Here is a 111207-nt window from a genome sequence, read left to right on the forward strand (position 1 = left end):
CCGCGGCTTCGCCGACGAACTGCGCCTGGCCTGCTACGACCACGAGGGCACCTGGGGGACGCTGCTGCTCTACCGGGCCGGCGGCCGCTTCACCGACGCGGACGTCGCGCAGCTCGCACCCGCGAGCCGGCCCCTCGGTCTGGCACTGCACCGCAGCCTCGTCCGCGGCGACGCGCCGGAGGACCCGCCGTCGCCGGAGCCGGTTCGCGAATCGGCGGAGGAGGCCCCGGCGTCCCGGTGGCTCGGCCTACCGAAACCGCTTCGACGACGTCCCCGGCCGGCCGATCGGCCGGCGCCCCGGTCCGCGCCACCGCCCCAGCGGCGGCCGGCGCTGGCGGGCTCGTTGACCCTCTCGCCCGACGGGCGGCTGTTCGACATGACGGAGGACGCCCGGCACCTGCTGAACACGGCGGAGCTGGCCAAGATGGGCACGGCGGTCAGCCGCGGACAGGCGTCGGGCGTGCTGGACGCGTCGGGCGTCGAGCACGACGACCGGTGGCTGGCCTTCCGCGCGGTGCCGCGGGAGACGGCGGTGGCCGTCACGGTGCAGCGCATCCGGCCGCACCAGGTCAGCGAGTTCGTCATCCGGGCGCTCGGGCTGGAGCCCTGGCAGGGGCGGCTGCTGGGCGCCGTCGCGCGGGGCCGCAACACCCGGCAGATCGCCCAGGATCTGGGCATCTCGGCCTACGCGGTCCAGGACGGGATGATGTCCCTCTTCACCGCGTTCGGAGTCGCCGGCCGGGTGGAGCTGGTCAAGGCGCTCTTCTTCGAGCACTACGCTCCGCTGCACGCGGCCGACCGCCATGTGCACCGGGACTGACCCCGGCGGATCAGCGATTCCAGTCCTGCTTCGCCGCCCGCACGAGCTTGTCCTTCAGCTCCCGGGTGTGGCGACGACTCACCGGCAGCTCCGTACCGTCGATGACCACCACGTAGCCGGAGTTGACCAGCCGCAGCTCGGCGATCAGCTTCAACTGCACCAGGTAGGATCGGTGGATCCGGACGAACCCCGCGTCGGCCCAGCGCTCGGCGAGCGTGGCCAGCGACACCCGGACCAGGTGCGAGGCGTCCGCGGTGTGCAGCCGGGCGTAGTCGCCCTGCGCCTCCACCCAGCGCACCGCGGAGCGGGGCAGCATCCGGGTCGTCCCGGCCAGCTCGATCGGGATGGTCGGGTCCTCCTCGGCCCGGGCCAGGGCCGCCGGGTGCGAGGGGACCACCCGGGAGCCGATCACCCGGCGCAGCGACTCGGCCAGCCGCTCGGCCCGCACCGGCTTGCGGACGTAGTCCGTCGCGCCGAGGTCGAAGGCGTCGACCGCGCCGTCGTCGTACGCGGTGACGAAGACGATCGCCGGCGGCCGGGCGAACCGCCGCAGCACCCGGGCCAGCTCCATGCCGTCCAGCCCGGGCATGCGGATGTCCAGGAAGACCACGTCCACGTCGCCGTCGCGGAGCACCCGCAGCGCCTCCGTGGCGTCGCCGGCCGTGTGCAGCCGGGCCACCCGGGGATCGGCGCGCAGGTGGTACGCCAGCTCGTCCAGCGCCGGCGGCTCGTCGTCCACCGCCAGCACCCGGAGGAAACCCGTCGCGTTCACGCTCATGACGTGGCCCGTACGCCGGGGTGGAACTTCGGCACCCGCATGCTGACCTTCGTACCCGAGCCGAGGCCGGTCTCCACGATCAGGCCGAACCGGTCCCCGAAGACCGACCGGAGCCGTTCGTCGACGTTCGAGAGGCCGACGTGCTGGCCGGGGTCCTCGGTCGGGTCGCTGCCGGCGCCGGCCAGCTCGGCGATGCCGGCGGTGAGCGTCGTCGGATCCATCCCCACTCCGTCGTCCTCCACCGTGATGTGGCATTCCGCGCCCGCGTCCCGGGCCTCGATGCTCACCATGCCGGTGCCCGGCTTGCGCGACAACCCGTGGCGGACGGCGTTCTCGACCAGTGGCTGAAGGCAGAGGAACGGCAGGGTCACCGGCAGCACCTCCGGGGCGATCTGCAGACGCACCTGGAGCCGCTCGCCGAACCGGGCCCGCTCGATGGTCAGGTACCGGTCGATCGAGCGCAGCTCCTCGGCGAGCGTGGTGAACTCCCCGTGCGCCCGGAACGAGTACCGGGTGAACTCGGCGAACTCCAGGATCAGCTCCCGAGCCCGCTCGGGGTCGGTCCGGACGAACGAGCCGATCGCGGTCAGCGCGTTGTAGATGAAGTGCGGGCTGATCTGGGCGCGCAGCGCGCGTATCTCGGCCCGGGCCAGGCGCTCCCGGGACGAGTCCAGCTCGGCCAGGGCGAGCTGGTCGCCGGCCCAGTGCGCGGTCTCCAGCGTCGCCTGCACCAGCCCCGGGGCGGGCTGCTCGTCCGCGACCGCCACCAGCGCCCCGACCACGCGGCCGTCGGCGCTCAGCGGGGCCACCACGGCGCCGCGTACCGGGCAGTCGACCAGGTCGCAGTGCAGTTCCGACTCGCGGAGCACGGTCGACCGGCCGGTGCCGACCGCCTTCCGGGCCGCCGTGAGCAGTTGGTCGGCGTGGTGCGCGCCGCGCCCGTCGAGGGCGAGCAGGGCCTCCCGGTCCGTCAGGGCCAGCCCGGCCGCGCCCACCAGGGTCCGCAGATGGCGTACGGCCTTCGCCGCGCCCACCTCGCTCAGCCCGGCCCGCAGCGGCTCGGCGGCCAGCCCGGCGGTGTGCAGCACCTCGTAGGTGGCCCGCTGGGTGGCGGTCGCGATGCCCCGCCGGCCGCGTAGCCGCAGCACCGCCCAGAGCGCCGCGGCGAGCGCGCTGACGAGCGAGACCACGCCGAAGACGGCGGAGAGGTTGCCACCCACGCAGCGATCCTGGCTGCTGGGTGCGGTTCTGCCAACCCCGGAATCCGCCCGGCCGCCTCAGTCGGGGGTCAGTACGCGCCCTTGCGGGCGAGCACCACCCCGACGGTCCGCCACAGGATGCTCAGGTCGTACGCCAGCGACCAGTTGTCGACGTAGTAGAGGTCGAGCCGGACCGCCTCGTCCCAGGACAGGTCGGAGCGGCCGGAGACCTGCCAGAGGCCGGTGATTCCGGGGCGGACCAGCAGCCGCCGGCGGACGTCGCCCAGGAAGTCGCCGTCGTCGGCGGGGAGCGGCCGCGGCCCGACCAGCGACATCTCGCCCCACAGCACGTTGATCAGCTGGGGCAGCTCGTCCAGCGAGGAGGCGCGCAGGAAGCGGCCTACCGGGAAGACCCGCGGGTCCTGCTTCATCTTGAACAGCAGGCCGTCGGTCTCGTTCTGGTCGACCAGGCTGGCCAGCCGTTCCTCGGCGTCGACGTACATGGTCCGGAACTTCCAGACCCGGAAGGTCCGCCCCTCGTGCCCGACCCGGGGCTGCCGGAAGAAGACCGGCCCGTGGTCGGAGATCCGGATCGCGATCGCGATCGCGAGGAAGAGCGGGATCAGCAGCACCAGGCCCAGCCCGGCGGCGACCCGGTCCATCAGGTTCTTGACCAGCAGCGCCGGGCCCGACAGCGTCGGCTCCTCGACGTGCAGCAGCGGCAGGCCCTCGATCGGGCGGATGTGCACCCGGGGGCCGGCGATGTCGGTGAGCTGGGGCGCGACCACCAGGTCGACGCCGGAGCCCTCCAGCTGCCAGGCCAGTCGGCGCAGCTCGCCCGGCTCGGCGCTGGCCGAGCCGCAGACCGCGATGGTGTCCCCGCCGACCTCGCGGACCAGGGCGAGCACGTCCCGGCCGGCGTAGACCGGCACCGGGGTCTCGATGCCGCGCGCGGCGGCATACCCGTCGGTGAGGTGGATCGCCACCGGGACCAGGCCGGCGCTGGGGGTGCGGGTGACCGCGGTGTAGACCTCCAGGCACTCCGGAAGGGTCCCGACCAGCACCATCCGGTGCCCGGCCTGGCCGGCCCGGCTCCGGATCATGTGCAGCAGGAACCGGGCCAGGAAGCGTTCCAGCAGGATCAGCACCAACGCGCCGAGCAGGGCGAAACCGACCGTGTAGCGGGAGAGGTCGGTCTTGGTGGCGAACGCGATGAACGAGACCGTCGCGGCCACCGTCACCCCGCCCCGGGTCACCCGCTTGAACTCGTCCGGGCCGAGGCCGAGGTAGCGCCGGTCGTACGCCCGGTTGCCCCAGAGGATGACCAGCCAGCCGAGCGGCAGCAGCACGAACGCCACGGTGTAGAACCAGGTCGGGTCGGCCTTGGCGTTGTAGAAGCCGGCCCGGGCCTGGCCGAACGCCTCCTGGGCGATCCAGTCCGCCACCACCACGGCGGCGAAGTCGAGCAGCAGCAGGAGTGCGGTGTAGGGGCGGTGCCACCGGGACACCCGGCGCCGGGCGCGGGCCCAGGCCGACCGGGGTACGCCGTTGTGCGACGGCGGAGTCGGCGGCTGGATCTCGAAGCTGTCGACGTGCCGCACGCTCTTGCTCCGGCCTGTGTTGGTTACCGGGCGCTGGAGGCTTGTCGTCACCTCAACCCATGTCCTCCCGCATGACCCGCGTCCTCACTCGCAGTGAGGACCCGGGTCGCCCACCGTCCCAGTCTCCCACGCGGTCCTGGTCGGCACGCCCCCCGGAAGGGAAGTGCCGTTCGCCGTGCTCGCGGGATCTGGCCGGCTCCGTATCGGTTGTGAAGCCGGGGACCGAGCCACTATACCGATGGATGGCGGCCTCGGTAGAGGTGCGGACCGGGCGCTTCGGCGATCCGCGTTCGATTCCTCTCCGTAATCGCCGGGTGGCATTACTCACCGTACGAGCCGGGACAACCGACGGTCAGCGAGCGGCTTGCCGCCGGTCTGGCAGGTGGGGCAGTACTGGAGGCTGGAGTCGGCGAACGAGACCTCCCGCACCGTGTCACCACAGACCGGGCAGGGCAGCCCTTTCCGGGCGTGCACCTTCAACCCCGAGCGCTTCTCGCCCTTCAACTCGGCGGCCCGCTGCCCCATCGACCGCCGGACCGCGTCGCCGAGCACCGCCCGGGCCGCCGCGTGCAGCGTGGCGAGCTGGTCGTCGGTGAGCCGGTCGGTGATCGCGAACGGCGACAGCTTCGCCGCGTGCAGGATCTCGTCGGAGTACGCGTTGCCGACCCCGGCCAGCACCGCCTGGTCGGTCAGCACGCCCTTGACCTGGCCCCGCCGGCTGCGCAACCGCTCGGCGAAGGTGGCCAGGTCGGCGCCGAACGCGTCCGGGCCGAGCTTCGCCACCCCGGGCACCTGCGCCGGATCGGTCACCAGGTACGCGGCCAGCTTCTTCTGGGTGCCGGCCTCGGTGAGGTCGAAGCCGGAGCCGTCGTCGAGGCGTACCCGTAGGGCGACCGGGCCCTTGCCGGGCCGGAGCGGGGCGGTCGACGGGAACGCCTCCCGGTAGTGCAGCCAGCCCGCCCGGGCCAGGTGGATCACCAGGTGCAGGCCGCCCTCGAAGATCACGTCGAGGAACTTGCCGTGCCGGCCGGCACCGGCCACGGCCCGGCCGGCCACCGCGCTCGGCGGCGGGTCGTACGTCTTCAGCGCGCTGATCGCGGCGACCTCGACACGCTCGACGCGCCGGCCCACCGCCCGCTCGCGCAGGTAGCCGGCGAGCGCTTCCACCTCGGGTAGTTCGGGCACCGTACAACGGTAGCCTTCTTTCCCGTGAGAATCGTGGTGGCGCACAACCGGTACCGGGCGGCCCAGCCTTCCGGCGAGAACACGATCGTCGACGCCGAGATCGCCCAGCTCGCCGCCGCCGGGGTGGAGGTGCTGCCGTTCCTGCGCAGCTCCGACGAGATCCCCGCGATGTCGAAGACCGCCAAGGCGCTGCTGCCGATCTCCCCGATCTGGGCGCCGCAGGCCCAGCACGACCTCGACCGCCTGCTCGCCGAGCACCGGCCCGACGTCCTGCACCTGCACAACCCGTACCCCCTGCTCTCGCCCTGGGTGATCCGCACCGCGCACCAGCGCGGCGTGCCGGTGGTGCAGACGGTGCACAACTACCGGCAGGTCTGCTCCTCCGGGCTCTACTTCCGCGACGGCATGATCTGCCAGGACTGCCGCGGCCGGGCGCTGGGCGTGCCGGCCGTCGTGCACCGCTGCTACCGCGGCTCCCGGGTGCAGAGCGCCCTGATGGCCACCACGCTCGCCGTGCATCGCCCCACCTGGAAGTCGGTGGACCGGTTCATCGCCCTCACCACCGCGGTCGCCGACCACCTGCGCGACTACGGCATCCCGGACGAACGGATCGTGGTCAAGCCCAACGCCGTCCCGGACCCGGGCCCGCCCGCGCCGCTCGGCGAGGGATTCCTCTACCTGGCCCGGCTCACCCCGGAGAAGGGGCTCGGCCTGCTGCTGGAGGCGTGGCGGCGGCACCCGGTCGGCGCGCTCGGGCCGCTGCGGATCGCCGGCGACGGCGAGCTGCGCCCGCTGGTCGAGGCGGCCGCCGCCGAACGGGCGGACGTGATCTACCTGGGGCCGCTCGACCGGGCCGGGGTACGCGCCGCGATCGAGGCGAGCTCCGTGGTGCTCGCGACCTCCACCTGGCACGACGTGCTGCCCACCGTGATCATCGAGGCGCTGGCCAGCGGCCGGCCGGTGCTGGGCACCGCGCTCGGCGGCATCCCGTACCTGGTCGGTGCGGACACCCCGCGCGAGCCCGCCGGCACCGGCCCGGCCGAGCTGGCCTCCGCGCCCGCCGGCGGCGCCGATCGCCCGGCCGTCCCCGCCGGCCTCGAACGGGGCGACGCCGGCTGGGTGGTCCCGCCCGAGCCGGCCGCCCTGGCCGCCGCCCTGCCCGTCGCCCGAGCCGGGGCCGCCGCGCTGGCCGCCCCCGCCCGGGCCCGCTACGAGCGCATCTTCCATCCGGACGTGGTCACCAAGCGCCTTATCGACATCTACGCCGATGTGGCGCGAAACCGGACGGCAGTGGACCGCTGACCCGGCACCCGGCGAGCCGGAGTCACCGAGGGTGAATCGGGCTCGCCGATCGCTTCTCGGTCACCCAACGTGGTCAGCGGGGCGGCGCTCGGCGGGCCGATTCCTCGCCGTCCCCAGGGCGGGACGCCGCTCAGCTGGGCCGACGCCAAAACCGCTCGCCTGCCGCCGACACCCTGTTCGCCGCCTTTGCTCTGCAGCCATCCACGCAACAGTCACCGTCGGCTACCGGTTGCGCCCGCGGCAGCAGAGCAAAGCGAGTGAGCCGTTGGGCCGAGGTGGCCGAGGAACATCACTGACCGTCACTGAGGCCGACGCCACCGGGCGGGATGGGTGATCGGCCGAGCGGAATCAGCGCCAGCCGTTGGGGGTCAGCGGAGGGAGGCGCGGGCGGAGAAGGCGATGCTGGCGAGCAGGAAGCCGCCGTTGACGATGGTGAACGCGACGATCACCCAGACGGTCAACGCCGGGGCGAAGGCGAGCACCAGGCCGGCCAGGAAGATCACCGCGCCGTAGTCCCGGACCAGCTTCACCAGGCGTACCGGGAGCGAGGTCGAGGTGACCATGCTGGCCGCGTTCGGGCCGGCCTGCATCACCGAGGTCACCAGGTTGACCATCCAGGTGCCGGCGAAGACCGCGATCAGCCAGGTCGGCGTCGCCGGGCGCTGCGCCACGGCGGTCGCCCCGAGCGCGGTGACCAGGGCGATCTGGGCGGCCACGTCGCAGAGCACGTCGACCCGGGCACCGGCCGGGTTGTTCTGCTTGGTCACCCGGGCGAGCTGACCGTCCGCGCAGTCCAGCGCGTACGCGATCTGCCAGCCGACCAGGGCGGTCAGCCCGACGGCCCAGGCCGGGACCGTCCCGGCGGCGACCTTCCCGGCCAGCGCGACCACGGTGACCGAGGTGGCCAGGCCGAGCACCAGGTTGGTGATGGTCAGCGCGGTCGGGCGCAGCCCGAGCCGCTGGGCGATCAGCGCGAAGACCGCGCCGATCCACTGGCTGATCGACTCGCTGAACAGGCCGCCGCCCCGGTTGACCCGGTGGAAGTCGGCGATGGTGGGGCGGGGCTCAGCCAAGGTGGTCGCGGAGGGCACCGGCGTAGTCTGCCAGCCGCTCCCGCGTCTCGGTAGGCGACATCGCGAGGTGTTCGAGGATGGTGTAGCGGTCCGGCCGGGTGGCCGGCGCGAACTGCACCGCCGCCACGAACTGCTCGTCGGTCAGCCGCACGTCGGCCGGGAGCCGCGGCAGGCCGTGCCGGGCCAGGCAGGCCGACATCTCGGCGAACCGGCGCTCGTCGCCGCGCAGGAAGGTGCAGAAGAGCGCGCCGAGCCCGGCCAGCTCCCCGTGCGAGGCGGTGCCCGGGTAGAGCGCGTCGACGGCGTGCATGATCTCGTGGCAGCCGCCGCTGGCCGGGCGGCTGGTGCCACAGACCGCCATGGCCAGGCCGGTCGAGATCAGCGCCTCGGCCAGCACGGTGACGAACGCGTCGTCGCTCAGGTCGCCCTGGTGCGCCAGCACCGCCTCGGCCCCCATCCGGGCCAGCGAGGCGGCCAGCCCGTCGACCGGCTCGCCGCGTACCTGGCGGGCCAGTTCCCAGTCGGCCAGCGCGCTGATGTTGCTCACCACGTCGCCGATGCCGGCCCGGTTGTGCCGCTCCGGGCCCGCCTCCACGAAGTCCAGGTCCACGATCACGGCGATCGGGATGTGCACCCCGTACGAGCCCTTGATGCCGTCGGTGATCAGGCTGGCCACCGGGGAGGCGATCCCGTCGTTGGCCAGCCCGGTCGCCACCGTCACCATGGGCAGCCCGCGCCGGGTGGCCGCGTACTTGGCGACGTCGATGGTCTTGCCGCCGCCGATGCCGACCACCGCGTCGTACGACCGGTTGCGCAGCTTGGCGCCCAGGTCGTCGGCGGCGTCCAGGGTGGCGCCCGCCACGGTGAACACGTCGGCCGAGCGCAGCGACGGCCGGATCAGCTCGGCGATCTGCTCGCCCTGCCCCGGCCCGACCACCACGGCCACGTCGCCGCCCGCGGAGATCCGCCCGTCGACGAGGATCGCGGCGAGGTCCGCCACCGCGCCCCGCCGCACGTCGATGTGGAGCGGGGTGAGGATGGTCCGGGCTAGTAGCGGCACGCGATCTCCCGCGCCCGGGCCAGGTCGGCGTGGTTGTCCACCTCGACCCAGGCCACGTCGCCGATCGGCGCGGCCCGCACCTCGCCGCCCCGGTCGGCGAACTCCTGGTAGCCGTCCTCGTAGTAGAGGTTCGGGTCGCGCCGCCAGGTCGCCTCCAGGGCGTCGGCCAGGGCGTCGGCCACCTGCGGCTCGATCAGCGTCGCGCCGATGTACTCGCCGTACGCGTCGAGCGGATCCATCTGCTTGGTGATCCGGGTGAGCTGGCCGGCGGCGTCGAAGGTGGTCTTCATCTCCTCCTCGGCCAGCGCCTTGATGTTGTCGATGGCCAGCAGGATGCCCGGGCCGCGCTCGGCCAGCAGGGTCTTCTCCACGCTCACCGGGTGCACGGTGTCGCCGTTGACCAGCAGCACGCCCCGGGAGAAGTGCTCCCGGGCCAGCCAGAGCGAGTAGGCGTTGTTCCACTCCTCGGCCTTGTCGTTGTGCACCAGGGTGAGGGTGACCCCGTACTTCTCCTCCAGCGCGGCCTGCCGCTGCCGGACCGCGTCGGCGGCGTAGCCGACCACGATCACGATCTCGGTGAGCCCCACCTCGGCGAGGTTGCCCAGCGCGATGTCGAGGATGGTGATGTCCCCGTCCACGGGCACCAGGGCCTTGGGCAGGGTGTCGGTGTACGGACGCAGCCGTCGCCCCGCACCGGCGGCGAGCACCATCCCGATCATGCCGGCATCCTCCTCAGTACTACTGCTGGTCACCGGTGGAGGATAGCGCCGGGCCGTCGGCCGCCTGCCGTCATCCATGGTTCAGCCGGGCAGGGCGGCCAGGTCCGCGAGCACCGCGAGCCGCTCCTCGGCGGTCAGCACCGTGTACGGGCCGGCGGCCCGGCGGTCGGTTTCCTGCTCGATGGCCAGCCGCTCCGGCCCCGGTGGCAGCTCGGCGATGCTGGTCGCGGTGTGCCCGGCGGCGGTCCACGCCGCCGCGTGCGCGTCCGCCCGGTGGTAGCGCAACGTGCCCAGCCGGTTGAGCAGCAGCACCCCGGGCGGGGTGCCGTCCGGCTCGTGCGGCGGGGCCATCGCGGCGAAGGCGCCAGGCTCGTCGTCCCCGGTCAGCAGCAGGGCGTACGCCAGCACCCGGCCGAGCGCGCTCACCAGCCGCTCCACCCGGTCGTCGTGCCCCGCCCAGAGTTCCTCGGTGACCTCGGCGTGGACCCCGAACAGCTCGCCGAGGAAGGCGAGGCCGCGGTCGGTGGCGCAGCAGCCGCCGCCCGGCACGCGTTGGAGCATCCCGTACGCGACCTGCTTGTCCAGGGCGCGCTGGCAGGCGGCCGGGTCGCGATAGCGGGTGATCGCGGCGAAGCCGGGCCCGTCCACCGTCCCGCCCGGCACGGCGAGCCGGGTGCGGAACTCCACCAGGAAACCGGTCGCGGCCGGCCCGCCGTACCGGGAACTCAGCTCCGCGCCGCCGCCGTCCCGGCCGGCGAGCATGCCGGCGACGAAGGCCCGGTCGACCGCCGGCGCGACCAGCCCGGCGAACCGGTGCGGCGGCAGCTCGACCTGGTCGGCGGTTTCGGCCCGGCGCGTCGGACGCCCCAGCGCGCCGCGACCCGCGACGGTCGAGTCGCTCACCGACCGATCGACCGCAGGGCGGCGAAGCCCTCCTCGGCGATCCGCCGGATCAGCCCGTCGTTGATGCCGCGGTGCTCGTCGAGGAGGCTGACCTCGTGCTCGGCCAGCCAGCGGAACTCGGTGTGCTTTCCCTCCTCCAGCCGGGGTCGGCTCAGGTCGCCGTCCACCCGGACCAGGAAGTCGTTCTCCACCCGGACCAGCCCGTCGTCGCCGGTGTAGGAGTACTCGCCGACCTGCCCGAGCAGCTGCGACACGGTCCAGCCGGTCTCCTCGACCACCTCCCGGCGCAGCGCCTCCTCGACGCTCTCGCCCGGTTCGAGGTGGCCGCCGACGATGTCCCAGCAGTTGGGGAAGAGGGTCCGGTCCGGTGATCGGCGCTGGATGAATATGCGGCCGTCGTCGTCCACGATCAGCGCGCCGGCGCAGCGGAGAGGGTCGGTGGGCACGCCGTCGACAGTAGCGAGCCGGCGCCGATCCCGCCGATGCCCGGTCTTGTCCCGGTACGGATCGATGGCCCACCATGGCCGTACCGAGGCCACCGTCCCATAGGGGTGATGCGTGATGCAGGTTCGGGAAGCGATGTCCAGTGAGGTGCTCGTGGTCGGCCCGGAGCACACGCTCCGCCAGGCGGCCCGGATGATGTCGGCCCGCCGGGTCGGGTCGGCGGTCGTGATCGACCCGGATTCCGAAGGGATCGGGATCATGACCGAACGCGACGTGCTCAACGCGATCGGTGCCGGGCTCGACCCGGATGTGGAACGCACCGGCGCCCACCTGACCTGGGACGTCGTCTACGCCGGTCCGGACTGGACGGTCGAGGAGGCGGCGGCGGCGATGGCCCGGGGCGGCTTCCGGCACCTGGTGGTGCTGGACGGCCGGGAGGTGGCCGGGGTGATCTCGGTACGGGACCTGATGCGGGTCTGGGCCCGCGAACAGGCCCCGACGACGGTCTGAACCGTCCTGGTACGACGGGGGACCCGGCCGGTCGGCGGCCGGGCCCCCGGTGCGTCCGGCCGCCCCTTCCCGAGCCTCTTTCGGCTCTCTGGTCGGCCGGTCGGACGGATCGACCGCCCGCATGTTGAACTTCGCGTGTATGCCGGTCGGACCGGTCGGACCAGGCCCTAGGCTCGTGCGCATGACCGCCGAGCAGCTGATCTCCTTCGCCCGTGGCGCTCCCTCGCTGGACATCGTCGATGTCGAGGGGCTCAAGGCCGCCGCCGTCCGCGCCTTCGACGCCGACCCCGCCGGGATCACGGCGTACGGCACCTCCGTCGGCTACCCGCCCCTGCGGAAGTGGATCGCGGAGAAGCACGGCGTCGAGCCGGACCAGGTGCTGATCACCAACGGCTCGCTCCAGGCCGACGCCTTCCTCTTCGATCACCTGGTCAAGCGGGGCGACGCGGTGATCGTGGAGCGCCCGACGTACGACCGGACGCTGCTCAACCTCCAGCAGATGGGCGGCGAGATCCACGGCGTGACCGTCCAGCCGGACGGGTTGGACACCGCCGAGCTGCGCAAGCTGCTGGAGTCGGGGGTCCGGCCGCGGCTGGCCCACGTCATCCCGAACTACCAGAACCCGGCCGGCGTGACCCTCTCCCTGGAGAAGCGCCGGGAGCTGCTCGACCTGGCCGCCGAGTACGGCTTCACGATCTTCGAGGACGACCCGTACGCGGATATCCGGTTCCGTGGCGAGCCGCTGCCCTCGATGCTGTCGATGGACAGCCGGGGCGTGGTGGTGCACGCCTCCAGCTTCACCAAGACGGTCTGCCCGGGTGTCCGGGTCGGCTACCTGGTCGGCCTGGCCGAGCTGATCGCGGCCATCGCCAAGCGGGCCACCAACCTCTACATTTCGCCCGGGATGGTCTCCGAGGCGATCGTGCACCAGTTCTGCGTCTCGGGGGACATCCAGCGGTCGATCGAGACGGTGTCGACCGCACTCGGCGAGCGGGCCACGGTGCTGGCCGAGTCGCTGCGGCGGCACATCCCGGAGGCCCGGTTCGTCGAGCCGGACGGCGGCTACTTCCTCTGGGTGGAGCTCCCCGAGGACGTGGAGGTGGATCGGCTCGCCCCGGCGGCCGCGGAGCGCGGCGTCGCGGTGGTCAAGGGGAGCGACTTCCTGATCGACGGCGGCCGGCACGCGCTGCGGCTGGCCTTCTCCGCGGTGACCGCGGACCGGATCGACGAGGGGGTCCGGCGGCTGGCGGAGGCGATGGCGGCCGTTCGAGGCTGATTTCTGTCGGGTTTCCGACAGTTCGGCGATGCCGGCCGGCTCAGGACTCCCGCTGAGCCGGCCGACGACTCACAATGCTGCGAGCGCCGTTCGCCTTTCGTCGATGCTCGGTCCGCCTCCGGGGAGCCGCACTCCGCCCCCACCCGGATCGCCGGCGCGCGCAGCACCACTCCCGCCCCCAAAGGGTGCCGGGTGGGCCGTGTCGCCCCTCACCCCCCTGACGCGGCCGGCCCGCCCGGCGCCACCCCCGGTGACGCCCGTCGCACCCGCGCCCCCGCTGCCACGCTCGCCCCCGCTGCGATCCGTCGCGATCGGCGTAACCTGCAAGCCGCAGCATCGTGGGGAGGGGGCGAGATGACCGACCGAGTGGCACGCGACCGCACTGCCGGACAGAACAGCGGCGGAGGGCTGAGGCCGCGGCCCTGGGCCGCCCCGGTCCGCGCGATGAGCCGCATCCTCAACGCCGACGGCTCCCCGCGCATCCCCGCACCGGCCGGCCCCGGGCGGAGCGGCGTGGTCGACTGCGGCCTCTACGTCGACGGCGAGCGCCAGCCGGGCGAGTGGCACTACGCCGACGCGCTGGCGGCGGCCCGCCGGGAGCGGAACGCCTTCGTCTGGATCGGCCTGCACGAGCCCGAGCTGGACGAGATGACCGAGATCGCGGACACCTACGGCCTGCACGAGTTGGCGGTGGAGGACGCGGTCAAGGCCCAGCAGCGCCCCAAGCTGGAGCGCTTCGGCGAGGTCGTGTTCCTGGTCCTGCGCACCGCCCGCTACTGCGAGCACACCGAGCTGACCGAGAACTCCGAGGTGGTGGAGACCGGCCAGGTGATGCTCTTCATCGGGCCGGACTTCCTGATCAGCGTCCGGCACGGGGACGCCTGCCGGCTCTCCCCGGTCCGGGCCGACCTGGAGGAGAAGCGGGATCTGCTGCGGCACGGCCCGTGGGCGGTCGCGTACGCGATCACCGACCGGGTGGTGGACCTCTACCTGGAGGTCGCCGACCGGCTGGAGGACGACCTCGACGTGCTGGAGGCGGACGTCTTCGACCGGCACGGCAGCGGGCGGATCCAGCGGATCTACCAGATGAAGCGGGAGCTGGTGGAGTTCAAGCGGGCGGTGGTGCCGTTGCAGCGCCCGCTGATGACGCTCACCTCGCAGGTCAACCGGGATGTGCCGCAGGAGGTGCGGCGCTACTTCCGGGACGTGCAGGACCACCTCAGCCGCACCGTCGAGCAGGTCAACTCGTACGACGACCTGCTCAACTCGATCCTCCAGGCCCGGCTGGCCCAGGTCACCGTCGACCAGAACAACGACATGCGCAAGATCGCGGCCTGGGCGGCGATCGGCGCGGTGTGGACGGCGATCGCCGGCATCTACGGCATGAACTTCGAGAACATGCCGGAGCTGAAGTGGACGTACGGCTATCCGGGGATCTGGGCCGTGAACCTGGCCCTGTCGTTCATCCTGTACCGCTGGTTCCGCCGCAACGGCTGGCTGTAGCCGCCGGGCACGCGGAAGCGCCGGCCACCCGGGGCGTACCCGACGTGCCGGCGCTTTCCGGGACAGGTCAGCGGCGACCGCCGGCCCGGGCGTTGCCCTTGCCGTTCGCGGTCGCCCTGGTGACGTCGTCGGCCGGGCGGCCGGAGACGTCCCGGGCGCCCTCGGCGATCGAGGGAACCTTGTCGTTCGGCTGGATCACCGGCTGGCTGCTGCTCCTGGCGGTCGATGCGGCAGCGTCGCCGCCGGCCAGCACCGGGCCGCCGGCGCCGGACGGGCCGGCCTGGGTGACCTTCGCGGTCGGGTCCGGGGTCTCCACCACGATGGTGTCCACGTCCTCGCGCATCGGCTCCAGCTTGTCCTCGCCCATCGGGGCCAGCTTGCCGGTCGGGTCGTACTCGGCCCACTCCAGCTGCTCGCGCCGGCGCCGCATGGCCATCGCGCCGGCCAGCCCGGCGACGGTGCCGGCGGCCAGCAGGCCGGCCATCATGCCGCGCGACCGCTGCTGCTTCTTCCGGGCGGCCTTGAGGTTCTTCGCCTTGAGCTGCTTCGTCACCGCGGCCTGCCGGGCGGCGGCCTTGCGGCCCTTCCCCGACTTGCCCGCGGCCTCGGCCTGCGCGTTGCGCATGGCGAGGACCAGCGGCGCGAGCGCCGCAGCCGTCGACGCGACGCGGCTCGACGCCCGGTCCCGGACGATGATCGCGGTGGGCGCGACGGCACCCCGGGCTGCCTGGACCCGCGGGCCGACCGAGGCGCCGGCACCCTTCGCCGCGTACGACGCGGCCTGCCTCAGGTGACCGATGCCCTGGCTCAGCTCGGCCTTCGCGAGCTGCCCCTGGGTCTTACGCCGCCCGATTCCAAACACGATCCCACCTCCTGGGAGTTGTTCCTCCGTCATCCTTCACCTTCGGATGCCTCCGTGTGGCCAGATCGGGCACATGGGAGGATCCGCATGGAACTGACCAACAAGTGAGGAGTACCCGTGGCCGAGGCTGTCTACGCCACCTTGCACACCAACGCTGGCCCGATCCGGCTGGAGCTCTTCCCGAACCACGCGCCGAAGACCGTGCGCAACTTCGTCGAGCTGGCCGAGGGCAACCGCGAGTACGTCGACCCGCGCACCGGCCAGCCGGGCAGCGGGCCGTACTACGACGGCACCGTCTCGCACCGTGTGATCAGCGGCTTCATGATCCAGATGGGTGACCCGACCGGCACCGGTCGCGGTGGGCCGGGCTACAAGTTCGCCGACGAGTTCCACCCGGAGCTGCGCTTCGACCGGCCGTACCTGCTGGCGATGGCGAACGCCGGACCGGGCACCAACGGATCGCAGTTCTTCATCACGGTGTCCCCGACCCCGCACCTGAACAACCGGCACACCATCTTCGGCCAGGTGGCCGACGAGCAGTCGGCCAAGGTCGTGGACTCGATCGCGAACACGCCGACCGGCCCGAGCGACCGCCCGCTCCAGGACGTGGTCATCGAGCGCGTCGAGATCGAGCGCAAGCCCTCCTGAGCGGCGTGCGGGTACCTTTGCTCGCATGACTGAGCGCTCGGGGCAGCCAGGCGACGCGACCGAAGGTCCGGTTCCGGCCGCCCCGGTCTGCTACCGGCACCCCGGCCGGCAGACGTACGTCCGGTGCACCCGGTGTGACCGGCCGATCTGCCCTGAGTGCATGCGGGACGCCTCCGTCGGGCACCAGTGCCCGGAGTGTGTCAACGAGGGACGCCGCAGCGCACGGCCGGCGCGCACCGCCTTCGGGGGCGGTGCCGCCGGCCGCCAGGGCTACGTCACCAAGATCCTGATCGCGCTGAACGTGCTGGTCATGATCCTCTCCATCGCCTCCGACCGGGGCGGGGACGCCGCCGCCGGCGGCTCCGGCTTCGGCGGCCTGATGGGCGGCTCGACCCCGTTGACCGACTGGGGTGCGGTGCTGGGCCAGGCCGTCTTCCCCGACGGGACCATCGGCGGGGTGGCCCAGGGCCAGTGGTACCGCCTGGTCACCGCCATGTTCCTGCACTACGGGCTGGTGCACCTGCTGCTCAACATGTGGGCGCTCTGGGTGCTCGGCCGGACCCTGGAGGCGGTGCTCGGGCCGCTGCGGTTCCTGGCGCTCTACCTGATCGCCGGGCTGGGCGGCAATGTCGCGGTCTATCTGTTCAGCGCACCGAACCAGCCCGCGGTCGGTGCGTCGACGGCCATCTTCGGCCTCTTCGCCGCGATCTTCGTGATCATGCGCCGGCTGGGCCGGGACACCTCGGCCATCGTGCCGATCCTGGTGATCAACCTGATCTTCACGTTCACCGTGCCGGGCATCTCCGTCGCCGGCCACCTGGGCGGGCTGGTCACCGGCGCGTTGATGGCGCTGGTCCTGGCGTACGCCCCCCGGATGCGGCGGACCCCGTTCCAGGCGGCGGGCGGCGCGATCCTGCTGCTGGCGCTGCTCGGGCTGGTCCTCGTCCGCACCGGGATGCTGACCGGCTGACCGGGCGGCCGGGCCGGGGAGCCGGGCGGCGTCAGGGTGCTGCGGCGGCGCGGGCGGCGCGCAGCGCCTCGGCCACCTCCTCCGGCGGGGCGTTCAGGTCGTACCGGCCGAACAGGTGCAGCGACTCGCCGGCGTCGATCTCCAGCGTCTCGGCGGTCAGCCCGCGCCGGGTACGCCGTTCCACCCGGATCGCCTCGACCGCCGGCCAGGGCAGCCGGCGCCGGCCGGCGAAACCCTGGATTACGGTGATCCCCTCCGGGTCGACGGCCAGCCGGACCGGCGCGACCAGGTCCCGCAGGCCCCAGCCGGCCAGCCCGACGGCGGCCAGCCCGGCGAGCACGGGCTGGACCCGGTCACCGCCGGCGAAGAGCAGGCCCAGCGCGACCAGCACCAGCGCGCCGGCCAGCTTGGCCACCGGCAGGATCACCGGCACCCGCCACTGCCGGGCCGGGGGCGACTGTGGATGCACCGCCCCAGCATGCCAGCCGCCCGGGCCGGGAGCGTGGCGGCCGGGAAACGGGGGAGGACGGCCGGCCGGGTCAGGACGTACTATCGGGGCCAGCCCAAGTTACCGGGGAGTAAACATGAGTGACGCGGTCATCGTCGGTGCGGTGCGGACCCCGGTCGGGCGGCGCAAGGGCAGCCTCGCCGGAGTGCACCCGGTCGACCTCTCGGCGCACGTGCTGCGTGCCCTCGCCGAGCGGACCGGCCTCGACCCGGTCGACGTCGACGACGTGGTCTGGGGCTGCGTGTCGCAGGTCGGCGAGCAGTCCTGGAACGTCGCCCGCAACGCCGTCCTCGCCGCCGGCTGGCCCGAGTCGGTCCCCGGCACCACGCTCGACCGGCAGTGCGGGTCCAGCCAGCAGGCCCTGCACTTCGCCGCCGCCACCGTCCTCTCCGGCCAGGCCGACCTGGTGGTCGCCGGTGGCGTCGAGTCGATGACCCGGGTGCCGATGGGCGCCAGCGTGGCCGGCGGCATGCCGTTCAGCCCGGCCATCCTCGAGCGCTACCGCGGCGTCGAGGGCGTCGCAGAGGACAGCCCGCTCCCGTTCAACCAGGGCGTCGGCGCCGAGCTGATCGCCCAGCGGTGGCGGTTCTCGCGTACCCAGCTCGACGAGTTCGCGCTGGCCAGCCACGAGAAGGCGGCCGCCGCGCAGGACGCCGGGGCGTTCGACCCGGAGCTGGCCCCGGTGGCGCTGGGCGACGGCGGCAAGTTCACCGCCGACGAGGGCATCCGCCGCGACACCTCGCTGGCCAAGCTCGGCGAGCTGGCCACCCCGTTCAAGGCCGACGGCGTGGTCACCGCCGGCTCCGCCTCGCAGATCTCCGACGGGGCCGCCGCGCTCGCGGTCACCAGCAGCGAGTGGGCCAGCCGCCACGGCCTGCGGCCGCTGGCCCGCGTGCACACCGCCGTGGTCGCCGCCGCCGACCCGGTCACCATGCTCACCGCCCCCATCCCGGCCACCGCGAAGGCGCTGCGCCGCGCGGGGCTGGGCATCGAGGAGATCGGGGTGTACGAGGTGAACGAGGCGTTCGCCCCGGTGCCGCTGGCCTGGCTGGCGGAGACCGAGGCGGACCCGGAGCGGCTGAACCCGCGCGGTGGCGCGATCGCCCTCGGCCACCCGCTCGGCGGGTCCGGCGCCCGGATCATGACCACGATGCTCCAGCACATGCGGGACAACGGGATCCGCTACGGCCTGCAGACCATGTGCGAGGGCGGCGGCATGGCCAACGCGACCATCGTCGAGCTGCTCTGAGCCGGGTCGACGTCGGCTGGCTCGGCGAGGTGTTCCGCACCATGCCGATCTGACCGGCTGTGGCGGCGGTCATTTCGCCGCTCGGACCAGCTGCGGCAGGGTGCCGCTGTGGACACGGTTGACAGCTACCGCAGGTTCGCCGAACGGGAGGCGCGGGGCCAGTCCCCGACGTACGAGCGGCTGGCCCTGGCGGTCGCCGCGGACGCCGGCCTGCTCGCGCTGCTCGACCGGCTCCCCGTACCCAGGCGCCAGCCGAACCTGCTCTTCGGCGCGGCCCGCTTCCTCGGCGGCCCGGTCGACGACCCGGACCGGTTCCGGGCCTGGGCGACGGCGAACTGGTCCGGACTGGCGGCGACCATGTCGGCCCGGCGGACCCAGACCAACGAGGCGGCCCGCTGCGCGGTGCTGCTGCCGCTGCTGGCCCGGCTGCCGCAGCCGCTCGCCCTGCTGGAGGTGGGCGCCTCCGCCGGTCTCTGCCTCCACCCGGACCGCTACCGCTACGCCTACGGCGCCCACCGGGTCGGGCCGGCGGACAGCCCGGTCGAGCTGAGCTGCGCGGTCGACGGGCCCGCCCCGCTGCCGGACCAGGTCCCCGAGGTGGTGTGGCGGGCCGGGCTGGACCTGAACCCGCTCGACGTCACCGGCCCGGACGACCTGGCCTGGCTGACCGCGCTGGTCTGGCCGGAGCACCAGGACCGACGAGACCGGCTGCGGGCCGCCGCCCTGGTCGCCCGGGAGTCGCCCGCCCCGGTGCACCGGGGCGATCTGCTCACCGACCTGCCGGCGCTGGCCGCCACCGCACCCCGGGACGCCACGCTGGTCGTCTTCCACAGTGCCGTGCTGGCGTACCTGCCGGCGGAGGGGCGGCGCGCCTTCGCTGAGCTGGTACGCGGGCTGCCCGGCCACTGGATCTCCAACGAGGGGGCCGGGGTGTTCCCCGAGTTCGCCGAGGGACTGTCCGTTCCGGACGGTCCGGCCCGGTTCCTGCTGGCTCTGGACGGTCGCCCGGTCGCCTGGACCGGGCCGCACGGCCAGTCCCTGCACTGGCTGGCGAACTGGGCATGAAACGGACGGGACTCGCTTCCGGTCTCGAGGCGGGCCCTGGCCTGGCAAGAATCCGGGGGTACCTGTACCGGTACTCGGGCCGCGGGGGCGCGATCACGACCAAGACCAAGGTCGGCACCGGCTGGAACACGGTGCGCGACGTCGTCCAGGTCGGCGACTTCGACCCGGATCGGCACCGGCTGGGGCAGCATGACCCCGCTGCTCTGACGCGGGCACCCGGCCGGGTCTCGCCTTACCGGCGGCGGGGTCCGGCCGTGGCGCTCCGGACGTCGGACCGGGGGTGCGACTTGCCGGGGTGGAAGTTCCAGAACTTCGGCGTGACCCATATCACCCCAATCAAATGCTCGTTGCATCTTGCATGGACGTGTTCTCCCGAACGTTCCTTCCGGCCGCCGCCGAGACCGGCCTGGCGACCCAGACCGTGGGCCGGCACATGCCGGTCTTCCGCCGGTGCGTCGGTTCCGGCGACGCGACCATCCTGGTCACCCGGTGCAGCCGCCCGGACCACCCGATCGGCGGCGAGTACCTGATGCTCCTCACCCACCGCCGCCTGGTGGTCACCCAGCAGACCCGGGTGCTGCACCGGCTGCGGCTGCACCTCAACACCGAGCTGCGGGAGCTGAGCAACGTCACCTGGAGCCCCGACCCGCGGTCGCAGACGGTCGAACTGGCCGCCACCGCGATCGACGGGGTCCGCGAGCGGTTCCTCATCCGGACCCACCACCCGAAGCAGGTGTGGCAGGTGGACACGCTGCTCAACCACGCCTTCCGGACCCGGCTCCGGACGTCCGCCGAGCGGCTGGTCGCCACGATCGGCGAGCCGCCCGTCGGCGCCCGCTGGGCCGCATTCCGCCCGGCACCGGTGCGCTGACCGGCTCCTTACCGAACCCGAACATTCCCCGGACCTCCCCGGCGGCCGGCCGTCGGTAATCATGGGCCGGTGACCGCCGACACCTCCCCGCGTGGGCTCGTCCTCGTAGTGGAGGACGAGCCGGCCATCGCCGACCTGGTCCGGCTCTACCTGAGCCGGGACGGCTTCGGCGTACACCTGGAACGGGACGGGGCGGCCGGCCTGGCCGCCGCGCGGCGGCTGCGCCCGGTGGCCTGCGTGCTCGACATCGCGCTGCCCGGCCTGGCCGGGACCGAGATCTGCCGGCGGCTGCGCGAGGCCGGCGACTGGACGCCGGTCATCTTCCTCACCGCCCGGGACGACGAGGTCGACCGGATCGTCGGCCTGGAACTGGGCGCGGACGACTACGTGACCAAGCCGTTCAGCCCGCGCGAGCTGGTCGCCCGGGTCCGGGCCGTGCTGCGCCGCACGGCCGGCGCGCCCGCCGGGGCCGAGCGGCCCCGGGTGGTCGGCGCGGTCACCCTCGACCCGGCCCGCCGGACCGTCACCGCCGGCGGCGCCCCGGTCCAGCTCACCTCCACCGAGTTCGACCTGCTCGCGCACCTGATGGCCCGGCCCGGCCGGGTCTTCACCCGGGAGGAGCTGCTCGCCGGCGTCTGGGGGTACGCCGCGCACGCCGGCACCCGGACCGTGGACGTGCACGTGGCCCAGGTCCGGGCCAAGCTCGGCCCGGCCAGCGTGATCCGCACCCACCGCGGCGTCGGGTACGCGGCCGATGCCTGAGCAGCCCACCGTCGCGTTGCCGGTGCTCGGGTCCCGCCCGGCCCCGGCGCCGCCACGCCGGCGTCCCGCGCACACCCTGACCGCCCGCGCGGTGTTGGCCACCTGCGCGGTGGCGCTGGTCTCGGTGCTGGTCACCGCGCTGGTCGCGGTCCCCCTCGCGGTACGCGGCGCCGAGCGGCGCGACCAGGAGGCGCTCGCCGCCCAGGCCCGGCTCGCCGCCAGCGTGCTTCGGGTCAGCGCGGCCCGGCAGCGCGACACCGCCGGGGAACGCCTGCTCCGCCAGCTCCGCCAGCAGGACATCGACGTGTACCTCATCCGGGCGGGCCAGGTGGACCGCCCCGGCCTGCCCCCGCAGGTGGTGACCCGGGTGGCGGCCGGCCGGGACGTCTCCGGCCGGCGGCTGGTCGCCGGCGAACGGGCCCTGGTCGAGGGGCGGGCGCTGTCCGGTGGCGACGGGGTGGTGCTCGCCCGCCCAACCCCCAGCGGGCCCTGGCGGCAGGTGCTGCGCAGCCTCTGGCTGCCGCTGCTCGCCGGGCTCGCCGCCGGGGCGGGCGCCGGGCTGCTGCTGGCCCGCCGGTTGGCCCGGCCCATCCGCGTCGCGGCCACCGCCGCCGCCCGGCTGCGCGCCGGGGACCGGGCGGTCCGGGTGCCGGTCGAGCCGCCGGACGAGGTGGCCGACCTGGCGTACGCGCTGAACGGGCTGGCCGCCGCGCTGGCCACCAGCGAGGGGCGGCAACGGGAGTTCCTGCTCTCGGTCTCGCACGAGCTGCGCACCCCGCTGACCGCCATTCGGGGCTACGCCGAGGCGCTCGCCGACGGGGTGATCGACGCCGACGGGGTACCGGCGACCGGCCGGACCATGCTCGCCGAGGCCGAGCACCTGGACCGGCTGGTCAGCGACCTGCTCGCGCTGGCCCGGCTGGAGGCGGCCGACTTTCCGCTGGAGCCGGGGCCGGTCGACCTGACCCGGCTGGCCGCCGACGCGGAGCGGACCTGGTCGGACCGGTGCGCGGCGGTCGGCGTGCCGTTCCGGGTGGAGGCACCCGCCGGGCCGGTGCCCGCGTACACGGATCCGGGGCGGATCCGGCAGGTGGTGGACGGGCTGCTGGAGAACGCGCTGCGGGTCGTACCCCCGGGGGCGCCGATCGTGCTGGCGGTCCGGCCGGCCGGCGCGGACCCGGCCGCCGGCGGCGTCGTCGAGGTCCGCGACGGCGGACCGGGCTTCACCGACGACGACCTGGCGGTGGCGTTCGAGCGCGGCGCGCTGCACCAGCGGTACCGGGGGGTGCGCAAGGTGGGCAGCGGCCTTGGCCTGGCGCTCGCCGCCGGTCTGGTCCGCCGGCTCGGCGGCGGCATCACGGCCGGGCACGCCCCGGAGGGCGGTGCCGCCTTCACCGTCCGGCTGCCCGGCGATCCTTACCTGACCCGAACATCCGCCTGACCATCCGCTCGTGCCCACGAGGCACGCTGAAGGCACCACGGACGAGAGAGGACAACCGATGGCACGTCAGGGAATTGTCACCGGCGTCACCGCGCTGCTCGCGGCGGCCGCGCTGGGCCTCGCCGGCTGCGGTCCGGCGCAGCTCGCGCAGGACTCGGCGAAGGAGACCGCGGTCGAGGTGGCCGCCGCCATGGGCGCGGACGGTCAGGCGCTCGCCGCGATGGGCTTCGACGCCGCCGACCTGGACGTGGACCCGGTCGCCGCCCCGGCGCCCTCCGCCTCGACCGGTGAGCAGGCCGGCCCGGCCCGGAAGGGCGAGCGGGGGCAGGAGTGGCGCAACCGGCACCGGGCCCGGGTGCTGCTGCGCAAGAACACCCTGCACGGCGAGGTCGTGGTGCAGACGAAGGACGGCGGTACGAAGACCGTCGCCGTGCAGCGCGGCCAGGTGACCGCCATCGACGACAAGTCCATGACGGTCAAGTCCACCGACGGCTTCACCATGACCTGGACGTTCGACGAGAAGCTGCGGGTGATCGAGCGGCGCACCACGGTGCAGTCGAGCGACATCAAGGTCGGCACCACGGTCGGCGTGGCGGGCACCAAGGACGGCGACGACGGGGTGGCCCGGCTCGTCGTGGTCCCGCTCAAGCAGCGCTGAGCGGGGAGCGGCGGCCGTCCCGGCGGGGCGGCCGCCGGTCGCCCGCGCGGCTCATGAACGACCTTCACACAGCTCAGGGGCGCTGCTCTCGCCGCAGCGGCGAGGCGCCGGGTTACGCTAGGGCCGACTTGCCGTCGCCACCGTGGAGAACCCGTGTGAAGCTCTCGATCCTCATGCCGGTCTACAACGAGGAAGAACGCATCGCCGATGCCCTGAAGCAGGCACTGGCGGTGGACTACCCGTGCGAGATCGAGCTCGTCGTGGTCGACGACGGCAGCCGGGACGGCACCGCGGAGGTCCTCGGCCGGGTGGACGACGCGCGGCTGCGGGTCATCAGCCACCCCCGCAACGCGGGCAAGGGGGCGGCGATCAAGACCGCCGTCGACAACGCCGAGGGTGAGTACATGGTCATCCTCGACGCCGACCTCGAGTACGACCCGCAGGACATCCCGAAGCTGCTGGAGCCGGTGCTCGACGGGCGGGCCCGCGTCGTCTACGGCAACCGGACCTTCGGCAGCCACAGCGCCTACAGCTTCTGGTACGTGATCGGCAACAAGGGCGTCACGACCGTGGCGAACGTGCTCTACAACTCGTACATCGGCGACCTGGAGACCTGCTTCAAGCTGATGCCGCTGGAGCTCTACCGGTCCCTGCACATCCGGTCCCGGGGCTTCGGCATGGAGGCCGAGGTCACCGGCAAGCTGCTGCGCCAGCGGATCCGTCCGTACGAGGTGCCGATCAGCTACCGCGCACGGGGCCGCGAGGAAGGCAAGAAGATCACCTGGAAGGACGGCGTCGAGGCGGTCTGGATCCTGGCCCGCGAGCGGGCCCGCCGCCGCCCGGTCGACGCCGCGCAGCGCTGACGCCGACCGGGGGCGGTCTCCGCCCTCAGGCGGACGGGGACAGGAACGCGTCGATCGAGCCACGCAACCCTTCGGCGTCCAGGCCGTGCCAGCGGGTGTGGTCCGCCGGCGAGCCGTAACGGCGCAGCTCCGTGCGGCCCACGCCGAGGGTGAGCAGCCGGTGCGGCCGGTCGGCCAGCGCCGCGCCGACCACCCGCGCCGACGTCCCGGCCAGGTACGGCTCGACCAGGATCACCTCGGTGCCGGCGAGGGCGCGCAGCCCGGCCGTGTCGAACGGGCGCGGCCGATGGGTGTACGCCACGGTGACGGCCCGGTCGGCGACCGCCGCGAGCGCCTGGTCCAGCAGCGGGCCGACCACCACCAGCAGCGGCGTACCCGGCCCGGCGTCGCGGATCACCCGCAGGTCGCCGGCGTCCGGGTAGGCCGCCGCGTTGCTCTCGGTGGAGAGCCGCACGTACGCCGAGTCCTGGCCGCACACCGCGTCCCGCAGCACGCCGGGCACCTCGTCCCGGTGGCCCGGCACGTGCACCGTCCAGTCGCGCAGCGTGTCGATCAGCGCCACGTCGGCCGGCCCCAGGTGGGTCCGCCCCGCCGCCGCCCGGTCGTACGACGCGCCGACGCTGACCAGCACCGCCGCCGCCCCCTGGTGGTCGAGGTCCAGTTTGATCTGCTCGTACGCCCGCTCGACCAGGAACGGCGCGTAGCTGTGCACGATCGGGCGCAGCCCGGTCAGCGCCAGCCCACCGGCCACGCCCACCATGAGCTGTTCCCGGATGCCGACGTTGATGACCCGCCCGGGGTGCCGCTCGGCGGCCGGGGCGAACGCGGCGGCCGAGATGTCGGCCAGCACGATCGCGGTCCGCGGGTCGTCCAGGTAGGTGCTTGCGGTGGTCACGAAGGTGTCGCGCATGGTCACTTCCCGTCGGTGACGACCGCGACGACGACGTGCGGCCGGTGGTGGTCGTGCCCGGTGAGGGCGGTGTGCAGGGCCGCGTGGTCGCGGCCGTCGACGGTCGCCGCGGTCCAGCCGTTGACGGTGAACCGGGCGGCCGCGCCGCCCGGCCAGCCGTGGCTGGCGGACCGGTTGTCCAGCACGATCGCGGTCAGGTTGCCGAGCCCGGTCGCCCCGGCGTACGCGATCGCCTCGTGGTTGGAGCCCTCGTCCAGTTCGGCGTCGCCGAGCAGCACGTACACCCGGGGGTCGGCCCGGCCCTGCGCGCGCAGGCCGAGCGCGGTGCCGACACCCAGGCCGAGGCCGTGGCCGAGCGACCCGGAGCCGATCTCCACGCCGGGCACCAGCAGCCGGTCCGGGTGGTCGCCGAGGCGGCTGTCCGGGCCACCCTGGTCGTCCAGCCACTCCACCGGCACGAAACCCTTGGCGGCGAGCAGCGCGTAGTAGCCGGCGACCGCGTGCCCCTTGGAGAGCAGGAAGCGATCCCGGTCCGGGTCGTCGACGGTCTCCGGGGTGATCCGGAGCACCCGGTCGTAGAGGACCTGGAGCACGTCCAGCGTCGAGTACACGTTGGCGCCGAACTCGCGTCCGGCGCGTACCCGGTCGAGCAGCGCGCCCAGCACGGCGGGGTCGGTGGCGGTGGTCGTCGTCATGCGGCTAGCCTCGGAGTTGAAGCGCACTTCAACTCAAGGCCCTGTGATGCACGAAGCACTCACCATCGGACAGCTCTCCGCCCGCAGCGGGGTGGCCCCCTCCGCCCTGCGCTACTACGAGCGGCTGGGGCTGATCCGGGCCGAGCGCACCGGCGGCAACCAGCGCCGCTACGCCCGCTCGGAACTGCGCCGGGTGGCGTTCGTCCGGATCTCCCAGCAGGTCGGCGTCTCACTGGAGGAGATCCGCGAGGCGCTGGACTCGCTGCCGTCCTCGCGTACGCCCACCCCGGACGACTGGGCCGCCCTCTCCCAGGCGTGGCGGGACCGGCTGGACGAGAAGATCCGGCTGCTCGGCAAGCTTCGCGACGACCTCGACGGCTGCATCGGCTGCGGCTGCCTGTCCCTGCAGCGCTGCACCCTCTACAACCCGGGCGACACGCTTTCGGCCGAGGGCCCCGGCGCCCGGCTGATGCTGCCCCGGCCCGCCGAGGCGGACGGCGACGCGGCCTGACCGGTCACCGGACCAGCAGCACCTTGCCCAGGTGGTCGCTCGTCTCGACCAGGCGGTGCGCGTCGGCGGCGTCGGCCAGCTTCGCCCGGCTGTGCACGATCGGCCGGACCGCCCGGGACTCGACCAGCGGCCACACCTGCTCGCGTACGCCCCGGACGATCTCCGCCTTCTCGGCCAGCGGTCGGGAGCGCAGCGCCGTGGCGTGGACCGCGGCCCGCTTCGCCAGCAGCATGCCCAGGTCCAGCTCGCCCTTGCGACCGCCCTGCATGCCGATAACCACCAGCCGGCCGCCGGTGGCCAGCGCCGCCACGTTCCGTGGCAGGTAGGCGGCGCCCATGATGTCCAGGATCACGTCCGCGCCCCGGCCGTCGGTGACCCGGCGCAGCTCCTCGACGAAGTCCTGCTCCCGGTAGTCGATGGTGTGCGCGGCGCCCAGCTCGCGCAGCCGCTCGTGCTTCGCCGCCCGCGCGGTGACCACCACGGTCGCGCCGAGCGCCACCCCGAGCTGGATGGCGAAGGTGCCGATCCCGCTGCCGCCGCCGTGCACCAGCAGCGTCTCGCCCTTCGCCAGCCGGGCCAGCTGGACCACGTTCGACCAGACCGTGCAGGCCACCTCCGGCAGCGCTGCGGCGTCGACCAGGTCGACGCCGGTCGGCACCGGCAGCAGTTGCCCGGCCGGCACGGCCACCTGCTCGGCGTAGCCGCCGCCGGCCAGCAGGGCACAGACCTCGTCGCCGACCGCCCAACCGGTCACCTCCGGGCCGAGCGCGGCGATCACCCCGGAGCACTCCAACCCCGGGTACGCGGGCGCGCCCGGCGGCGGCGGGTAGCTCCCCTGCCGTTGCAGCAGGTCGGCCCGGTTCACCGCGCTCGCCTGCACCTCGATGACCACCTCGCCGGGGCCGGGCTCCGGGTCGGGCACCTCGGACCAGACGAGGGCCTCGGGTCCGCCGGGTTTCGGGATCGTCATCGCGTGCATGGCCCAGTCTTACCCGATCCGGCCGTCCGTCCACGCCCGGGCCAGGATCTCGTCCACCGTCTCGTCCGGGGTCTGCTCGGAGGTGTCCAGCCAGAGCCCGATCGGGGGCGTGTCGGCCCGGAACTCGGCGTCCAGGTCGGCGACCGGCCAGTCCCCGTACCCCTGCTTGGGCCGCTCCCGCTCGCGGGCGGCGACCACCTCGGCGCGGGGCGCGAGCACCACCACCGCGAGCGGCCGGTGCCGGATCCGGTCGACCATGGCCGGCAGGTCCGCGCCGAGCAGCACGTCCTGGAGCACCACGGTGAAGCCCGCCGCCGCGTAGCGGTCGGCCGCGGCGGCGGCCAGGTCGTAGCGGAGCCGGAGCTGGCGCAACGCCTCGTCGGAGAGCTGGGCGGTCATCTCCGCCCGGCCGCCGACGATCATCCGGCGGAACACGTCGCCGCGCAGGTGCACCGACCGGGGTAGCCGCCGGGCCAGCAGCTCGGCCACTGTGGACTTGCCGGCCGCCATGATTCCGCTGACCAGCACCACCGTCGGGGTCTCCCACACGGCGGACATCCTTCCAGTGGGGGTGGGACGGCGGCTCGCCCGTTTCGGGGTCCGTGGCAGACTATGCACGGTCGCGTGCCCCGCGGGGACGCGTCCGGGAGGGTTCGCCTAGTGGCCGATGGCGCTGGTCTTGAAAACCGGTAAGGGCAGCGATGTCCTTCGTGGGTTCGAATCCCACACCCTCCGCACTCCCTGTTCGCGCCGCAGTCGGCGGCTGCGGATCCGGACACGGCGCGCTTCCGGTTCTTTCTGGCCCGTGGAGGGGGTATGAAGGGGCGCAGGAATTCGCGCGCACCCGGAAGGACCGTTTCGATGACCCTGGAACGACCGATCGCCCCGGACCCGTACGAGCTGCTGCCGACGGTGCCGTCGTTCACGCTGACCAGTGACGACGTGCACAACGGCGAGCCGATGGACGCGCGGTACGCGCACGGCAGCGCCGGCGGCGAGAACGTCTCCCCGCAGCTGTCCTGGTCCGGCTTCCCCGACGAGACCAAGAGCTTCGTGGTGACCTGCTTCGACCCGGACGCCCCGACCGGCAGCGGCTTCTGGCACTGGGTGCTGGTGGACGTGCCCACCTCGGTGACCGAGCTGCCCACCGGGGTGAAGGAGAGCGACCTGGGCGCCGCCTTCAGCATCCGCAACGACTACGGGGACACCGGCTACGGCGGCGCGGCCCCGCCGCCCGGCGACCGCCCGCACCGGTACGTCTTCGCGGTGCACGCGGTGGACGTGGAGCGCCTGGACGTCGGCCCGAGCGCCAGCGCGGCCTATGTCGGCTTCAACCTGGCGTTCCACACCCTCGCCCGGGCGGTCATCCGCCCGACGTACCAGATCAAGGAGTGACCGGCTGTCAGGAAGGGGCCCCGGCTGTCGCCTTTCGTCAGCCGGGGCCCCTTCCTTGCCAGTCAGCTCAGGCCGGGACGCGGGCGACGGCGAAGACGGACTGGCCGAACGGTGGGCGCAGCCGCTGCTCGGCCGCCTTGGTGGCGGGCAGGACCAGGCTGTCGTAGACCTTCACCATCGGGCCCTCCTTCGGCATCAGCCGGAAGACCTTGGTGGCCATGAAGTAGCCGATCAGGCCGAGGGCGTTCGCGTAGTGGATCTTCTCCACGGTGAGCCCGGCCTCGGTCATCGCCGCGGCCAGGGTCTTCTTGGTGTAGCGGCGGACGTGGCCGGTGGCGATGTCGGCCGGGCTCATCGCGAACTGGAACGCCGGCACGATGATGATCACGGCGCCGCCGGGCCGGACCAGGTCGCGCATGCTGCGTAGCGCGCCCACGTGGTCGTCGATGTGCTCCAGCACGTTGTAGGAGACGGCCGCGCTGTAGTCGGCGCGCTCGGAGTGCGGCAGCAGCATCTGCCGGACCTCGATGCCCGGTCGGTCGGCCAGCCGCTCCTTGAGCCGGACCAGCCGGTCCGGGTCCGCCTCGGTCGCGGTGATCCGGGGCAGGTGCTCGGACCACTCCAGGGCGTAGTCGCCCAGCCCGCTGCCGATCTCGATGGGGTTGTCACCGAGGTACGGCACGGCAAGCTCGACGAACCACCTGCGGTGGTTGACCGCCGTCGCCAGGCCCTCGAGCACCTCCGACTGGACGCGCTGATCCCCAGTGATTTCTGCCATGCGTCGATTCCTCACGATATGACTGACCCGCGCCTGGACCGACAGAGTCAACCATCCGGATGGATGGCAAGGGAATCGGGGCACCGGGGGTGGCCGAATTGCGGTCGGGGGTGGGCACGTGATCGGCGGTCGGCGAACCCGGCACATAGTACGCCAGTACCCAGAAACATGTCACGTCCCTGCCATACCCTGACTACGCTCTGAATTGTCATGACTACTCCTGAATCGGACGCCGGCCGGGGCGACGCCGTCGAGGGCGGGCCCGACGAGGGCGAACGGCCGGGGCGGGAGCGGTGGATCGACGGTGCCGCCGTGCTCAGCTTCGTGCTGCTCGCGTTCTGGGTGACCGCCCGGTTCTGGACGAACCCCGACGCCGGGGTGCGGGACAACCGCACCGACCAGGCGCAGTTCGAGTGGATGATGGCGCATGGTGCACGGGTCGTGACCGATTTTGCCTACCCTTTCACGTCGGACCGGATGAATGTGCCGGACGGCGTCAATCTCATGGCAAATACGTCCGTATTATCCATTTCTTTGCCAATGACGCCCATCACCGTCCTGTTCGGCCCGAGTAAGGCATTCCTGGTCTTTCTCGCCCTCGGCATGGCTGCCACTGGCGTCGCCTGGTATTTCGTCCTATCCCGGGTGCTGATCGGCGCCCGGGCACCGGCCTGGCTCGGGGCCGGATTCTGCGCCTTCGCGCCGGCGATGGTCTCGCACGCCAACGCCCACCCCAACATCGTCGGCCAGTTCGTGGTGCCGCTGATCGTCTGGCGGACGCTGCGGCTGGCCCGACCGCGCCGCTGGCTGCGCAACGGCGTCCTGCTCGGGGTGTTGATCGTCTGGCAGGCGTTCCTCAACCTGGAGATCCTGCTGATGACGGCGATCGGGCTGGGCGTGGTGGTGGCCGCGCTCGCCATCGGTCGACCGGAGACGCGCCGAGCGGCCCGACCCTTCTGCGCCGGACTGGGGGTGGCCGCCGTCGTCGCCGGGGCGCTGCTCGCCTACCCGCTGTACGTGCAGTTCTTCGGGCCCGGGGCGTACCAGGGACTGTCCCGGCTGATCCGGGGCTACCGCACCGACCTCGCCTCGTTCGTCGCCTGGTCCCGGGAGTCGCTGGCCGGGGACGCCCGGGGCAGCGTCTGGCTGGCCAAGAACGCCACTGAGGAGAACGCCTTCTTCGGCTGGCCGCTCGTCGTCCTGGTGGTCGCGCTGGTGTGGTGGCTGCGGCGCAGCGTCGTGGTGCTCGGCCTGGCCGCGGTCGGCCTCGTGTTCGCCCTGTTCTCCCTCGGCCGGGAGATCCGGCTCGACGGGCACGACACCGGCATCCCCGGCCCGTGGGCCGTGCTGGAGGACCTGCCGATCCTGCACTCGGTGGTGCCCACCCGCTGGTCGCTGGCGCTCACCCCGATCATCGGGATCCTGCTCGCGCTCGGCGCGGACCACGCCCGCCGGTTGGCCCGTCGCCATCCGGCCGCCCGCCCGCAGATCCGGTTCGCCACCGCGACCGTGCTGACCATGGCGCTGCTGCCGATCCTGCCCACCCCGCTCCCCGCGGTGCGCCTCGAGCCGACGCCCGCCTTCGTCACCTCCGGGGCCTGGCGGCCCTACCTGGCCGGCGGGCGGAGCGTCGTGACCCTGCCGCTGCCCGACACCACCTACGCCGACCCGCTGCGCTGGTCCGCCGAGACCCGGCTGGCGATGCCGCTGGCCCGGGGCTACTTCCTCTACCCGGACACCCGGCCCGGCGCCGGCCGGGTGGCGCTCTTCTCCGCGCCGCCCCGCCCCACCAGCACCTTCTTCCACACGATCCGCACCACCGGCGGGGTGCCGCCGATCACGCCGCAGGACCGGGTGGCCGCCGTGGACGACCTGCGCTACTGGCGGGCGGGCGCGGTGATCCTCGACCCCCGGGTGCGGCAGGCCGATGCGCTGGCGCGGGGCATGTCCGAGCTGACCGGCCTCGAGCCGAGGTTCACCGGCGGCGTCTGGCTCTGGGACGTCCGGCCGCTGGTCGACTGAGCGGGCGGCGGGCTCAGGCCGGGCGAAGGCAGCAGCCCTGGCAGATCTTCGGCCGGGGCAGCGTGAAGGCGAGGCAGCAGGTACGCCGCTGCACCGTCGGCTCACCGGCCGGGCCGGGCACCAGCTCCACCAGGTCGCTCAGGTCGAGGGCGTCGAGCAGGGTGCCGATGCTGGCGGCGGCGGAGCCGGGGAGCGCGTCCGAGGCGCGCAGGATGCCGTGCGAGATGCCGGAGGCGACCGAGCCGAGCAGCGTACGCGTGCCGAGCCGGACCTCCGTCTGGATGGCCGCGATCAGCGGGGCGAAGTGGGCGTCGAGGAGCGAGGCGCGCAGCGCGTCGAGCAGCGCCGCCTCGTCGGCGACCACCCGGACGTCCGGGTGACCGGCCAGGGCCAGCGGGTCACCGGGCAGCACGGCGATCGTGGTCGAGCTGCGCAGGCCCAGGGTGAGCAGCTGGTGATGGTCCTCGAAGTGGACCAGCACGTCGGCGGGGTCGAGCAGCGGCACCCGCCGGGCCGACGCCCAGCCGAGCACCACCGGCAGCGCGGTCCAGTAGCTGTACGACTTCCAGGCCAGCGCGGCGCAGGCGTGCGGCGTGCCGCCGAAGCGCCGGGTCGCGGCCCGCAGGAACTCGGGCAGCAGCGTGCCGTCGACCAGCCGGGTCGCCGGTGACCAGCGGGCCTCGTCGGTCGTGACCAGCAGGCCGGGGGCGAGCCCGGGCAGGTCGTCGGTGCCGAACATGGCGCGCAGGGTGGTGGTCACCGGGGCGAGCGGCGTGGCGGTGTCCCGCCTCGGCATCACCGCTGTCACCTGATCCGTCCCCTGTCTGGTGGTCCCCGCCGGTCGGCGTCCGCCGCCCGATCGAACTAAGGCTAGCCTAACCACAGCTCGTGGTCCGGGGAAAGTCGGGTCAGGGGGTGGATGAAGAGGTCCCGGTCACTCCGCCGGACGGGGCCGCGTGCCGCGTACTACCCGGCCGGGCGGGCGGGAAACGCCGCCGGAGCGGGCCGGCGGCGGCGCAAGCATCGATGATCACCGCTGAATTGTCAAGGTGAATGTCGAATACGAGGCAGTTTCCGTGCACGTTCGGCCACCGAGCGTGAAAATGGTCTTCCCGCATACGAGGAAGCCGATGTCGACCTCCCCCATCGAGCGTGCCGCCGAGTCGTTCGCGGCTGAACTCGTCCGGCACCGCACCGGCCGTGGGCTGTCCAAGAAGCAGTTGGCGACCCTGATGGGCTTCGACCCGTCCTACGTCAGCCACGTCGAAGGGCGCCGGCACCGGCCCACCGAGGACTTCGCCCGCCGCGCCGAGGCCGTCCTGGAGGCCAGCGGCGCGATCTGGCAGCGCTTCCGGGAGTACGACGAGCTGCGGCACGGCCGCTCCGGCGGGGCCCACCGCGAGCCGCCCGTCCCCGGCCAGTGGCTGCCGCCCGGCACCGGGCTGGTGGTGGAGCGGGAAACCGCGACCCTCACCCACACCGACGAGGGCTACCACTGCGTGATCCGGCGGGAGCTCTACAACGCCGGCACCGAGCCGGTCACCCGCTACCTGATCCGGGTCGCGGTGGACCGCTACCCCAACGACCCCGGCCGCTCCAACCGGCACCACCGGGAACACCCGCTCACCTTCGCCGAGCTGCAACTGGCGGCGTACCGCGACGACGGGGGCGGGCGCGAGCCGATGCACTGGCGGGCCAAGCACGACCGGGACGCGTCCAAGGAGATCTGGCTGCTCTTCGAGAACACCGAGGGACGCTTCCCGCTCTACCCCGGCGACCGGGTCACCATCGAGTACGCGTACCGGGTCGGCCGGGACAAGTGGGGCCCCTGGTTCCAGCGGGCCGTCCGCCTGCCCACCCGCCACCTCGCCGTCCGGCTCGACCTGCCCGTGGACCTCGACCCGAAGGTGTGGGGGATGGAGACCTCCCTCTCCTCCGAGGAGGGGCCGCTGCGTACCCCGATCCAACGCCACGACCGGAGCGGCCGGGCCATCTTCGACTGGGCCACCGACGACCCGCCGCTGAACGCCCGCTACCGGCTCCAGTGGCGGTTCCGCGGCCTGCCCCCGGACGCCGAACCCGACGGCACCGGCCCGGGCGTCCGGATCCGGGCGAGCGACCGGATGCGCGGCATCGGCATCGTGCAACGCGGCGACGACCTGCTCCGCCAGCCCGCCCGTCAGTTCGACCTGCCGCGCGAGGAACACGCGGCCCGGGAGGTCATCGACCGGCTCTCCGCCGCCCTGACCCGCCTCGACGAGCTGCACCCGTTCAACAAGGGGGTCGGCATCGCCGCACCGCAGCTCGGGCTGGGCTGGGCCGCCGCCCTGGTCCGCCCCGCCGACCGGGCCGCCGAGCCGGTCGTCCTGCTCAACCCGCGGGTGGTCGACACCGCCGGCGAGACCGACGAGCAGTACGAAGGCTGCCTCTCCTTCTTCGACCACCGCGGCCTGGTGCCCCGGCCCCTCCGGATCGACGTCGAGCACGCGCAGTGGAACGGCGGCCGGGTCATCACGTCCTTCGAGTACGCCATGGCCCGCCTGGTCGCCCATGAGATCGACCACCTGGAGGGGCGCCTCTACGTCGACCGGATGGCCCCGGGCGTGCCCCTGGTGCCGGTCGAGGAATACCGCCACACCGGCCGCCCCTGGCGCTACTGACCCGCCGAGGGTTCCGGTGCGCGGACCGGTTGCCGGTCCGGCCCGCGCACCGGCGAACGGGGGCCGGGTCGCGTGCCCCAGGGGCCAGGGGCACGCGACCCGGCTCGGGGGGAGAAAGGCCTACAGGTTGCCGAAGGTGTCGTATCGGATGTTGCCCGGCGGGACCTCGTCCGCGGCCAGCGCGCGCAGGGTGGCGCGGACCATCGGGGCCGAGCCGGAGACGTAGCAGTCGTGCGCGGTCCACGGGCCGTACCGGGTGACCACGTCGGAGATGTCGCCCAACTCGCCGTCGAACTCCAGGTCGTCGCTGCACGCGGGGGTCACCGACAGCCACGGGTGGCCGGTCACCAACTCCTCCAGGCCGGGCAGGCCGTACAGCTCCGCCGGCCGGCGGGCCCCGTAGAAGACGTGCACCCAGCGGGTCCGGTTGAAGCCGGTCAGCTCCTCCACCAGCGCCTTGATCGGCGCCAGCCCCACCCCGCCGGCCACGCAGAGGACGTCGCGGGTGGACGTCCGGTCCAGCGTCATCGACCCCATCGGCGCGGCCACCCGTAGCAGGTCACCCGGCTTGGTCCGGCGGACCAGCGCCCCGGACACCCAGCCCGCCGCGCCGGCCGGCGTCCGGACGTGGAACTCCAGCACGTTGTCGTCGTTCGGGGCGTTCGCCACCGAGTACGTCCGCCACACCCGCGGGTGGTAGCGGGGCACCTCGATGCTGACGTACTGACCGGCCTGCCAGGGCAGCGGGTGCTGGAGGGCGCGGACGGTCAGTACGGCGGTGTCCGGCCCGTGCCGCTCGTGGGTCAGCACCTCGGCGTGCCAGAACGGCGGGTTCTCGTCCGCCGTCGCGCCGGCGAGCATCCGTTCCGAGATGCTCGCGTACGCCTCCCGCCACACCTGGTCGTACTCCAGGTTCCAGCCGTCCCCCGCGGTGCTGCGCAGCGCGTCCAGCAGGGCGACCCCCATGGTCTCGTAGTGCGCCGCCTCGACGTGGTACTTGCGGTGGTCCCGACCCAGCGCGCGAAGGTACCCGTCGAAGCTCTCCGGATCGCCGACCGTCTGGGTGGCGGTGACGATCGCGTCCAGGATCCGGTGGCCCTGCCCGTTCATCTGCACCGGGAACAGCCCGCGCAGCGCGGGGTCGAGGAGGAACAACCGGGCGTAGAAGTGGCCGCTGAGCTGGTCCCGGTCGTCCTCCACCAGGGCCCAGCTCTCCTTCAGCAGCCGCGCGAAGTTCTCCACGGGGGCACGCTCCTTCTCCTCACGGGCGGATCGGCCCTCATAGAATCTCCACGGAGCGTGCGTGGTGGTCGCACAGAATGTGCGACCGGCTCATCCTCCTCCCGAGCCGGTGTCGATCGGCCCCCACGTGCGGCACAGTGGTCCGGTGACGGTTGACGAGATCACCCGCCCGGTGTCCCGCGGGACCCTGGGCACCGAGACGCTGCTGGTGCTCGGTCTCTCCCTCGGCCAGTCGGCGGTCTACGCCCTGGTCTCGCTGATCGCCAAGCTGACCGCCGCCGGCCCGCTCGCCAAGCAGACCGCCTCGCTCAACACGTCGGCGTCGGCCCGGCCCTACCTCGACCTGACGTACCAGCTCCTGGGGATCTGCTTCGCGCTGCTGCCGGTGCTGCTCGCCGTACACCTGCTGGCGCGCGACCCGGGCGACCCGGCCCGGACGCTCGGGGTGGACCTGCGCCGGCCCGGGTCGGACCTGGCCCGGGGCGCGGGCCTGGCGGCGCTGATCGGCCTGCCCGGGCTGGCGCTGTTCTGGGCGGCGGCACAGCTCGGGATCAACGCCACCCTGGTCCCGGCCGCCCTGCCGCACCTCTGGTGGGCGGTGCCGGTGCTGATCCTCGCCGCCGTGCAGAACGCCGTGCTGGAGGAGGTGATCGTGGTCGGTTACCTGGTCACCCGGCTCGGGCAGCTACGGTGGCGGCTCGGCGCGGTGGTCGCGGCCAGCGCGGTGCTGCGCGGCTCGTACCACCTCTACCAGGGCTTCGGCGCGTTCGTCGGCAACGCCGTGATGGGCGTGATCTTCAGCCTGTTCTTCCTGCGTACCCGGCGGGTGGCCCCGCTGATCGTCGCGCACACCCTGCTCGACGTGATCGCCTTCGTCGGCTATGCGCTCCTGCCCCGGTCCTGGTTCGGCTGGCTCTGACCGGCGCGGCCCGGCCGGTAGAGGACGACCGCCCGCGCCGCCAGCCGCTCCGTGGCGGCCGCGTCGCCGGCGGCGGCGGTGAGCAGCGCGGCGCCCGGCAGCAGCCGCGACACCAGCCGCAACCCGAGCCAACCGCCGGCCTGCGCGGCCAGCGGCGTCGCCAGCCGCCACGCCGCCTCGGCCGCCCGGGGCCACGGCCCCGCGGCCGGCGCGCCCGCCGATCGGACCGCGTCCAGCGCCGCCCGGGCGGTCCCGACGTCGGGGTGCACCTGGGTCAGCACCAGCAGCTCGGGCACCCGGTCCGGATGACCCGGATCCCGGCCGTGGACCGCCGCCAGGTGCAGCACCAGGTTGGCCTGGGTCCAGAGCACCGCGGTCAGCTCCGCCACCGGTGCCAGCAGCCCGGCGCCTGCGGCGAGCGCCCCACCCGCACCGGCCAGCCGGACGAACCGCCGGGTCACCAGCCGGGCCAGCCCGTCGGCGTCCGCCGCCGGGTAGGCCCCACGGGCCCGCCGCACCCAGTCCTCGGCGCGCGGCCCGAGGGTGTCCACCGCCGCGACGGCCAGCAGCTCCGGCGCGAAGCCCGGGTGGTCGAGCAGGCGCGCGCCCACCGCCCGCCAGCCCTCCCCCGGGGTACGCCCCGACTCCGCGATGACCTGGCTCGCCGAGGCGATGATCACCGGCTGAGCAGCCCTCGTCGTCTGCGGCGTGTCCGGCCCGGTGGCGGTCTCCGTCGAGAGGGCGGCAGGCGGCTGCGGGGCGTCCGGTTGCCCGGCGGTTGGCGGCTCGGCGGCGACCGTCTTCCTCGTCGCGGCGGTCTTCCGGGCGGGCGCAGCCTTCGTGGTCTTCGTCACCCGCCGGGTCCGAGCCGCAGCCGGGGGTTCCTCCGGAGCCTCGGCGCCGGCGGTGGCCGCCTTCCCCGCCGTCGCCTTCTTGGCCGCTGTGGCCGGCTCGATCGGTGTCGCCGCCTCGGCGGGTGCCGCCTTCTTCGCTGTCGCCGCCTTGGTCGAGGCGGCCTTCTTCGTCGGGGTCGTCTTCGTGTTCGTCGCGGCCGCCGGCGCGCGGTGGGCCGGCTTCGGGGTCTCCTCGGCCAGCGGGTCGGCCGGGCCGGTGTCCGCCGCTTGGGGATCGGCCCGGCGAGCGGGCGGCTCGGCGGCGGCGGTCTCCGCGGGCGGGCGTGGCCGGGGAGCGGCGGCGGGCGGCTCGGGTGTCCGGTCGGCGGCCGGGGCGGCCTGGGCCGGGTCGGGCGGCTGGAAGAGCACGGTGGGGGCCACCCTGGCCCGCCGGGCCCGGGGTGCCGTTCCGCTGCCGGCGTCGGCCTCGACGGGCGGTTCGGGCGTGGGCGGCGGGGTGAAGGTCGGCTTCGTGGAGCGGCTCCGCCGGGCGCTGGCGGCGGGCTCGCGACGGGGCGGATCGCTCGGCGGCTGCTCCTGCATATCGATGGAGCCTAGCCGTGGACGTGACGTCGCACACGGCGGAAACACCGGGGGTGCGACCTCCATCGGTAGTCGCTTTGCCCCGGGTGGCTGTCGACCTGTATCCTCGGGCGCGGTGGTCTCCGGGCCACCAGGGAGACTTCGCCTAGTCTGGTCTATGGCGCCGCACTGCTAATGCGGTTGGGGTCTTAAAGCCCCTCCCGGGTTCGAATCCCGGAGTCTCCGCGCGGAAGCCGGGTGTGTAGACTGGCCGAGCAACAAGCGCCCGTAGCTCAACGGATAGAGCATCTGACTACGGATCAGAAGGTTAGGGGTTCGAGTCCCTTCGGGCGCACAGAGCAGGAGAAAGCCCCCGACCCGCCAGAACGGCAGGCTCGGGGGTTCTTTCGTATCCGCCGAGATCAGCGCCTGGACGCTCGTGGGAGCCACGCTGGGAGCCACGACGCCCTCATTGCCCGAACAGGGCACGGGACATGGCCTCCGCAGCCGAGCGGCGGTCGCCTTTCATCAGGTGCCCGTACACATCCTTGGTGATCGCGATTGACGTGTGTCCGAGCACTTCCGAGACGACGTGCAGCGGGGTGCCCTGAGCCAGCATCAATGAGGCTCCGGAATGGCGAAGCTCGTGCGGGTGCCAATGCCCGAGTCCGGCGCGCCTGCACAGCGCCGAAAGCCGATGGGAGAAGTTGTCCGGATCCAGCGGTGTGCCAACCTCGCTCGGAAAGATCAGGCCGTGGTCCTGCCATGCCTCGCCGGCTGCCAGCCGTTCCTCAGCCTGCCGAGCCCGGTGCCGGCGCAGCAGCTCCACCAGCTGGGGTGTGAGGTAGAGGGTTCGCCGTGAGCGGCGGGTCTTGAGTTCGCTGACTACCAGGCAGGTTCGCCGGCCGGCCGCCGGATGGCGCTCCTTGATCCGCTTGACGCTGTGCGACACCGCCTGTGGAAGGACGCCACCTCAGGCGGCGGCGGGTGCCCCGCGCTGTACAAGACCGAGGGGGGCTACTTCGTGCAGGGCATCAAGCTGGACGACGAGACCCGGGCGCAGCTGCGCCAGCAGATGCCGGTCAAGTACCGTGTCTAGCGCCTGATCGCTGACCAAGATGCTGTAGTGATCACCAAAGACCCACGCCTCCGATGTGCGGACTCACGGCGGAGATGGGCTTCAGGTGGGGGTCAACGACGGACCGATGTGGCGTGGGTCCTGGCTAGGCGCGGGCCTGGCGGCGGAGGCCGAGGACGCCGGCGGTTAGCAGGGCGATGGCTCCGGTGACGAGTGTCCAGAACCACGTGGCGCCGAGAACCCCGGGCTGACCCCAGGCGCCCAGGGCTCTGAGCGACAGCATGGCGATGATCAGTGGGATAAGCAGCACCCCGGCCGCGATGGTGGCCCGGGCATCGACGGCAACCCACAGCAGGAAACCGGCCATCACGACAACAGTGGCCCCCGGTTGCAGGCCGATCGTCACGTCGTAGTCCGTCGGTAGCAGAAACACTGCGACCGGCACGGCGAGCAGCCAGGCCACGAACCGCCGCGTGCCCGGCGCTGGCCAGAGAGTTAACGGCACCATCAGCAGCGCGGCGAGCGGCAGCGGCCAGAGGGTTGAGTCAGTCATGGCGACGGCACGGATGAGCTCAAGCGGTGGATAATGGCGTTCACCGGTGACGCTGTCAACGCCGACCAAGACCAGGCGCAGAACGACCAGCGCGGCGGCGAGCGCGCTAAGCGTGGCCAGCAGGCCCAGTACGTATCGGCCGCCGGCTACCGCGACGACCGCCGAGGCGGCGATGACGGTCACCAGTGGATAGATGAGCTCAGACGGGTACTCCACGCCGTCCGTGACCATGCGGGGAAGGACTCGGCCGGTCTCGGCCAGGCTGCCCGCCGTGGCATACACCAGCAGCAGGAGCACAGCCAGCCGTAGCGACCCACGGAACCTTTGGCTTGTCGAACGCGCGTCGTGCGTTCTGGCACGGGTCTGCAATCCCCGTAGGACCAGCATCGCTCCCTCCCGCACCGTCGGGCGCCGCTGATCAGGGCCGGCCGCTTCCATGAGCGTGCCGATCATCTCAGCGCCGCGCTCACGTCGGTAGGGCCTGGGGTACGCCCGCAGCAGCAGCCGGTACCGCGCCTCAAGTACTTTCTGAGTCATGCCGGCCTCACCGCCCGAACGCGCAGCGCCGGCCGGTCGGTTACGACGCGCGCAGCCTGGATCATCCGATCGGCCTCGGCGCGAAGCACGGCAACGCCCTCGTCCGTGAGGTTGTAGTAGCGCCGGGCCCGACCGTTGACTACCTCCTCGTCGACGACGCGGAGAAGCCCTTCGGCGCTGAGCCGGTCCAGCGCCGCATAGAGCGTGCCGGCCGCCATGCGTACCCGACCGCCCGACAACTCCTCGGCGCGCTTGATGATCGCGTATCCGTGCAGTGGGCCGTCCATCAGCGCGGCGAGCGCAAAATAGCTCTGTTCGCGGATAGTCATGACGACAAAATACTCAGTCACGATGAGTATGGCAAGGTTGGCGCGGCAAGGTGGGAGTGTCACGCTCAGGCCCGCCACCTCGGCCCGCCGTACGGTGCTGCGGCGAGCTTGCTACCGGATGCCCGCTATGAAAAGCGCCTGGCACGTGTCGTCCTGTTGGAACGAATGATCGATGGTGGCTTTCGCTCCGGTCGGCGCAATGTTCTTGGTTCGGCCCAGCTACGGCATCGTGACCGGTGAGCCGATGTCTACGAGCCGATGACGAAGCCGCGTCCGGACGGAGGCGGCAGCCGGGCCAACTGCGGGCCACAAGTGGGGGACCGGCCGGGGTAGTCCAGGCCACTCAGGACGCCATGGCCAGCGTTCCAACTGGCCGGGACCGGGCCCTTGTGCGATTCCGAAGCTGACAGTCTGGGAGCCACGCGTGGGAGCCACCGGGGCGGACTGGACCGGACGGGACGGGACCGATCGAGTTGCCGAGCGCTTGAGGACCAGGACCAGGCGGACGGCATCGGACGGCCTTGGCATGGTCTTGGGAATCTACGGATCAGAAGGTTAGGCGTTCGAGTCCCTTCGGGCGCGCAGCAGGTCAAGGGCCGGTTTCCTGTCACGGGAAACTGGCCCTTGATCGTATTGACCCCCACGGCGGCTGATCCTGACGTGCCAGACTGCCGCTAGCATCGTCGGGATGGCAACGCGGCTTGTGCAAATCAACATGAAGGCTCGGGACGACTCCGCGCTGGGCGGTTTCTGGGCGGAGCTGCTCGGCTGGGGAGTGTCCAGCGAGGGACCCGGGGTGACCAACCTCGAACCCGAGGGCTTCGTCTACCCCGACCCCGTCGCTGTCTGCCTTGACCTCATCGTCTCCCCGGAACCCAAGACGGTGAAGAACCGCGTGCACGTCGACCTCGCCACCACGTCGGCGGACCATCAGGCGGAGCTGGTCACGCGCCTGAAGGATCTCGGCGCAACACCGGCCGACGTAGGCCAGGGCGACGTGCCATGGACGGTCATGGCCGACCCTGAGGGCAACGAGTTCTGCGTGCTGGACCCCCGACCGCTCTACCGAGACACCGGACCGATCGCCGCGGTGGTGGTCGACTGCGCGGATCCGCGAGCCATGGCCCGCTTCTGGGGCAAGGCCATGGACTGGACCCTGCACGAGGTGACCGACCACAACGCGGTACTGCGCTCCGCCAAGGGTGTCGGCCCATATCTGCAGTTCATCCGCACACCCGACGTGAAGACCGTGTGGAACCGCGTCCATCTCGACGTCCGCCCATACCCGGGTGACGACCTGGAGGCCGAGGCGGTCAGACTGCGGACTCTCGGCGCCACCGCGATCGACCTGGACCACGATGTCCCGTGGACGGTCCTCGCCGACCCCGAAGGCAACGAGTTCTGCCTCCTCGCCCCAGCCTGACCCAAACCCTCGCCAGCCCCTCACCACGGCCACCAGCCCGGACTTTGCGACGCACCCTAGCCGGCATTGCCTACGAGTAACACGGTCGACGGGCAGCCATCCATGTTCGACGTTCGGCTCCCCGAACACCTACCGAGGCGAGAAGAACGACCCTCAGCAAGTCACGCCATAATCTGGAGGCCTTGGCGCCAGGTGGGGTGTGTCGGGTGCCAGCCCAGTTCGCGCTTGGCCTTGGCGTTGGATGCGCCCCGCAGTTCGGTCATGAGCACGACGCCGGCCTGTCCGGCGGCCAGCCGTCCGATGAACCGTGGTACGCGCATCGGTTTCTTGGCGCCCAGCATCGCTGCCAGTTCCGGCAGCCATTCGGCGACCGGGGAGGGGTCGTCATCGACGATGTTGTAGACGCCGCGGCCGCCGTTCTCCACCGCTGCGACCGTGGCCTCGGCGGCGTCGGCGATGTGGACGAACGACCACACGCCGCCGCCGTCGCCGACGACCGGGAACTTGCGTTTGCGGATCATCTCAAGTTGCTCGGAGCCTGGCGCCATGGAGGTGCCGGGTCCGTAGAACGCGCCGTAGCGCAGCACGATCCCTTCGGTCCAGGCGGCGCCCAGCACGGCCTTCTCCAAGTGCTCGATCGCGGCGATCATCGGGGCCATCTGGCCGACCGGTGAGCGATCCAGGGGGTCTTGTTCGTTCTTGACCGGCCCGCCGGTCCGCGTGTAGGTGAAAGCGCCGTTGCTCTGGGCGACGAACCGTCGTACTCCTGTGGCGCGTGCGGCCGCGAGCAGGTTGTCGGTGCCCTCGATCCGCAGCCGGTCGGTGGCGGCGAAGCTGCGTTCAAAATGGCGGGTGTCGACGTGCCCGATGGCGGTCAACTGGTTAACGATCACCTCGGGGGTCGCCTGGCGCACGGCCGCCTCAACCTGGGCGCGATCCAGCGCGTCGGCGATGACCGGTACCGCGCCCAGCTGTGATGCCCTGGCCTTGTTGGATTCGCTGCGGATCATGGCGAACACCTGGTGTCCCGCATCGACCAGACGCGGCACCAGTTCCTTGCCCATCGCTCCGGTCGCTCCTGCCACCAGCACCCTCATCGTCGGCTCCCTTGCTGTCCGGTTCGGATTTGTCACTTGAACCGGATGGCCCGCCGATTCCTGACAGGAGCCAGGGTGATACACGTCACATCGTGAGCAGGGGCTCCCCATGGTGAGCCGCCGCCCACTGCTCGGTCGCGCGTTCGAGCTTGTCGGGGTTTGCCTGGGTACGGCAGGCAGTGATGCCCTCGGCGGTGACCTCCAGGCACATGATGGCGACGACCCGGCCTTCCACGACCGCCACAACGGCGGGTTCGCCGTTGGCGGTCCAGGCGTATATCTCGGGCGAGCCGCCGACGATGGTGCGCTTCGCCTCGGCGGGCTTGACCAGGCCCCACACGAACTTCGCGACCGCGACGGCTCCCTCGAACGCCTTGGTGCGTGCCGGAACCTTCCCTCCGCCGTCGCCGATGGAGATGGCGTCCTTGGTGAGCAGGCGTACGAGCTCATCGGTCTGGCCACTGGTGGCGGCCGCGAGGAACTCCTCGACGATCCGCTGGGCGGCGGCATGGTCGATGTCGCTGCGGGCTTTGCCGTACGCGACATGCTTCTTGGCACGGTGAAAGATCTGCTGGCTGGCGGCCTCGGTGATGTCGAGGATCTCGGCGATCTCCCGGTGCGGGTAGTCGAAGGCCTCCCGCAGCACGTACACCGCCCGTTCGTTGGGGGACAGGCGCTCCATGAGGGTGAGGACCGCGTACGAGACCGATTCGCGCTGCTCGGCGGTGTCGGCCGGGCCGAGCATCGGGTCCCCCGCGAGCAGCGGCTCGGGGAGCCATGCGCCCACGTAGGTCTCACGGCGTGCCCGCGCGGAGGTGAGCTGGTTGAGGCACAGGTTGGTGAGAACCTTCGTCAGCCAAGCCTCGGGGACCTCGACGCGGTCGACGTCGGCGGCCTGCCAGCGCAAGAACGTCTCCTGCACGATGTCCTCTGCCTCGTTCGCGGAGCCGAGGAGACGGTAGGCGATGGCCTCCAGACGGGGCCTCGACAGCTCGAACCGGTCGACGTCATCCACCGTCAAAGGCATGACCTGATCATATTTCCCGCAATGCCTCCAGCTGATCACGGCCCCACTCGTGGATCGAGGCCATCCGGACAGCGAACACGCTGCTCCTCCCCACGAGGATTGGCGCAGCGGTGGCGTGGAGGCGATCGGAGGGGTCAACACCAAGATCAGTTGGTGAAGCGTCAGATGTCCAGGCGTGTCGGCTTCCCACTCCTACGACACCGCATCCAACTCGGCTGACGTCGCCCTCCGTCACCACCGAGAGTGAGACAGCCGAAAGTTGAGAAAGAGCCGTTCACGAGACGGCCCCCTTCTCGGAGCCCTTGGAATCCAGGAAGAGTCCGAGGGCCTCGACGACGAGGCGGTGGTCGTCGAGTTGGGGCAGTCCTGAGACGGTGACGGTGCCGACCGGTCCGGTGCCCCGGAGGATGATCGGGAAGCAGCCGCCGTGCGCGGCGTACCGGGCCGCTTCGAGGTGGGCTTGTTCCTCGAAGGTGGTGCCGCGGTCGCGGTAGGTCTGGCCCACGAGGTAGGAGCTGTGTCCGAACCGGCGGACGACGCGGATCTTGCGTTCGATCCAGTCGTCGTTGTCGGCAGAGGTGCCGTGCAGTGCGTAGTGGAAGAGTTGGTGGTCGCCGAGGCGGATGTCGACGGTGACAGCGTGGCCGCGCTCTCTGGCCAGCCCGACCAGGCGAGTTCCCAGGGCCCAGGCGTCGTCATGGTCAAAGCGGTCGAACTGGAGGCGTTCTTCCTGCTCCTGAAGCTCCGGCGTCACGGCGTACCGTTCCCTTCCTCGATCGTCAGAACGATCTAAGCAGAGGAAGAGCCGGCGAGCGGAACGTTCATCGTGCCGTACGTCCGTCAGTAGATCTGGGTCATGCCGGCATCCGCTTCTGGCACCCCGCTGCGTCAAGAGGCGGGGAGGGTTGTTCTAGGCTGGGGTGTGGCGGGTCCGGGAAGTGACTTTTCCGAAGTGTCGATCTCGGGGTTTGGGTCGGCCGCGCTGGATTGCAGAGTCGCCCCCGCGTGTCCTCCCGGACCCGTCCTGACCAGGTTCGCGTCGGCCACCATCTGCCGGTGGACGATGTCGGACAGACGCCGCTTCAGTGCCCGTAGGACCTCCATCGGGGTTTTGCCCGCGGCCGGTCTGCGCCGGTAGCAGCGGTGTCCTTCGGTGTCACGGCGCAGCCAGCGACCTAGAGGCGGTAGGTTGCCCGCCGACGAAACGTCCGGTCATGTCGATGAGGGGTCGTCAGTAGAGGGTGCCTTCGTGGCCGCCGATCGGAGGCTCACCGGGTGGCGACCACGAGCGCGATGACGCCGAAGTTCATTCGGATCTGTGTCGCGCCTGCTCCAGGTTCGACTGGTGGGGGCCGGAGAGCCAGTCTTGATCAAGACGCGCGTCGACCGGTTCCTCTCCTCGCCGCAGCGCGTCGATGTAGGCATGATCGGCGGCAAGGCGGGCCGCCACCTCGGGACCCTCGGCAATGGCCCCGTGGCCGGGGACCAGGACATCGACGTGCCGGGCAGCCTCACCCAGCCGCTCGAGTGCCGTCTCGTAGGCGCCCACCTGATCGGGGCGGCGGGGGTCCAGGAGCGGGATCAGGACGTCGGAGAGCATGTCGCCGGCGAGCAGGACGCCACGGTCCGCGAGGAGGACCGCGGCGTGGCCGATGGCGTGCGCCGGATGCTCGACGATCTCGCCCGGCACGGGTCCCCGGTCCGCGGGCAGCGGGGTGAGGAGCCCGATCAGCTCGAGAGGGATGCCCGATGCGCTCTGCGCCGCCATCTTCTGCGCCCGCTCTCGGGCTTCACGGGCAGCCTGGGCGCCGGCGGGGGTGGCGTAGCGCGGCACGTCGCCGAACCGGGAATGCCAGAGCAGGTGGTCCCAGTGGGGATGGGTGGAGAACCCGGCGACCACCGGAATGCCGAGCCGGTCCACGTCATCGGCGAGCTGGTTCAGATCGGAACCGTCGATGCCGGGATCGACCAGGATCAACCCACTCTCCCCGCGCACCACGATGGCATTGCTCCAGACCCACTCGCTCTGCCGGACCCAGACGCCGTCGGCCACCTGATTCAGCATCGGTTCACTTTGTCAGGTGTCTCCGTCCGGCGCGAGGTCCGACACCCTTCGGGACCGGAGGGCGTCCCCCGAAACGTGCCGCGATCAGCGCGCTGAGGTGTCGCAGATCAGCTGACGGACACGTGTCGTAGATCAGTCGACGGAGGACAGTGGCACGGACCGCGTTGTCTCGCCGCATCACACGCCCGACGAATCCGTCCCAGCACCTGCTTCACAGCGGGCCTGGCGACCAAAGACTGCTAGCCGACGTCGATGCCGCAGGCGGGGGCGGTCCGCCTGGCCTCTCGTGCAGCTTGACCCGTGAGTTGCCCGGCCACCGCCGGGTGAACGCCCCGCCGGTAGTGGCCGGGAAATGAGTCGCTTCGGCGGGCAACCGGCCCTACCTTCGCTGCCATGAAGCTTCTCTCCGTCAATGTGGGCAAGCCTCGGCCCAATCCGTGGAAGAAGCTCAGCACGACAGGAATTGACAAGCGACCTGTTCCCGGCCCGGTCGCTGTCGTCGCCCCCGGCCCCAAGGGCACCGGCGAAGTCGGTCTCGTGGGCGACCGTGTCTACGACGTGAAGCACCACGGCGGTCCCGACCAGGCTGTCTACGCCTACGCCCGCGAGGATCTCGACCGCTGGGAAGCCGAGTTGGACAGGCCGATCACAAACGGTGGCTTTGGGGAGAACCTGACGACCATTGACCTCGATGTCAATCGCGCGTTGATCGGCGAACGCTGGCGGATCGGGTCGGATGTCGTCCTGGAGGTGTCATGCGCACGGATTCCGTGTGCGACATTCCAGGGCTGGCTGCAACAGCACGGCTGGATCAAGCGGTTCACGCAAGCCGCGTTGCCGGGCGCGTATCTGCGGGTGATCGAGCCAGGCCATGTCCGCGCCGCCGACCCGGTCGAGATCATGTACCGACCCGCCCACCACGTGACCGTCGAGCTCGTCTTCCGCGCGATGACACTCGAACCGGAACTGTTGCCGCAACTGTTGGCCGCCGAGGCACTGCCCGAGGAAGAAAGGGAACTGGCCTGCAGGCGGTGTCCCTGAGGAGGGCCGAGTTTCGAGGCTGGCCCGCCTGCCAGGTCATGTTGGCGGCGTACGAGCGGATGCCGTACACCTACAGGTGCCCCGTGTCGTTATCGGCAGTTCCGCCGGCCGGGCAGGCCGATGATCAGGGCGGCGCCGACGGTCAGGTGCATGCCGAGCAGCGCCAACCGGCTGCTGGTGCCGACGCCGCTGCCCAGTGGGCCGGCCAGCGAGAGCACCAGCACGATCGACGCGATGATCCGGAATGTCCGGGCGGGGCGGCGGACGATACGTTCCAGCAGCGCGAGTAGGCCCAAGGCGGCCAGGCCGGCGATCAGCGCGGCTGCCACGACGGCGGCCGGGCCGATGTGCTGGGTGGTGTCGCCTTGGCGGACGGCGAGGTCGATGCCGGCCCAGGGGTCGTTGACGACCCACAGGAGGAGAGCGCCGGCCGCTCCCGCGGCGACGGTGATCGCGCGGCCCGTACGCCGTGCGGTGGTCCTGGTCGTGTTGGTCTGCTGCGTGTCGTTCGTCATGCCGATGAGCGTCGCGGTCCGCGCCGGGTGGCCACATCGGGCCGCGAGCTTCGCCAGTCCTCTCTTAGGAGAACTCGATCACCAACTTTGGAAGGTGTCGGCGCCCGACGCCGCCCCGTTAGCCTCGCCGGGTGAACAGCTTCTCCCTCGGGCCGGAAGACTGCGACCGCCGCCCCGGCCTGGCATCCCTCGCTGCGATGCTGGGCGTGTCCGGCGTGCTGATCGCCGCGACGATCCTGGGCTGGTGGAGCGACCGCCCGCCCGGGCCGCTGCTCGCGCTCGACCTCGCGGCCGGCGCGCTGGGCTGGCTGCTGGCGCCGCTGACGCTGTGGCGGCCGGTCGCCACCACGGCCGTGCTCACCGTGCTGGCCGCGGTGTCGCCGGCGGCCACCCCACCGGCCACGATCGGGGCGCTGCAGGTGGCGCGGCGCCGGCGCTCCCCGGTTGCGATCGCGGTGGCGGTGGCCGGGCTCGCCGCGCACGCGGTCCAGGGGGCCTGGCGGTCCAACGGCGGCATTTCGTACGGCTGGTGGCTGGCGCTGGTCACAATTGGCTACGGTGCGCTGCTCGCCTGGGGTGCGTGGGCGCAGGCCCGCGAGGCGCTGATCCGCTCGCTGCACGACCGGGCCCGCCGCGCCGAGGCGGAGCAGGGCCGGCGGGTGGCCGAGGCGCGCATGCTGGAACGCCGCAAGATCGCCCGGGAGATGCATGACGTCCTCGCCCACCGCCTGTCGCTGCTGGCCACGTTCGCCGGCGCGATGGAGTACCGTCCGGACTCCTCCCCCGAGCAGTTGTCCCGGGCCGCGGGGGTCGTCCGGGACGGCGTGCACCAGGCGCTCGACGAGCTGCGCGAGGTGATCTCGCTGCTGCGCGACGACGACCCGCCGGACAGCGACGGCAGCCGCCCGCAGCCGGTGCTGGCCGACGTCCCGCGCCTGGTCGAGGAGTCCCGCGACGCCGGCACCGAGGTGCTGCTGCGCGAGGCGGTGGACGGGCCGGCCGAGGCGCCCCCGTCGGTGGCCCGCACGGCGTACCGGGTGATCCAGGAGGGCCTGACCAACGCCCGCAAACACGCCGCCGGCCAGCCGGTTCAGGTCGCCCTGCGCGGCGGACCCGGCGCGGGCCTGGAGATCGACGTCCGCAACGCGCTGACGCCGGAGGGCACGGCGCCGCCCGGATGGTCCGGGGGCGCCGGGCTGGTCGGGCTCACCGAGCGGGTGCACCTGGCTGGCGGGCGGCTCGACCACCAGGTGGTCGGCGGGGAGTTCCGGCTGCACGCGTCGATACCATGGCCGGCGTGACCCCGCCGGTGCGCGTGCTCGTCGTCGACGACGACGCGCTCGTCCGCGCCGGGCTGACCATGATGCTCGACGGCGCCCAGGGCATCGCAGTGGTCGGCGAGGCCGCCGACGGCGACCAGGTGCCGGCCGCGGCCGACGCACACGCCCCCGACGTGGTGCTGATGGACCTGCGCATGCCCCGGGTCGACGGCATAACCGCCACCCGCCGCCTGCGGGCGCGCCCGCGGCCGCCCGAGATCATCGTGCTGACCACGTTCGACACCGACGAGAACATCTTGCACGCGCTGCGCGCCGGGGCCAGCGGCTTCCTGCTCAAGGACACCCCGCCGGCCCGGATCGCCGAGGCGGTCCGGCAGGTCGCGGCCGGCGAGCCGATCCTGTCCCCACGGATCACCCGCCGGCTGATGGACCGGGTCGCCGTCCAGGCCGGCGCGTACGCCCGGGCCAAGGCCACCCTCGCGGTGCTCAGCCCCCGCGAGCACGACGTCGTGGTGGCGATCGGCCAGGGCAGCAACAACGCCGAGATTGCCGCCGCGCTCGCCATGACCCTGGCCACCGTGAAGACCCACGTGTCGCACATCCTGACCAAGCTCGACCTCGACAACCGTACCCAGATAGCGCTCCTCGCCCACGACGCCGGCCTCGTCTGACTGCGTGCCCCCCGTACACAACGTGTCGTAAGGTGCTGCCCAAGGTGCATCAGCGGGCATTGGTGGTGTGCGGGATCGGATTCAGGTCCTCATCTCGGACCGCTCCTACCTGATCCAGGCCGGCTGCCGCGCGGCGTCGAGGTCGGGTCGGCAGCCGGCGTGGCACTGCGTCGCGGTGCCCGGGGCGTGCCCTGTGCACCTGTAGGGCAGCCACGGACGACAGGACGAGCAGGCCACCGGTTATCTGCACGGGGGTGAGGATCTCGTCGAGCGTGAACGCCGCCAGCGCCGTGGTGACGACCGGTTCGAACGTCGACAGGATGGCTGCAGTCGAAGGGCCCGTCCGCCGCAGGCCGGCGAAGAAGGTCAGCATCGCCAAGACGGTGGAGACGACCGCGATGCACGTGAGCCAGAACCAGCCCGGTAGCCCAAAGCTGAGGTCGATCCCGCCGTTCACGAGGGCGCGTGCGCTCAGGGTGAGGGCGGCCCCTGCCATCACCAGCGCGGACAGCATCACCGGTGGCAGCCGGTGGACGACGGTGTCAGCAACGAGGATGTAGACGGTGTAGGTGACGGCGGCGCCGAATGCCAGGGCCGCCCCGAGCGGGTGGAAGTCCACGCCGCCGGTACCGAGGAGGACGAGCAGCGTCCCGCACGAGGCGGCCACCAGTGCGGCGCAGCGGCCGGGTGTCAGGCGGTCCCGGCCCAGCAGGACGGCCGTGAGGGTGACCAGCAGCGGGTAGGTGTAGAAGACCAGGGACAGCAGCGAGGCGTCCATCAGCTCCAGGGCCGCGAAGTACAGGGATGCCTGGGTGGCGTACCCGACGGCGCCCAGGCCGAGGGCCGTCACCAGCAGACCCAGGGTCACTCGAGCGGGACCCGTCCTTCGGTCTGGGCTCGCAGAGCCGCGCCGCAGACCCGGCCGCAGGAGCAGCAGCATCGCGAGCAGGCCCGCGGCAAAGCCGAAGCGCACCAAGAGCAGCGCTTCAGGCGTGACGCCCGCGGCGTACGCGAGCTTCCCGAAGATCGCCATGGCGCCGAAGCACGCGGCTGACAGAAGGCACAGCGCGGGACCCATGTCCTAGAGCATTGGCGCCTATACACTTCAGGTCCAGTGACGATATGTGGACCTGATTCATTAGTATTTCTGCATGGTGACGCTGGATCTTCGTCGGCTCCGTCTGCTCCGCGAGCTCGAGGAACGAGGGACCCTGGGCGCGGTGGCCTTGGCTCTCGGCTACAGCCCTTCCTCGGTGTCCCAGCAGTTGAGCGTTCTGGAGAAGGACGTCGGCGCGCGCCTGCTCGAGAAGGCCGGCCGTGGTGTGCGGCTCACCGACGCCGGGCGTCTGCTCGCACAGCACGCCCGAGTCCTGTTGGCAGCAGCCGAGGCGGCGTCAGCCGATCTGGCGGCGCTGGGCGGTGAGGTGCGGGGCACCGTGCGCGCCGGCGGTCTGCAGTCAGCGGCTCGCCGCCTGCTGGTTCCCGCAGTGGCCCGCATGATGGTCGAGCACCCGCAGGTACGCACCGAGGTCTCCGAGCTCGAGCTCGAACAGGCGTTACCAGGACTGCGGCTCGGGGCGGTCGACCTGGTGATCAGCGACGAGTACGACGGTCACCCACGCCCCCGGCCGGCAGGGCTGCGGTTCACGCTACTCCACGAGGAGCCACTGAAACTGGTCCTGTCACCCGGGCATCGGCTGGCCAAGCATGGAGGACCTATCGCATTGTCGACGCTGCGGGATGAGGTCTGGGTTGCCTCCGATGCGGGCACCGGCCATCACGACATGGTCGTGGGAAGCTGCCGGTCCATCGGCGGCTACGAACCCGACGTGCGGCACCGGTCCAGCGACGCGGACGTCCAGCTCGAACTCGTGCGCACCACCGGAGCCGTCGCGCTACTGCCGGCGCTGACACTGCCCGCGGCCGACCCAGCCCTTGCGGTCCGTGACGTCGCCGAGGAGAAGCTCGGACGTCGACTGGTCGTTGTCCTCCGAGACGGCCCCGCTGCCCCCGCGCTCGCGGCCTTCCTGGCCGTCGTGACTGATCAGGCCCGCAATCTAGCGCAGAACCCGAAGACTGAACGGCATGAGGAAGCTGGGTAGCTCGTAAGGCGGTGCGAAACCGCCGCCGAGCCTCCTTCCAGCTCTTGCCACGCCTATCGAAGTTCGATAGCTTCCCATCGCAACTCGATGGAAGGATGGGCCATGGGAAAGCTGACAGTGGGTGCGCTGCGCGCCGTGCTCGTGGTGGTGCTCGCCGGCACCGTGTTCGTGCAGGCATTGATGGTGTGGGCGTTGGCCACCGACCCGGAGGACGGGTCGCTTCCGCTGACCCCGCTGCGCGTGATCACGATCCTGGGCATGGTGTCGGTCCAGGTCGCCCTGGTCTGCGTATGGCGGCTGGTGACGATGGTGCGACGCGGAACCGTGTTCTCCCACGCCGCCTTCCGGTACGTGGACGTCGTGATCGGCGCGATCGTGGCGGCGGCCCTCGTGTGGTTCGCGGTCACGATCCTCAATGCTCCGGGCCAGCGGGCCGACCCCGGCATCACCGTCATCATGGGCGGGGTTGGCGTGGCCATCCTGGGGGTCGCGCTCATCGTGCTCGTGCTGCGGATGCTGCTCGCCCAGGCCGTCGCGCGCGACGTCGAAGCGGCGCAGATGCAGGCCGAGTTGGACGAGGTGATCTGATGCCGATCGCCGTCGACATCGACGTGATGCTGGCCAGGCGGAAGATGTCCGTGGGCGAGCTCGCGGACCGCGTCGGGATCACGCCCGCCAACCTGGCGGTACTCAAGAACGGCCGCGCCAAAGCGGTGCGCTTCGCGACGCTCGCCGCGCTCTGCGAGGTGCTCAAGTGCCAGCCGGGCGACCTGCTGCGCTGGGAGGCCGAGGACGCCGCGGGCGAATGACGTGCCCCAGGGCGGGCGTGGAAACGCCTGGCACCACCGGCCCGTGACACGGCTAGGCGTCTTCTGTGGATAGACGACTGGCGGAATCAGCCCTCGTCACGGTGTCCTCCGGTGCACGCCGGGTGAGCACCAAGGGGGCGTCCTCGGTGATGGCGATCGTGTGCTCGGAGTGGGCCGTGCGTGAGCCGTCGGCCGACCGGATGGTCCAGCCGTCGGCGTCATAGACGATCCGGTCGGTCGTGCGGGCGAACCAGGGTTCGAGCGCGAGGGTCAGGCCCGGCCGGAGCGTGAGGCCGCGCCCTGCCCGGCCCTTGTTCGAAACGTGGGGCTCCTCGTGCATGGTGCGGCCGAGGCCGTGGCCACCGAACTCGGTGTTGACCGGATAGCCGTAGTCGTGGGCTACCGCCCAGATGGCCGCCGAGATGTCACCCAGGCGGTTGCCCGGACGCGCCATCTCGATCGCCGCCTCCAACGCTTCCTCGGTGGCGCGGATGATCCGCAGGTCCTCCTCGGCGGCGGTCCCGACGACGACCGTGCGCGCCGAGTCGGCCACCCAGCCGTCGACGCTGACCGCGAGGTCCGCGCTGAGTACGTCGCCGTCACGCAGCGTGTAGTCGTGGGGTAGGCCGTGCAGGACGGCGTCGTTGACCGACAGGCAGATGACGTTGCGGAACGGGCCGCGTCCAAAGGACGGCGCGTAGTCCCAGTAGCACGACTCCGCCCCGCGCCGTTTGATCATGCCGCGCACGTGGTGTTCCAGGTCCAGGAGGTTGACGCCCACGTCGGCGAGCTGGCCGACCTCGGAGAGCACCTCGGCGACGAAACGCCCGGCCACGTGCATGCATTGGATCTCCGCAGGCGTCTTCAGTTCAATCACGAATACCTCGCGTCACAGGGCATTGGTATAGTTATACCGGCACGCTAACACTTGCCGGTATAGTAATACCAGCCATATCCTGGGAGCATGGTCCGCCAACCGCTCACACCTGAGCAGATCGAAGCCGGCAGGCGTCTCGGCGCCCTGCTGCGCCACGCGCGAGCGGGACGCGACCTGGCGGAGGTCGCGCATGCGGCTGGCATCTCGCCGGAAACCCTGCGCAAGATCGAGACCGGACGACTACCCTCTCCCGGATTTGGCACGATCATCTGCCTCGGTGAGGCGCTCAACCTGCCGGTTCAGGAGTTGGCAGCCACCTGGCGTGGCAGCGACCTACCGCTGGAAGCCGTCTCGTAGCCGCTGCTCCACCCGTCCACGGACTCGGCGTGCGTCGGCGTCAGCCGACCCGCCAACCGGCCGGGTCGACACCGCCGGGCACCGGCGCCGCCGGGCCGTAGGGCTGCCGGGTGAAGACGAAGGTGCCGAGATCAAGGTGGCTCACCGCGTGGCGAGCCGGTGGACCAGCGCACGTCTGGTATCGGGTAGCAGGTCCGTCTGGATCGGCGACATGCGGGCAAACCTACCGGGCCGTCGCACGGCCCGGAGCGGTCGGACGTCGGTGACGGGTTCGAGACCGGCAGATCCGCGCCGGACCGTACTGAGCAGGTGGTCAGGCGGTCCAGACCGGGTACCCGGCGGCCAGGGCGGCGGCCTGGTACGCCGGCGGCACGGTGTCCTCGGCGACCACCTCCACCGGCCACTTCTCCTGCAGCGAGGTCCACAGGCTGGACGTCAGGCCGGAGTGCGCCTTGAGTTCGTCCGTGCCCTCGGCCACCGGCAGCACGTACACCCACGTCGGTCCGTTGGGGGCGCCGTCGAAGGAATCGCGCCAGGCCCGACGCAGCCGCTGACCGCCGTGCCGCGGGGCCTCCGCGGACAGGAGGCTGTCCGCCCGGGACGGGTCGGGGGCGGTGGCCGGGCCGGTCGAGCTGAACCGGTACGGCGGCGATGACAGCTCGGCGACGACCGGCACGTTGCGCAGGTCCGGGCTGTCCGGGTCGCCGAGGAAGGAGCGGATCAGGTCGTGTTCCTCGGCGGTGATGCCCACGTGCTCGTACGCCAGGTTGAGCAGGAGGGTCGCGTCGGCGAGGTCCCACTCACCCGCGGCGTACTGGTCGCGCACGGCGCCCAGGGTGTCGTCGGACAGCCGGCCGGCGAGCCGGGCGCATACCTCGGTGACCGCCGCGTAGGTCTTCTCATCCATGGCGCTCACTTCTTCTTGTAGTCGCCGAGCACGGTGGTGGTGACGTTGCCCTGGGCGTCCTGGACCACCCTGACGATCTTGTTGCCCTTCGGGCCCTCCCACGTCCAGCTGCCGTCGCCGCCGACGTCAGGGTGACTGTAGCGGGGCGGATTGCTCATCGGCACGCCCTTGGGGGCGGGATTCGGCGCGGACGGGTTCGTGATGACGCCCGGGTCGTTGCCGTTCGGCGGGTAGGCCGTGCGGATCTCGCCGTTGGCCAGCACGGTCGTCTTGACCTCGACGCCGTCGACCCGACCCGTGTAGTCGTACGCCCACGCGGGATTGCCGTCAGCGTCCTTGGTCAGGTACGGCCCCTTCGCCGGCGGCCCCTGCTGCGTCACCTGGTGCGCCGCGTCGAGGATCTTCGGCCCGTCCCAGTCCTTCGGGAACTCCGTCTTCTTCGAGAAGCCGGTGCCCGCGAGGTGGCCACCCTGCCGCCCGCCGTCCCCCTCGAGGATGTGCTGCCTGGATGCGTCGCTGTGGTGGATGTCGTCCGCGCCGGGCGGCGCGGTCGGCTTGACGGACGGGTCGACCGTGCCGGGCTTCTGGGGGTTCTGGGTTCCCTGGTCGGACCCGCCCGGGCGACCCGCTTGCGCCTCCTGGGCGACGGTGTCCTGGGCCTGGCTGACGTTCTTGGGTACGTCGGTGGTGCTGCGCCGCCGACCTGAGGGGCTGCCGTTCTCGCCGTCGCCGTCACCGTCGCCCCGGGGGTGGGGCGGGTTCGGACCGTCGCCGTGCCCGCTACCGTGCGGCGTCTTGGGTCTCGCCATCGTCGGGTCAGCCGTCCAGGAGCTCGGAGAGGTTGGTCAGGCTGGTGATCAGGGCCATGACGTAGGTCAGGATGCGCCCGGCCCACTTGACGACGGCCGCCGCGATCTGCGAGGCGATCACCGGAATCGTGACCACGAAGATCGCCTCGACCGCCCACACGATGACGCGCGCGACCAGGTCGGCGATGAGGTCCCGGACGATGTCGCGGGTGAACATCACCAGGTTGTCGGCGGCCTGGGTGGCGGCGGCCATCGCGGCGGAGATCCCGCCGAGCCCGTTTATCGCCTCCACGTTGTGTTCCATCAGGTTGTGGTACGCGGTGGCGGCCCGCCCCTGCCAGTGCGGCATGTCCCCGTCCACGTAGGACTTGAGGTCGCTGGCCATGCTCTGCAGCGCGGCGGCCATGTTGTCCCAGGTGGCCGCATGGGAGGCCACCACGTCGGGCATGCCGGTGAGTTCGTCGAGGACCTGGCGCAGCGGCTCGAAGTACTCCATCGCCCAGCCCAGCCCGTTGGCGAGCAGCGCGCTGAAGGGATCCATCACGGTCGCGGCGACCTCGATGCCCAACGACGCGCCCGCGATCAGGTCGTCGACCCAGCCCTCGCTGTGGATGGCGTCGACCAGCCCCTGAACGCTGTCGGCCAGCGCCGCCCCGGTCCACGGCCTGCGGGTCGACTGGACGTCGGCGATCAGCGACGTGTCGCTCATTGCGCCGACCTCGTCAGCCCGCCACCCGCCTTGCGGATCGTGTCGTCGGCGTCGAGGTCGGCGTTGTCGTAGTTGTCGGCGGTCGTGCGCAGGCCCTTCGCGACCAGTGACAGGTTCTCCTCCACGTACGCGATGAGCTCGTCCTGCCGCTTGTGCCGGCCCTCCAGCACCGCGGAGATCCACCCGCAGAGCAGCCCGTACGCCGAGTCGTCCTGCGCGATGTGGGCGCTGGCGGTCTTGACCGCGTCGAAGCGCCCCCTCAGCAGGTCGAGGTTGCGGGCGTGCGTGCGGATCTGCTCCGCGTCGACCTCGAAACCGTCGGCCACGCCGTCACCACCGCCCGTACCGGTCGTCGGAGCCGGCCGCGGGGGGATCGGCGTCGCGCAGCTGCTGTCCCACCCGCTCGGCGACCGCGCGGGCCGCGGCCGACTCGGTGCCGACGGTGTCGGCGATGATCTCCTGCGTGCGGTCGGCCAGTTGCCGCCGGGCGGCCCGGATCGTGTCCATGATCGTTCTGGCGACGACGTCCGGCGCGACCCGGTGGATCCGCTGCCCCAACCGCAGGTCGACCAGGGCCCCGGTGGAGTCGATCGTGACCTCGGTCAGACCGTTGATGTCGGCCAGCATGACCCGCACCTCCTGGAGGCGGTCACTCATCGCCTTGGTGTCGGCCGCGAGCTGGTTGATCCGACCCTTCCACGCGGCGAGCCGTTGCACCGCGCCGTCCGGGTCGAGCAAGCCTCCCCCGTCTGGCACGCCGACCCCCTTGTGTCCCTGCGCGGTCACAAATCGTGATCTTCGATAACCGAGGAAGATTAACATGGAGCGCGCCGGCGCAGGGTCCACATCGGATCCCGTGCCGGGCGGGAGTGGAGACCATGACCACGGCACCCCAGTTGCTCGCCTTCGGCGGCGTGATCGTGCTCGGCGCCATCACCGCGGCCTGGTTCTTCGCCGTGGCGAGCCTGGTGGCCGCGCTGCGCCGGCTGATCTCCCGGTCGGCCGTGCGACGTGCCGCCGACGGGCTGAGCGGTGTCGTGCTCATCGGCCTGGGCGTCCGGCTCGCCCTCACCACCGCGAGGTAGACCGCCGGTCGATGAGCTGCCAGCGTTGCGCGGGCTAGGGTCCGGAGCATGAGCCTGCATCCCCGCGTCGTCACCGACGACTTCCCGGCCACCCTGCGTTTCTGGGCCGGTCTGCTCGGCGAGCCGGAGAAGGTGATCGCCGAGGTCGAGTACGCCAGCTTCGATCAGGGCGGCCAGACCGTGCTCGCCCTGCTGGGCCGGCGGGCCGCCGAGGCGGTGCTGCCGGTGGGCCGGGGGGACGGCGGAGTGCTGGTGGTGGTCCCGGTGCCGGACGTGGACGCCGTCGTGGCCGCGCTGCCGGACGGGACGGTCGTCGCCCCGCCCGCCGACCGACCGGGCTGGGGCATCCGCGCCGCCTACCTGCGGGATCCCGAGGGCAACCTCGTCGAGGTGCAGACCTGGCTGCCCCGCCGACAACACCCGGAGAACGCGACCGCCCCCGGACGCCGGAGCGTCCGGGAGCGGTCGGAGGTGGTTCGGTCACAGCCGCTCCGGCGTGCGGATCCCCAGTAGATACAGCCCCTGCCGCAGCACCCGGGCGGTCAGGTCACAGAGCACCAGCCGGCTGTCCCGGACCGGCCCGTCGGCCCGCAGCACCGGGCAGCGCTCGTAGAAGGCGCTGAACGCGGCGGCCAGCCGGTACAGGTAGGCGGCCAGGTGGTGGAACTCCAGGCTCTGCTCCACCTCGGTGATCACCGCCCCGAAGCCGACCAGCTCGAATGCGAGCGCCCGCTCGGCCGGCTCGGCCAGGCTGATCCCCGCGTCCGGCCGCGCGGCCACCCCGGCCCGCCGGAAGATCGACCGGATCCGCGAGTACGCGTACTGGAGGTAGGGCGCGGTGTTGCCGTCCAACGACAGCATCCGCTCCCAGTCCAGCACGTAGTCCTTGTGCCGATCGCTGGACAGGTCGGCGTCCTTGACCGCGCCGATGCCGACCGCCCGGCCCACCTCGCCCGCCTCCGCCTCGGCCAGCTCCGGGTTCCGCTCCCGGGCCAGCGCGGTGGCCCGGGCCACCGCCTCCTCGAGCAGGCCGACCAGCTTCACCGACTCCCCGGCCCGGCTACGCAGCATCCGTCCGTCCGGCCCGAGGATCGAGCCGAACCCGACGTGCTCCGCCCGGGCCGGCGGGACCAGCCAGCCGGCCTGCGCCGCCGCCGCGTACACCATCTCGAAGTGCCGGCGCTGCGGGAGCCCGACCACGTAGAGCAGCCGGGTGGCGCCCAGCGTCCCGGTCCGGTGCCGGATCGCGGCCAGGTCGGTCGCCGGGTAGCCGTATCCGCCGTCGGACTTGCGCACGATCAGCGGCAGCGGCTCGCCGTCCCGGCCCACCGACCCGGGCGGGAAGACGCATGCCGCGCCGGCGCTCTCCCGGAGCAGACCGAGCCGGTCCAGGTCCTCGACCACCGGGGCGAGCAGGTCGTTGTAGCTGCTCTCGCCGTGGAAGTCCCGCTCGGTCAGGGTCACGTCGAGCAGGTCGTAGACGGTCAGGAAATAGCGCTCGGACTGCTCGACCAGAAGCCGCCACAACCGCAGCGTCGCGGCGTCGCCGCCCTGCAACGCCACCACCCGCCGCCGGGACCGCTCGCGGAACGCCTCGTCGGCGTCGAACTTGACCCGGGCCGCCTTGTAGAAGGAATCCAGGTCACCCACGGAGAGCTCCTGCGCCGCCTCGGCCTCGCCCAGGTCGACCAGGTGCTCGATCAGCATGCCGAACGGCGTACCCCAGTCGCCCAGGTGGTTGGCCCGGACCACCCGGTGCCCCAGCCAGTCCAGCAGCCGGGCAGCCGCGTCGCCGATCACCGTCGAGCGCAGGTGCCCGACGTGCATCTCCTTCGCCACGTTCGGCGCCGAGTAGTCGACCACCACGGTCTCCGGCTCGGCCGCCAACGGGACCCCGAGTCGCGGGTCGGCGGCCAGCGCGGAGACCAGCCCACCCAGCGCGCCGTCGGCGACCGTCAGGTTGAGGAATCCCGGCCCGGAGACCTCCGCCGCGGCGCACACGTCGGCCAGCTCCGCGCGGTTCAGCACCGCTGCGGCGATCTCGCGCGGCGGCCGGCCGAGCCGCCGGGCCAGCGCCAGCGCCGCGTCGGACTGGAAGTCCGCGCGCTGCGAGCGCCGCACGACCGGATCCACCGGCCCGCCCGCCACCGTCGAGAACGCCGGCGCCAGCCGGGCGGTCAGCAGTTTTTCCAGATCCATGGGTACGCCGATCTCGCTCGGATCCGCCTCGCGCGGATCTCCGGACTCGGGATGCGGGCGGACCGAGGACGATCGGGATGACCGGCGGCTCGATCCGCCGGTCGCAAGAGAAAAGTGCTCAGCGCAGGCGGTCGCGGGACCGCCGGCGTCGCAGCGCGCCGACCCGAACGTCGGGGGACGTCGGCTGGAGGGCGTGCGAGCTGGTCACGCGAGCAGCCTAACCGGCCGGCCCGGGGACGGCGCAAGGCCGTATCCCCGGACCGACCGACCCGCGTACGCGGATCGTCAGGCCGGCGTGGCGACGGCCTTGCGGTACCGCTCGGCCCGCCGCCGCACCTGGGTGTACGCGCTGGTGAGGCCCATCGCCCGGCGGACCTCGACGAGCGTGCGGTGCACCTCGGCCCGGGTCCGTTCGGTGCCCTGGAAGATCAGCTCGTCGACCAGGCCGCTCGCGGCCTCGAATCGGGCCCGCCGCTCCCGGACCGGGTCGAGGAACCGCTTGAGCGCGACCGCCAGCGCCTCCTTGACCTCGACGTCACCGACCCGGCCGGCCCGGTAGCGCGCCTTCAGCTCCTCGACCTGCGCCCGGTCCGGGTTGAACACGTCGTGGTACGCGAACACCGGGTTCCCCTCCACCGTCCCGGGCACGTCGGCGCGGACCCGCTTCGGGTCGGTGTACATCCCCATCACCTTGCGGCGCACGGTCGCCGGATCGTCGGAGAGCGCGATGGCGTTTCCCCTGCTCTTGCTCATCTTGCCCGAGCCGTCGGTGCCGACCAGGGTGGACGTCTCGGACATGATCAGCTCGGGCACCGGGAAGACCTCGCCGTACAGGTGGTTGAAGCGCCGGGCGATCTCCCGGGTCACCTCGACGTGCGCCGCGTTGTCCTTGCCCACCGGGACGACCTGTCCCTTCACGCAGAGGATGTCGGCGGCCTGGAGGACGGGGTACCCGAGCAGGCCGTACGGCATCTCGTCCTTGCCGGCGTCCCGGGCCATCTCCTTGAGCGACGGGACGCGCTCCAGCCGGGGCACGGTGACCAGGTTCTGGAAGAGGGTGTTCAGGTCGCCGACCTCGGGGATCGCCGACTGGAGGTAGAAGGTGGCCCGCTCCGGCTCGACGCCGGCGGCGAGGATGTCGGTGACCATCTCGCGGGCGTTGCGGGAGACCTGCTCGATGTCCTGCCGGCTGTTCCGGGTGGTGAGCATGTGCAGATCGGCGATGATGAAGAAGCTCTCGTACCGCTGGTGCAGCCGGACCCGGTTGGCGATGCTGCCGACGTAGTGGCCCAGGTGCAGCCGCCCGGTCGGGCGGTCGCCGGTGAGCATCCGTGAAGCGGACATGGTGGTACGCCTTTCGTGCCGAAAGAGAAGGTGGAAGGGCGCGCGGGCGCGCGGAAGTGACCCGGGGATGTGCCCGGATCAGTGGAGTCGGCTCGTCAGAGCGCGAACCGCCATCGCCCGCCGGCGCGGAACCGCAACCCACCGGCACGGAGTACGTCGAGGATCTGCTTCCGACCGTCGTCGGCGCGGCCCGGGAGAACCGGAGCGGCAGCCACCGGGAGACCGTCGACGGTCTCCGGGACGCAGGTGCTCGGCCGGACCATGCCTGACACGGTAGCCGCTCGACCGCCGTGCCGCCTGCCCCCTGCCTCACACCCGCTCGGCTCAGTGCCGGCGGTAGCTCTCGGCGTAGTAGCTGCCCACCCGGTCCCGGTAGTCGGGCTGGTCGAAGTCGTCCGGATCGAAGGCCGGCGAGTCCTTCACCTGGTCGCGGGTGCGGTCCACGTGCACCACGCGGTCCAGGTGGTCGACCCGCGCCACCGTGCCGGCCGGCAGCAGCACCTTCCTCCCGAAGATCCACGGGCCGGTGTCCACCACCAGGTACCGGGCGCCGGCCTCCCCGCTCGCCCGGTCGACCGACCCGATCCGGCCGTCGGTCGCCTCGACCCGGTAGCCGGTCAGGTCGATCGGGGTGCCCGGACCGGGTGCGTCCGGACCGTCGTCGCTGGTGCCCGCCGTCCGCTGCCGGGGCACCTCGTCCGGGCTGGTCTGGTCGTAGCCGCCGGCGAGGGCGGACGGATCCCGCCAGGTCCACGGGTTGAACGGCTGCACGGCACACCTCCGATGTCGTCAGGTCGACCACGGAAACAGTGCCCGGAGATCGAATGGCGGAAACAACCTCGCAATTTTTCGTTCACGACCGACCGTTCCTGCGAGAAACCTCATATTCGCCTCGCCCCGCCTCGGGCACGCGCTGCCGCCCAGGTGGCGGGGGGTGCACCGGCCGATCGGCACACGGGTTGGCGGGCCGCAGTGTTCGCCGCGCACATTCGTTCGGCCCCTCGGTCGCGACCATTCTGGTCCGCGTCCGGCAGCTGGCAGGAAAGGGAGTGCAGATGCGGCGGAGCATGAGACGAATCGGATTCATGGCGGCGGTGGCGGCCGTACTGGTGGGGGCGCTGGGCGCCGGAGCCCGGGCCGGCGTCGTCAACCCGTACACCCCGGAGGCACTCTGCGGGCTCGGCTTCACCGCCGTCGACCAGGATCCGATCCACGACGCCGCGACCGGTCAACTGCTCGGCACGGTCCACCTGCTGCGCAACCCCTTCACCGGGTACGGCTGCACGGTCACCCTCAAGTCCGCGTACGTCGGCGCGCTCACCCGTACCCAGGTCTACCTGGACCCGGAGTCGATCTCCTTCGCCGTCGACGACGGCAACCGGCTCTACGCCGCGGGCCCGGTCTACGGGTACCTCAACGGCGGCTGCGCGATCTGGGGTGGCCTGATAGTGGACGCCTCCGGCGCTGTGCACCGCCACGACCGGGCGAACCCGGCGATCGGCGGGGCGGTCACCTGCTTCTGAGCGGGTGCGGCGGGCCGGCTACCCGGCGGGTAGCCGGCCCGCGGTTACCGTCGCCGGCTCCAGCGGGGCAGCCGGGAGGACCGTCGGGTGTACGAGCTGGAGCCGGCGCCCCGATCCGGGATGGGCTCCACCCGGGCCGGCGCTGGCATACTGGCCAGCCATGGTGCTCTCGCGTGGCTGGTCCCTCTTCCTGGTCGGCGTCGGGGTCTGGACCTGGGTGATCTGGCCGAGGTTCGCGGTCGCCATCTGGAACGACCCGCGCTCCTGGTCGACGGGCACCGTCGGCGAGGGTGGGGCCACGAGCTTCCTCTGGGTGCACGCCCTGCTGATCGCCGCCTCGCTCGCGATCGGGACGGCCGTCGGCGTGCTGGGTGTCAGGGGATGGCGGGCCGCCCGCCGGGTCCACCCACCCGCCTGACCGCCCGTGCGCCCTGTCTGAACAGGGAAGATAGCCGCGGGGTGATGATGTGACGCGGGACGCTGCCCGCGGATTTGACGTTCAAACCCGCAGACGCGTAACTTTCTCTCTGCCAGCGCGGAACGGGGCAAACGGGACGAAAGCCCGGGAGTGCCGGACCGGACTGGCACCGGGTCGGAGGGGAGCACAGCTCCTGGAAGACGCGGTCCGGGCGGAGCTCGCCGGAAACGCCGCAGGGCGGATTTGGCGGAGCGAAACCGACCGGGTAAGGTTGACGACCGGCAGGGCACCGGGCGAGCTCGCGGGAGGCCGCGGCGGCCGGCCTGCCAAATCCGATGATCAAGCGTGGTGGTTCGCCGCTGCGCGTGCTCAGCGGCGCTGACCCGTATGAAGCATGACAGACCGGGACACACGGTTTGACACGGCAGAGACGGTGAGGTAACGTAGTAAAAGTGCCCGGCGCGAGAGCGGCGGGTGTGGTTGGACGAAATGCCCCGGTCGGGGGTCCTCCTGGTGGGGGTTTCCGGATGGTGTGTGGTTGTTCTTTGAGAACTCAACAGGGTGCTTGATAAGCCAGTGCCAAATTGATTTATTACCCCGGACTGGTCGAGCCTTTTGGTTTGGCTGGTTGGGATTCCTTTGGCAACACTTTTGTTGTCAGGACATGTTTTCAACAAGTTTTTGTTGGAGAGTTTGATCCTGGCTCAGGACGAACGCTGGCGGCGTGCTTAACACATGCAAGTCGAGCGGAAAGGCCCTTCGGGGTACTCGAGCGGCGAACGGGTGAGTAACACGTGAGCAACCTGCCCTAGGCTTTGGGATAACCCCGGGAAACCGGGGCTAATACCGAATAGGACCACCGGCCGCATGGCTGGTGGTGGAAAGTTTTTCGGCCTGGGATGGGCTCGCGGCCTATCAGCTTGTTGGTGGGGTGATGGCCTACCAAGGCGACGACGGGTAGCCGGCCTGAGAGGGCGACCGGCCACACTGGGACTGAGACACGGCCCAGACTCCTACGGGAGGCAGCAGTGGGGAATATTGCACAATGGGCGGAAGCCTGATGCAGCGACGCCGCGTGAGGGATGACGGCCTTCGGGTTGTAAACCTCTTTCAGCAGGGACGAAGCGTAAGTGACGGTACCTGCAGAAGAAGCGCCGGCCAACTACGTGCCAGCAGCCGCGGTAAGACGTAGGGCGCGAGCGTTGTCCGGATTTATTGGGCGTAAAGAGCTCGTAGGCGGCTTGTCGCGTCGACTGTGAAAACCCGCAGCTCAACTGCGGGCCTGCAGTCGATACGGGCAGGCTAGAGTTCGGTAGGGGAGACTGGAATTCCTGGTGTAGCGGTGAAATGCGCAGATATCAGGAGGAACACCGGTGGCGAAGGCGGGTCTCTGGGCCGATACTGACGCTGAGGAGCGAAAGCGTGGGGAGCGAACAGGATTAGATACCCTGGTAGTCCACGCTGTAAACGTTGGGCGCTAGGTGTGGGGGGCCTCTCCGGTTCCCTGTGCCGCAGCTAACGCATTAAGCGCCCCGCCTGGGGAGTACGGCCGCAAGGCTAAAACTCAAAGGAATTGACGGGGGCCCGCACAAGCGGCGGAGCATGCGGATTAATTCGATGCAACGCGAAGAACCTTACCTGGGTTTGACATGGCCGCAAAACCGGCAGAGATGTCGGGTCCTTCGGGGGCGGTCACAGGTGGTGCATGGCTGTCGTCAGCTCGTGTCGTGAGATGTTGGGTTAAGTCCCGCAACGAGCGCAACCCTCGTTCGATGTTGCCAGCGCGTTATGGCGGGGACTCATCGAAGACTGCCGGGGTCAACTCGGAGGAAGGTGGGGATGACGTCAAGTCATCATGCCCCTTATGTCCAGGGCTTCACGCATGCTACAATGGCCGGTACAATGGGCTGCGATACCGTGAGGTGGAGCGAATCCCAAAAAGCCGGTCTCAGTTCGGATCGGGGTCTGCAACTCGACCCCGTGAAGTCGGAGTCGCTAGTAATCGCAGATCAGCAACGCTGCGGTGAATACGTTCCCGGGCCTTGTACACACCGCCCGTCACGTCACGAAAGTCGGCAACACCCGAAGCCGGTGGCCCAACCCGTAAGGGAGGGAGCCGTCGAAGGTGGGGCTGGCGATTGGGACGAAGTCGTAACAAGGTAGCCGTACCGGAAGGTGCGGCTGGATCACCTCCTTTCTAAGGAGCACCTTCACCCGAAAGGGTGCAGGAGCCCGCACCGCCCGAATGTGGTGGTGGGGTGCTCGATGGCGGAGACACTGGCGAGTCTTTCCCTGGCAACGGCCGGGTTCCTTCTAGTACGGCCACCTCGTGTGGTGTGGAACGAAGTCCTGGTGCGGCTGGGGAGGATGTAGAGCACCCTGTTGGGTCCTGAAGGAACAACCATCGGTTGTCTTTCAGAGCCTTGTGACGAGCGGTCAGCTCGTCGGGCGCCAGGCATGACCTGGTGTGGCATACCGCCGGCGGTTGTCGGGTTTGGTGTCACGCGGTTCGGGTTGTGGGTTGGTCGTTTGTTGAGAATTGCACAGTGGACGCGAGCATCTTTGTGGTCAAGTTGTCAAGGGCGAACGGTGGATGCCTTGGCACCAGGAGCCGATGAAGGACGTGGGAGGCCGCGATAGGCCTGGGGGAGCTGTCAACCAAGCTGTGATCCCAGGGTGTCCGAATGGGGAAACCCGGCACCAGTCATGTGGTGTCACCCGCACCTGAACACATAGGGTGTGTGGGGGGAACGCGGGGAAGTGAAACATCTCAGTACCCGTAGGAAGAGAAAACAAATAGTGATTCCGTGAGTAGTGGCGAGCGAAAGCGGATTGAGGCTAAACCGGCTGCGTGTGATACCTGTCAGGGGTTGCGTGGTCGGGGTTGTGGGACCCTGCGAAACAAGCTGACACTTGTTTGAGGAGTTACAAAGCCAGCTGCTAGCCGAATGGTGTGGAAAAGCCAACCGTAGGCGGTGATAGTCCGGTAGGTGAAAGTGGCTGGTCTCCTGTGGGTGTTCCCGAGTAGCGGCGGACCCCTGAAATCTGCCGTGAATCTGCCAGGACCACCTGGTAAGCCTAAATACTTCCTGGTGACCGATAGCGGACGAGTACCGTGAGGGAATGGTGAAAAGTACCCCGGGAGGGGAGTGAAATAGTACCTGAAACCGTTCGCCTACAATCCGTCGGAGCCTTGCGGGGTGACGGCGTGCCTTTTGAAGAATGAGCCTGCGAGTTAGTGGCATGTGGCGAGGTTAACCCGTGTGGGGGAGCCGTAGCGAAAGCGAGTCTGAATAGGGCGTATTCAGTCGCATGCTCTAGACCCGAAGCGGAGTGATCTAGCCATGGGCAGGCTGAAGCGCGGGTAAGACCGCGTGGAGGGCCGAACCCACCAACGTTGAAAAGTTGGGGGATGACCTGTGGTTAGGGGTGAAAGGCCAATCAAACTCCGTGATAGCTGGTTCTCCCCGAAATGCATTTAGGTGCAGCGTCGCGTGTTTCTTGCCGGAGGTAGAGCACTGGATGGTCTAGGGGGCCCACAAGCTTACCGAAATCAGCCAAACTCCGAATGCCGGTAAGTGAGAGCGCGGCAGTGAGACTGCGGGGGATAAGCTTCGTAGTCGAGAGGGAAACAGCCCAGATCACCAGCTAAGGCCCCTAAGCGTGTGCTAAGTGGAAAAGGATGTGGGGTCGCATAGACAACCAGGAGGTTGGCTTAGAAGCAGCCACCCTTTAAAGAGTGCGTAATAGCTCACTGGTCAAGTGGTTCCGCGCCGACAATGTAGCGGGGCTCAAGCACACCGCCGAAGCTGTGGCATTCACATTTCAACCTCGCTTGGACTTGATTCCTTGTGCAGGTGTGTGGATGGGTAGGGGAGCGTCGTGCCGGGGGTGAAGCAACGGGGTGACCTAGTTGTGGACGCGGCACGAGTGAGAATGCAGGCATGAGTAGCGAAAGAAGGGTGAGAAACCCTTCCGCCGGATGACCAAGGGTTCCAGGGCCAGGCTAATCCGCCCTGGGTGAGTCGGGACCTAAGGCGAGGCCGAGAGGCGTAGTCGATGGACAACGGGTTGATATTCCCGTACCCGCGAAAGAGCGACCCTGACGAACCTCGTTGTGCTAACCACCCGAACCGTGGATGACCTTCGGGTCTGAAGCGGCGAGCGTGGGAACCTGACGGGTAGTAGTCAAGCGATGGGGTGACGCAGGAAGGTAGCTGATCCCGGCCGGTGGTTGTGCCGGGGTAAGCGTGTAGGCCGTGCTGTAGGCAAATCCGCAGCACACATAGGCTGAGACGTGATGCCGAGCCGATTCAGGTGAAGTCAGTGATCCTATGCTGCCGAGAAAAGCCTCTAGCGAGTTCTTAGCGGCCCGTACCCCAAACCGACACAGGTGGTCAGGTAGAGAATACCGAGGCGATCGGGCGAACTGTGGTTAAGGAACTCGGCAAATTGCCCCCGTAACTTAGGGAGAAGGGGGGCCGGAGACGTGAAGCCCCGCGCGGGTGGAGCGTTGTATGGCCGCAGAGAGCAGGGGGAAGCGACTGTTTACTAAAAACACAGGTCCATGCGAAGAAGTAATTCGATGTATATGGACTGACGCCTGCCCGGTGCTGGAACGTTAAGGGGACCTGTTAGCTCTTCGGGGCGAAGCGGAGAACTTAAGCGCCAGTAAACGGCGGTGGTAACTATAACCATCCTAAGGTAGCGAAATTCCTTGTCGGGTAAGTTCCGACCTGCACGAATGGCGTAACGACTTCCCCACTGTCTCAACCACAGGCCCGGCGAAATTGCATTACGAGTAAAGATGCTCGTTACGCGCGGCAGGACGGAAAGACCCCGGGACCTTTACTATAGCTTGACATTGGTACTTGAGTTAGCTTGTGTAGGATAGGTGGGAGCCGGTGAAGCTCGCACGCCAGTGCGGGTGGAGGCAATCTTGAAATACCACTCTGGTTGATTTGGGTATCTAACTTCGGACCGTTATCCGGTTCAGGGACAGTGTCTGGTGGGTAGTTTAACTGGGGCGGTTGCCTCCTAAAGGGTAACGGAGGCGCCCAAAGGTTCCCTCAGCCTGGTTGGCAATCAGGTGTTGAGTGCAAGTGCACAAGGGAGCTTGACTGTGAGACTGACAGGTCGAGCAGGGACGAAAGTCGGGACTAGTGATCCGGCACTGGCATGTGGAAGCGGTGTCGCTCAACGGATAAAAGGTACCCCGGGGATAACAGGCTGATCTTCCCCAAGAGTCCATATCGACGGGATGGTTTGGCACCTCGATGTCGGCTCGTCGCATCCTGGGGCTGTAGCAGGTCCCAAGGGTTGGGCTGTTCGCCCATTAAAGCGGTACGCGAGCTGGGTTTAGAACGTCGTGAGACAGTTCGGTCCCTATCCGCCGTGCGCGTAGGATACTTGAGAAGGGCTGTCCCTAGTACGAGAGGACCGGGACGGACGAACCTCTGGTGTGCCAGTTGTCCCGCCAGGGGCACGGCTGGTTAGCTACGTTCGGAAGGGATAACCGCTGAAAGCATCTAAGCGGGAAGCTCGCTTCAAGATGAGGTATCCCACCACCTTCGGGTGGGTAAGGCCCCCAGCTAGACGACTGGGTTGATAGGCCGGAAATGTAAGCCCGGTAACGGGTTCAGTTGACCGGTACTAATAGGCCGAGGACTTGACTACCAAGCTGCTACGCGTCCACTGTGCAACTCTGAACGAGCGAACAACCATCGATCGGTTGTTTTGACATGTTCATAGAGTTACGGCGGTCATGGCGGAGGGGAAACGCCCGGTAACATTCCGAACCCGGAAGCTAAGCCCTCCAGCGCCGATGGTACTGCACTCGTGAGGGTGTGGGAGAGTAGGACACCGCCGGACAATCTTTCCAGTCAGGGTCACCCTCCAGGGTGACCCTGACTGCGTTTATCGACCCTATTCACGGCCCCCTGAGACACCACCACGGCCTTCGGCGAATGCCCGCGGACGAGCGGCCGGTTCTCGTACCGTCGGGACGGGACCACTCCGGGGCGCCGAGCCTCTGGACGGTGGCGGGAAACGTGATGTGGGGTACGCGCCAGCCATGATCGGGGCGCACCGGTCGGGGTACCTGCTGATGGTTCGACCGGAACTGACCGCCAGGCGTTGGCGGAGGCAGGAGTGGTCATGGAGATCGGAATCATCGGGTCTGGACACGTCGGTGGCACGCTGACCCGTCGCCTGCGGGCGCTGGGCCACCACGTCACGGTGGCCAACTCGCGCGGGCCGCAGAGCCTGACCGACCTCGCAACGGAGACCGGAGCCCGGGCCGGCACCCTGGAGGACGCCACGCAGGGGGCGGAACTGGTGGTCATCGCCGTACCGCTGAAGGCGGTGCCGGACCTGCCCGCGGCGCTCTTCGACGGCAAGATCGTAATCGACGCGGACAACTACTATCCGCAGCGCGACGGGGAGATCCCCGAGCTGCTCGACCGCAGCCTCAGCTCCAGCCGGTGGACCGCGGACCACCTCAAGGGTGCCCAGGTGGTGAAGGTGTTCAACAACATCCAGGCGCCGCACCTGATGGACAACGGCAGGCCGGCCGGCGCCCCGGACCGGATCGCGCTGCCGGTCGCGGCCGACGACGCCGACGCCAAGCGGGCCGTCATGGCGCTCGTGGACGACCTGGGCTTCGACCCGGTGGACGCCGGCACGCTCGACGAGAGCTGGCGGCAGCAGCCCGACACCCCCGTCTACGGCACCGATCGCGACGCCAAGGGCGTACGCGAGGGGCTGGCCGCGGCGCGGCCCTGATCGGGCGTACGACGAAAGAAAGCCCCGCCGGCGATGCGCCTGGCGGGGCCTTCTCGTGCATGCCTGCGGCGGACGTCAGGCGGGCGGCTGGGGACCGCAGACGAACCGGGGCTCCGGGTCGTAGCGCCAGCTGAACTTCTCCCGCTTGACCACCTTGCCGTCCTTCTTGATGACCCGGTAGGCGTCTTGGGCGAAGCCCACGCTGCCCTCGGCGGAGATGCAGTCGGGGCCGGGCTCCAGGTAGACCGTCCGCGGCTGGGTGATGTCGCGGCGGGGACCGTACTCGGTCTTGACGCTGTCGTAGATCCGGGTGCTCCAGATCGAAACGGTGATCGTGCCGGAGGTGTACGAGGTGTCGATGAGGACGCCGTACGGGGTGTTGTTGCGGAACTTGAAGTCCAGCTGCGGCCAGTAGATGGTCGACTCGATGACGGCCGGGTAGCGGCTGAAGTAGAACGAGTGCGGCTTGTGCTCCACGTCCTCCAGCCCGGCGTAGTAGGTCGCGTTGAACAGCGTCGTGGTGAACTGCGAGACGCCGCCGCCGACGCCCGGCACCAACTTGCCGTTCACGATGGTCGGCGCGTCCTGGTAGCCCTGGTCGTAGCCGCGCTCGCCGGTGTGACCGTTGAGGGAGAACGTCTCGCCCGGCTGCACGAGTGCGCCGTCGACGTCCTTGGCCGCCTGGACGATGTTCTGGCTGCGGGGGGAGGAGAGGCCGCCGGGAAACCGGGTGGTGAAGGTGGAGACCCGTTCCTTGATGCCCAGATCGGCCAGCTTCGCCTCGGTCAGCTCCGGCTGGGCCGGCTTCAGCTCCGCGGTAACCGTGCGGCCCTCGGCCTTCGGCAGGACGGCGAGCAGATCCCGGCTGAGCGTGGCCGTGTCGACCTGCCGGCCGGCCCGGCCCGGCACCACCTTCGGCGTGCCGCCGACGATGGTCAGGCCGGCGTCCTTCGGCGCCACCTCGACCTTCGCCAGCCCGTCGCCGAGGGCGCCCCGCAGGCGCTTGACGTCGACGCGGGGAGTCAGCTTGCCCGCGTCGTCCGCCGAGAAGCGCAGGCTGCGGGCGATGGCGGCGGGCGGGATGCTGACCGAGCCCCGGTCGGTGGAGAGGCGGACGGGAGCGGCGACGGCCGGCCTGGCCAGCTCGGTGACGAGGCGGTCCACCTCCTCCCGGCTGGTCGCCGGCCACTTCTCGACCAGCGGCACGGTGACCGGCCGCCCAGCGAGCCAGCTCGCCTTCACCGCGTCGGCCGCGCCGCTCTGATCGGCGGTCAGCGCCGGCTTCGGGTAGACCGGCTTCGGAGTGGTGCCGGTGAAGATGATGGCCGGCATGGTCATTTCCCGGCCCTGGTCGCCCACGGCCCGGCGCAGCACCGCGTCCAGCCGGGCGGCGTCGACGGTCACCACCGGGTCGACCGCACGGGAGCCGAACAGCCGGCTCACCGCGTGCGCCTCGGCGGCGGCCGCCGCCGCCACGGTGGCCTCCACGTCGATCGCGAGGCCGAGGTCGGCGGGCTTCACCTGGAGGCTCCGCACCTCGGAGGTCTTCTCGCCCACGGTGACCGTGATCGGCGCGCTCAGCGCCGCCGCGCGGCGGTCCAGCTCGGCCTGCAGCGCCCGGGCCGCCTCGGCCCGGCTCCGGCCACCCAGCTCGGCGCCGAGCACGGTGGTGCCGCGCGGGACGTCTCCGGCGTACGCCCAGGTGCCGGCGCCGACGCCGGCGGCCAGCACGGCCGCGGTGAGACCACCGGCGAGCAGGAACCGGCCCCGTCGGAACCAGGCGCGCCCGGCGGGCCGGGCCGGTGTGACGGCGGGATCCGGCTCGTCACCCGGCCAGCTCACCGCGGTGACCTTCACGGTGGGCCGGTCGTCGGCGGGCGGGAGCTTTTCCCCGTACAGCGTCACAGCAACCTCGATCGGAAGGACCACGCGGGGATCTCTTCCCCGCTTGGAGGACACCTACGGTAACCAACGCGCGAGCCGGTCGGGAGTCTCCGTCCAACCCTGCTCGGCGCAGCGTGTCGACCGGTCGGCGCGGTGTCACGGCGATCACCGGACCCGGGCGTCCGCCGGGACGGCGGTCGTGCGACGGTGTGCGGGTGCGGACGGATGAGCTGGGCCTGGCGTACGGCGGAGGGTGGCTGGACCGGGCGGGCGCGTTGCGTGCCGACCCGGGCTGGATCGCCGACCGGCTGACCGACCGGGAGAGCGTGCTGCTGCCGTTCTGGCAGGACCGCTGCCTGGTGTCGGCGGAGCGGTCGCCGGTGCGGTTGCCGGCGGTCGAGGCGGCCGGGTTGCTCGGTGACGCCGACGAGACGGTATTCCTCGGCCTGGACTCGGGCCGGGCGGTCTTCGCCGCTGACCTGTCCGGCCGGGCCGAGCGGGAGGCGCTCGAGCTCGCCGGCGCGGCGGAGGCGGTGGACGTCCGGGCCCTGGTGGGCGGGCTGGGGGCGGCCGACGCGGCCGTCCAGGCGTACGCGAAGGGGTTGCTGCACTGGCACCGGGGTCAGCGGTACTGCGGTGGCTGCGGGGCGGCGACGGAGGCGCGGGACGGCGGGCACACCCGTTCGTGCACCGGCCCCGGCTGCGGGCGGCTGCTGTTCCCGCGGATCGAGCCGGCGGTGATCGTGCTGGTGGAGTCGCCCGGCGAACCCGGGCGCTGCCTGCTGGCCCGGCACCGGGGCGCGCCGGAGGGGTCCTGGTCGACGCTGGCCGGGTTCGTGGAGGTCGGCGAGAGTCTGGAGGACGCGGTACGCCGGGAGCTGGCCGAGGAGGCCGGAGTGACGGTGGCCGGGATGGCGTACCAGGGGTCGCAGGCGTGGCCGTTCCCGGCGGGGCTGATGGTCGGTTTCCGGGCGACGGCGACCTCGACGGAGGTCCGGGTGGACGGCGAGGAGCTGGTGGACGCGCGCTGGTTCACCCGGGAGGAGTTGCGGGCCCGGGTGGCGGAGGGGCGCTCACTGGGTCGGATCGATTCGATCGATCATCACCTGCTGGCGTCCTGGGTGGACCGGCGGAGCTGACCGCCCGCCGACCGGTCAGCCAGCTCCGCCGGACGGGTGATGGCCGACTCACCCTCAGCGGTTTGTCAGGCCCTCGTTACCGAACTGTGATTTGTGTCCGTCATCGCTACCACAGGTGAAACAGGATGGCCTCGGTGTCGTAATCGGGACGGTTTGTTCTGGACTTGTCGCCGCCAGGGTGTTAACCCTTGGTAATCGCGGGCGATCTTGATATCACGATTGTGTTACCCGTCAGTAGCAAGGGGCTTGTGAGGTGTGTCGCTTCGCGAGAGCATCCAATCCGCGTAGTGCGCGGCCCGTCGGCACAACGGTCGCCGCGCCGCCCGCAGCTTTCCCCGTCCCGAGTCGCGACCCGCGCCGGTGACGCACCCCCGTCGAGGAGGACCTGTGAGTGAATCGGAAGACCGCCAGGTGAGTGGCGGCACCCGCTGGCGTCGCTTCGCGGCGATGATGGTGCCGGCGACCGTCGTGGCCGGCGGCATCGTGCTGGGCATGGCCAACGGCGCCATCGCCGCCTCGTTCGCCGTGTCGGGCCAGACCTTCAAGGTCGGCGCCTCGAAGCTGGAGGGCGACGGCTTCAAGCAGTACGGCGGCATCGCCAGGGAGAAGGACGGCACCCTGCACCCGGTGGCCGTCTCCGAGATCACCAGCGCCAAGCTCTACGACCTCTGCCAGTCGGTCAACGCCAGCCTCCCGGGCGTGCCGATCGTGCTGACCATCAACGCCGGTGGCGGCGGCAACCCGGCGACCGCCAGCGGCCTGCTGATCGACATGGACTCCCTCGAGGGCAACGCGGAGTTCACCAACATCAAGATCGGCCGGGACGCGACCGACCTCAACGAGAGCGCCCAGCCGAAGTCCTTCGGTCAGAGCGCCGACAAGGTCGTCATCACCGACCTGGAGCAGGTGGCCCGCTCCACCAGCGCCGGCACCTTCACCCTGAACGGCCTCAAGCTCAAGGTGAACGTCGGCGCGAGCGCCAGGGAATGTTTCTGATCTGATGTCGAGGCCCGCGGAGGGCGCCCTCCGCGGGCCTCGACCTTGTCTCACCCCGTCAGCACCGCCAGGAGGAGTACGTGACAACCGCCGAGACGCACCACGCCCGGCCCAACCGGTTCGGGCAGGCGTGGCGTGGCTTCCGCCGCTGGCGGCGGGCACGGCCGTTCTGGGGTGGGCTCTTCACCGCGTTGGCCGGTCTGGAGATCTTCGGCACCACGCAGATGAGCTTGAACGGGCTCACCTTCCAGATGGGCCCGACCGGTTTCCTCTCCTGGCTGATCCCGGTCATCCTCGTCGCCTGCGGGATGCTGCTCTGGTTCAGCCCGTCGCAGCGCATGTTCTACGCGATCGTCGCGGCGATCACCGCGGTCTACTCGCTGATCGGGGTCAACCTCGGGGGCTTCTTCATCGGCCTGCTGCTCGGCATGGTCGGTAGCGCGCTCGGCTTCGCCTGGGTGCCCGCCAAGAAGCCCGCCCCCTCCGGGGAGCCGGCCGACGAGGAGCACGCGGACGACGAGGAGCACGCGGCCGACGAGGAGCACGCGGACGACGACGTGCTGGGCCTCGTCGACGAACTGCTGCCCCGACAGCGCGAGGACGAGACGACCGGCGTCCTCACCGACACGCTGCCCGAGCCGCGCAACCCGCTGCGGGAGCCGGCTCCGGCGGAGCCACCGGCCGGGTCCGCCGACACCACGCAGGTGCTCCCGGCCGTCCGGCCCGACGGCCCCGAGGGCACCGGGCACCGCGACCCGAAGCTGTACGGGATCCTGCTGCTGGTCGCCAGCCTGGCCACGGCCGGCCTGCTCGGGATCCGCGGCGAGCAGCCCGCGGTCGCCGCACCGGCGTCCTGCCCGACCACCACCACCGCCCCGGAGACGCCGAACCCGAGCGCCTCCGCCTCCGTCTCCCCCTCGGCCGGCGCGAGCCCCGCCGCGGCGGAGACGAGTTCGGACGGCAACCTGCTGACCGACCTCATCGACGGCATCACCGGCCTCTTCACCGGCGGCGACTCCGGCAGCGCCGAGCCGTCGCCCGCCCCGACGCCGAGCAGCTCGGATGCGGCGGCGGCCGCGGCCGAGCCGACGCCGACCGGCGCCACGCCCACCGCGAGCACCAGCGCGACGCCGGAACCGAGCACCAGTTCCTCGGCGAAGCCCTCCGCCCCCGCCGAGCCGGGCGACGACCCCTGCGCCAGCCCCGCGCCGACCACGCCGAAGCCGGTCGAGGCGGGCCAGCCGCTGCCCAAGCTCGCCGCCGACCCGGACCAGCCGATCGTCGCCGATCCGCCCTCCGACATGACCGGCTCCAAGGTGACCATGACCGGGCTGCGGTTCGAGGGGATCGTCGAGCTGCCCACCCGCGACGGCACGCTCAAGTGCCTGAAGTTCACCATGGACAAGGCGGTGACCGAGGACTTCACCCTCCTGGCGACCGGTCCGGCGGGCAAGAAGCAGCGGTACGTCACCAACCGGCTCACCGTCGAGGGCGACGTCGCCTTCTACGCCACCCGCTTCGTCGGGTACCTGCTCGGCATCAAGATCACGCTGACCCCGGACCTGCCGTTCCCGGACGGCCTGCCGATCACGTCGCCGATCCCGGTCACCTTCACCGACCCGGCGATCAAGCTGGCGTACGAGAAGTCGAAGTCGCTCACCGCCACGCCGACGCTCAAGGTCGACCTGGCCTGAGCCCGGCGGGTACGCGAAACGGCCGGGAGCCGGAGGGAAACCTCCGACTCCCGGCCGTCCGTCGTCCTAGAGCCGGGCCAGCGCCCGGCGCAGCGGGTCGAGCCCCAGCGCGCCGAGGTCGAGCGCCTGGCGGTGGAACTCCTTGAGGTCGAAGTCGGCCCCCTTGCGGGCCCTCGCCTCGTCCCGGGCCTGGAGCCAGATCCGCTCGCCCACCTTGTAGGAGGGCGCCTGCCCCGGCCAGCCCAGGTAGCGGTTGAGCTCGAAGCGCAGGTTCTCGTCCGGCACCCGGCAGTGCGCCCGCATGAACTCCCAACCCAGCTCCGGCGTCCACCGCTCGCCCGGGTGGAAGCCGAACGGGTTGTCTCGCGGGATCTCCAGCTCCAGGTGCATGCCGATGTCGACGATCACGCGGGCCGCGCGGAACGCCTGCCCGTCGAGCATGCCGAGCTTGTCGCCCGGGTCCTCCAGGTAGCCCAGCTCGTCCATCAGCCGCTCGGAGTAGAGCGCCCAGCCCTCACCGTGCCCCGAGACCCAGCAGAGCAGGCGCTGCCAGCGGTTGAGCAGTTCGGCGCGGACGGCGGTCTGGGCGACCTGGAGGTGGTGACCCGGCACGCCCTCGTGGTAGACCGTGGTCACCTCGCGCCAGGTGGAGAAGTCGGTGATGCCCTGCGGGACCGCCCACCACATCCGGCCCGGGCGGGAGAAGTCCTCGCTCGGACCGGTGTAGTAGATCGCGCCGTCGCTGGTCGGCGCGAGGCAGCACTCGATCCGGCGGACCTGCTCCGGGATGTCGAAGTGGGTGCCGTGCAGCTCGCTGATCGCCTTGTCGGCCAGCGCCTGCATCCAGTCCCGGAACGCCTCCTTGCCCTGGATGGTCCGGGACGGGTCGGCGTCGAGCGCCGCCACGGCGTCGTCGACGGTGGCACCCGGACCCGCGATGCGCTTGGCGATGGTTCGCATCTCCGCCTCCAGGCGGGCCAGCTCCGCGAAACCCCAGGCGTACGTCTCGTCGAGGTCGACTCTGGCGCCGAGGAAGTACTGCGACGCCAGCTCGTAGCGCTCCCGGCCGGCGGCCTGCTTCTGCCGCCCCAGCGGGGCCAGCTCGGTGCGGAGGAACTGCCCGAACTCGGCGGTGGCGGCGGTCGCGGCGGCGGCGCCCTTGCGCAGCTCCGCGCCGAGCGTCCCGTCGACCCCGAGCCGCTCGGCCAGGCCGTGGAAGAAGTTGTCGCCGTTCGGGTCGATCCAGATGTCGCACTGCTTGGCCACCTCGACCAGCTGCACCTGCGAGCTGACGTGCCCGGCCGCGGCGGCCTCGCGCAGCGTCCGCTTGTAGCCCTCGAGCGCCGCCGGGAAGCGGTTGAGCCGGGCGGCGACGTTGGCCTTGGCGTCGTCGCCCTCGGTCGGCATGAGGTCGAAGACCATCCGGATCTCGTGCAGCCCGCTGGCGATCACGTTGATCTCGCTGGTGGCCTCGCCGGCCTCGTGCCGGGCGAGCTCCAGACCGAGGCGCTCCTGCATCGCCTCCTTGGCCGTCCGCTCGGCCTCCGTGTCCGGCTCGGTCACGTCGAGGTCGGCCAGGGTGCGCCGGGTCAGGTCGGCGCGGGCCGCGTACCCCTCCGGGGAGAGGTCGTCGAGCTGGTCGTCGTAGCCGGCGATGCCGACGTAGGTGGCGCCGGTCGGGCTCAGCGGCGCCCAGTCGGCCACGTACCGGTTGGCGAGGTCATCGATTCGTCCCACGTTGCGACCCTACGTGACGGTGCCGCCCCGGTGTCGACCGTGTTTGCGGTTGTTCACGCCCGCAGGCGGCCGCTGTGGCGGTCGACACGGCGTCCGATTTTCGCGGGACTTCGTCGTACCCCTGCGGCAGAGTGTCAGGGGTGACGGCGGACTTCACTCCTGACCGGGCGCCCCTCAAGAGTTGGCTGCCCGGCTTCCTCGCCCTCGGCGTGATCTGGGGGTCCAGCTTCCTCTTCATCAAGGTCGGGGTGACCGAGCTGCACCCGCTGCACCTCACCCTCTACCGGGTCGCCACCGGCGCGGCGACCCTGCTGGTGGTGCTGGCCCTGCTGCGCGACCGGCTGCCCCGCGAGCCCCGGGTGTGGGCGCACCTGCTGGTGGTCGCCGCCTTCGGCGTGGCGCTGCCGTTCACCCTGTTCGGCTTCGGCGAGCAGCGGGTGGAGTCGATGCTCGCCGGCATCTGGAACGCCACCACGCCGCTGATCGTGCTGCCGCTGGCGGTGCTGGTGTTCCGCACCGAGCGGCTGACCGTGCGGCGGGCGATCGGGCTCGGGCTGGGCTTCGCCGGTGTGCTGGTGGTGCTCGGCGTCTGGGAGGGCGTCGGCGGGTCCCACTTCACCGGCCAGCTGATGTGCCTGGGCGCGGCGGCCTGCTACGGCGTCGCCATCCCGTACCAGAAGAAGTTCATCGCGGGGACCGCATACTCCGGGCTGTCGCTGTCGGCGGCGCAGCTGCTGGTCGCGACGGCGCAGCTCGCGGTGGTGGCGCCGCTGGTGGCCGGAGCGCCGCCGGTGCCGACCGGCCTGTCCCTGCGGGTGGTGGCCAGCGTGCTGGCGCTCGGCGCGCTCGGCACCGGGCTCGCCTTCGTGATCAACCTGCGCAACATCCGGGTGGCCGGCGCGAGCACCGCGTCCACCGTCACGTACCTGATCCCGGTCTTCGCGGTGCTGGTCGGGGCGGTGGTGCTCGGCGAGCGGATGAACTGGCACCAGCCGGTGGGTGCGCTGATCGTGCTTCTCGGCGTGGCGGTCGCGCAGGGGATGCTCGGCCGGCGGCGGGCCCGGGCCGGGGTGGGCGTCCCCGCCGTCCCGGCCGCCGCGTCGGCCGCCCGTCGCTGACCCGCCGGGCCGGTCAGCGGCGGGTGGCCGCCCACTTCACCAGGCGGTCCGCCTTCCAGGTGTTGATCACCCGGTTCGCCGGTACGCCGCAGAGCGCCGCGCGCTCGCAGCCGAACCGCTGCCAGTCGAGCTGACCGGGGGCGTGCGCGTCGGTGTTGATGGCGAACCGGCAGCCGGCCTCCAGCGCGCGGCGGATCAGCCGCTTCGGCGGGTCCTGCCGCTCCGGCCGGGAGTTGACCTCGACGGCGACGCCGTGCTCCGCGCAGGCCGCGAAGACGGCGTCCGCGTCGAAGTCGCTCTCGGCCCGGGTACGCGCCCGGTGCCCCCGGTCGCCCGGCCCCGTCACCCCCGCCGGCCGGGACGACACCATCCGTCCAGTGCAGTGGCCGAGGATGTCCAGGTGCGGGTTGCCGATCGCGGTGAGCATCCGCCGGGTCATCTTCGCCCGCTCGTCGTTCAGGCCGCTGTGCACCGAGCCGACCACCACGTCGAGTCGGGCGAGCAGCTCCTCGTCCTGGTCCAGCGACCCGTCGGCGAGGATGTCCACCTCGATGCCGGTGAGGATGCGGAAGCCCTTCGGCAGCGCCTCGTTGACCGCGGCCACGTGGTCGAGCTGCTTGCGCAGCCGGTCCGCGGTCAGCCCCCGGGCCACCTTCAGCCGGGGCGAGTGGTCGGTCAGCACCAGGTACTCGTGGCCCAGCTCGACGGCCGCCAGGGCCATCTCCTCGATCGGTGAGCCGCCGTCGGACCAGTCGGAGTGGGTGTGGCAGTCGCCGCGCAACGCGTCCCGCAGCTTCGCCGCCGCCTCGCCCAGGTCGGTGCCCTCGGTGGCGACCAGCCGGCGCAGGTAGACGGGCTCCTCGCCGGCCAGCGACTCGGCCACGCAGCGGGCGGTGACGTCGCCGACCCCCGGCAGCTCGGTCAGCTTGCCGGTGCGGGCCCGCTCGGTCACCTGCCCGGCGGGCAGCGCGGCGAGCGCGTTGGCCGCCGACCGGAAGGCCCGGACCCGGTAGGTGGCCTCGTTCGCCTTCTCCAGCAGGAACGCGATCCGGCGCAGGTCGGCGAGGGGATCCCGGGCAGTCATGCCCTGCAACCTACGCGCCCGCGCCGCCGGTCGCCGGGTGTCGTGCGGGGTGTCGGGAGTGGACGCCGGTCAGCCGGCGCTGCCGGTCGTGGCGGGGGCCTTCGGGCAGCCGTGCCGGCGCTGCCAGGCGACCACCTCGGCGGCCGGCCCCCGGTTGCCCCCCTTGCGCCACGAGGTCAGGTAGGGCGCCGGCCAGATCACGCCCCGCCGGATCCACCAGTCGTCGTGCCCGGTGCACCTCGGGGAGAGGCCGAAGTGCAGGTGGCACACGTTGTTGGCGTTGCCGGTGTGCCCGACCTTGCCGAGCGCCTGCCCGGCCCGGACGCGGACGCCGGCGTCGATCCCGGAGGCGACCGCGCTCAGGTGCGACCCGTAGTAGCGGACCCCGTCGTCGCCGAGCAGCGAGACCGACAGGCCCCCGTTGTACGGCCCGAGCGGCCCGCGCTTGCTGAACCGGTCCACCCGGCTCACCTCGAGGATCCGGCCGTCGGTGACCGCCACCACCGGCTCGCCGCAGTCGGCGAAGATGTCCGTCCCCGGGTACGCGGAGTGGGTCGGGTGGTAGGCGACGTTGCTCGCCCGCACCGGGAAGACGTGCCGGAGGTTCCCGGGGGTCGGGGCGGGGGCGGCCGAGGTCGGTGCGGCGAAGGTCGACGGGGGCTGCTCCGCGCTGGCCCCGGCGCTCGGACCCGCCCAGGAGCTTTCCGGGCTCGCCGGGCCGTCGGCGGGGGCGCACCCGGCGGCCAGGGCGGGGACGAGCAGCAGCAGGACCGGGAACGCGGCCCGCGGGCGGCGGCCGATCGATCGCGAGCGCATCCGGTCATCCTGGCAGAGAAGTACGGTGGGGACGAACGCCGGAAGCCGGCCGGGAACGGTCGCGCTGCGTGATCCCGGTGCGTGCACGGTCCGTGAAGGGAGCAGGGGCGATGAGCGGGTGGCAGGCCGTACCCGGTGACATCGGCGCGGGGCCGGCCCGGCCGGCGCCGCGGATCCCGTCGGGCCTCTTCCCCGCCGGGGCGCCGATGCGGCCCACCTGGCGCGAGCCGTACCCGATCACCGGTGGCGGGGTCGCGTCCGGCGCGGTGACGGCCTTCGCCTGGCTGCTGCTGTTCGGCCTGCTCGGCCGGGACGTGCCCAGCTACGCCTGGTGGACGATGATCGGCGGGGGGCTGGCCTGGCTGGCCGCCGCGGCACTGGTCCGGTACGGCGACCGGGGGGTGGCGACGGGGGTGGCGATCGTCACGGCGGGCGGCTGGAGCATCGCCGCCGCCGTCGTCGCGGTGCGCTGGGCGCAGAGCGGGGACTGGCCACTCTGGTGACGGGCGGTGAGCGCTTCGCTGCGCAGCGAACGCCCCTTGACGTACGTGCGGTGACGGTTCACGCTCGCGGTATGGCCTGGACCACCCCGCCGCGGCTCGACCCTGACCGGAGCCGCCGCCGCCTGCAACTCCTCGCCGAGTTGGCCGGCGCCCGCGCGGTACGTCAGCGCGAGCGGCCGCAGCGGGTCCGCACCGAGCGTCTGCGCCAGCTCATCGCCACCCGCCGGCGCATCGCCGGCTGACCGACTTTCTCCAGGAACGGCCGGCCCTTCGGGGCGTTGACCGGTCGCCTGCCGACCCGACCGGTTAACGTGCACGCGTGACGAGTCGGCGTGCTGCCGGGGCCAATTTGGGGGGACCGTGTCGTACTTCGCTGCTGCCGTGGGCCGCGTCGACGGCGGCTGGACCGCCGATGAGGTGAGCCTGCGGGGCGTCACCGACATCGAGGAGGTCGCCGACCGGCTGCGCGACGTCGAGCCGGACGCCGACCTGTCCCTGCTCTTCGTCGAGGCCGACGACACGTACCTGGTGATCATGCGCCTGGACGACGGCGAGGACCTGCGCATCTTCGGCTCCGACTCGGCGTACGCGGAGGAGTCCCGGCTCGGCGCCCTGCTGGTCGGCGACCTGAAGACCTCGGTCACCGGGCTGGACGAGGCCGACGAGTCGCGCGCGGCGGCCGGGGGCGACGACGAGGCCGAGCAGCCGGCGGTGGACCCGGAGGCCGACCCGGTGGGCGACGCCGACCTCCTCGCCGACCTGGGCATCTCGGCGCAGAAGCTGCTCGCCCTCTGCGGCCACGAGGGCATGATGCCGGCCGACGTGACCGCCGAGGTCTGCCAGGTGCTGGGCTGCGCGGACGAGGTCGAGGAGCTGCGTGAGGTCTGAACCGTCGGAGTCGGTGGCGCCCGGCGCCGTGGAGCCGGCCGACGCCACCGACCCGGCGCTGGAGACCGTACGCCCGGGGCAGCCGACCCCGGGCCGGCCGGGCCGGGTCGGGCCCGGCGCGGACGAGGGGCTGGCCGACCCGGGTGGGGTGGGCCGCCGGCAGCGGCACGAGCTGTGGATGCGCCGCGCGCTCGAGGTCGCGGTGACCGGCCCGGACAGCGGCCCGGCGGCGGACGGTGACGCGGCGGTCGACGATGTCCCGGTCGGCGCGGTGCTCTACGGCGCGGACGGCGCCGAGCTGGCGATCGGGCGCAACGAGCGGGAGCTGACCGGGGACCCGACCGCGCACGCCGAGGTGCTGGCGCTGCGCCGGGCCGCCGAGCGGCTGGGGCGCTGGCGGCTGGACGGCTGCACGCTGGTGGTGACCCTGGAGCCCTGCACGATGTGCGCCGGGGCGGTCGCGCTGGCCCGGGTCTCGACGGTGGTCTTCGGCGCCTGGGAGCCGAAGACCGGCGCGGTCGGCTCGCTCTGGGACGTGCTGCGCGACCGCCGCCTGACGCACCGCCCCGAGGTCTACGGCGGGGTGCTGGAGACCGAGAGCGCGGCGCTGCTGCGCGCCTTCTTCCGGTAAGGAAGGGCCCCCTTTTAACGCCTCAGGTAGAGCACGGGCCCCCGCTTAACACCTCCCGACGTCAGGCTGGCGTTGGGGCGGGGCGGAGGAGGGTCGCGGCGACGGCGTGGGCGGCGTCGGTCCACGGGGCGGGGCGCAGGGTCAGCGGGTCGAGTCGGACGATCGCCCGGGTGCCCTCGGCGTACACCGTGTCGCCGTCGACCGAGCGGAACTGGAAGGCGTACTCGGCGCTGCTCGTGCCGAAGTGCTCCAGCCAGAAGTGCACCGCGACCGGGCCGGTGGTGGCGATCGGAGCGCGGTAGCGGATGGTGAACTCGCGGACCGCGTGGAACACATCGGGCGAGCTGTCCCGGCCCCGGAAGCCGTGCCCCCGGCTGGCCCAGTACGGGGTGAGGGCCCGCTCCAGCAGCACCGCGTACCGGGCGTTGTGCAGGATGCCGAGGGCGTCGAGGTCGTCGAAGTGCACCGTGACGTGCTCGACGTGACCGAACTCGACGACCGGCCGGTCGACGGTGGCGTGGCTCATGGCTGGCCTTCCGGTAGCAGGGTCGGGTCGGGGCAGAGCGCCCGCAGTCGGCTCAGCAGGCCCTGGCGGGCGTGCCGGTAGGTGGCGTCCGGGTCCAGCAGGCGGCCGCGCATGGCCGCGCCGATCCCGAGCGCGTCGATCTCGTACGCCAGTTGCGGCACGTCCACGTCGGCGCGAAGTTCGCCGAGGTCGACGGCCTCCTGGACGAGGCGTTCGAGGAAGGCGGTCCAGCGGCCGAACGCCGCGGCGAGCCGGTCCCGGACCGGGCCGGGGCGGGCGTTGAACTCGAACTCGGTGTTGGCGAAGAAGCAGCCGCCGGGGAGCACCCGGGCGGCGTAGAAATCGATCCGGGCCTCGTGCAGGGCCCGCAGCCGGCGGACGCCGCGCGGGGTGCGCAGGGCCGGGTCGACGATCCGTTCCTCCCACTGCGCCACGGCCCGGTCGACCGTGGCGAGCTGGAGCGCCTCCTTGGACCGCCAGTGCGCGAAGAGGCCCGACTTGCTGACGCCGAGCCGGTCGGCGAGCTGGCCTAGGGAGAGGCCGTCGAGGCCGGCCTCGGTGGCCAGCGCCACCGCGGCGTCCAGCACGGCCATGCGGGTGCGGTCGCCGCGGGCGACCCGGCCGTCGGAGGTCATGCGGGCAGCGTAACCGAAAAAAGCACGACCGGTCGTATTTATTTATGTGACCTGGAACGCCGACCGCCCCGCCACCCAGGGTGGCGGGGCGGTCGCAGGCTCCGGACGGGTCAGGCGATCACGGTGTCGAGGGCGACCTCGACCATCTGGCTGAAGGTCTGCTCGCGCTCGGCGGAGGTGGTCTTCTCGCCGGTCTTGATGTGGTCGCTGACCGTCAGGATGGTCAGCGCGCGGGCCTTGAACCGGGCGGCGATCGTGTAGAGCGCCGCGGACTCCATCTCCACCGCGAGCACGCCGTAGTCGGCGAGCGTGTCGTAGAGGTCCGGCCGGTCGGTGTAGAAGGCGTCGGCCGCCAGGATCGGGCCGACATGCATCGTGATGCCGCGCCGCTCGGCCACCTCGACCGAGGTACGCAGCAGCCCGAAGTCGGCCACCGGGGCGTAGTCGATCAGCCCGTCGAACCGCATCCGGTTCATGTTCGAGTCGGTGGACGAGCCGATCGCGGCGATGACGTCGCGCAGCTGGAGGTCCTCGGACAGGGCGCCGCAGGAGCCGACCCGAATCAGCGTCTTCACGCCGTACTCGTTGATCAGCTCGTGCGCGTAGATGGAGGCGGAGGGCATGCCCATGCCGGAGCCCTGGACGGAGACCTCGACGCCGTTCCAGCGGCCGGTGAAGCCCAGCATGCCGCGAACCGTGGTGTAGCAGCGGGCACCCTCGAGGTAGGTCTCCGCGATCCACTTGGCCCGCAGCGGGTCGCCCGGCATCAGGACCCGCTCGGCGATTTCTCCCGGCTCAGCGCCGATGTGCGTACTCATGACAAAGATCCTGCCAGGCCGGCCCCGGGGATACCGGTTCGGCGTCCAGACCGGTGGTCCTGTACCCTACTCGGCGGTGGTGTGTCCGAGTGGCCTAAGGAGCACGCCTCGAAAGCGTGTGAGGGTTTACGCCCTCCGCGGGTTCAAATCCCGCCGCCACCGCCAACCGGAAACGCCCGGCTGATCCAAGCGGATCAGCCGGGCGTTTCCGCATGACGGGCCGGCCGTGGGGGCCGGCCCGCCGTGGCTCACGCGGCCGGCAGGCTCGCGTCCCGGTGGGTGAGCTGGTACGTCGCGTTGACCGCATCCGTCTCCAGGAACACCGTCACCGCGCCCGCCGGCAGTGAGCAGGACACCGTCCGCTCGACGGCGTAGGGGGTCGGGCCGCAGTACCGGATGCCGGACTCGTTGAAGATCCAGATCCGGGCGTCACCGGTCCCGCCGGTGCGCTTCCAGGTGAACGACTCCCGGGCCGCGTGCTGGTCGGCCGGGATCGAGAAGCAGGCAGCGAACCGGTCCGCCCCGGTCGTCACCGTGGCCCCCGCCGCGTCCGCCGGCAGCACCGGGCACGCCGGCGGGCCGTCGGTCCGGGCGAAGGCCAGCGAGTACGCGCCGGTCGGCGCGCCGTCGCGGGAGTCGAGCACCACGGAGAACGGCGCCTGGCCGGTCAGCTGACACGGGTCCTGACGGATGCCCCAGGGCGAGTCGCAGACGGTCGAGCCGGTGGCGTCCACCACCGCCATCCCGGGTGCGCCGGCTCCGGTCGCGTCTCCCGGCAGCAGCTCCACGATCCGCGAGCCGGCCGGGCTGCCGAGTTGGAGGCAGTCGTACTGGCCGGCGGCGGTGAACTCGCCCCGGACCGGCGCGTCCCGCCATCCCGTGTCGGGGACCGGCCGGCAGTCCGACGGCGTCCAGGGCAGCAGGGCGAGCGCGTAGCGGAAGTTCTCGTCGATGACCCCGTCGGGGGCCGCCCCGCCGAGCACCAGGGTGTACTTGCCGGCCGCCGGGACCTGGCACCAGACGTCGGTGCAGAGCTTGTGGCCGGCGGTGTCGTAGACGGAGGCCCACTGGCGGTAGTTGTCCGCCCCGACGGCCTTCACCCGGTAGGTGCCGGAGGCGGGCAGGTCGAGGACCCGGCACCGGACGGTGCCGAGCGCCCCGGCCGGCGCGGCGTTGTACGCGCCGGGCGTCACCGTGGGGCAGCCGGTCGGGTCGGTCAGCGACCGCACCTGCATCCGGTACGTCAGGTCGGTGCGGTCCGCGTCCCAGTTGGCCAGGTAGGAGATGACCCGATAGGTTCCGGCACCGGGCAGGGCGCACCCGTCGTCCTCCGACCACTCGGTGCAGAGCTCGGTCCCGTGCTCGTCGACCAGCCAGGTGACGGCGTTGTTGTAGCTGTCCGGGGCCCGGTACACGACCACCCGGTCACCGGCGCGGCCCTGGAACGGCTGGCAGTTGGTCTGCACGGGCGAGGTCTGGTGCACCACCAGCGCCGGCTGGTCCCACGCGGTGCCGGTGGCCGCCGCACACCCGTCGCCACGGTCGAGCGCCGTCACCGCCACCTGGTAGGACACCGGCTCCCAGTTCCAGTTCTGGGCCAGCAGGGTGTAGGAGCCGGCCGCCGCCAGGGCGCAGGAACGCGCGGCGGAGTACTCGTCGCACACCTGCCGGCCGTCGACGTCGAAGACTCGCCAGTTGAGGTACTGGTCGGCGAACTGGTTGAACCGGACCACGACCGCGCCGGGCGCGGCGCTGGTCAGGGCCTGGCAGGACACGCCCTCGGAGGCCGGCACCGTCCCGCTGCCCACCACGGAACCGGGGTCGCCGAAGGACGCCAGCGGCAGGGCCGGGCAGCCGACCGCGTGCGACAGACGGGGCATCTTCAGCGTGTAGGCCGACTCGTTGCCGTAGGTCTCCTCGAGGAAGAGCCGGTACGGCCCGGAGCCGGTGAGGGTGCACTCGGTGGGGTAGCGGACGTAGCAGCTGCCCGACTGGTATTCCGCGTTCAGGACGCGGCCCTGCACGTCACCTGGGCCGGCGGGGTCGGCGAGGTGCAGCACGGTGCCGGTCGGCTGGCTGAACTTGAAGCAGCGCGCGGCCAGGCCCGCCGGCAGGGTGCCGGTGCGGCCCGCCGAGGCGAAGGAGAAGAAGTTCTCCGGCAGGGTGTCGCACTCGGACGGGGTACGCATCGACTCGGCGGAGAGGGTGTAGGCGCCCTCGCCGTTGCCGTAGTAGAGCGAGACGGTGACCGTGTAGGTGCCGGCCGCGCCCAGCCCGCACTCGCTCAGGTAGGTGCCGAGAAAGCAGACGGTGTCCCCGTTCCGGTCGGTGACCTCGGCGCTCACGCCCTCGCCCGAGACACCCTTGAGCCGGGCGTAGAGCGTGTCCTGGGCGACGGTCGAGGTGACCGTCCAGACGTCCTGCTCCTCGCCGCTGATCGACGAGCAGCTTGCCACCTTGCCGAAGGCGAGCTTGCCGCCGCAGCCGCCGGGTCCGGTGGCCCGTGAGCCGGTGGTGGACGTCGCGCTGTCGGTGCCGGTCGGCTTGGCGTCGGTGGTCTTCGTTGCTGGCGAGGCGGGCGCGGAGGCCGTAACGGGTGCCGGCGTCGTCGCCGACGGGGTGGGCGCGGGTGCCGCGCTCGCGGCGGCTGGTCCGATCAGGACGGTCGCCAGGCCGGTGGTCAGGGCGGCGATCACCGCCAGCGTGGGTCGGCCGGTCAGCCGTGTTGTGGACAGGGTTGTTCTCATTTCAACTCCCCCGTGAGAAGCCGCGCGACGTGCGCGGGCGAGGAGATGATTCCATGGGGTTCGATCGACGACAACGGGCTTGTCGGCAAGCCGTCGCGGGCCAGCAGCGCTTCGTCACGTCCGCTGTGGAGCGGTTTCAGGTATTCCCCCAGTCCCCAACGGGACCGGGGCGATGAGGTTGCTGCCGCGGGTCGGATTGCCGGAGTTCCCACTCCTCGGCCAGCTCGTCCCAGTAGTCCGGGGAGAGGCCGCGGCGCCCGTGCGCCAGCCAGCCCGCCGTGTCGCGTTCCAGGTGCAGGCCCAGCTCGGCGAAGGGGTCGATCCACGGCCCGGGCTCGGCGCCCAGCCGGGCGAGCGCCGCGTTGATCGGCCACTCGCCGCGCGGCCGGTCCAGCGCGCGGTCGAAGCACGGCCCCCAGCTCACCTCGCCGCCCAGCCACACCATCGCCGCCTGGTGGCCCAGCCCGCCGGCGAACTCCGCCTCCAGGTACGCCACCGGGCCCTGCCGCGACCAGCGGGCCAGCAGCTCCGACAACTCCGGTTCGGCGCGTCTGCCGCCGCGCCGCGACCTGGAGTCGTCGCCGGCCAGGGCCGGCGAGAGGACGAGCTGGAACGGTTGCTCCGCCGACGGTTCCCCGGTGGCGAAGTCCGGCAGCTCGCCGGTGAGCTCCTGCATCAGTTGCGGCGTGACGGGCAGGAGGCCGAAGTCCTGGCGGAGCGCGCCGAGGACCGCGTGGTCCAGGTCGGCGGTCTGCTCGCGGAGCAGCTCGACGTCGGCGACCACCGCGCTGAGCTGGTAACTCATCCGATCCTCTCGGCGTCCACAGGCTGTGGATGGAACATGTGTACGACGGCGGAAAGTTTTCCACAGGTGGGGAGTCGGTCCTCGCGAACGTCATCAGCGTCGCGCCCACCCGCACCGTACCGGGGGCGGGCGGGGGTCGGGTCACGTCGTGCGCGTTCCACCTGGGCACGTCTCGGTCATCGGCTGACATTCAGGACGCCGAGCGCAGAGACGACAAAGGGCCGGCCCCGCTCGGGGCCGGCCCTTTCGTCAACGGCGGAGGATACGAGATTCGAACTCGTGAGGGTGTTAACCCAACACGCTTTCCAAGCGTGCGCCCTAGGCCTCTAGGCGAATCCTCCGCGAGCCAGGATACAGGTACCCGGCGGGTGGGCCACCCCACCACCCCCTGAAGATCCACGCCGGGTCGGGTAGGCTTGGCGGCACCTCCCGTGCGGCGGTATCTCGTGAACCTCCCCAGGGCCGGAAGGCAGCAAGGATAAGCGAGCTCTGCCGGGTGCACGGGAGGCCTTTCTGTCTCCGGGTGCGGGTAACGTTCCTGCGGTTCAGGGCACGGGGTGGTGGGTGGTCACCCGCGCCCGGCCGGCGCAGAATGGCTCGGTCGAGAGGAGGCGGTACGGGTGGCACTGGCCCTTTACCGCAAGTACCGGCCCCGTACGTTCGCCGAGGTCATCGGCCAGGAGCACGTCACCGAGCCGCTGTCGCAGGCGCTGCGCAGCGGGCGGCTGAACCACGCCTACCTCTTCTCCGGCCCCCGGGGTTGCGGCAAGACCTCCAGCGCCCGGATCCTGGCCCGCTCGCTCAACTGCGAGCGGGGCCCCACCCCCGAGCCGTGCGGGCAGTGCGAGTCCTGCCGCTCGCTGGCCCCCGACGGCGGCGGGTCGATCGACGTCATCGAGATCGACGCGGCCAGCCACGGCGGCGTCGACGACGCGCGGGAGCTGCGCGAGAAGGCGTTCTTCGCGCCGGCCCGCAGCCGCTTCAAGATCTATGTCATCGACGAGGCGCACATGGTCTCGTCGGCCGGCTTCAACGCCCTGCTCAAGCTGGTCGAGGAGCCTCCGGAATACGTCAAGTTCATCTTCGCCACGACCGAGCCGGAGAAGGTCCTCGGCACGATCAAGTCGCGGACCCACCACTACCCGTTCCGGCTGTTTCCGCCGAAGGTGGTCCGCCCCTATCTGGAGCAGCTCTGCGAGGCGGAGGGGGTGAAGGTCGAGCCGGCCGTCTTCCCCCTGGTGGTGCGCGCCGGTGGCGGCAGCATGCGGGACAGCCTCTCGGTGCTCGACCAGCTCATCGCGGGCGCCGGCCCGGAGGGGGTCAGCTACGCCCGGGCCGCCACGCTGCTCGGCGTCACCGACTCCGCGCTGATCGACGAGATGTGCGACGCGCTCGCCGCCGGGGACGGCGCGGCCGCGTACGCCACCGTCGACCGGGTCGCCGAGGCCGGGCACGACCTGCGCCGGTTCGCCTCCGACCTGCTGGAGCGCCTGCGCGACCTGATCGTCATGCAGCAGGTGCCGGACGCCGCCGCCAAGGGCCTGATCGACGGCCCCGACGACCAGATCGAGCGGATGGCCGCCCAGGCCCAGCGGCTCGGCCCGGCGACCCTGTCCCGCTGCGCCGACATCGTGCACAACGGCCTGGTCGAGATGCGCGGCACCACCGCCCCCCGGCTGCTGCTGGAGCTGATCTCCGCCCGGATGCTGCTGCCCGGCGCGGACGACTCGACCGGCGGCCTGCTCCAGCGCCTGGAGCGGATGGAACGCCGGCTCACTCTGGGAGGCGCCGGGCTGCCGCCGGCCGCCGCCGGCCCCGCGCCGGTCGCCCCCACCACCGAGGTACGCCCCGAGCCGCCCGCCCCGACCGCGGCTGCCGCCGCGTCCCACCCGGAGACCGCCGGCACGCCGGCGGCTGCCGGCGCCCCGGCCGGGGCGGCCGCGGCCCGCGCCGCCGCCGCGGCCGCCGGTGCCCGCTCGGCGTCGCCCCGCCCGGCCGACCCGTCCTCGGCCGGCGCCGCCCAGCCGGCTGCTGCCGACCGGGCCCCGGACGGACCGCCCCCGGCGGCCGGCCCCGCCGCGCCGGTGTCCGCCGCGCCGGTCCGCCGTCCGGTGCCGTCGTCGGCGGTGCTGCCCGACCCGGCCACCCCCGAGCCGCCCCGGCCGGGCGCCCCGGCGGGCGCGCTCGACGCCGTCGCCGTGCGCCGGGTCTGGCCCGAGGTGGTCGGCAAGGTCAACCGGACCAACAAGCGGATCGCGGCGCTGATGCGCGACGCGGTGGTCCGGGAGTTGGACGACGACACGCTGGTGCTGACCGTGAAGTCGACGGTGCTGGCGAAGATGATGGCCGACCACGCCGCGGTGCTCACCGACGCGCTCTACGAGGAGTTGGGCGGCCGCTGGCAGATCCGGTGCGAGGTGGCCGGGGAGCGGGGGGCCGCCGGGCTCGGCGGTCCGGCGCGCCCGTCCGCCCCGGCCCGGCCGGCCCCGTCGACCGGTGCCCCGGCGGGCCCGTCCGACCTTCCGGCCGGACCGGGCAGCCCGGCCGCCGGCCGGTCCGGCGGATCCGGGACCTCCCCCGCTGCCCGGGCGGCCGATCCGTCCGGTGGCCCGGCGCGGCGACCGGCTGGTCCGGCCGGGCGGGAGACGAGTGCCGGTCCCGCCGGCGAGGACGACGAGGAGGACTGGCCGGAGCCGGCCCGACCGGGTGGTGCCGGGGCGTCGGCGCGCGCCGAGGCCGACCCGGCGACCGCCGCGGAAGGCGGCGACGACTGGCCGGAGGCCGCCCGTCCGGGTGGGGCGGCGGCCACCACGCCGCCGCCTGCCGACGCGCCACCGGGGGTCGCGCCGTCCGCTTCCGCGCCGGCTGTCGCGGCTCCCGCCGTACCGAAGCCGGCCGGACCGCCGGCCACGCCGCCGCAGCCCGCGGCGGGTGCCGCCGGCGGCGCTTCGCCGGTGAGCAGCGCGATCGCGGCGGCCCGGGCGGCCGCGGCGGCCGCGGCCGGGGGCGGTCCGGGCAAGGGCCCGCGGGCGGCGCAGGCGACCCGGCCGACCGCGGACGCCGACTGGGCGGGGGAGCCGCCCTACGATCCGGACTTCGACGGGCCGATCCGGCCGGGCGGACGTCCGGCGGCCCCGGCCCCGGCGGCCCCTGCCTACGAGGGCTTCGACCCGGGCGACGAGCCGCTGGATGACGTGATCGACGAGCGGACCGCCCGGCAGTCCAGCGAGGAGCAGGCGGTGCAGCTGCTGCGCGAGGCGTTCGGAGCCGAGAAGATCGACGAGGTGGACGCGCGCTGAGCGGGCGTCGACCGCCGAGGAGCTGTGCCGCCGCCCGACTAGGCTGGGCGCGGCCGACCAGACGACTGTGAGAAGGAGCCATCCGTGCGCCCAGGTGGACAGCCGAACATGCAGCAGATGCTGAAGCAGGCGCAGAAGATGCAGCAGCAGATCACCAAGGCCCAGGCCGAGCTGGCCGAGGCGGAGCTGACCGGCACGGCCGGCGGCGGGCTGGTCACCGCCACCGTCTCCGGCACCGGTGAGGTCAAGAGCATCAAGATCGACCCGAAAGCGGTCGACCCGGAGGACGTGGAGACCCTGGAGGACCTGGTCGTCGCGGCTCTGCACAACGCGGCCGAGGCCGCCCGGGAGCTGACCGAGAAGAAGATGGGCCCGGTCACCGGCGGGATGGGCGGCCTCGGCCTGCCCGGGTTCTGAGCCGGCAGATGTACGAGGGTGCCATCCAGGACCTGATCGACGAGCTGGGCCGGCTGCCGGGCGTCGGCCCGAAGAGCGCCCAGCGGATCGCGTTCCACGTCCTGTCGGCGGATCCGGCCGACGTGAACCGGCTGGCCGGTGCGCTGCGCAAGGTCAAGGAGCTGGTGCGGTTCTGCACCACCTGCTACAACGTCGCCGAGTCGGAGCAGTGCCGCATCTGCCGCGACCCGCGGCGGACGGACGAGGTGCTCTGCGTGGTCGAGGAGCCGAAGGACGTGGTGGCGATCGAGCGGACCGGTGAGTTCCGCGGTCGCTACCACGTGCTCGGCGGCGCGATCAACCCGCTGGAGGGGATCGGCCCGGACAACCTGCGGATCCGGGAGCTGATGACCCGGCTGGGCGGGGGTGCGATCCGCGAGCTGATTCTCGCCACCGATCCGAACACCGAGGGCGAGGCCACCGCGACGTACCTGGCCCTGATGGTCAAGCCGATGGGGATCGCGGTGACCCGGCTGGCGAGCGGCCTGCCGGTCGGCGGCGACCTGGAGTACGCCGACGAGATCACCCTGGGCCGGGCGTTCGAGGGCCGCCGGGCGATCTGACCGTCCGCTCCGGGCACGGGGGAGGTGTGGTGCGAGGAACCTCGGGCCGACCGTCCCTCGTGCCGGGGGTGCTGGTGGTGCTGCTGCTGGCTGCGGTTGTCGGCGCGGTGGGCTGGTTCGAGTGGCGGGTCCGGGAGTTCCGGGCGGCCAACCGGGCCGGACAGGCGCGGGCGGAGGCGGAGCTGGCCCAGCGGGTCCGGGCGTACGCCGACGCGGTGATCGACGCGGGCGAACCCACCCCGTCCGACGACTGGCTGCTCGCCATCGCCCAGGCGAGCGGCGTGCAGATGTGGGAGATCGGGCGTACGCCGGACCTCTGGACGGTCGTCAACGGCTCGGTCGGCTACGGTCCGGCGGTCATGCCGGGCGCGACCGTGTCGGCGTGCCACCGGGTCACCTTCCGCCTGCTGGGGACCCCGGCCGCCGACGCGCGGGTCGAGCGGCTGCCCGCCTGCTCGGCCGTCACCGCGCTGCCGACCCCGGCACCGACGGGGTCGTAACCGGAATGTGGGAAGAGTGTGCTTCGCCACGGCTCCGCGGGTCGGCTGCGGTATAGGCCGTTCTGTGGGCATCCGTCCGATCCCACCATCTGCTCATGGGTGTGACAGTCCCGTTTGTCGATAGATCAGGTGCTGTCAGACGCGGCCGGTTGGTGTCGGGTTGATAGCGATTGCCTAACGGCCGTTCCGCTTCTGTGTGTCGTGTCATAGCCTCCCGCACACGGACTGAGTCACAGCTCGGCGTGGACATGCGCATGACAGAGGTGAGAGATGCAGGCGAGCAGGCTTAAAGCGGCCGTGGCCCTGGCGGCCGCTGCCGCTCTGGCGGTCGGGGCATCCGGCTGTGCCAAGAGCGAGCGCGACGGGGACAGCGGTGGGGCCAAGACTGGCGGCACCTTCGTCTTCGCGGGCGCTGGCGACCCCAAGAACTTCGACCCGATCTTCAACGACGACGGTGAGTCCTTCCGGCCGATCCGCCAGATGTACGACACCCTCGTGCAGAACAAGCCGGGCACGGCCGACCTGCAGGGTGCCCTGGCGGAGAGCTGGGAGCACGACGCGGACGGCAAGGTCTGGACCTTCCACCTGCGCAAGGGCGTGAAGTTCCACGACGGCACCGACTTCAACGCCGCCGCGGTCTGCTTCAACTTCGACCGCTGGTACAACATGAAGGGCGCCGGCGCCCAGTCGCAGATGATCTACTACTCGGACGTCTTCGGCGGCTTCGCCAAGAACGAGGCTCCGGACCTGGGCAAGCCGGTCTACAACAAGTGCGAGGCGAAGGACGACGCCACCGCCGTCGTCACGATGAACCAGTACAAGGGCGCCTTCCCCGGTGCCTTCGCGCTGACCGCGCTCTCCATTGCCAGCCCGGACGCACTGAAGAAGTACGACGCCGACACGGTCAAGCAGAACGGCGACTCCTTCGAGTACAGCGCGTTCGCCAACGAGCACCCGGTCGGCACCGGCCCGTTCAAGTTCGCCGGTTGGGACAAGGCCAAGGGTGAGATCACCCTGGAACGGAACCCCGACTACTGGGGCGAGAAGGCCAAGGTCGACAAGCTCGTCATCAAGATCATCAAGGACGAGAACACCCGCAAGCAGGAGCTGAAGGCCGGCACCGTGCAGGGTATCGACTTCCCGGCCCCGGCCGACCGTAAGTCGCTCGCCGCTGACGGCTTCCAGGTCCTCGACCGCCCGGCGTTCAACATCCTCTACATGGGCTTCAACCAGAAGAACCCGAAGCTGAAGGACCTGCGGGTGCGCCAGGCGATCGCCTACGCCCTCAACCGTCAGCAGCTCGTCCAGACCAAGGGCCCGGGTGGCACCAAGGTCGCCGACGAGTTCATGCCGGACACCGTGCTCGGCTACGCCCAGGATGTGCAGAAGTACGAGTACAACCCGGACAAGGCCAAGCAGCTGCTCAAGGAGGCCGGGGTCACGAACCTGACCCTGAACTTCTACTACCCGACCGACGTCTCCCGGCCGTACATGCCGAACCCGCAGGAGATCTTCACCGTCCTGGCCAACGACCTCCAGGCCGTCGGCATCAAGGTCAACGGTGTGGCCCGCCCGTGGAACGGTGGCTACAAGGACGACGTGCAGCAGTTCGGCAAGCAGGACCTGCACATCCTCGGCTGGACCGGTGACTACAACGACCCGGGCAACTTCGTCGGCACCTTCTTCGGCCGGTCCAAGGCCGAGTTCGGTGACGCCGCGATGACCGAGATGTTCGACGCCATCACCAAGGCCGACGGCACGGTCGACGAGGCCGGCAAGAAGGCCGCCTGGGAGCAGGTCAACCGCGACATCGCCGCGAAGTGGCTGCCGGCCGTGCCGATCTGGCACGCCCCGCCGGCCATCGTGGTCACCAAGGACGTCAAGGGTCTGGTCGCCAGCCCGCTGACCGACGAGCGGTTCAACACGGTCAGCGTCGGCTGAGGACGCCGCTGACGCCGTACGTGGATTCGGCCCGGGCCGGGCTTCCCCGGCCCGGGCCGACCCGCTGTTATCGAGAGTCTGGTGTGTGAGAGATGTTGCGAGTCATAGTCCGCCGCCTGCTGCAACTGGTGGTGACCCTGATAGCGCTGTCCGCGCTCATCTTCATCTGGCTGCGGAACCTGCCCGGCGGCCCGATCGAGGCGCTGCTCGGTGAGCGGGCCACGCCGGAGCGGCGGGCCCTGCTGACCAAGGCACTCGGCTACGACCAGCCGATCCTGGTCCAGTACGCCAAGTTCATGCAGCGGGTCCTGACCGGCGACTTCGGCAACTCCATCCGGACCGGCGACTCGGTCATCGACGTGATCGGCCGAGCCTTCCCGGCCACCATCGAGCTGGCCGTCGCCGCCATGATCATCGCGGTCGGGCTCGGCGTGCCGCTGGGTTACCTCGCCGCCCGGCACCGGGGCCGGCTGCTGGACAACCTCAGCATCGCCGGCACCCTGCTCGGCATCTCGATTCCGATCTTCTTCCTGGGCTACCTGCTCAAGGACGTCTTCACCCAGAACATCCACTGGTTCCCGCCCTCCGGGCGGATGAGCACCGGGGTGGACAACACCGAGGTGACCGGCTTCTTCGTCCTCGACGGACTGCTCACCCGGGAGTTCGACGCCACCGCCGACGCGCTCTGGCACCTGATCCTGCCGGCGTTCACGCTGGCCACCATCCCGCTGGCGGTGATCGTGCGGATCACCCGGGCCAGCGTGCTCGACGTGCTCAACGAGGACTACGTGCGCACCGCGGAGGCGAAGGGCCTGCGGCACAAGACCATCCGGGGCCGGCACATCCTGCGCAACGGCCTGCTGCCGGTGGTCACCACCATCGGCCTGCAGACCGGCGCGTTGCTCTCCGGCGCCGTGCTCACCGAGAAGGTCTACAACTGGGGCGGCCTGGGGACGCTGATCACCGACTCGATCAGCGGCGGCCGTGACTACCCGGTCCTCCAGGCGCTGATCCTGCTGGCCGCGCTGGTCTTCGTGGTGGTCAACCTCCTGGTCGACCTCTCCTACGCCTTCATCGACCCGAGGGTGCGTGTCCGATGAGTGATCCGATCACCCGCCCCACCGTGGGCGCCCAGCGCGACGGCGTCGACCCGTCCGCCGTCGAGGAGAAGCCCGAGGGGACCCTGCCGAGCGCCATCGGCCGGCTCGGCGAGCGGAAGCGGGCGCGGCTGGAGGCGCTGGCCCAGGCCACCGCCGACAAGGGCGGCGTGAGCCTGCTGCGGGACGCGTTCCGCCGGCTGCGGCGCAACCCCGTCGCCATTGTCGGCGCCGCCATCGTCGGCCTCTTCATCCTGGTGGCGATCTTCGCACCGCTGCTCGCGCCGCACGACCCGGCGCAGCGCTTCGAGGAACTGACGAAGAACCTCACCGTCGACAGCATCCCCGGTGCCCGCAGCGACTTCCCGCTGGGCTCCGACCCGCTCGGCCGGGACTTCCTGTCCCGGATGATCTACGGCAGCCGGCAGACCCTCTTCGTCGGTGTGGTCGCCACGCTGATCGGGCTGGGCCTCGGCGTGCTGATCGGCGCGCTGTCCGGGGCCTTCGGCGGCTGGGTGGACAACGTCCTGATGCGCCTCACCGACGTGATGCTGGCCCTGCCGGCCCTGCTCCTGGCGATCAGCCTGGTGGCCATGGCCAGCCGGTCGAGCCAGTGGACGGTCATCTTCGCGGTGGCCATCGTCAACGTGCCGATCTTCGCCCGGCTGCTGCGCGGGTCGATGCTGGCCCAACGGGAGAGCGACCACGTGCTGGCCGCGCGGGCGCTCGGCGTGAAGCAGGGCAACATCGTGCTGCGGCACATGCTGCCCAACGCGATGACCGCGGTGATCGTGCAGGCCACGCTGACCCTCTCCACCGCGATCCTGGAGGCCGCCTCGCTCTCCTTCCTCGGTCTCGGTGACCCGGACATCAACCGGGCCGAGTGGGGCCTGATGCTCGGGGTGGACGGTCAGCGCTACTTCGACGTCCGCCCGGAGCTTGCTTACTACCCGGCCATCGCGATCATCGTGGTCGCGCTCGGCTTCACCCTGCTCGGTGAGGGCATGCGCGAGGCCATCGACCCGAAGAACCGGCGGTGACGAGGCCGATGCGATGGACCAGCACGGCCGGCACGTGCCGGCGAGAGGAAGTGACCCGATGAGCCTGCTCGACGTACGCGACCTGAGCGTGGTGTTCCAGCGCCGCGGTGAGCAGCCGTTCACCGCGGTCGACAAGGTCAGCTTCAGCGTGGAGCCGGGGCAGACCGTGGGCCTGGTCGGCGAGTCCGGCTGCGGCAAGAGCGTGACCAGCCTGGCGATCATGGGCCTGCTGCCCCGGCGGGGCAACAAGGTCAGTGGCCAGGTGCTCTTCGAGGGTGCCGACCTGCTGAAGCTCCGCCCGGACGACATGCGGGACCGGCGCGGCCGGGACATCGGCATGATCTTCCAGGACCCGCTCTCCTCGCTGAACCCGGTCATCCCGATCGGTGTCCAGGTGGCCGAGGTGCTGGAACGGCACCGGGGCATGGACCGCAAGGCGGCGCTGAAGGAGGCCCGGGAGCTGCTCGACGCGGTCGGCATCCCGGACCCGAACCGGCGGCTGAAGGAGTACCCGCACCAGCTCTCCGGCGGCATGCGGCAGCGGGCGCTGATCGCCATCGCGCTGGCCTGCAAGCCGAGGCTGCTGATCGCCGACGAGCCGACCACCGCCCTGGACGTGACCATCCAGGCGCAGATCCTCACCCTGCTCAAGCAGCTCGTCGACGAGACCGGCACCGCGCTGATCATGATCACGCACGACCTGGGCGTGGTCGCCGGGCTCTGCGACACGGTCAACGTGCTCTACGGCGGCAAGGTGGTGGAGCGGGCCCCCCGGCACGAGCTGTTCGCCCGGCCGCGGCACCCGTACACGCACGGACTGCTCAACTCCGTGCCGCGGCTGGACTCGCCGCGTGGCGAGAAGCTGCACGCCATCCGCGGCTCGGTGGCCGACAACATCCCGTGGGTCGAAGGGTGCGCCTTCGCGCCCCGCTGCAACAACGTGGTGGACGCCTGCCTGGAGGGCACCCCTCCGCTCGAACCCACCGCGACCGGCGGCGACCTGCGCTGCAACAACCCCGTAACCGAGGAGGTGGCGGTCCCGTGACCGAGGAGCGGACCGGACCACTGGTCGAACTGCGCGACGTCAAGGTCCACTTCCCGATCAAGAGCGGCGTGCTCTTCGACCGTACGGTCGGCCACGTCTACGCGGTCGACGGCGTCTCGCTCTCCATCAACAAGGGCGAGACGTACGGGCTGGTGGGCGAGTCGGGCTGTGGCAAGTCCACCCTCGGCCGGGGCCTGCTGCGGCTGGTCGAGCCGACCGACGGCGAGATCGTCTTCGACGGCACCGACGTCCGCTCGCTCAAGGGCGAGTCGCTGCGCCGGGCCCGCCGCCGGATGCAGATGATCTTCCAGGACCCGCTGTCCAGCCTCGACCCCCGGCAGTCGGTGGAGTCGCTGCTGGTCGAGGGGCTCAAGGCGCACGGCCTGGCCGGCGACAAGGCGGCCACCGCCAAGAAGCTGCGGGACGCCCTGGCCGCGGTCGGCCTGCCCGCCTCGGCGCTGAGCAAGTACCCGCACGAGTTCTCCGGCGGCCAGCGGCAGCGGATCGGCATCGCCCGAGCCCTGGTGCTCGACCCGGACCTCATCGTCGCCGACGAGCCGGTCTCCGCGCTGGACGTGTCGATCCAGGCGCAGGTGCTCAACCTGCTGGAGGACCTGCAGAACGAGCACGGGCTGACCTACCTGATCATCGCGCACGACCTGGCGGTGGTCCGGCACATCGCCGACACGGTCGGCGTGATGTACCTGGGCGGCCTGGTGGAGGAGGCGTCCAGCGACGACCTCTACCGCGAGCCGATGCACCCGTACACGAAGGCGCTGATGTCGGCGGTGCCGGTGCCGGACCCGCAGGTGGAGGACCGCCGCGAGCGGATCCTGCTCGCCGGCGACCTGCCCTCGCCGACGAACCCGCCGGCCGGCTGCCGGTTCCACACCCGCTGCCCGTGGGCCCAGCCGACCCGCTGCGGCGACGAGCGGCCGGCGCTGCGCGAGGTGCTCGACGGTCACCGGGTGGCCTGCCACTACGCCGAGGACATCGCGGCGGGCCGGATCCGGCCGCACGAGGTGGAGCCGGAGCTGGTCCGGCCGGACGACGGCGCGGCACCGGGCGGCCCCGGTGAGCTGATCCCGACCCCGTGAGCAGACGACGAGGCCCCCTTCCCCGGACGCCGGGGTAAGGGGGCCTCGTCGCGTCGTCAGCCCTCGGGGCGGTTGAGCAGGGCGACCGCGACGGCGTGGACCGCGTCCAGCCCGGCCGGGTCGGCCAGTGCCGTCTTCCCGCCGGTCACCGCGTACCACTCGTCGGCGTCCTTGTACTGCACGCGCAGGGTGACCTGGCCGTCGGCCCACTCGGTGCGCAGGGTCAGCTCACCGGTCACCACGCCGACCTCGTCGGTCATCACCCCGCCGGGACCGGCCGTGATGTCGGCGGTCCGCTGGTGCGGCCCGCCCGGCGCGCCCGCGGTGGGCGCTCCCGGCATGGCATCGGCCGACATGCCCGCCCCGGAGACGTCGGCGGGGGCCGGGGGCGTGCCGTCCGCCGTCATCCCGGCCGAGGTCGGGCCGGTCGCGGCGCCGCTGCCGGCGGCCGCCGCCGCGTCCTCGCCCGCCGCGTCCGGCGTCTGCTCCGGTGCCGGCCTGCCGCCGGCCCCGGTCACGGCTTGTTCGCCCATGTGCAACCCTCCAACATGTCGGTGAGGGCGGCCTTCTCGGCGCTGGTCACCGTCAGCCGCCAGTAGTGCTTCACCGTCACCCAGTCGGCCGCGTACTGGCACCAGTACGACTTGTTCGCCGGCTTCCACCGGGACGGATCCTGGTCACCCTTTGCCCGGTTGGAGCGCAGGGAAACCGCGAGGAGCTGTGGCCGGGTCAGGTCGTTGGCGAAGTCCCCGCGCTTCGAGTCGTCCCACTCGTCGGCACCCGAGCGCCAGGCGTTGGCCAGCGGCACCACGTGGTCGATGTCCACGTCGGCGGGATCGGTCAGCACGGACCCGTCGTACGGGCTCTCCCAGCGGCCGCCCACCACGTTGCAGCCGGAGAGCTTGATGCTCTCCCCGTCCCGTTGCAGCACGCTGTCCCGCACGTCGCAGTTCTTCCCGGTGTCCCGCCAGTGGGGGAAGCGGGTGCGGCTGTAGCCCTTCATCGACCCGGCGGCGGCGACGGTCAGCTCACCGAGCTGCTGGTCGACGTCAGCGGCGGCGCTCGGTGGCGTCTCCGGCTCGTCGACCACCGGGACGCAACCGGCCGCGCCGAGGGCGAGCGCCGCGGCGAGCGCGGCCGTCAACCCGGCACGGGCTCCTGATCTCCTACGCACAGACGACACCTCTTAAGCTTGCGGGCTCCCGGCGAGTCCGCACAGTACCCCCGCAGCGGTTTCCGTTATTCGTGGCGTCGGATGTGGAGCCCGGGCAGAGTGGTTTCCCATGACCACATCCGCACCCGCGCTCCGCACCGGCACCGCCGCCGGCCGGGGCACCCTGCTCGCCGCGATCCTCGCCTCCGGCATGGTCTTCCTGGACAGCACGGTGGTCAACGTGGCGCTGCCCCGGCTCGGCGCGGAACTCGGCGCGAACGTGGCGGATCTCCAGTGGACCATCAACGGCTACCTGCTCATGCTGGCCGCGTTCGTGCTCCTGGGGGGCGCGCTCGGCGACCGGTTCGGCCGGCGCCGGATCTTCCTGCTCGGGGTCGCCTGGTTCGCCGCGGCGTCCGTGCTCTGCGGCCTGTCCCAGGGGACGGGCTGGCTGATCGCGGCGCGCTTCCTCCAGGGCGCCGGCGGGGCACTGCTCACCCCCGGCTCGCTCTCCGTGCTCCAGGCCAGCTTCCATCCGGACGACCGGGGGAAGGCGATCGGGACCTGGTCCGGGCTCTCCGGGGTCTCCACCGCGCTCGGCCCGCTGCTCGGCGGCTGGCTGATCGACGCCCTCTCCTGGCGATGGATCTTCTTCATCAACCTGCCGCTCGCGGTGGCGGTGGTGCTGGCGGCGCTGCGCTGGGTGCCGGAGAGCCGGGACGTGAACGCCTCCCGTGCCGGCGCGGGGCGGCGGTTCGACGTCGCCGGGACGCTGCTCGGCGCGCTGGGCCTCGGCGGCGTCACGTACGCGTTGATCGACGCCCCGGCGCGCGGGCTCCGCTCCCCGACGGTGCTCGCGGCGGTGCTGGTCGGGGTGCTCGCCGCAGCGGTCTTCGTGCTGGTCGAGCGGCGGCGCGGGGACAGCGCCATGCTGCCCACCGGGCTCTTCACCAGCCGGCTCTTCTCGGTGCTGAACGTCTTCACCGTCGTGGTGTACGCCGCCCTCGGCGGGTTCACCTTCTTCCTCGCCGTCTACCTGCAGAACGTGGTGGGCTGGTCGGCGCTGCTCACCGGCCTGGCCACCGTGCCGATGACGCTGCTCCTGCTGGTCGGCTCGGCCCGGGCCGGGGCGCTGGCGGCCCGGATCGGCCCCCGGCTGCCGCTCACCGTCGGCCCGGTGGTCGCCGCGGCCGGGCTGCTCCTGCTGCGCCGGGTCGGGCCGGGCGCGTCGTACTGGGTGGACGTGCTGCCCGGGGTGGTGCTGTTCGGGGCCGGCCTGACCCTGGTGGTGGCGCCACTGACCGCCTCGGTGCTGGCGGCGGTGGCGGACCGGTTCGCCGGAGTGGCCAGCGGCTTCAACAACGCCGCCTCCCGGGCCGGGGGCCTGCTGGCGGTGGCCGCCCTGCCGCTGCTGGTCGGCCTCTCCGGCACCGGCTACGCGCAGAAGGCCGCGCTGACCGGCGCGTTCCGCGGGGCGATGCTCTGGTGCGCCGTGCTGCTGCTGGCCGGGGCCGCGCTGGCCGGGCTGCTGATCCACCGCCCGGAGCGGAAGGCGCCCGGGGCTCAACCCTGCCCGTCGCTGCCCGCCTCGACCCCGCCCGATCAGCAAGGAAGGGCCCCTTCTTAACGCCTGCGGCTTGGGTTCTAGTGGTGGTTGCAACGCCTGACTTGTTCAGGGGTTGCAGTGTTCGAGATCCGCAAGGACCGGTCGCCTCAGGGCCGGAAGAAGTTGCATGCTGAGCGCCAGGCTTATCTTGATCTTGTGGCGCACGGTGTGGGTATCGCACAAGCGTGCCGGATGGTCGGGGTTAACCGGCGTACTGGCCACCGCTGGCGGTATGGACGAGCAAGCCGGGCCGGGCGGGAGGCGCAGCCTCCTGCCCGGCCCGGGCCTTCCTCTGGTCGGTTCCTATCGGTGGATGACCGGATTCTGATTGCCGACCTGCGGCGTGAGGGCAGGTCACTGCGGTCGATCGCCGCCGAGTTGGGACGGGATCCCTCCACGATCAGCCGGGAACTGCGCCGCAACGCCCACCCGGAGACCGGTGACTACCGTCCCCATGCGGCGCAGGCGCGGGCCGAGGCGCGGCGCCCGCGGCCGAAGACCGGCAAGCTCGCCGCGAACCCGCAGCTGCGCCACGCCGTCCAGGACGGCCTGGACCGCAGGTGGAGCCCGGAACAAATCGTGCGACGGTTACGGCGAGACTTCCCCGACCGGCCAGGGATGCACGTGACCCACGAGACGATCTACCAGGCGCTCTACGTCCAAGGACGCGGTGAGCTACGCCGCGAGCTGACCCGGGCGTTGCGCACCGGCCGGGCGGTGCGCCGCCCGCACCGCCAGCCCGGACAACGCCAGCCCCGCTTCACCACCCCCATGGTGATGATCAGCGAACGGCCCGCCGACGTGGCCGACCGGGCCGTGCCCGGCCACTGGGAAGGCGACCTCATCATCGGCAAGGACAACACCTCCGCCATCGGCACCCTCGTCGAACGCGCCACCCGATACGTCCTGCTGGTACATCTGGGCCGCGGACGCACCGCCGAGCACGTCCGCGACGCGCTGCTGACCACCATCGCCACCCTGCCCGCCCACCTCAAACGATCCCTGACTTGGGACCAAGGCGCCGAGATGGCCCTGCACCACCAGTTCAGCACCGCCGCTGACATGCCCGTCTACTTCTGCGACCCGCACTCACCCTGGCAACGCGGATCGAACGAAAACACCAACGGCCTCCTGCGCCAGTACTTCCCCAAGGGCACCGACCTGGCCGCCCACCACCCCGAGCACCTCGCCGCAGTAGCCGCCGAACTCAACGGCCGGCCACGCAAAACGCTCGGCTGGGACACCCCAGCCGAGCGTCTCGCTAAGCTCCTAGCCGTCACCGACTAAGCCGTGTTGCAACGACCCCTGGAATCCACCCGGTAGAGGAGGGGCCCCCGCTTAACAAGCGGCCGGGGCGTGGCGCAAAGCGGCCTCAGGGTTGCTACGGTCGCCGGATGAGCGACCACGACGACCGGCTGCGGTACCGCCTGCTCACCGGGCCCGACGATGCCGAGTTCTGCCGCCGGGTCAGCGCGGCGCTGGCCGAGGGCTACCGGCTGCACGGCTCGCCGGCGGTGACGTTCGACGGTCAGCGGGTGATCGTCGCCCAGGCGGTCGTCCTGGACGACGGATCGCCGCGGGTCCTGCCCGTCTGACGTTGGTCCGAGGCCCCGCCCACCCGGTGGTCGGGCGTTAGAAGGGGTCCCCTGCTATGCACGAGTCGTTAGCAGGGGACCCTTCCTTACGAGCTCAGCTGCGGGCGCGGTTGACGGCGCTGGTGACCGCCTTGATGGAGGCGGTCACGATGTTCGCGTCGACCCCGACGCCCCACACCGTCCGGCCGTCCACCTCGCACTCCACGTACGCGGCGGCCTGCGCGTCCCCACCGGAGGAGAGCGCGTGCTCGTGGTAGTCGAGCACCCGTACCGCCACGCCCAGGGACTGCAGCGCGTTGACGTACGCGTCGATCGGGCCGTTGCCGACCGCGGTGAGCGGGCGGACCTCGCCCTCGAAGCCGACCCGGGCCTCGATCTCGACCTTGCCGTCCGCAGTGCCGATGGTGTAGCCGGCCAGGCCGACCGCCGGGTCGACCTGGTGGTCGACCAGATAGTTGCGGGCGAAGATTTCCCACATGGTGCCCGGCTCGACCTCGCCGCCGTCGTGGTCGGTGACCTCCTGGACCACGCCGGAGAACTCGATCTGGAGGCGGCGCGGCAGGTCGAACTGGTGCTCGGTCTTCATGATGTACGCGACGCCTCCCTTCCCGGACTGCGAGTTGACCCGGATGACCGCCTCGTAGGTGCGGCCCAGGTCCTTCGGGTCGATCGGCAGATAGGGCACCGCCCAGGTGAACTCGTCCACCGGCACCCCGGCCGCCGCGGCGTCGGCGTGCAGGGCGTCGAAGCCCTTGTTGATGGCGTCCTGGTGGGAGCCGGAGAAGGCGGTGTAGACCAGGTCGCCGGCGTACGGGTGCCGTTCGTGCACCGGGAGCTGGTTGCAGTATTCGACGGCCCGCTTGATCTCGTCGATGTTCGAGAAGTCGATCATCGGGTCGATGCCCTGGGAGAAGAGGTTCAGCCCCAGGGTGACCAGGTCGACGTTGCCGGTCCGCTCGCCGTTGCCGAACAGGCAGCCCTCGATCCGGTCGGCACCGGCCAGCAGGCCCAGCTCGGCGGCGGCCACGCCGGTGCCCCGGTCGTTGTGCGGGTGCAGGCTCAGCACCAGGCTGTCCCGCCGGGGCAGGTGCCGGTGCATCCACTCGATCGAGTCGGCGTAGACGTTCGGCATGGCCATCTCGACGGTGGCCGGCAGGTTGACGATCAGCTTCCGGTCCGGCGTCGGGTCGACCACCTCGATGACCTTGGTGCAGACCTCGAGCGCGTACTCCAGCTCGGTGCCGGTGTACGACTCCGGCGAGTACTCGTAGTGGATGTCGGTGTCCGGGGTGTGGATCTCCGCGTATTTCTGGCAGAGCCGGGCGCCCTGGGTGGCGATGTCGGTGATGCCGTCCCGGTCCAGGCCGAAGACCACCCGCCGCTGCAGGGTCGAGGTGGAGTTGTAGAAGTGCACGATGGCCCGGCGGGCGCCGCGCAGCGACTCGAAGGTCCGGTCGATCAGGTGCTCCCGGCACTGGGTGAGCACCTGGATGGTGACGTCCTCCGGGATCAGGTCCTGCTCGATCAGCTGGCGGATGAAGTCGTAGTCGGTCTGGCTGGCCGAGGGGAAGCCGACCTCGATCTCCTTGTAGCCCATCTGGACGAGCAGCTGGAACATCCGGCGCTTGCGCTCCGGGGACATCGGGTCGATCAGCGCCTGGTTGCCGTCGCGCAGGTCCACCGCGCACCAGCGGGGGGCGGCGTCGACCCGGCGGGTCGGCCAGGCGCGGTCCGGCAGGTCGAACCGGAACTGCTGGTCGTACGGCAGGTAACGGTGGAACGGCATCCGGCTGGGGCGCTGCCGGGCGATCGGATCGGTCTCAGCGTCGGTGGCAAATTGAGCCATCTCGAAGTGCTCCCTGGAACATGTGGCGTCAGCAGATCGGAATGTGTCGGCGAGATGCCGGGCGACGGTGCGCGGCGGTGCCGAGAAGGAAGATCGGATGTGCTGGACGGCGCGGTTCAACTCCGCGACGAGGTGCCGGCCGGTCAGGCCTCGTCGCGGCAGCCAAGGAGAAGGAACGCCCGCCACATGACAAGGTCACCCTACGTGGCGGGACCGGCGGTGGGAAGCCAGGTCCGGACTATGGGACCGATGTCACCGCCGGCTCCGCGGCCGCCGCACCGAGCCGCGGCGTCCGCCCGGCCCAGCCCACCACGGGTACGAGCGCCAGCCCGACCAGCGCGAAGATCGCCGCCGTCGGGTACCAGCCCCAGCCGCCGGTGGTCACCCCGAGCGCGGTCAGCCCCGCCGGGGCGATCAGGTACTGGAGCTGCGTGCCGAGCCGGAACGCCCCCACGTACGCGCCGCGCTGGGCGGCCGGCGGCAGGGTGGCGGTGAGCCCCCAGGTGCCCGCCGACTCGACCAGCTCGGCCACGATCAGCAGCGTCGCGACAGCCACCAGCACCACCACGGTGAGCGCGCCCCGGGTTACCCCGGAGATCGGCAGGACCAGGCAGAACAGGGCGATCAGAAGGGCACCCCGGCGGGACGCCCGGGCCGCGCCCGAAGCGGTGTCGACGCCCCGGCTGGCGCGTACCTGGAGCAGCACGATCAGCACCGTGTTGAGCAGCACCAGCCCGGCGATCAGCGTCTTCGGGGCGTCGGTGTGGGTGAGGATCCAGAGCGGCATCACCGTCAGGTATAGCGTCTGGTGCGCGGTGAGCAGCCCGGAGAGCAGCGACACCGACATGAACGGGCGGTCCCGCAGCACGGCGAACCGGCTCATCGGTTCCGCCGGTCGGGCCACCTCCGGCAACCGGGGCAGCCGCCGCACGAAGACCGCCGTCACCAGGAACACCGCCGCGATGAACCACACCATCGCCCGATACGCCCCGATGGTGTCCACCGCCAGCACCAGGCCGCTGATCACCGCGCCGAGCCCGAATCCGACGTTCAGCAACGAGCGCTGGTAGGCCATCGCCGTGACCCGCTCGGCCGGCGGGAGGGCGTTGATCGAGTAGACCTGCCGGGCCACGCCGCTCGCGGCGTCCACGGTGGCCAGCGCGACCACCACGGCGAGGAAACCGGCGAACCCGCCCACGAACGGGTACGTCGCGAAGAGCGCCGCGTCCAGCACCAGCCCGAGCACCCAGATCCGCTGCGGGCCGTACCGGTCGGTCAGCCCGCCCAGGGGAACCGTACCCAGCAGCGACACCCCCGCGGCGATCGACAGGCCCAGCCCCACCTGGGCGGCGCTGAGTCCCAGCGCCCGGGTGAAGAAGACCGCGCTGCCGGCCTGGAAGAGGCCGTTGCCGACGGCGTAGACCATGGCCTGCACGGCCAGGGCGCGGGTCAACCCGGCCGGTGGTACGACGTGCCGGACGGCGTTGCGGATGTTCTCTCTGGCCCCCATGGCGGGTGAGTGAACCGTGCCCCCATCGATCCCGTCGAGCCTTTTAGTCTGGGGCGAATCCTGCGTCGGGGGGTGTGCGTGTCCGAGTTGCGGTTCACTCCGGCCGACGTCGCGGGCGTACGGTTCACGGTCTCGCCGGTGTGGGAGACGGTCTCCAGCATGTGGGCGCTGGATCAGCCGGTCCGGCACGCGGTGCACCTGCCCTGGATCGACCGGGCCCGGGCGACGCTGCGCCGCCCGGAGGTGGCCGTCCGGGTCGGGCCGCTGGTTGAGCTGACCCGCCCCCGCAGCTGGCTGCCCGACTTCCTGACCCCGGCGGCGGCCCGGCCGGACGTGACGCTGGCCGAGCAGCTCGACCAGATCGCCGCCACGCCGCCCGACGTGGTGGTCCGGGACCTGCTGGCGACCACCCCGAGGCGCCCGCTGAGCCCGTTCGGGCGGGCCCTGCTCGCCGACCCCGCCGGGCTGCTGCCGCAGCTCGTCGACGCGGTCCGGGTCTGGCACGACGAGGCGATCGCGCCGGACTGGCCGCGGATGCGCGCCCTGCTGGAGGCGGACGTCGCCCACCGGGCCGGCCAGCTCGCCGACGGCGGCGCCGGCCGGCTCTTCGACCAGCTCCACCCGAGCCTGCGCTGGCTCGGCGACCGGGTGGTCAGCGACGACCCGTTCGAGCGGGACTTCGACCTGGGCGGACGCGGGCTGGCGCTCAACCCGGGCGTCTTCACCGACCGGCGGGTGCTGTGGAACCTGCTGGAGGATTCGGCGCCGGCCGGGACGTACCCGGTCCGGGCGGTGGGCACGCTGTGGGAGACGACCGCGACGCCGCCCGGCGACGCGCTGGCCCGGGTGGTCGGGTCGGGCCGCGCGGCGCTGCTGCAGCTGCTGGACCTTGCCGCCACCACCACCGACCTGGCCCGGCGGACGGGGATGTCCGGCGGGAACGTCTCCCAGCACCTGTCCGCGCTGCACGCCGCCGGGCTGGTCCAGCGGTCCCGCCAGGGCCGGCACGTCCTCTACCGCAACACCGAGGCCGCCACGGTCCTCGTCCGCGCCAGCCGCGGCGGGTAGTTCGCCCGGCCCGGCAGGGTCAACGCGGATCAGCGGAGGAGGAGGGCGGGCAGGGGGTGGCGGCGGCGGAGGGCGGTCTCCCTGGCCCGCAGTTCGGCGGGGAGGGCGTACGGGTCGCCGAGGCGGCCGACGGCGGCCACCACCAGCGGCCGGATCCCGGCCGCCAGTTCGAGTTCGGCGGCGAGGCCGGCCCGGTCGAAGCGGGTGAGCTGGTGCACGTGCAGGCCGAGCGCGGTGGCCTGCACGGTGAGGTGGGCGATCGCCTGACCGAGGTCGTACGCGGCCCGTTCGGCCCCGGCCTGCTCCCCGGACGCGCCGGTGTGCGCACCCACCACCAGCGCGGAGGCGTGCCGGGCCCAGCCCTGGTCGCCCTCGGGGAGGGTGACCAGGATCCGCTTCCAGGTCTCGTCCTGCCGGTGTCCGAGGGCGAACCGCCACGGCTGCGCGTTCCCGGCCGACGGGGCCCAGCGGGCGGCCTCCAGCAGCGAGGCCGCCTCGTCCCCGGTCAGCTCGGCCTCGGGGTCGAACGCCCGGGGACTCCAGCGGAAGGCGAGCAGCGGTGTCAGGTCGGCCATGAGGTGAAGCATCCCGGATGGGCGTTTCGCCCTCGCCGCCGGTTCGGACAGATGTGTTCGAGAGCACCCGTAACGGACAGGGGGGTTACTCCGTTGCGGGGCTCGTGCTGTCGGTGGGCGACGGCGCACCCGGCCCGACCGGGTCGCCCTCGGTGACCGGCCCGGCCAACTGCACGGTGGCCGGCGCCGGCCCCGGCTCGCCGGCCAGCCGCAGGGTGCCGAAGGCCGCCCGGACCGCGCTCGGGGTGCCGTCCGGCCGGTAGCAGTAGATGCCCACGTCCAGCGGGGCGTTCAGCGACGCCGAGGTCGTCTCGACCGAGTAGCACTCGCCGGCCGCCCCGGTGGGCGGGGTGGCGGGGGAGACCGCCAGCGGCGCCCGGCGGTCGGTGAGCACCTCCAGCCAGTCGGTGAACGGGTGCTGCACCTTGGGGTCCAGCTTCCGGGGCACGGCGTCGTCCGGGTCGCCGAGGCGTACGCAGCCCGCCGGCTCCGGGTGGCCCGCCGAGGGGAGCGCGCACTGGAACAGCCCGTCGGCGGTCGCGGCCAGCGAGACGTCGACCGTGCCGCCCTGGCCCCAGCCGGGCACGTCCACCCGCCAGCTGCCGTCGTTCCCGCTGGTCACCGTGACCGTCCGGTCCGGGCCGTCCCCGGTGGTGAAGACGTACGTGGCGGTGAGGTGCCGGTCCTGGGCGGCGGCCGCCAGCGCGGCGAGCTCGTCGCGGGCCGCGTCCGCCTCCGCGGGCGCCGGGTCGGCGGTGCTGGTCGGGGCCGGTCTGGGCAGGTCGGCGGTGCAGGCGGCCAACAGGGCCGGCAGGGTGATCGCCAGGACGCCGGTCAGTCGCCGGGCCGCGCGGAGGTGAGCGTGCACCGGGACATTCTGCGGTGCCGGCACGGGTCCGGGGAGCCCCGCCGTACGGCTGGCGTCCCGGCGTGTCGCGCGGCCCGCAACCGGCCCCTCCGGCCCTGGTGAGCCGCCCCACGCCGGGCCGGATGGTGGGATCACCCGACCCGGCGGTGCGCGCCGCCCGATACCCTGGGGAGGTCTGACACGCGCCGCCGGACCGGAACCCGGCGGCGTCGGCACGCTCAGGGTCGTCGCTGGGAGGGAGTGCACCGTCGTGGCACTCGTGGTGCAGAAGTACGGCGGGTCCTCCGTCGCCAACGCCGAGCGGATCAAGCGGGTGGCCGAGCGCATCGTGGCCGCCCGCAAGGCCGGCGACGACGTGGTCGTGGTGGTCTCCGCGATGGGCGACACCACCGACGAGCTGCTCGACCTGGCCAACCAGGTCAGCCCGCTGCCCCCCGGCCGGGAGCTGGACATGCTGCTCACCGCCGGGGAGCGGATCTCCATGGCGCTGCTCGCCATGGCCATCCACAACCTGGGGTACGAAGCCCGCTCGTTCACCGGTTCGCAGGCCGGCGTGATCACCACCTCGGTGCACGGCAAGGCGCGGATCATCGACGTCACCCCGGGCCGGCTCAAGGGCGCGCTGGACGAGGGCGCGGTGGTGATCGTCGCCGGCTTCCAGGGCGTGTCGCAGGACACCAAGGACGTCACCACGCTGGGCCGGGGCGGGTCGGACACCACCGCCGTGGCGCTCGCCGCCGCGCTCGACGCGGACGTCTGCGAGATCTACACCGATGTGGACGGCATCTTTTCCGCCGACCCGCGGATCGTGCCGAACGCCCGGCACATCAAGCAGATCACCTACGAGGAGATGCTGGAGCTGGCCGCCTGCGGCGCCAAGGTGCTGCACCTGCGCAGCGTCGAGTACGCCCGGCGCGCGGGGTTGCCGATCCACGTCCGTTCGTCATACTCGACCAACACCGGCACCATGGTCACCGGATCGATGGAGGACCTTCCCGTGGAACAGGCACTGATCACCGGGGTCGCCCACGACCGCAGCGAAGCGAAGATCACGATCGTCGGGGTGCCCGACGAGCCGGGTGCCGCCGCGAAGATCTTCGAGACCGTCGCCGGTGCCGAGATCAACATCGACATGATCGTGCAGAACGTGTCCACCGAGGGCACCGGGCGCACCGACATCTCGTTCACGCTGCCCAAGACCGACGGCGCGACCGGCATGGCCGCGCTCAGCAAGATCCAGGAGGCGGTCAAGTTCAAGGGGCTCCTCTACGACGACCACGTCGGCAAGGTCTCCCTGATCGGCGCGGGCATGCGCTCGCACCCGGGTGTCGCGGCCGGCTTCTTCGCCGCCCTCGGCGCGGCCGGGGTCAACATCGAGATGATCTCCACCTCGGAGATCCGGGTCTCGGTGGTCTGCCGGGACACCGACCTCGACGAGGCGGTGCGGGCCATCCACGAGGCCTTCGACCTGGGCGGCGACACCGAGGCCGTGGTCTACGCGGGCACCGGGCGGTAGCGGGGATGTCGTCGTCGCTGCCCACCCTCGCCGTGGTCGGGGCGACCGGCGCCGTCGGCACGGTGATGTGCCAGCTCCTCTCCTCCCGGCGCAACGTCTGGGGTGAGATCCGGCTGCTCGCCTCGGAGCGCTCGGTCGGGCGAAAGGTGCAGTGCCGGGGCGAGGAGTTGACCGTCCAGGCCCTCACCGCCGACGCGTTCGACGGGGTCGACGTGGCCATGTTCGACGTGCCGGACGAGGTCTCCGTGGCGTGGGCACCGGTCGCGGTGGCCCGGGGCGCGGTGGTGGTGGACAACTCCGGCGCGTACCGGATGGACCGGGACGTGCCGCTGGTCGTCCCGGAGATCAACCCGGAGCAGGTCCGCAACCGGCCCAAGGGGATCATCGCCAACGCCAACTGCACCACCCTGGCGATGATCGTGGCGATCGCCCCGCTGCACCGCGAGTACGGTCTCCGCGAGCTGGTGCTCGCGTCGTACCAGGCGGCGTCCGGGGCGGGGCAGGCGGGCGCGGACGCGCTGCACGCCCAGCTCGGCAAGGTCGCCGGTGACCGGGTGCTGGGCTCCCGGCCGGGCGACGTCCGGCAGGCGGTCGGCGACGAGCTGGGCCCGTTCCCGGCCCCGCTGGCGCTCAACGTGGTGCCGTGGGCCGGCTCGCTCGGCGACGGCGGCTGGTCGTCCGAGGAGCTGAAGATGCGCAACGAGTCGCGCAAGATCCTCGGGCTGCCCGATCTCAAGGTCTCCGCCACCTGCGTACGGGTGCCGGTGGTGACCGGCCACTCGGTGGCGGTGCACGCGGTCTTCTCCGCCGAGGTGGACGCCGAGGGCGCCCGCGAGGTGCTGCGCAACGCGCCCGGCGTGATCCTGGTCGACGACCCGGCGGCGGGCGAGTTCCCGATGCCGATCGACGCGGTCGGCACCGACCCCTCCTGGGTCGGCCGGATCCGCCGCGCGGTGGACGACCCGCGCGCCCTCGACCTCTTCGTCACCGGCGACAACCTCCGCAAGGGCGCCGCCCTCAACACGGCCCAGATCGCCGAACTCCTCGCCACCGACCTGACCCGCCCCTGACTCCCAC

The 111207-nt window shown here is 71.7% G+C and carries 109 protein-coding genes, 5 tRNA genes, 3 rRNA genes and 1 other RNA gene (1 of these 118 cut by a window edge); 64 read left to right on the forward strand and 54 right to left on the reverse strand.

Annotated features, from left to right (window positions below; translation table 11 throughout):
* A protein-coding gene (locus Q2K19_RS11860; RefSeq protein ID WP_302770553.1) for a serine/threonine-protein kinase crosses the window boundary here: on the forward strand, window positions 1–820 show its 3' portion. It extends 1325 nt beyond the left edge of the window; 820 of the gene's 2145 nt are visible here — the last part of the coding sequence; its start codon lies beyond the left edge, outside the window; its stop codon occupies window positions 818–820.
* 10 nt (window positions 821–830) lie between these two features.
* Here Q2K19_RS11860 and Q2K19_RS11865 read toward each other — a convergent pair whose 3' ends face one another.
* The 4 genes from Q2K19_RS11865 to Q2K19_RS11880 form a co-directional block, all read right to left on the reverse strand.
* Window positions 831–1598 (reverse strand): LytR/AlgR family response regulator transcription factor, encoded by a 768-nt coding sequence (locus tag Q2K19_RS11865; RefSeq protein WP_302770555.1) that lies wholly within the window; start codon window positions 1596–1598, stop codon window positions 831–833.
* Window positions 1595–2818, reverse strand: a complete 1224-nt coding sequence (locus tag Q2K19_RS11870; RefSeq protein WP_302770557.1) for a sensor histidine kinase — start codon at window positions 2816–2818, stop codon at window positions 1595–1597. The genes Q2K19_RS11865 and Q2K19_RS11870 overlap by 4 nt, the downstream gene beginning before the upstream one ends.
* A 68-nt stretch (window positions 2819–2886) precedes the next feature.
* The gene (locus Q2K19_RS11875) at window positions 2887–4398 is read right to left on the reverse strand and encodes a sugar transferase (protein WP_302770559.1); all 1512 of its coding nucleotides are present in this window, start codon (window positions 4396–4398) and stop codon (window positions 2887–2889) included.
* Window positions 4399–4722: 324 nt separating this feature from the next.
* Window positions 4723–5583 (reverse strand): Fpg/Nei family DNA glycosylase, encoded by an 861-nt coding sequence (locus Q2K19_RS11880; protein WP_302770562.1) that lies wholly within the window; start codon window positions 5581–5583, stop codon window positions 4723–4725.
* 24 nt (window positions 5584–5607) lie between these two features.
* Between Q2K19_RS11880 and Q2K19_RS11885 the strand changes: the two genes are divergently transcribed.
* On the forward strand, window positions 5608–6885 hold the full coding sequence (locus Q2K19_RS11885; protein WP_302770564.1) for a glycosyltransferase: 1278 nt from the start codon (window positions 5608–5610) through the stop codon (window positions 6883–6885).
* Between the two features lie 368 nt (window positions 6886–7253).
* Here Q2K19_RS11885 and Q2K19_RS11890 read toward each other — a convergent pair whose 3' ends face one another.
* From Q2K19_RS11890 to Q2K19_RS11910, 5 genes are all read right to left on the reverse strand, one after another.
* Window positions 7254–7976, reverse strand: a complete 723-nt coding sequence (locus tag Q2K19_RS11890; protein ID WP_302770566.1) for a CDP-alcohol phosphatidyltransferase family protein — start codon at window positions 7974–7976, stop codon at window positions 7254–7256.
* Window positions 7951–9018, reverse strand: a complete 1068-nt coding sequence (locus Q2K19_RS11895) for an iron-containing alcohol dehydrogenase family protein (protein ID WP_302770569.1) — start codon at window positions 9016–9018, stop codon at window positions 7951–7953. Before Q2K19_RS11895 ends, Q2K19_RS11890 begins: the two co-directional genes overlap by 26 nt.
* On the reverse strand, window positions 9006–9737 hold the full coding sequence (locus Q2K19_RS11900; protein ID WP_302772441.1) for a phosphocholine cytidylyltransferase family protein: 732 nt from the start codon (window positions 9735–9737) through the stop codon (window positions 9006–9008). The genes Q2K19_RS11895 and Q2K19_RS11900 overlap by 13 nt, the downstream gene beginning before the upstream one ends.
* A gap of 81 nt (window positions 9738–9818) precedes the next feature.
* Window positions 9819–10640, reverse strand: coding sequence for a hypothetical protein (locus Q2K19_RS11905; protein ID WP_302770571.1), 822 nt, complete (start codon window positions 10638–10640; stop codon window positions 9819–9821).
* Window positions 10637–11086, reverse strand: coding sequence for an NUDIX domain-containing protein (locus tag Q2K19_RS11910; protein ID WP_302770574.1), 450 nt, complete (start codon window positions 11084–11086; stop codon window positions 10637–10639). The genes Q2K19_RS11905 and Q2K19_RS11910 overlap by 4 nt, the downstream gene beginning before the upstream one ends.
* 115 nt (window positions 11087–11201) lie before the next feature.
* Here Q2K19_RS11910 and Q2K19_RS11915 point away from each other — a divergent pair, with 115 nt between their 5' ends.
* The 3 genes from Q2K19_RS11915 (at window position 11202) to corA (ending at window position 14373) form a co-directional block, all read left to right on the forward strand.
* Window positions 11202–11594 (forward strand): CBS domain-containing protein, encoded by a 393-nt coding sequence (locus tag Q2K19_RS11915; RefSeq protein WP_302770577.1) that lies wholly within the window; start codon window positions 11202–11204, stop codon window positions 11592–11594.
* Between the two features lie 181 nt (window positions 11595–11775).
* A complete protein-coding gene (locus Q2K19_RS11920) occupies window positions 11776–12870 on the forward strand; it encodes an aminotransferase-like domain-containing protein (RefSeq protein WP_302770579.1) in 1095 nt (364 codons plus the stop codon).
* A 354-nt stretch (window positions 12871–13224) separates the two neighbouring features.
* On the forward strand, window positions 13225–14373 hold the full coding sequence (gene corA, locus Q2K19_RS11925; protein WP_302770582.1) for a magnesium/cobalt transporter CorA: 1149 nt from the start codon (window positions 13225–13227) through the stop codon (window positions 14371–14373).
* A 67-nt stretch (window positions 14374–14440) separates the two neighbouring features.
* Here the strand turns inward: corA and Q2K19_RS11930 are convergent, their stop codons facing one another.
* Entirely contained in the window at window positions 14441–15268 is an 828-nt protein-coding gene (locus Q2K19_RS11930; protein WP_302770585.1) for a hypothetical protein, read from the reverse strand.
* Between the two features lie 84 nt (window positions 15269–15352).
* Between Q2K19_RS11930 and Q2K19_RS11935 the strand changes: the two genes are divergently transcribed.
* Complete coding sequence (locus Q2K19_RS11935) at window positions 15353–15883, forward strand: peptidylprolyl isomerase (protein ID WP_302770586.1); 531 nt, start codon at window positions 15353–15355, stop codon at window positions 15881–15883.
* 25 nt (window positions 15884–15908) lie between these two features.
* Window positions 15909–16853 carry a rhomboid family intramembrane serine protease gene (locus tag Q2K19_RS11940; protein ID WP_302770588.1) on the forward strand — a complete coding sequence of 315 codons (945 nt, stop codon included), beginning with the start codon at window positions 15909–15911 and terminating at the stop codon, window positions 16851–16853.
* A 31-nt stretch (window positions 16854–16884) separates the two neighbouring features.
* On the opposite strand, the gene Q2K19_RS11945 is transcribed toward Q2K19_RS11940, so the two are convergent.
* Window positions 16885–17322, reverse strand: coding sequence for a PH domain-containing protein (locus tag Q2K19_RS11945; protein WP_302770590.1), 438 nt, complete (start codon window positions 17320–17322; stop codon window positions 16885–16887).
* A gap of 115 nt (window positions 17323–17437) precedes the next feature.
* On the opposite strand from Q2K19_RS11945, the gene Q2K19_RS11950 reads away from it, so the two are divergent.
* The 7 genes from Q2K19_RS11950 to Q2K19_RS11980 all read left to right on the forward strand — a co-directional run bounded on the left by Q2K19_RS11950 (window position 17438) and on the right by Q2K19_RS11980 (window position 24270).
* Window positions 17438–18610 (forward strand): thiolase family protein, encoded by a 1173-nt coding sequence (locus Q2K19_RS11950; RefSeq protein WP_302770591.1) that lies wholly within the window; start codon window positions 17438–17440, stop codon window positions 18608–18610.
* Window positions 18611–18718: 108 nt separating this feature from the next.
* Window positions 18719–19675, forward strand: a complete 957-nt coding sequence (locus tag Q2K19_RS11955) for a DUF2332 domain-containing protein (RefSeq protein WP_302770593.1) — start codon at window positions 18719–18721, stop codon at window positions 19673–19675.
* 358 nt (window positions 19676–20033) lie between these two features.
* Entirely contained in the window at window positions 20034–20546 is a 513-nt protein-coding gene (locus Q2K19_RS11960) for a hypothetical protein (RefSeq protein ID WP_302770595.1), read from the forward strand.
* Window positions 20547–20615: 69 nt separating this feature from the next.
* Window positions 20616–21308, forward strand: coding sequence for a response regulator transcription factor (locus Q2K19_RS11965; protein ID WP_302770596.1), 693 nt, complete (start codon window positions 20616–20618; stop codon window positions 21306–21308).
* Window positions 21301–22749 (forward strand): sensor histidine kinase, encoded by a 1449-nt coding sequence (locus tag Q2K19_RS11970; RefSeq protein ID WP_302770598.1) that lies wholly within the window; start codon window positions 21301–21303, stop codon window positions 22747–22749. Before Q2K19_RS11965 ends, Q2K19_RS11970 begins: the two co-directional genes overlap by 8 nt.
* 58 nt (window positions 22750–22807) lie before the next feature.
* The gene (locus tag Q2K19_RS11975) at window positions 22808–23407 is read left to right on the forward strand and encodes a hypothetical protein (protein ID WP_302770601.1); all 600 of its coding nucleotides are present in this window, start codon (window positions 22808–22810) and stop codon (window positions 23405–23407) included.
* A 155-nt stretch (window positions 23408–23562) separates the two neighbouring features.
* Window positions 23563–24270, forward strand: coding sequence for a glycosyltransferase family 2 protein (locus Q2K19_RS11980; RefSeq protein ID WP_302770604.1), 708 nt, complete (start codon window positions 23563–23565; stop codon window positions 24268–24270).
* Between the two features lie 25 nt (window positions 24271–24295).
* Here the strand turns inward: Q2K19_RS11980 and Q2K19_RS11985 are convergent, their stop codons facing one another.
* Window positions 24296–25180, reverse strand: a complete 885-nt coding sequence (locus tag Q2K19_RS11985) for a transketolase family protein (RefSeq protein ID WP_302770607.1) — start codon at window positions 25178–25180, stop codon at window positions 24296–24298.
* A gap of 2 nt (window positions 25181–25182) precedes the next feature.
* Window positions 25183–25875, reverse strand: coding sequence for a transketolase (locus Q2K19_RS11990; protein ID WP_302770610.1), 693 nt, complete (start codon window positions 25873–25875; stop codon window positions 25183–25185).
* Window positions 25876–25921: 46 nt separating this feature from the next.
* Here Q2K19_RS11990 and soxR point away from each other — a divergent pair, with 46 nt between their 5' ends.
* Window positions 25922–26386, forward strand: a complete 465-nt coding sequence (soxR, locus tag Q2K19_RS11995; protein ID WP_302770613.1) for a redox-sensitive transcriptional activator SoxR — start codon at window positions 25922–25924, stop codon at window positions 26384–26386.
* A gap of 4 nt (window positions 26387–26390) precedes the next feature.
* Here soxR and Q2K19_RS12000 read toward each other — a convergent pair whose 3' ends face one another.
* Both Q2K19_RS12000 and Q2K19_RS12005 read right to left on the reverse strand, forming a co-directional pair.
* Window positions 26391–27365, reverse strand: a complete 975-nt coding sequence (locus Q2K19_RS12000; RefSeq protein WP_302770616.1) for an NAD(P)H-quinone oxidoreductase — start codon at window positions 27363–27365, stop codon at window positions 26391–26393.
* Window positions 27366–27374: 9 nt separating this feature from the next.
* Window positions 27375–27914 (reverse strand): AAA family ATPase, encoded by a 540-nt coding sequence (locus tag Q2K19_RS12005; protein WP_302770618.1) that lies wholly within the window; start codon window positions 27912–27914, stop codon window positions 27375–27377.
* A gap of 97 nt (window positions 27915–28011) precedes the next feature.
* Between Q2K19_RS12005 and Q2K19_RS12010 the strand changes: the two genes are divergently transcribed.
* Both Q2K19_RS12010 and Q2K19_RS12015 read left to right on the forward strand, forming a co-directional pair.
* Window positions 28012–28100, forward strand: a tRNA-Ser gene (locus tag Q2K19_RS12010).
* 126 nt (window positions 28101–28226) lie between these two features.
* Window positions 28227–28760 (forward strand): YbhB/YbcL family Raf kinase inhibitor-like protein, encoded by a 534-nt coding sequence (locus tag Q2K19_RS12015; RefSeq protein ID WP_302770621.1) that lies wholly within the window; start codon window positions 28227–28229, stop codon window positions 28758–28760.
* 67 nt (window positions 28761–28827) lie between these two features.
* Here the strand turns inward: Q2K19_RS12015 and Q2K19_RS12020 are convergent, their stop codons facing one another.
* Complete coding sequence (locus Q2K19_RS12020) at window positions 28828–29538, reverse strand: class I SAM-dependent methyltransferase (RefSeq protein ID WP_302770624.1); 711 nt, start codon at window positions 29536–29538, stop codon at window positions 28828–28830.
* A gap of 210 nt (window positions 29539–29748) precedes the next feature.
* Between Q2K19_RS12020 and Q2K19_RS12025 the strand changes: the two genes are divergently transcribed.
* Window positions 29749–31560, forward strand: coding sequence for a glycosyltransferase family protein (locus Q2K19_RS12025; protein WP_302770625.1), 1812 nt, complete (start codon window positions 29749–29751; stop codon window positions 31558–31560).
* 13 nt (window positions 31561–31573) lie between these two features.
* On the opposite strand, the gene Q2K19_RS12030 is transcribed toward Q2K19_RS12025, so the two are convergent.
* On the reverse strand, window positions 31574–32356 hold the full coding sequence (locus tag Q2K19_RS12030) for an IucA/IucC family C-terminal-domain containing protein (protein ID WP_302772444.1): 783 nt from the start codon (window positions 32354–32356) through the stop codon (window positions 31574–31576).
* A gap of 334 nt (window positions 32357–32690) precedes the next feature.
* Here Q2K19_RS12030 and Q2K19_RS12035 point away from each other — a divergent pair, with 334 nt between their 5' ends.
* The gene (locus Q2K19_RS12035; RefSeq protein ID WP_302770626.1) at window positions 32691–34220 is read left to right on the forward strand and encodes a peptide deformylase; all 1530 of its coding nucleotides are present in this window, start codon (window positions 32691–32693) and stop codon (window positions 34218–34220) included.
* 120 nt (window positions 34221–34340) lie between these two features.
* On the opposite strand, the gene Q2K19_RS12040 is transcribed toward Q2K19_RS12035, so the two are convergent.
* Window positions 34341–35462 carry a globin domain-containing protein gene (locus tag Q2K19_RS12040; RefSeq protein WP_302770629.1) on the reverse strand — a complete coding sequence of 374 codons (1122 nt, stop codon included), beginning with the start codon at window positions 35460–35462 and terminating at the stop codon, window positions 34341–34343.
* Window positions 35463–35607: 145 nt separating this feature from the next.
* Here Q2K19_RS12040 and Q2K19_RS12045 point away from each other — a divergent pair, with 145 nt between their 5' ends.
* Window positions 35608–36381: a CPBP family intramembrane glutamic endopeptidase gene (locus Q2K19_RS12045; RefSeq protein ID WP_302770631.1), complete on the forward strand. Its 774-nt coding sequence runs from the start codon at window positions 35608–35610 to the stop codon at window positions 36379–36381.
* Here Q2K19_RS12045 and Q2K19_RS12050 read toward each other — a convergent pair.
* Complete coding sequence (locus Q2K19_RS12050; RefSeq protein WP_302770633.1) at window positions 36342–37817, reverse strand: hypothetical protein; 1476 nt, start codon at window positions 37815–37817, stop codon at window positions 36342–36344. The genes Q2K19_RS12045 and Q2K19_RS12050 overlap by 40 nt on opposite strands.
* A 134-nt stretch (window positions 37818–37951) precedes the next feature.
* Here Q2K19_RS12050 and Q2K19_RS12055 point away from each other — a divergent pair.
* Window positions 37952–38042: transfer RNA gene (locus tag Q2K19_RS12055), tRNA-Ser, on the forward strand.
* 36 nt (window positions 38043–38078) lie between these two features.
* Window positions 38079–38151: transfer RNA gene (locus Q2K19_RS12060), tRNA-Arg, on the forward strand.
* 114 nt (window positions 38152–38265) lie between these two features.
* Here the strand turns inward: Q2K19_RS12060 and Q2K19_RS12065 are convergent.
* On the reverse strand, window positions 38266–38748 hold the full coding sequence (locus tag Q2K19_RS12065) for a site-specific integrase (RefSeq protein ID WP_302770635.1): 483 nt from the start codon (window positions 38746–38748) through the stop codon (window positions 38266–38268).
* Here Q2K19_RS12065 and Q2K19_RS12070 point away from each other — a divergent pair.
* On the forward strand, window positions 38740–38895 hold the full coding sequence (locus Q2K19_RS12070) for a hypothetical protein (RefSeq protein WP_302770637.1): 156 nt from the start codon (window positions 38740–38742) through the stop codon (window positions 38893–38895). The two genes, Q2K19_RS12065 and Q2K19_RS12070, sit on opposite strands and share 9 nt — an antisense overlap.
* A gap of 124 nt (window positions 38896–39019) precedes the next feature.
* Here the strand turns inward: Q2K19_RS12070 and Q2K19_RS12075 are convergent, their stop codons facing one another.
* Window positions 39020–39724, reverse strand: coding sequence for a hypothetical protein (locus Q2K19_RS12075; RefSeq protein ID WP_302770639.1), 705 nt, complete (start codon window positions 39722–39724; stop codon window positions 39020–39022).
* A 236-nt stretch (window positions 39725–39960) separates the two neighbouring features.
* Window positions 39961–40314, reverse strand: coding sequence for a PadR family transcriptional regulator (locus Q2K19_RS12080; RefSeq protein WP_368046133.1), 354 nt, complete (start codon window positions 40312–40314; stop codon window positions 39961–39963).
* Window positions 40315–40981: 667 nt separating this feature from the next.
* On the opposite strand from Q2K19_RS12080, the gene Q2K19_RS12085 reads away from it, so the two are divergent.
* Window positions 40982–41716, forward strand: coding sequence for a VOC family protein (locus Q2K19_RS12085; RefSeq protein ID WP_302770641.1), 735 nt, complete (start codon window positions 40982–40984; stop codon window positions 41714–41716).
* 161 nt (window positions 41717–41877) lie between these two features.
* On the opposite strand, the gene Q2K19_RS12090 is transcribed toward Q2K19_RS12085, so the two are convergent.
* The 4 genes from Q2K19_RS12090 to Q2K19_RS12105 form a co-directional block, all read right to left on the reverse strand.
* On the reverse strand, window positions 41878–42813 hold the full coding sequence (locus Q2K19_RS12090) for an NAD-dependent epimerase/dehydratase family protein (protein WP_302770642.1): 936 nt from the start codon (window positions 42811–42813) through the stop codon (window positions 41878–41880).
* A gap of 85 nt (window positions 42814–42898) precedes the next feature.
* Window positions 42899–43840, reverse strand: coding sequence for an RNA polymerase sigma-70 factor (locus Q2K19_RS12095; protein ID WP_302770645.1), 942 nt, complete (start codon window positions 43838–43840; stop codon window positions 42899–42901).
* A 274-nt stretch (window positions 43841–44114) separates the two neighbouring features.
* Window positions 44115–44594, reverse strand: a complete 480-nt coding sequence (locus tag Q2K19_RS12100; RefSeq protein WP_302770647.1) for a heme-degrading domain-containing protein — start codon at window positions 44592–44594, stop codon at window positions 44115–44117.
* Between the two features lie 552 nt (window positions 44595–45146).
* Complete coding sequence (locus Q2K19_RS12105) at window positions 45147–45905, reverse strand: MBL fold metallo-hydrolase (protein ID WP_302770650.1); 759 nt, start codon at window positions 45903–45905, stop codon at window positions 45147–45149.
* A 393-nt stretch (window positions 45906–46298) separates the two neighbouring features.
* Between Q2K19_RS12105 and Q2K19_RS12110 the strand changes: the two genes are divergently transcribed.
* Window positions 46299–46946, forward strand: coding sequence for an MOSC domain-containing protein (locus tag Q2K19_RS12110; RefSeq protein WP_302770653.1), 648 nt, complete (start codon window positions 46299–46301; stop codon window positions 46944–46946).
* An 89-nt stretch (window positions 46947–47035) separates the two neighbouring features.
* Here Q2K19_RS12110 and Q2K19_RS12115 read toward each other — a convergent pair whose 3' ends face one another.
* Window positions 47036–47461 carry a DUF6069 family protein gene (locus Q2K19_RS12115; RefSeq protein ID WP_302770655.1) on the reverse strand — a complete coding sequence of 142 codons (426 nt, stop codon included), beginning with the start codon at window positions 47459–47461 and terminating at the stop codon, window positions 47036–47038.
* A gap of 131 nt (window positions 47462–47592) precedes the next feature.
* Between Q2K19_RS12115 and Q2K19_RS12120 the strand changes: the two genes are divergently transcribed.
* Window positions 47593–48762: a sensor histidine kinase gene (locus Q2K19_RS12120; RefSeq protein WP_302770658.1), complete on the forward strand. Its 1170-nt coding sequence runs from the start codon at window positions 47593–47595 to the stop codon at window positions 48760–48762.
* Window positions 48750–49412 carry a response regulator gene (locus Q2K19_RS12125; protein WP_302770661.1) on the forward strand — a complete coding sequence of 221 codons (663 nt, stop codon included), beginning with the start codon at window positions 48750–48752 and terminating at the stop codon, window positions 49410–49412. Before Q2K19_RS12120 ends, Q2K19_RS12125 begins: the two co-directional genes overlap by 13 nt.
* A 49-nt stretch (window positions 49413–49461) precedes the next feature.
* Here Q2K19_RS12125 and Q2K19_RS12130 read toward each other — a convergent pair whose 3' ends face one another.
* Entirely contained in the window at window positions 49462–50490 is a 1029-nt protein-coding gene (locus Q2K19_RS12130) for a DMT family transporter (RefSeq protein WP_302770664.1), read from the reverse strand.
* A 73-nt stretch (window positions 50491–50563) separates the two neighbouring features.
* Here Q2K19_RS12130 and Q2K19_RS12135 point away from each other — a divergent pair, with 73 nt between their 5' ends.
* The 3 genes from Q2K19_RS12135 to Q2K19_RS12145 all read left to right on the forward strand — a co-directional run bounded on the left by Q2K19_RS12135 (window position 50564) and on the right by Q2K19_RS12145 (window position 52323).
* Window positions 50564–51514, forward strand: a complete 951-nt coding sequence (locus tag Q2K19_RS12135) for a LysR family transcriptional regulator (RefSeq protein WP_302770666.1) — start codon at window positions 50564–50566, stop codon at window positions 51512–51514.
* Between the two features lie 102 nt (window positions 51515–51616).
* A complete protein-coding gene (locus Q2K19_RS12140; protein ID WP_302770669.1) occupies window positions 51617–52102 on the forward strand; it encodes a DUF2975 domain-containing protein in 486 nt (161 codons plus the stop codon).
* A complete protein-coding gene (locus tag Q2K19_RS12145) occupies window positions 52102–52323 on the forward strand; it encodes a helix-turn-helix domain-containing protein (RefSeq protein ID WP_057613216.1) in 222 nt (73 codons plus the stop codon). The genes Q2K19_RS12140 and Q2K19_RS12145 overlap by 1 nt, the downstream gene beginning before the upstream one ends.
* A gap of 52 nt (window positions 52324–52375) precedes the next feature.
* Here Q2K19_RS12145 and map read toward each other — a convergent pair whose 3' ends face one another.
* Window positions 52376–53200, reverse strand: coding sequence for a type I methionyl aminopeptidase (map, locus tag Q2K19_RS12150; RefSeq protein WP_302770678.1), 825 nt, complete (start codon window positions 53198–53200; stop codon window positions 52376–52378).
* Window positions 53201–53287: 87 nt separating this feature from the next.
* Between map and Q2K19_RS12155 the strand changes: the two genes are divergently transcribed.
* Window positions 53288–53557, forward strand: coding sequence for a helix-turn-helix domain-containing protein (locus Q2K19_RS12155; protein WP_302770682.1), 270 nt, complete (start codon window positions 53288–53290; stop codon window positions 53555–53557).
* A 313-nt stretch (window positions 53558–53870) separates the two neighbouring features.
* On the opposite strand, the gene Q2K19_RS12160 is transcribed toward Q2K19_RS12155, so the two are convergent.
* The 5 genes from Q2K19_RS12160 to Q2K19_RS12180 are packed head-to-tail and all read right to left on the reverse strand — an operon-like array spanning window position 53871 to window position 56738.
* On the reverse strand, window positions 53871–54464 hold the full coding sequence (locus tag Q2K19_RS12160) for a hypothetical protein (protein ID WP_302770685.1): 594 nt from the start codon (window positions 54462–54464) through the stop codon (window positions 53871–53873).
* Between the two features lie 5 nt (window positions 54465–54469).
* Window positions 54470–55273, reverse strand: a complete 804-nt coding sequence (locus Q2K19_RS12165) for an EndoU domain-containing protein (protein WP_302770688.1) — start codon at window positions 55271–55273, stop codon at window positions 54470–54472.
* Between the two features lie 7 nt (window positions 55274–55280).
* Window positions 55281–55982, reverse strand: coding sequence for a WXG100 family type VII secretion target (locus Q2K19_RS12170; RefSeq protein WP_302770691.1), 702 nt, complete (start codon window positions 55980–55982; stop codon window positions 55281–55283).
* Window positions 55979–56308, reverse strand: coding sequence for a type VII secretion target (locus tag Q2K19_RS12175; RefSeq protein WP_302770693.1), 330 nt, complete (start codon window positions 56306–56308; stop codon window positions 55979–55981). Before Q2K19_RS12175 ends, Q2K19_RS12170 begins: the two co-directional genes overlap by 4 nt.
* 4 nt (window positions 56309–56312) lie before the next feature.
* The gene (locus Q2K19_RS12180) at window positions 56313–56738 is read right to left on the reverse strand and encodes a YbaB/EbfC family nucleoid-associated protein (protein WP_302770696.1); all 426 of its coding nucleotides are present in this window, start codon (window positions 56736–56738) and stop codon (window positions 56313–56315) included.
* Window positions 56739–56860: 122 nt separating this feature from the next.
* Between Q2K19_RS12180 and Q2K19_RS12185 the strand changes: the two genes are divergently transcribed.
* Together Q2K19_RS12185 and Q2K19_RS12190 are read left to right on the forward strand one after the other, a co-directional pair.
* A complete protein-coding gene (locus Q2K19_RS12185) occupies window positions 56861–57067 on the forward strand; it encodes a LysE family transporter (RefSeq protein ID WP_302770699.1) in 207 nt (68 codons plus the stop codon).
* Window positions 57068–57115: 48 nt separating this feature from the next.
* On the forward strand, window positions 57116–57580 hold the full coding sequence (locus Q2K19_RS12190; RefSeq protein ID WP_302770701.1) for a VOC family protein: 465 nt from the start codon (window positions 57116–57118) through the stop codon (window positions 57578–57580).
* Here Q2K19_RS12190 and argS read toward each other — a convergent pair.
* The 4 genes from argS to Q2K19_RS12210 all read right to left on the reverse strand — a co-directional run bounded on the left by argS (window position 57548) and on the right by Q2K19_RS12210 (window position 61381).
* A complete protein-coding gene (argS, locus tag Q2K19_RS12195; protein ID WP_302770704.1) occupies window positions 57548–59266 on the reverse strand; it encodes an arginine--tRNA ligase in 1719 nt (572 codons plus the stop codon). The two genes, Q2K19_RS12190 and argS, sit on opposite strands and share 33 nt — an antisense overlap.
* Before the next feature lie 285 nt (window positions 59267–59551).
* Window positions 59552–60610 carry a tryptophan--tRNA ligase gene (gene trpS / locus Q2K19_RS12200; RefSeq protein WP_302770707.1) on the reverse strand — a complete coding sequence of 353 codons (1059 nt, stop codon included), beginning with the start codon at window positions 60608–60610 and terminating at the stop codon, window positions 59552–59554.
* A 95-nt stretch (window positions 60611–60705) separates the two neighbouring features.
* Window positions 60706–60873, reverse strand: coding sequence for a hypothetical protein (locus Q2K19_RS12205; RefSeq protein ID WP_302770709.1), 168 nt, complete (start codon window positions 60871–60873; stop codon window positions 60706–60708).
* A gap of 61 nt (window positions 60874–60934) precedes the next feature.
* Window positions 60935–61381, reverse strand: coding sequence for a PRC-barrel domain-containing protein (locus tag Q2K19_RS12210; RefSeq protein WP_302770711.1), 447 nt, complete (start codon window positions 61379–61381; stop codon window positions 60935–60937).
* A 296-nt stretch (window positions 61382–61677) separates the two neighbouring features.
* Here Q2K19_RS12210 and Q2K19_RS12215 point away from each other — a divergent pair, with 296 nt between their 5' ends.
* The 6 genes from Q2K19_RS12215 to Q2K19_RS12240 all read left to right on the forward strand — a co-directional run bounded on the left by Q2K19_RS12215 (window position 61678) and on the right by Q2K19_RS12240 (window position 69334).
* Entirely contained in the window at window positions 61678–62133 is a 456-nt protein-coding gene (locus Q2K19_RS12215; protein WP_302770713.1) for a hypothetical protein, read from the forward strand.
* Window positions 62134–62293: 160 nt separating this feature from the next.
* Window positions 62294–62551, forward strand: a complete 258-nt coding sequence (locus Q2K19_RS12220) for an SCO4848 family membrane protein (RefSeq protein ID WP_302770715.1) — start codon at window positions 62294–62296, stop codon at window positions 62549–62551.
* Window positions 62552–63232: 681 nt separating this feature from the next.
* A 16S ribosomal RNA gene (locus tag Q2K19_RS12225) occupies window positions 63233–64748 on the forward strand.
* 369 nt (window positions 64749–65117) lie between these two features.
* Window positions 65118–68227, forward strand: a 23S ribosomal RNA gene (locus Q2K19_RS12230).
* 78 nt (window positions 68228–68305) lie between these two features.
* Window positions 68306–68422: ribosomal RNA gene (rrf, locus tag Q2K19_RS12235) — 5S ribosomal RNA — on the forward strand.
* Together the 16S, 23S and 5S rRNA genes form the textbook arrangement of a ribosomal RNA operon.
* Before the next feature lie 285 nt (window positions 68423–68707).
* Window positions 68708–69334, forward strand: coding sequence for an NADPH-dependent F420 reductase (locus tag Q2K19_RS12240; RefSeq protein WP_302770717.1), 627 nt, complete (start codon window positions 68708–68710; stop codon window positions 69332–69334).
* Between the two features lie 75 nt (window positions 69335–69409).
* On the opposite strand, the gene Q2K19_RS12245 is transcribed toward Q2K19_RS12240, so the two are convergent.
* On the reverse strand, window positions 69410–71239 hold the full coding sequence (locus Q2K19_RS12245) for a VanW family protein (protein WP_302770720.1): 1830 nt from the start codon (window positions 71237–71239) through the stop codon (window positions 69410–69412).
* Window positions 71240–71433: 194 nt separating this feature from the next.
* Between Q2K19_RS12245 and nudC the strand changes: the two genes are divergently transcribed.
* The 3 genes from nudC (at window position 71434) to Q2K19_RS12260 (ending at window position 75047) form a co-directional block, all read left to right on the forward strand.
* Window positions 71434–72357 carry an NAD(+) diphosphatase gene (nudC, locus tag Q2K19_RS12250; protein WP_302770721.1) on the forward strand — a complete coding sequence of 308 codons (924 nt, stop codon included), beginning with the start codon at window positions 71434–71436 and terminating at the stop codon, window positions 72355–72357.
* A gap of 447 nt (window positions 72358–72804) precedes the next feature.
* Entirely contained in the window at window positions 72805–73353 is a 549-nt protein-coding gene (locus Q2K19_RS12255) for a DUF6230 family protein (protein ID WP_302772447.1), read from the forward strand.
* A gap of 80 nt (window positions 73354–73433) precedes the next feature.
* Entirely contained in the window at window positions 73434–75047 is a 1614-nt protein-coding gene (locus Q2K19_RS12260) for a DUF6114 domain-containing protein (RefSeq protein ID WP_302770724.1), read from the forward strand.
* 66 nt (window positions 75048–75113) lie between these two features.
* Here the strand turns inward: Q2K19_RS12260 and Q2K19_RS12265 are convergent, their stop codons facing one another.
* Window positions 75114–76784, reverse strand: coding sequence for a DUF885 domain-containing protein (locus tag Q2K19_RS12265; protein WP_302770727.1), 1671 nt, complete (start codon window positions 76782–76784; stop codon window positions 75114–75116).
* A 140-nt stretch (window positions 76785–76924) separates the two neighbouring features.
* Here Q2K19_RS12265 and Q2K19_RS12270 point away from each other — a divergent pair, with 140 nt between their 5' ends.
* On the forward strand, window positions 76925–77902 hold the full coding sequence (locus tag Q2K19_RS12270) for a DMT family transporter (protein WP_302770729.1): 978 nt from the start codon (window positions 76925–76927) through the stop codon (window positions 77900–77902).
* Window positions 77903–77915: 13 nt separating this feature from the next.
* Here the strand turns inward: Q2K19_RS12270 and Q2K19_RS12275 are convergent, their stop codons facing one another.
* Entirely contained in the window at window positions 77916–78986 is a 1071-nt protein-coding gene (locus tag Q2K19_RS12275; protein ID WP_302770730.1) for a PHP domain-containing protein, read from the reverse strand.
* Window positions 78987–79055: 69 nt separating this feature from the next.
* The gene (locus Q2K19_RS12280; RefSeq protein WP_302770733.1) at window positions 79056–79802 is read right to left on the reverse strand and encodes a M23 family metallopeptidase; all 747 of its coding nucleotides are present in this window, start codon (window positions 79800–79802) and stop codon (window positions 79056–79058) included.
* A 110-nt stretch (window positions 79803–79912) separates the two neighbouring features.
* Here Q2K19_RS12280 and Q2K19_RS12285 point away from each other — a divergent pair, with 110 nt between their 5' ends.
* From Q2K19_RS12285 to Q2K19_RS12300, 4 genes are all read left to right on the forward strand, one after another.
* Window positions 79913–80305, forward strand: coding sequence for a hypothetical protein (locus tag Q2K19_RS12285; protein ID WP_446839666.1), 393 nt, complete (start codon window positions 79913–79915; stop codon window positions 80303–80305).
* A 71-nt stretch (window positions 80306–80376) separates the two neighbouring features.
* Window positions 80377–80547 carry a hypothetical protein gene (locus Q2K19_RS12290; RefSeq protein WP_187413258.1) on the forward strand — a complete coding sequence of 57 codons (171 nt, stop codon included), beginning with the start codon at window positions 80377–80379 and terminating at the stop codon, window positions 80545–80547.
* A 118-nt stretch (window positions 80548–80665) separates the two neighbouring features.
* Complete coding sequence (locus Q2K19_RS12295) at window positions 80666–81193, forward strand: tRNA adenosine deaminase-associated protein (protein ID WP_302770736.1); 528 nt, start codon at window positions 80666–80668, stop codon at window positions 81191–81193.
* Between the two features lie 178 nt (window positions 81194–81371).
* Window positions 81372–81824: a nucleoside deaminase gene (locus tag Q2K19_RS12300; RefSeq protein ID WP_302772450.1), complete on the forward strand. Its 453-nt coding sequence runs from the start codon at window positions 81372–81374 to the stop codon at window positions 81822–81824.
* A gap of 61 nt (window positions 81825–81885) precedes the next feature.
* Here the strand turns inward: Q2K19_RS12300 and Q2K19_RS12305 are convergent, their stop codons facing one another.
* From Q2K19_RS12305 to deoD, 3 genes are all read right to left on the reverse strand, one after another.
* Entirely contained in the window at window positions 81886–82350 is a 465-nt protein-coding gene (locus Q2K19_RS12305; protein WP_302770738.1) for an acyl-CoA thioesterase, read from the reverse strand.
* Window positions 82347–82985, reverse strand: a complete 639-nt coding sequence (locus tag Q2K19_RS12310) for a TetR/AcrR family transcriptional regulator (protein ID WP_302770740.1) — start codon at window positions 82983–82985, stop codon at window positions 82347–82349. The genes Q2K19_RS12305 and Q2K19_RS12310 overlap by 4 nt, the downstream gene beginning before the upstream one ends.
* A 110-nt stretch (window positions 82986–83095) precedes the next feature.
* Complete coding sequence (gene deoD, locus Q2K19_RS12315; protein ID WP_302770742.1) at window positions 83096–83803, reverse strand: purine-nucleoside phosphorylase; 708 nt, start codon at window positions 83801–83803, stop codon at window positions 83096–83098.
* A gap of 75 nt (window positions 83804–83878) precedes the next feature.
* On the opposite strand from deoD, the gene Q2K19_RS12320 reads away from it, so the two are divergent.
* Window positions 83879–83968 (forward strand) — tRNA-Ser (locus Q2K19_RS12320).
* 83 nt (window positions 83969–84051) lie between these two features.
* Here Q2K19_RS12320 and Q2K19_RS12325 read toward each other — a convergent pair.
* The 3 genes from Q2K19_RS12325 to Q2K19_RS12335 form a co-directional block, all read right to left on the reverse strand.
* Window positions 84052–86550 (reverse strand): hypothetical protein, encoded by a 2499-nt coding sequence (locus Q2K19_RS12325; protein ID WP_302770743.1) that lies wholly within the window; start codon window positions 86548–86550, stop codon window positions 84052–84054.
* 136 nt (window positions 86551–86686) lie between these two features.
* The gene (locus tag Q2K19_RS12330; protein ID WP_302770745.1) at window positions 86687–87355 is read right to left on the reverse strand and encodes a hypothetical protein; all 669 of its coding nucleotides are present in this window, start codon (window positions 87353–87355) and stop codon (window positions 86687–86689) included.
* 256 nt (window positions 87356–87611) lie between these two features.
* A tRNA-Ser gene (locus tag Q2K19_RS12335) sits at window positions 87612–87696 on the reverse strand.
* Window positions 87697–87778: 82 nt separating this feature from the next.
* Between Q2K19_RS12335 and ffs the strand changes: the two genes are divergently transcribed.
* The 10 genes from ffs (at window position 87779) to Q2K19_RS12385 (ending at window position 98393) form a co-directional block, all read left to right on the forward strand.
* Window positions 87779–87868: signal recognition particle sRNA small type (gene ffs, locus Q2K19_RS12340), an RNA gene on the forward strand.
* 107 nt (window positions 87869–87975) lie between these two features.
* Window positions 87976–90654, forward strand: coding sequence for a DNA polymerase III subunit gamma and tau (locus Q2K19_RS12345; RefSeq protein WP_302770748.1), 2679 nt, complete (start codon window positions 87976–87978; stop codon window positions 90652–90654).
* Between the two features lie 108 nt (window positions 90655–90762).
* Window positions 90763–91071: a YbaB/EbfC family nucleoid-associated protein gene (locus Q2K19_RS12350; RefSeq protein WP_302770750.1), complete on the forward strand. Its 309-nt coding sequence runs from the start codon at window positions 90763–90765 to the stop codon at window positions 91069–91071.
* Between the two features lie 8 nt (window positions 91072–91079).
* The gene (recR, locus tag Q2K19_RS12355; protein WP_302770752.1) at window positions 91080–91673 is read left to right on the forward strand and encodes a recombination mediator RecR; all 594 of its coding nucleotides are present in this window, start codon (window positions 91080–91082) and stop codon (window positions 91671–91673) included.
* A gap of 29 nt (window positions 91674–91702) precedes the next feature.
* On the forward strand, window positions 91703–92173 hold the full coding sequence (locus Q2K19_RS12360; RefSeq protein ID WP_302770754.1) for a hypothetical protein: 471 nt from the start codon (window positions 91703–91705) through the stop codon (window positions 92171–92173).
* Between the two features lie 270 nt (window positions 92174–92443).
* Complete coding sequence (locus Q2K19_RS12365; protein WP_302770756.1) at window positions 92444–94114, forward strand: ABC transporter substrate-binding protein; 1671 nt, start codon at window positions 92444–92446, stop codon at window positions 94112–94114.
* Between the two features lie 92 nt (window positions 94115–94206).
* A complete protein-coding gene (locus tag Q2K19_RS12370) occupies window positions 94207–95214 on the forward strand; it encodes an ABC transporter permease (RefSeq protein WP_302770757.1) in 1008 nt (335 codons plus the stop codon).
* On the forward strand, window positions 95211–96251 hold the full coding sequence (locus Q2K19_RS12375) for an ABC transporter permease (protein WP_302770758.1): 1041 nt from the start codon (window positions 95211–95213) through the stop codon (window positions 96249–96251). The genes Q2K19_RS12370 and Q2K19_RS12375 overlap by 4 nt, the downstream gene beginning before the upstream one ends.
* Before the next feature lie 58 nt (window positions 96252–96309).
* A complete protein-coding gene (locus Q2K19_RS12380) occupies window positions 96310–97296 on the forward strand; it encodes an ABC transporter ATP-binding protein (protein ID WP_302772452.1) in 987 nt (328 codons plus the stop codon).
* Window positions 97293–98393 (forward strand): ABC transporter ATP-binding protein, encoded by a 1101-nt coding sequence (locus tag Q2K19_RS12385; RefSeq protein WP_302770760.1) that lies wholly within the window; start codon window positions 97293–97295, stop codon window positions 98391–98393. Before Q2K19_RS12380 ends, Q2K19_RS12385 begins: the two co-directional genes overlap by 4 nt.
* 56 nt (window positions 98394–98449) lie before the next feature.
* Here Q2K19_RS12385 and Q2K19_RS12390 read toward each other — a convergent pair whose 3' ends face one another.
* Together Q2K19_RS12390 and Q2K19_RS12395 are read right to left on the reverse strand one after the other, a co-directional pair.
* Window positions 98450–98926 (reverse strand): hypothetical protein, encoded by a 477-nt coding sequence (locus tag Q2K19_RS12390; RefSeq protein WP_302770761.1) that lies wholly within the window; start codon window positions 98924–98926, stop codon window positions 98450–98452.
* Window positions 98908–99567 (reverse strand): HNH endonuclease family protein, encoded by a 660-nt coding sequence (locus Q2K19_RS12395; RefSeq protein ID WP_302770764.1) that lies wholly within the window; start codon window positions 99565–99567, stop codon window positions 98908–98910. The genes Q2K19_RS12390 and Q2K19_RS12395 overlap by 19 nt, the downstream gene beginning before the upstream one ends.
* A 109-nt stretch (window positions 99568–99676) precedes the next feature.
* On the opposite strand from Q2K19_RS12395, the gene Q2K19_RS12400 reads away from it, so the two are divergent.
* The 3 genes from Q2K19_RS12400 to Q2K19_RS12410 all read left to right on the forward strand — a co-directional run bounded on the left by Q2K19_RS12400 (window position 99677) and on the right by Q2K19_RS12410 (window position 102747).
* Window positions 99677–101173: an MFS transporter gene (locus tag Q2K19_RS12400; RefSeq protein ID WP_302770766.1), complete on the forward strand. Its 1497-nt coding sequence runs from the start codon at window positions 99677–99679 to the stop codon at window positions 101171–101173.
* A gap of 171 nt (window positions 101174–101344) precedes the next feature.
* A complete protein-coding gene (locus Q2K19_RS12405) occupies window positions 101345–102439 on the forward strand; it encodes an IS30 family transposase (protein WP_302772454.1) in 1095 nt (364 codons plus the stop codon).
* Window positions 102440–102546: 107 nt separating this feature from the next.
* The gene (locus tag Q2K19_RS12410; RefSeq protein WP_302770768.1) at window positions 102547–102747 is read left to right on the forward strand and encodes a DUF1737 domain-containing protein; all 201 of its coding nucleotides are present in this window, start codon (window positions 102547–102549) and stop codon (window positions 102745–102747) included.
* A 94-nt stretch (window positions 102748–102841) separates the two neighbouring features.
* Here Q2K19_RS12410 and leuA read toward each other — a convergent pair whose 3' ends face one another.
* Together leuA and Q2K19_RS12420 are read right to left on the reverse strand one after the other, a co-directional pair.
* Complete coding sequence (leuA, locus tag Q2K19_RS12415) at window positions 102842–104593, reverse strand: 2-isopropylmalate synthase (RefSeq protein WP_302770770.1); 1752 nt, start codon at window positions 104591–104593, stop codon at window positions 102842–102844.
* 238 nt (window positions 104594–104831) lie between these two features.
* Window positions 104832–106103 carry an MFS transporter gene (locus Q2K19_RS12420; RefSeq protein WP_302770771.1) on the reverse strand — a complete coding sequence of 424 codons (1272 nt, stop codon included), beginning with the start codon at window positions 106101–106103 and terminating at the stop codon, window positions 104832–104834.
* 78 nt (window positions 106104–106181) lie between these two features.
* Between Q2K19_RS12420 and Q2K19_RS12425 the strand changes: the two genes are divergently transcribed.
* Entirely contained in the window at window positions 106182–107171 is a 990-nt protein-coding gene (locus tag Q2K19_RS12425) for an ArsR/SmtB family transcription factor (protein WP_302770774.1), read from the forward strand.
* A 29-nt stretch (window positions 107172–107200) separates the two neighbouring features.
* Here Q2K19_RS12425 and Q2K19_RS12430 read toward each other — a convergent pair whose 3' ends face one another.
* Entirely contained in the window at window positions 107201–107746 is a 546-nt protein-coding gene (locus tag Q2K19_RS12430) for a nitroreductase family protein (protein ID WP_302770776.1), read from the reverse strand.
* 85 nt (window positions 107747–107831) lie between these two features.
* Window positions 107832–108614: a hypothetical protein gene (locus Q2K19_RS12435; protein WP_302770779.1), complete on the reverse strand. Its 783-nt coding sequence runs from the start codon at window positions 108612–108614 to the stop codon at window positions 107832–107834.
* Window positions 108615–108864: 250 nt separating this feature from the next.
* On the opposite strand from Q2K19_RS12435, the gene Q2K19_RS12440 reads away from it, so the two are divergent.
* Together Q2K19_RS12440 and Q2K19_RS12445 are read left to right on the forward strand one after the other, a co-directional pair.
* A complete protein-coding gene (locus Q2K19_RS12440) occupies window positions 108865–110130 on the forward strand; it encodes an aspartate kinase (protein ID WP_302770782.1) in 1266 nt (421 codons plus the stop codon).
* Between the two features lie 5 nt (window positions 110131–110135).
* On the forward strand, window positions 110136–111200 hold the full coding sequence (locus Q2K19_RS12445) for an aspartate-semialdehyde dehydrogenase (RefSeq protein ID WP_302770785.1): 1065 nt from the start codon (window positions 110136–110138) through the stop codon (window positions 111198–111200).
* The last annotated feature ends 7 nt before the right edge of the window (window positions 111201–111207 follow it).

This window comes from Micromonospora sp. NBRC 110009, from assembly GCF_030518795.1.
Taxonomy (GTDB): domain Bacteria; phylum Actinomycetota; class Actinomycetes; order Mycobacteriales; family Micromonosporaceae; genus Micromonospora.

What these genes read in the sequence shown, in the direction of transcription:
- Q2K19_RS11865 (WP_302770555.1), bottom strand. Translation starts at nt 1,598, where the DNA reads ATGAGCGTGAACGCGACGGGTTTCCTCCGGGTGCTGGCGGTGGACGAC.
- Q2K19_RS11900 (WP_302772441.1), bottom strand. Translation starts at nt 9,737, where the DNA reads ATGATCGGGATGGTGCTCGCCGCCGGTGCGGGGCGACGGCTGCGTCCG.
- Q2K19_RS11915 (WP_302770577.1), top strand. Translation starts at nt 11,202, where the DNA reads ATGCAGGTTCGGGAAGCGATGTCCAGTGAGGTGCTCGTGGTCGGCCCG.
- Q2K19_RS11920 (WP_302770579.1), top strand. Translation starts at nt 11,776, where the DNA reads ATGACCGCCGAGCAGCTGATCTCCTTCGCCCGTGGCGCTCCCTCGCTG.
- corA (WP_302770582.1), top strand. Translation starts at nt 13,225, where the DNA reads ATGACCGACCGAGTGGCACGCGACCGCACTGCCGGACAGAACAGCGGC.
- Q2K19_RS11930 (WP_302770585.1), bottom strand. Translation starts at nt 15,268, where the DNA reads ATGACGGAGGAACAACTCCCAGGAGGTGGGATCGTGTTTGGAATCGGG.
- Q2K19_RS11940 (WP_302770588.1), top strand. Translation starts at nt 15,909, where the DNA reads ATGACTGAGCGCTCGGGGCAGCCAGGCGACGCGACCGAAGGTCCGGTT.
- Q2K19_RS11950 (WP_302770591.1), top strand. Translation starts at nt 17,438, where the DNA reads ATGAGTGACGCGGTCATCGTCGGTGCGGTGCGGACCCCGGTCGGGCGG.
- Q2K19_RS11960 (WP_302770595.1), top strand. Translation starts at nt 20,034, where the DNA reads ATGGACGTGTTCTCCCGAACGTTCCTTCCGGCCGCCGCCGAGACCGGC.
- Q2K19_RS11970 (WP_302770598.1), top strand. Translation starts at nt 21,301, where the DNA reads ATGCCTGAGCAGCCCACCGTCGCGTTGCCGGTGCTCGGGTCCCGCCCG.
- Q2K19_RS11975 (WP_302770601.1), top strand. Translation starts at nt 22,808, where the DNA reads ATGGCACGTCAGGGAATTGTCACCGGCGTCACCGCGCTGCTCGCGGCG.
- Q2K19_RS11985 (WP_302770607.1), bottom strand. Translation starts at nt 25,180, where the DNA reads ATGCGCGACACCTTCGTGACCACCGCAAGCACCTACCTGGACGACCCG.
- Q2K19_RS11990 (WP_302770610.1), bottom strand. Translation starts at nt 25,875, where the DNA reads ATGACGACGACCACCGCCACCGACCCCGCCGTGCTGGGCGCGCTGCTC.
- soxR (WP_302770613.1), top strand. Translation starts at nt 25,922, where the DNA reads ATGCACGAAGCACTCACCATCGGACAGCTCTCCGCCCGCAGCGGGGTG.
- Q2K19_RS12000 (WP_302770616.1), bottom strand. Translation starts at nt 27,365, where the DNA reads ATGCACGCGATGACGATCCCGAAACCCGGCGGACCCGAGGCCCTCGTC.
- Q2K19_RS12015 (WP_302770621.1), top strand. Translation starts at nt 28,227, where the DNA reads ATGACCCTGGAACGACCGATCGCCCCGGACCCGTACGAGCTGCTGCCG.
- Q2K19_RS12020 (WP_302770624.1), bottom strand. Translation starts at nt 29,538, where the DNA reads ATGGCAGAAATCACTGGGGATCAGCGCGTCCAGTCGGAGGTGCTCGAG.
- Q2K19_RS12025 (WP_302770625.1), top strand. Translation starts at nt 29,749, where the DNA reads ATGACTACTCCTGAATCGGACGCCGGCCGGGGCGACGCCGTCGAGGGC.
- Q2K19_RS12030 (WP_302772444.1), bottom strand. Translation starts at nt 32,356, where the DNA reads ATGCCGAGGCGGGACACCGCCACGCCGCTCGCCCCGGTGACCACCACC.
- Q2K19_RS12035 (WP_302770626.1), top strand. Translation starts at nt 32,691, where the DNA reads ATGTCGACCTCCCCCATCGAGCGTGCCGCCGAGTCGTTCGCGGCTGAA.
- Q2K19_RS12050 (WP_302770633.1), bottom strand. Translation starts at nt 37,817, where the DNA reads ATGCAGGAGCAGCCGCCGAGCGATCCGCCCCGTCGCGAGCCCGCCGCC.
- Q2K19_RS12085 (WP_302770641.1), top strand. Translation starts at nt 40,982, where the DNA reads ATGGCAACGCGGCTTGTGCAAATCAACATGAAGGCTCGGGACGACTCC.
- Q2K19_RS12090 (WP_302770642.1), bottom strand. Translation starts at nt 42,813, where the DNA reads ATGAGGGTGCTGGTGGCAGGAGCGACCGGAGCGATGGGCAAGGAACTG.
- Q2K19_RS12095 (WP_302770645.1), bottom strand. Translation starts at nt 43,840, where the DNA reads ATGCCTTTGACGGTGGATGACGTCGACCGGTTCGAGCTGTCGAGGCCC.
- Q2K19_RS12105 (WP_302770650.1), bottom strand. Translation starts at nt 45,905, where the DNA reads ATGCTGAATCAGGTGGCCGACGGCGTCTGGGTCCGGCAGAGCGAGTGG.
- Q2K19_RS12110 (WP_302770653.1), top strand. Translation starts at nt 46,299, where the DNA reads ATGAAGCTTCTCTCCGTCAATGTGGGCAAGCCTCGGCCCAATCCGTGG.
- Q2K19_RS12115 (WP_302770655.1), bottom strand. Translation starts at nt 47,461, where the DNA reads ATGACGAACGACACGCAGCAGACCAACACGACCAGGACCACCGCACGG.
- Q2K19_RS12125 (WP_302770661.1), top strand. Translation starts at nt 48,750, where the DNA reads ATGGCCGGCGTGACCCCGCCGGTGCGCGTGCTCGTCGTCGACGACGAC.
- Q2K19_RS12130 (WP_302770664.1), bottom strand. Translation starts at nt 50,490, where the DNA reads ATGGGTCCCGCGCTGTGCCTTCTGTCAGCCGCGTGCTTCGGCGCCATG.
- Q2K19_RS12135 (WP_302770666.1), top strand. Translation starts at nt 50,564, where the DNA reads ATGGTGACGCTGGATCTTCGTCGGCTCCGTCTGCTCCGCGAGCTCGAG.
- Q2K19_RS12140 (WP_302770669.1), top strand. Translation starts at nt 51,617, where the DNA reads ATGGGAAAGCTGACAGTGGGTGCGCTGCGCGCCGTGCTCGTGGTGGTG.
- Q2K19_RS12145 (WP_057613216.1), top strand. Translation starts at nt 52,102, where the DNA reads ATGCCGATCGCCGTCGACATCGACGTGATGCTGGCCAGGCGGAAGATG.
- Q2K19_RS12155 (WP_302770682.1), top strand. Translation starts at nt 53,288, where the DNA reads ATGGTCCGCCAACCGCTCACACCTGAGCAGATCGAAGCCGGCAGGCGT.
- Q2K19_RS12160 (WP_302770685.1), bottom strand. Translation starts at nt 54,464, where the DNA reads ATGGATGAGAAGACCTACGCGGCGGTCACCGAGGTATGCGCCCGGCTC.
- Q2K19_RS12165 (WP_302770688.1), bottom strand. Translation starts at nt 55,273, where the DNA reads ATGGCGAGACCCAAGACGCCGCACGGTAGCGGGCACGGCGACGGTCCG.
- Q2K19_RS12170 (WP_302770691.1), bottom strand. Translation starts at nt 55,982, where the DNA reads ATGAGCGACACGTCGCTGATCGCCGACGTCCAGTCGACCCGCAGGCCG.
- Q2K19_RS12185 (WP_302770699.1), top strand. Translation starts at nt 56,861, where the DNA reads ATGACCACGGCACCCCAGTTGCTCGCCTTCGGCGGCGTGATCGTGCTC.
- Q2K19_RS12190 (WP_302770701.1), top strand. Translation starts at nt 57,116, where the DNA reads ATGAGCCTGCATCCCCGCGTCGTCACCGACGACTTCCCGGCCACCCTG.
- argS (WP_302770704.1), bottom strand. Translation starts at nt 59,266, where the DNA reads ATGGATCTGGAAAAACTGCTGACCGCCCGGCTGGCGCCGGCGTTCTCG.
- trpS (WP_302770707.1), bottom strand. Translation starts at nt 60,610, where the DNA reads ATGTCCGCTTCACGGATGCTCACCGGCGACCGCCCGACCGGGCGGCTG.
- Q2K19_RS12205 (WP_302770709.1), bottom strand. Translation starts at nt 60,873, where the DNA reads ATGGTCCGGCCGAGCACCTGCGTCCCGGAGACCGTCGACGGTCTCCCG.
- Q2K19_RS12215 (WP_302770713.1), top strand. Translation starts at nt 61,678, where the DNA reads ATGAGACGAATCGGATTCATGGCGGCGGTGGCGGCCGTACTGGTGGGG.
- Q2K19_RS12220 (WP_302770715.1), top strand. Translation starts at nt 62,294, where the DNA reads ATGGTGCTCTCGCGTGGCTGGTCCCTCTTCCTGGTCGGCGTCGGGGTC.
- Q2K19_RS12240 (WP_302770717.1), top strand. Translation starts at nt 68,708, where the DNA reads ATGGAGATCGGAATCATCGGGTCTGGACACGTCGGTGGCACGCTGACC.
- Q2K19_RS12255 (WP_302772447.1), top strand. Translation starts at nt 72,805, where the DNA reads ATGATGGTGCCGGCGACCGTCGTGGCCGGCGGCATCGTGCTGGGCATG.
- Q2K19_RS12275 (WP_302770730.1), bottom strand. Translation starts at nt 78,986, where the DNA reads ATGACTGCCCGGGATCCCCTCGCCGACCTGCGCCGGATCGCGTTCCTG.
- Q2K19_RS12280 (WP_302770733.1), bottom strand. Translation starts at nt 79,802, where the DNA reads ATGCGCTCGCGATCGATCGGCCGCCGCCCGCGGGCCGCGTTCCCGGTC.
- Q2K19_RS12285 (WP_446839666.1), top strand. Translation starts at nt 79,913, where the DNA reads ATGAGCGGGTGGCAGGCCGTACCCGGTGACATCGGCGCGGGGCCGGCC.
- Q2K19_RS12290 (WP_187413258.1), top strand. Translation starts at nt 80,377, where the DNA reads ATGGCCTGGACCACCCCGCCGCGGCTCGACCCTGACCGGAGCCGCCGC.
- Q2K19_RS12300 (WP_302772450.1), top strand. Translation starts at nt 81,372, where the DNA reads ATGCGCCGCGCGCTCGAGGTCGCGGTGACCGGCCCGGACAGCGGCCCG.
- Q2K19_RS12305 (WP_302770738.1), bottom strand. Translation starts at nt 82,350, where the DNA reads ATGAGCCACGCCACCGTCGACCGGCCGGTCGTCGAGTTCGGTCACGTC.
- Q2K19_RS12310 (WP_302770740.1), bottom strand. Translation starts at nt 82,985, where the DNA reads ATGACCTCCGACGGCCGGGTCGCCCGCGGCGACCGCACCCGCATGGCC.
- deoD (WP_302770742.1), bottom strand. Translation starts at nt 83,803, where the DNA reads ATGAGTACGCACATCGGCGCTGAGCCGGGAGAAATCGCCGAGCGGGTC.
- Q2K19_RS12325 (WP_302770743.1), bottom strand. Translation starts at nt 86,550, where the DNA reads ATGAGAACAACCCTGTCCACAACACGGCTGACCGGCCGACCCACGCTG.
- Q2K19_RS12330 (WP_302770745.1), bottom strand. Translation starts at nt 87,355, where the DNA reads ATGAGTTACCAGCTCAGCGCGGTGGTCGCCGACGTCGAGCTGCTCCGC.
- Q2K19_RS12350 (WP_302770750.1), top strand. Translation starts at nt 90,763, where the DNA reads ATGCAGCAGATGCTGAAGCAGGCGCAGAAGATGCAGCAGCAGATCACC.
- recR (WP_302770752.1), top strand. Translation starts at nt 91,080, where the DNA reads ATGTACGAGGGTGCCATCCAGGACCTGATCGACGAGCTGGGCCGGCTG.
- Q2K19_RS12365 (WP_302770756.1), top strand. Translation starts at nt 92,444, where the DNA reads ATGCAGGCGAGCAGGCTTAAAGCGGCCGTGGCCCTGGCGGCCGCTGCC.
- Q2K19_RS12370 (WP_302770757.1), top strand. Translation starts at nt 94,207, where the DNA reads ATGTTGCGAGTCATAGTCCGCCGCCTGCTGCAACTGGTGGTGACCCTG.
- Q2K19_RS12375 (WP_302770758.1), top strand. Translation starts at nt 95,211, where the DNA reads ATGAGTGATCCGATCACCCGCCCCACCGTGGGCGCCCAGCGCGACGGC.
- Q2K19_RS12380 (WP_302772452.1), top strand. Translation starts at nt 96,310, where the DNA reads ATGAGCCTGCTCGACGTACGCGACCTGAGCGTGGTGTTCCAGCGCCGC.
- Q2K19_RS12390 (WP_302770761.1), bottom strand. Translation starts at nt 98,926, where the DNA reads ATGGGCGAACAAGCCGTGACCGGGGCCGGCGGCAGGCCGGCACCGGAG.
- Q2K19_RS12400 (WP_302770766.1), top strand. Translation starts at nt 99,677, where the DNA reads ATGACCACATCCGCACCCGCGCTCCGCACCGGCACCGCCGCCGGCCGG.
- Q2K19_RS12405 (WP_302772454.1), top strand. Translation starts at nt 101,345, where the DNA reads ATGGTCGGGGTTAACCGGCGTACTGGCCACCGCTGGCGGTATGGACGA.
- Q2K19_RS12410 (WP_302770768.1), top strand. Translation starts at nt 102,547, where the DNA reads ATGAGCGACCACGACGACCGGCTGCGGTACCGCCTGCTCACCGGGCCC.
- leuA (WP_302770770.1), bottom strand. Translation starts at nt 104,593, where the DNA reads ATGGCTCAATTTGCCACCGACGCTGAGACCGATCCGATCGCCCGGCAG.
- Q2K19_RS12420 (WP_302770771.1), bottom strand. Translation starts at nt 106,103, where the DNA reads ATGGGGGCCAGAGAGAACATCCGCAACGCCGTCCGGCACGTCGTACCA.
- Q2K19_RS12430 (WP_302770776.1), bottom strand. Translation starts at nt 107,746, where the DNA reads ATGGCCGACCTGACACCGCTGCTCGCCTTCCGCTGGAGTCCCCGGGCG.
- Q2K19_RS12445 (WP_302770785.1), top strand. Translation starts at nt 110,136, where the DNA reads ATGTCGTCGTCGCTGCCCACCCTCGCCGTGGTCGGGGCGACCGGCGCC.